General features: G+C 66.2%; 117 protein-coding genes, 1 tRNA gene, 2 rRNA genes and 30 pseudogenes (2 of these 150 only partly in view). 80 read left to right on the top strand and 70 right to left on the bottom strand.

The genetic code is table 11. The annotated features are described in order from the left end of the window. From DPM13_RS12250 to DPM13_RS12260, 3 genes are all read left to right on the top strand, one after another. Positions 1-1,986: ribosomal RNA gene (locus tag DPM13_RS12250) — 23S ribosomal RNA — on the top strand; it begins 845 nt to the left of the window's first position. A gap of 85 nt (positions 1,987-2,071) precedes the next feature. After that, positions 2,072-2,186: ribosomal RNA gene (rrf, locus tag DPM13_RS12255) — 5S ribosomal RNA — on the top strand. Between the two features lie 60 nt (positions 2,187-2,246). Continuing rightward, positions 2,247-2,323: transfer RNA gene (locus DPM13_RS12260), tRNA-Met, on the top strand. On the opposite strand, the gene DPM13_RS12265 is transcribed toward DPM13_RS12260, so the two are convergent. Next, on the bottom strand, positions 2,280-4,061 hold the full coding sequence (locus tag DPM13_RS12265) for a recombinase family protein (protein WP_080622832.1): 1,782 nt from the start codon (positions 4,059-4,061) through the stop codon (positions 2,280-2,282). The two genes, DPM13_RS12260 and DPM13_RS12265, sit on opposite strands and share 44 nt — an antisense overlap. A gap of 330 nt (positions 4,062-4,391) precedes the next feature. Between DPM13_RS12265 and DPM13_RS12270 the strand changes: the two genes are divergently transcribed. Then, positions 4,392-5,687 (top strand): hypothetical protein, encoded by a 1,296-nt coding sequence (locus DPM13_RS12270; RefSeq protein WP_080621405.1) that lies wholly within the window; start codon positions 4,392-4,394, stop codon positions 5,685-5,687. A gap of 138 nt (positions 5,688-5,825) precedes the next feature. On the opposite strand, the gene DPM13_RS12275 is transcribed toward DPM13_RS12270, so the two are convergent. From DPM13_RS12275 to DPM13_RS12295, 4 genes are all read right to left on the bottom strand, one after another. Beyond that, complete coding sequence (locus DPM13_RS12275) at positions 5,826-6,257, bottom strand: hypothetical protein (RefSeq protein ID WP_080621406.1); 432 nt, start codon at positions 6,255-6,257, stop codon at positions 5,826-5,828. Positions 6,258-6,348: 91 nt separating this feature from the next. Beyond that, positions 6,349-8,415 (bottom strand): AAA family ATPase, encoded by a 2,067-nt coding sequence (locus DPM13_RS12285; protein ID WP_080621408.1) that lies wholly within the window; start codon positions 8,413-8,415, stop codon positions 6,349-6,351. A gap of 93 nt (positions 8,416-8,508) precedes the next feature. After that, positions 8,509-9,474, bottom strand: coding sequence for a hypothetical protein (locus DPM13_RS20875; protein WP_080621410.1), 966 nt, complete (start codon positions 9,472-9,474; stop codon positions 8,509-8,511). A 169-nt stretch (positions 9,475-9,643) separates the two neighbouring features. Then, positions 9,644-9,982: a hypothetical protein gene (locus DPM13_RS12295; RefSeq protein WP_145963334.1), complete on the bottom strand. Its 339-nt coding sequence runs from the start codon at positions 9,980-9,982 to the stop codon at positions 9,644-9,646. On the opposite strand from DPM13_RS12295, the gene DPM13_RS12300 reads away from it, so the two are divergent. After that, a complete protein-coding gene (locus tag DPM13_RS12300) occupies positions 9,981-10,232 on the top strand; it encodes a helix-turn-helix domain-containing protein (RefSeq protein ID WP_189654647.1) in 252 nt (83 codons plus the stop codon). The two genes, DPM13_RS12295 and DPM13_RS12300, sit on opposite strands and share 2 nt — an antisense overlap. 702 nt (positions 10,233-10,934) lie before the next feature. Here DPM13_RS12300 and DPM13_RS12305 read toward each other — a convergent pair. The 3 genes from DPM13_RS12305 to DPM13_RS23295 form a co-directional block, all read right to left on the bottom strand. Further along, positions 10,935-11,261 (bottom strand): hypothetical protein, encoded by a 327-nt coding sequence (locus DPM13_RS12305; protein ID WP_112888109.1) that lies wholly within the window; start codon positions 11,259-11,261, stop codon positions 10,935-10,937. 188 nt (positions 11,262-11,449) lie between these two features. Continuing rightward, positions 11,450-12,808, bottom strand: a complete 1,359-nt coding sequence (locus tag DPM13_RS12310) for an IS5 family transposase (protein WP_112888763.1) — start codon at positions 12,806-12,808, stop codon at positions 11,450-11,452. A gap of 115 nt (positions 12,809-12,923) precedes the next feature. Further along, positions 12,924-13,220 (bottom strand): hypothetical protein, encoded by a 297-nt coding sequence (locus DPM13_RS23295; protein ID WP_223251990.1) that lies wholly within the window; start codon positions 13,218-13,220, stop codon positions 12,924-12,926. 346 nt (positions 13,221-13,566) lie between these two features. On the opposite strand from DPM13_RS23295, the gene DPM13_RS20880 reads away from it, so the two are divergent. Beyond that, a complete protein-coding gene (locus tag DPM13_RS20880) occupies positions 13,567-13,902 on the top strand; it encodes a hypothetical protein (protein WP_189654648.1) in 336 nt (111 codons plus the stop codon). Positions 13,903-14,502: 600 nt separating this feature from the next. Here the strand turns inward: DPM13_RS20880 and DPM13_RS12325 are convergent. Next, positions 14,503-14,745 carry a helix-turn-helix domain-containing protein gene (locus DPM13_RS12325; RefSeq protein ID WP_112888111.1) on the bottom strand — a complete coding sequence of 81 codons (243 nt, stop codon included), beginning with the start codon at positions 14,743-14,745 and terminating at the stop codon, positions 14,503-14,505. A gap of 429 nt (positions 14,746-15,174) precedes the next feature. Between DPM13_RS12325 and DPM13_RS19780 the strand changes: the two genes are divergently transcribed. The 3 genes from DPM13_RS19780 (at position 15,175) to DPM13_RS12335 (ending at position 17,994) form a co-directional block, all read left to right on the top strand. After that, a complete protein-coding gene (locus tag DPM13_RS19780) occupies positions 15,175-15,648 on the top strand; it encodes a hypothetical protein (protein ID WP_145963362.1) in 474 nt (157 codons plus the stop codon). A gap of 70 nt (positions 15,649-15,718) precedes the next feature. Further along, positions 15,719-16,933 carry a hypothetical protein gene (locus DPM13_RS20885; RefSeq protein WP_189654649.1) on the top strand — a complete coding sequence of 405 codons (1,215 nt, stop codon included), beginning with the start codon at positions 15,719-15,721 and terminating at the stop codon, positions 16,931-16,933. Positions 16,934-17,793: 860 nt separating this feature from the next. Then, positions 17,794-17,994: a hypothetical protein gene (locus tag DPM13_RS12335; RefSeq protein WP_145963364.1), complete on the top strand. Its 201-nt coding sequence runs from the start codon at positions 17,794-17,796 to the stop codon at positions 17,992-17,994. Between the two features lie 13 nt (positions 17,995-18,007). On the opposite strand, the pseudogene DPM13_RS12340 reads toward DPM13_RS12335, so the two are convergent. The 4 genes and pseudogenes from DPM13_RS12340 to DPM13_RS20895 form a co-directional block, all read right to left on the bottom strand. After that, positions 18,008-18,346: pseudogene (locus tag DPM13_RS12340) on the bottom strand (hypothetical protein); the annotation flags it as partial. Between the two features lie 354 nt (positions 18,347-18,700). Further along, positions 18,701-19,045: a hypothetical protein gene (locus DPM13_RS20890; protein ID WP_189654650.1), complete on the bottom strand. Its 345-nt coding sequence runs from the start codon at positions 19,043-19,045 to the stop codon at positions 18,701-18,703. A gap of 714 nt (positions 19,046-19,759) precedes the next feature. Then, on the bottom strand, positions 19,760-20,065 hold the full coding sequence (locus DPM13_RS23300; protein WP_223251991.1) for an HNH endonuclease signature motif containing protein: 306 nt from the start codon (positions 20,063-20,065) through the stop codon (positions 19,760-19,762). Between the two features lie 222 nt (positions 20,066-20,287). Further along, positions 20,288-20,425, bottom strand: a pseudogene (locus DPM13_RS20895) (ectoine hydrolase DoeA); the annotation flags it as partial. Between the two features lie 301 nt (positions 20,426-20,726). On the opposite strand from DPM13_RS20895, the pseudogene DPM13_RS23315 reads away from it, so the two are divergent. Beyond that, a pseudogene (locus tag DPM13_RS23315) lies at positions 20,727-21,321 on the top strand (IS3 family transposase); the annotation flags it as partial. A 451-nt stretch (positions 21,322-21,772) separates the two neighbouring features. Here the strand turns inward: DPM13_RS23315 and DPM13_RS23320 are convergent. Together DPM13_RS23320 and DPM13_RS12390 are read right to left on the bottom strand one after the other, a co-directional pair. Then, entirely contained in the window at positions 21,773-22,036 is a 264-nt protein-coding gene (locus DPM13_RS23320) for a cupin domain-containing protein (protein ID WP_262983121.1), read from the bottom strand. 156 nt (positions 22,037-22,192) lie between these two features. Continuing rightward, complete coding sequence (locus DPM13_RS12390) at positions 22,193-22,384, bottom strand: hypothetical protein (protein ID WP_112888119.1); 192 nt, start codon at positions 22,382-22,384, stop codon at positions 22,193-22,195. A gap of 89 nt (positions 22,385-22,473) precedes the next feature. On the opposite strand from DPM13_RS12390, the gene DPM13_RS12395 reads away from it, so the two are divergent. Then, positions 22,474-22,686 (top strand): hypothetical protein, encoded by a 213-nt coding sequence (locus DPM13_RS12395; RefSeq protein WP_189654651.1) that lies wholly within the window; start codon positions 22,474-22,476, stop codon positions 22,684-22,686. A gap of 309 nt (positions 22,687-22,995) precedes the next feature. Here the strand turns inward: DPM13_RS12395 and DPM13_RS12400 are convergent, their stop codons facing one another. From DPM13_RS12400 to DPM13_RS12440, 11 genes are all read right to left on the bottom strand, one after another. Next, entirely contained in the window at positions 22,996-23,193 is a 198-nt protein-coding gene (locus tag DPM13_RS12400; RefSeq protein WP_112888121.1) for a hypothetical protein, read from the bottom strand. Positions 23,194-23,512: 319 nt separating this feature from the next. After that, a complete protein-coding gene (locus DPM13_RS12405) occupies positions 23,513-23,719 on the bottom strand; it encodes a hypothetical protein (protein WP_112888122.1) in 207 nt (68 codons plus the stop codon). A 181-nt stretch (positions 23,720-23,900) separates the two neighbouring features. Then, positions 23,901-24,068 carry a hypothetical protein gene (locus DPM13_RS20900; protein ID WP_189654652.1) on the bottom strand — a complete coding sequence of 56 codons (168 nt, stop codon included), beginning with the start codon at positions 24,066-24,068 and terminating at the stop codon, positions 23,901-23,903. Positions 24,069-24,343: 275 nt separating this feature from the next. Beyond that, the gene (locus tag DPM13_RS20905) at positions 24,344-24,490 is read right to left on the bottom strand and encodes a hypothetical protein (protein WP_189654653.1); all 147 of its coding nucleotides are present in this window, start codon (positions 24,488-24,490) and stop codon (positions 24,344-24,346) included. A 530-nt stretch (positions 24,491-25,020) separates the two neighbouring features. Beyond that, positions 25,021-25,440, bottom strand: coding sequence for a hypothetical protein (locus DPM13_RS19785; RefSeq protein ID WP_145963365.1), 420 nt, complete (start codon positions 25,438-25,440; stop codon positions 25,021-25,023). A 34-nt stretch (positions 25,441-25,474) separates the two neighbouring features. Continuing rightward, positions 25,475-25,930, bottom strand: a complete 456-nt coding sequence (locus tag DPM13_RS19790) for a hypothetical protein (protein WP_145963366.1) — start codon at positions 25,928-25,930, stop codon at positions 25,475-25,477. Between the two features lie 292 nt (positions 25,931-26,222). Then, positions 26,223-26,372, bottom strand: coding sequence for a hypothetical protein (locus tag DPM13_RS20910; protein WP_189654654.1), 150 nt, complete (start codon positions 26,370-26,372; stop codon positions 26,223-26,225). 66 nt (positions 26,373-26,438) lie between these two features. Continuing rightward, a complete protein-coding gene (locus DPM13_RS12425; protein ID WP_145963367.1) occupies positions 26,439-27,224 on the bottom strand; it encodes a hypothetical protein in 786 nt (261 codons plus the stop codon). A 1,118-nt stretch (positions 27,225-28,342) separates the two neighbouring features. Beyond that, positions 28,343-28,603, bottom strand: a complete 261-nt coding sequence (locus DPM13_RS12435; RefSeq protein ID WP_223251993.1) for a hypothetical protein — start codon at positions 28,601-28,603, stop codon at positions 28,343-28,345. 695 nt (positions 28,604-29,298) lie between these two features. After that, positions 29,299-29,676, bottom strand: coding sequence for a hypothetical protein (locus DPM13_RS20915; protein WP_189654655.1), 378 nt, complete (start codon positions 29,674-29,676; stop codon positions 29,299-29,301). Between the two features lie 5 nt (positions 29,677-29,681). Then, entirely contained in the window at positions 29,682-29,915 is a 234-nt protein-coding gene (locus tag DPM13_RS12440) for a hypothetical protein (RefSeq protein WP_189654656.1), read from the bottom strand. Between the two features lie 20 nt (positions 29,916-29,935). Between DPM13_RS12440 and DPM13_RS20920 the strand changes: the two genes are divergently transcribed. The 6 genes from DPM13_RS20920 (at position 29,936) to DPM13_RS12470 (ending at position 36,985) form a co-directional block, all read left to right on the top strand. Then, positions 29,936-30,247, top strand: a complete 312-nt coding sequence (locus DPM13_RS20920; protein WP_189654939.1) for a hypothetical protein — start codon at positions 29,936-29,938, stop codon at positions 30,245-30,247. Between the two features lie 1,317 nt (positions 30,248-31,564). Beyond that, positions 31,565-31,903: a LapD/MoxY N-terminal periplasmic domain-containing protein gene (locus tag DPM13_RS12455; protein WP_112888127.1), complete on the top strand. Its 339-nt coding sequence runs from the start codon at positions 31,565-31,567 to the stop codon at positions 31,901-31,903. A 140-nt stretch (positions 31,904-32,043) separates the two neighbouring features. Continuing rightward, the gene (locus DPM13_RS26080) at positions 32,044-32,337 is read left to right on the top strand and encodes an ATP-binding cassette domain-containing protein (RefSeq protein ID WP_317616307.1); all 294 of its coding nucleotides are present in this window, start codon (positions 32,044-32,046) and stop codon (positions 32,335-32,337) included. A 462-nt stretch (positions 32,338-32,799) separates the two neighbouring features. Then, entirely contained in the window at positions 32,800-33,264 is a 465-nt protein-coding gene (locus tag DPM13_RS19795) for a hypothetical protein (protein ID WP_145963368.1), read from the top strand. 618 nt (positions 33,265-33,882) lie between these two features. Next, positions 33,883-34,344 (top strand): hypothetical protein, encoded by a 462-nt coding sequence (locus DPM13_RS19800; protein WP_145963369.1) that lies wholly within the window; start codon positions 33,883-33,885, stop codon positions 34,342-34,344. A 712-nt stretch (positions 34,345-35,056) separates the two neighbouring features. Further along, entirely contained in the window at positions 35,057-36,985 is a 1,929-nt protein-coding gene (locus DPM13_RS12470) for a calcium-binding protein (protein ID WP_189654657.1), read from the top strand. A gap of 211 nt (positions 36,986-37,196) precedes the next feature. On the opposite strand, the gene DPM13_RS12475 is transcribed toward DPM13_RS12470, so the two are convergent. Further along, the gene (locus tag DPM13_RS12475; protein WP_223251994.1) at positions 37,197-37,499 is read right to left on the bottom strand and encodes an MmgE/PrpD family protein; all 303 of its coding nucleotides are present in this window, start codon (positions 37,497-37,499) and stop codon (positions 37,197-37,199) included. Between the two features lie 10 nt (positions 37,500-37,509). Between DPM13_RS12475 and DPM13_RS23325 the strand changes: the two genes are divergently transcribed. The 3 genes from DPM13_RS23325 to DPM13_RS12490 all read left to right on the top strand — a co-directional run bounded on the left by DPM13_RS23325 (position 37,510) and on the right by DPM13_RS12490 (position 39,155). Further along, positions 37,510-37,767, top strand: a complete 258-nt coding sequence (locus DPM13_RS23325; RefSeq protein WP_262983122.1) for a DUF2083 domain-containing protein — start codon at positions 37,510-37,512, stop codon at positions 37,765-37,767. Positions 37,768-38,140: 373 nt separating this feature from the next. Further along, positions 38,141-38,395, top strand: coding sequence for an AAA family ATPase (locus tag DPM13_RS12485; protein WP_223251996.1), 255 nt, complete (start codon positions 38,141-38,143; stop codon positions 38,393-38,395). Between the two features lie 418 nt (positions 38,396-38,813). Continuing rightward, positions 38,814-39,155 carry a glycosyltransferase gene (locus DPM13_RS12490; protein WP_223251997.1) on the top strand — a complete coding sequence of 114 codons (342 nt, stop codon included), beginning with the start codon at positions 38,814-38,816 and terminating at the stop codon, positions 39,153-39,155. Here the strand turns inward: DPM13_RS12490 and DPM13_RS20925 are convergent. Beyond that, a complete protein-coding gene (locus tag DPM13_RS20925; RefSeq protein ID WP_189654658.1) occupies positions 39,127-39,549 on the bottom strand; it encodes a hypothetical protein in 423 nt (140 codons plus the stop codon). The two genes, DPM13_RS12490 and DPM13_RS20925, sit on opposite strands and share 29 nt — an antisense overlap. 610 nt (positions 39,550-40,159) lie before the next feature. On the opposite strand from DPM13_RS20925, the gene DPM13_RS12505 reads away from it, so the two are divergent. Further along, the gene (locus DPM13_RS12505; RefSeq protein WP_189654659.1) at positions 40,160-40,921 is read left to right on the top strand and encodes a helix-turn-helix domain-containing protein; all 762 of its coding nucleotides are present in this window, start codon (positions 40,160-40,162) and stop codon (positions 40,919-40,921) included. 706 nt (positions 40,922-41,627) lie between these two features. On the opposite strand, the pseudogene DPM13_RS12510 reads toward DPM13_RS12505, so the two are convergent. The 5 genes and pseudogenes from DPM13_RS12510 to DPM13_RS12535 form a co-directional block, all read right to left on the bottom strand. Next, positions 41,628-42,757 (bottom strand): annotated as a pseudogene (locus DPM13_RS12510) (IS3 family transposase). 1,154 nt (positions 42,758-43,911) lie between these two features. After that, positions 43,912-44,600 (bottom strand): annotated as a pseudogene (locus DPM13_RS23330) (IS5 family transposase); the annotation flags it as partial. A 220-nt stretch (positions 44,601-44,820) separates the two neighbouring features. After that, positions 44,821-44,955 carry a hypothetical protein gene (locus DPM13_RS25130; RefSeq protein ID WP_262983374.1) on the bottom strand — a complete coding sequence of 45 codons (135 nt, stop codon included), beginning with the start codon at positions 44,953-44,955 and terminating at the stop codon, positions 44,821-44,823. 61 nt (positions 44,956-45,016) lie between these two features. Beyond that, positions 45,017-45,097, bottom strand: a pseudogene (locus tag DPM13_RS26085) (hypothetical protein); the annotation flags it as partial. Continuing rightward, positions 45,094-45,495: a hypothetical protein gene (locus DPM13_RS12535; protein ID WP_189654661.1), complete on the bottom strand. Its 402-nt coding sequence runs from the start codon at positions 45,493-45,495 to the stop codon at positions 45,094-45,096. The pseudogene DPM13_RS26085 and the gene DPM13_RS12535, both read right to left, overlap by 4 nt. Between DPM13_RS12535 and DPM13_RS12540 the strand changes: the two genes are divergently transcribed. Both DPM13_RS12540 and DPM13_RS12545 read left to right on the top strand, forming a co-directional pair. Further along, positions 45,475-46,668: a hypothetical protein gene (locus tag DPM13_RS12540; protein ID WP_397246371.1), complete on the top strand. Its 1,194-nt coding sequence runs from the start codon at positions 45,475-45,477 to the stop codon at positions 46,666-46,668. The genes DPM13_RS12535 and DPM13_RS12540 overlap by 21 nt on opposite strands. A gap of 27 nt (positions 46,669-46,695) precedes the next feature. Beyond that, positions 46,696-46,888: pseudogene (locus tag DPM13_RS12545) on the top strand (homogentisate 1,2-dioxygenase); the annotation flags it as partial. An 835-nt stretch (positions 46,889-47,723) separates the two neighbouring features. On the opposite strand, the gene DPM13_RS12550 reads toward DPM13_RS12545, so the two are convergent. The 3 genes and pseudogenes from DPM13_RS12550 to DPM13_RS12560 all read right to left on the bottom strand — a co-directional run. Further along, complete coding sequence (locus DPM13_RS12550; RefSeq protein ID WP_112888135.1) at positions 47,724-47,942, bottom strand: hypothetical protein; 219 nt, start codon at positions 47,940-47,942, stop codon at positions 47,724-47,726. Between the two features lie 384 nt (positions 47,943-48,326). Beyond that, positions 48,327-48,524 (bottom strand): annotated as a pseudogene (locus DPM13_RS27070) (phosphate acyltransferase); the annotation flags it as partial. A 68-nt stretch (positions 48,525-48,592) separates the two neighbouring features. Beyond that, positions 48,593-48,832, bottom strand: a pseudogene (locus DPM13_RS12560) (AAA family ATPase); the annotation flags it as partial. A gap of 23 nt (positions 48,833-48,855) precedes the next feature. On the opposite strand from DPM13_RS12560, the gene DPM13_RS27075 reads away from it, so the two are divergent. Beyond that, positions 48,856-49,359 (top strand): hypothetical protein, encoded by a 504-nt coding sequence (locus DPM13_RS27075; protein WP_189654662.1) that lies wholly within the window; start codon positions 48,856-48,858, stop codon positions 49,357-49,359. Positions 49,360-49,525: 166 nt separating this feature from the next. Here the strand turns inward: DPM13_RS27075 and DPM13_RS27080 are convergent. The 12 genes and pseudogenes from DPM13_RS27080 to DPM13_RS12630 all read right to left on the bottom strand — a co-directional run. Further along, positions 49,526-49,789 (bottom strand): annotated as a pseudogene (locus DPM13_RS27080) (putative sulfate exporter family transporter); the annotation flags it as partial. A gap of 51 nt (positions 49,790-49,840) precedes the next feature. Then, positions 49,841-49,900, bottom strand: a pseudogene (locus DPM13_RS27085) (hypothetical protein); the annotation flags it as partial. 295 nt (positions 49,901-50,195) lie between these two features. Beyond that, the gene (locus DPM13_RS12575) at positions 50,196-50,435 is read right to left on the bottom strand and encodes a GTP-binding protein (RefSeq protein WP_112888136.1); all 240 of its coding nucleotides are present in this window, start codon (positions 50,433-50,435) and stop codon (positions 50,196-50,198) included. A 145-nt stretch (positions 50,436-50,580) separates the two neighbouring features. Continuing rightward, a pseudogene (locus tag DPM13_RS27700) lies at positions 50,581-51,983 on the bottom strand (thiamine pyrophosphate-dependent enzyme); the annotation flags it as partial. A gap of 101 nt (positions 51,984-52,084) precedes the next feature. Beyond that, positions 52,085-52,309, bottom strand: a pseudogene (locus DPM13_RS23350) (GMC oxidoreductase); the annotation flags it as partial. Positions 52,310-52,552: 243 nt separating this feature from the next. After that, entirely contained in the window at positions 52,553-52,723 is a 171-nt protein-coding gene (locus DPM13_RS23355) for a hypothetical protein (protein WP_223251999.1), read from the bottom strand. A 135-nt stretch (positions 52,724-52,858) separates the two neighbouring features. After that, positions 52,859-53,131 (bottom strand): mechanosensitive ion channel family protein, encoded by a 273-nt coding sequence (locus tag DPM13_RS12600; RefSeq protein ID WP_189654663.1) that lies wholly within the window; start codon positions 53,129-53,131, stop codon positions 52,859-52,861. A gap of 197 nt (positions 53,132-53,328) precedes the next feature. Further along, positions 53,329-53,463: a hypothetical protein gene (locus tag DPM13_RS25140; RefSeq protein ID WP_262983126.1), complete on the bottom strand. Its 135-nt coding sequence runs from the start codon at positions 53,461-53,463 to the stop codon at positions 53,329-53,331. Positions 53,464-53,769: 306 nt separating this feature from the next. Then, a pseudogene (locus DPM13_RS12610) lies at positions 53,770-53,979 on the bottom strand (3D-(3,5/4)-trihydroxycyclohexane-1,2-dione acylhydrolase (decyclizing)); the annotation flags it as partial. A gap of 274 nt (positions 53,980-54,253) precedes the next feature. After that, on the bottom strand, positions 54,254-54,406 hold the full coding sequence (locus tag DPM13_RS12615) for a hypothetical protein (RefSeq protein ID WP_189654940.1): 153 nt from the start codon (positions 54,404-54,406) through the stop codon (positions 54,254-54,256). Between the two features lie 124 nt (positions 54,407-54,530). Continuing rightward, positions 54,531-54,668, bottom strand: a pseudogene (locus DPM13_RS23360) (MFS transporter); the annotation flags it as partial. Positions 54,669-55,274: 606 nt separating this feature from the next. After that, on the bottom strand, positions 55,275-55,760 hold the full coding sequence (locus tag DPM13_RS12630) for a hypothetical protein (RefSeq protein ID WP_112888139.1): 486 nt from the start codon (positions 55,758-55,760) through the stop codon (positions 55,275-55,277). Positions 55,761-57,297: 1,537 nt separating this feature from the next. Here DPM13_RS12630 and DPM13_RS27095 point away from each other — a divergent pair. The 4 genes and pseudogenes from DPM13_RS27095 to DPM13_RS12650 form a co-directional block, all read left to right on the top strand. Then, positions 57,298-57,387 (top strand): annotated as a pseudogene (locus tag DPM13_RS27095) (hypothetical protein); the annotation flags it as partial. Between the two features lie 169 nt (positions 57,388-57,556). Further along, positions 57,557-57,709 (top strand): hypothetical protein, encoded by a 153-nt coding sequence (locus DPM13_RS27100; RefSeq protein ID WP_397244444.1) that lies wholly within the window; start codon positions 57,557-57,559, stop codon positions 57,707-57,709. After that, positions 57,669-57,836: an SDR family oxidoreductase gene (locus DPM13_RS12645; RefSeq protein WP_112888142.1), complete on the top strand. Its 168-nt coding sequence runs from the start codon at positions 57,669-57,671 to the stop codon at positions 57,834-57,836. The genes DPM13_RS27100 and DPM13_RS12645 overlap by 41 nt, the downstream gene beginning before the upstream one ends. Beyond that, complete coding sequence (locus tag DPM13_RS12650; protein ID WP_112888143.1) at positions 57,781-58,008, top strand: integrase core domain-containing protein; 228 nt, start codon at positions 57,781-57,783, stop codon at positions 58,006-58,008. Before DPM13_RS12645 ends, DPM13_RS12650 begins: the two co-directional genes overlap by 56 nt. Before the next feature lie 146 nt (positions 58,009-58,154). On the opposite strand, the gene DPM13_RS12655 is transcribed toward DPM13_RS12650, so the two are convergent. Then, a complete protein-coding gene (locus tag DPM13_RS12655) occupies positions 58,155-58,376 on the bottom strand; it encodes a hypothetical protein (protein WP_112888144.1) in 222 nt (73 codons plus the stop codon). Between the two features lie 646 nt (positions 58,377-59,022). On the opposite strand from DPM13_RS12655, the gene DPM13_RS20935 reads away from it, so the two are divergent. Next, positions 59,023-59,181 (top strand): hypothetical protein, encoded by a 159-nt coding sequence (locus DPM13_RS20935; RefSeq protein ID WP_189654664.1) that lies wholly within the window; start codon positions 59,023-59,025, stop codon positions 59,179-59,181. Positions 59,182-60,195: 1,014 nt separating this feature from the next. Here the strand turns inward: DPM13_RS20935 and DPM13_RS19805 are convergent. Next, positions 60,196-60,555, bottom strand: a complete 360-nt coding sequence (locus DPM13_RS19805) for a hypothetical protein (protein ID WP_145963373.1) — start codon at positions 60,553-60,555, stop codon at positions 60,196-60,198. 334 nt (positions 60,556-60,889) lie between these two features. On the opposite strand from DPM13_RS19805, the gene DPM13_RS27105 reads away from it, so the two are divergent. Continuing rightward, the gene (locus DPM13_RS27105) at positions 60,890-61,252 is read left to right on the top strand and encodes a recombinase family protein (RefSeq protein WP_397244451.1); all 363 of its coding nucleotides are present in this window, start codon (positions 60,890-60,892) and stop codon (positions 61,250-61,252) included. Between the two features lie 848 nt (positions 61,253-62,100). Here DPM13_RS27105 and DPM13_RS25150 read toward each other — a convergent pair. Next, the gene (locus DPM13_RS25150; RefSeq protein WP_112888147.1) at positions 62,101-62,241 is read right to left on the bottom strand and encodes a tripartite tricarboxylate transporter permease; all 141 of its coding nucleotides are present in this window, start codon (positions 62,239-62,241) and stop codon (positions 62,101-62,103) included. 240 nt (positions 62,242-62,481) lie between these two features. Then, positions 62,482-62,676, bottom strand: coding sequence for a hypothetical protein (locus DPM13_RS12685; RefSeq protein WP_112888148.1), 195 nt, complete (start codon positions 62,674-62,676; stop codon positions 62,482-62,484). A gap of 655 nt (positions 62,677-63,331) precedes the next feature. Between DPM13_RS12685 and DPM13_RS20945 the strand changes: the two genes are divergently transcribed. Together DPM13_RS20945 and DPM13_RS12695 are read left to right on the top strand one after the other, a co-directional pair. Continuing rightward, complete coding sequence (locus DPM13_RS20945) at positions 63,332-63,526, top strand: hypothetical protein (protein ID WP_112888149.1); 195 nt, start codon at positions 63,332-63,334, stop codon at positions 63,524-63,526. 327 nt (positions 63,527-63,853) lie between these two features. Next, positions 63,854-64,138 carry a hypothetical protein gene (locus DPM13_RS12695; protein WP_112888150.1) on the top strand — a complete coding sequence of 95 codons (285 nt, stop codon included), beginning with the start codon at positions 63,854-63,856 and terminating at the stop codon, positions 64,136-64,138. Positions 64,139-64,344: 206 nt separating this feature from the next. On the opposite strand, the gene DPM13_RS25155 is transcribed toward DPM13_RS12695, so the two are convergent. Together DPM13_RS25155 and DPM13_RS27110 are read right to left on the bottom strand one after the other, a co-directional pair. Next, positions 64,345-64,473, bottom strand: coding sequence for a hypothetical protein (locus tag DPM13_RS25155; protein WP_262983375.1), 129 nt, complete (start codon positions 64,471-64,473; stop codon positions 64,345-64,347). Between the two features lie 407 nt (positions 64,474-64,880). Continuing rightward, positions 64,881-64,925: pseudogene (locus DPM13_RS27110) on the bottom strand (hypothetical protein); the annotation flags it as partial. Positions 64,926-65,216: 291 nt separating this feature from the next. On the opposite strand from DPM13_RS27110, the gene DPM13_RS27115 reads away from it, so the two are divergent. The 8 genes and pseudogenes from DPM13_RS27115 (at position 65,217) to DPM13_RS12760 (ending at position 73,721) form a co-directional block, all read left to right on the top strand. Then, positions 65,217-65,825, top strand: coding sequence for a transporter substrate-binding domain-containing protein (locus DPM13_RS27115; RefSeq protein WP_112888151.1), 609 nt, complete (start codon positions 65,217-65,219; stop codon positions 65,823-65,825). Then, positions 65,753-66,055: a hypothetical protein gene (locus tag DPM13_RS20950; protein ID WP_189654941.1), complete on the top strand. Its 303-nt coding sequence runs from the start codon at positions 65,753-65,755 to the stop codon at positions 66,053-66,055. Before DPM13_RS27115 ends, DPM13_RS20950 begins: the two co-directional genes overlap by 73 nt. Positions 66,056-67,113: 1,058 nt before the next feature. Continuing rightward, complete coding sequence (locus tag DPM13_RS12725) at positions 67,114-67,359, top strand: AMP-binding protein (RefSeq protein ID WP_189654666.1); 246 nt, start codon at positions 67,114-67,116, stop codon at positions 67,357-67,359. Between the two features lie 1,683 nt (positions 67,360-69,042). Then, on the top strand, positions 69,043-69,312 hold the full coding sequence (locus DPM13_RS12735) for a hypothetical protein (protein WP_112888155.1): 270 nt from the start codon (positions 69,043-69,045) through the stop codon (positions 69,310-69,312). A gap of 435 nt (positions 69,313-69,747) precedes the next feature. Next, positions 69,748-71,148: pseudogene (gene xsc / locus DPM13_RS12740) on the top strand (sulfoacetaldehyde acetyltransferase); the annotation flags it as partial. Between the two features lie 341 nt (positions 71,149-71,489). Beyond that, positions 71,490-72,497, top strand: a complete 1,008-nt coding sequence (locus DPM13_RS12750) for a YeiH family protein (protein WP_112888769.1) — start codon at positions 71,490-71,492, stop codon at positions 72,495-72,497. Between the two features lie 3 nt (positions 72,498-72,500). Next, a complete protein-coding gene (locus DPM13_RS12755) occupies positions 72,501-73,343 on the top strand; it encodes a phosphate acetyltransferase (protein WP_112888156.1) in 843 nt (280 codons plus the stop codon). A 57-nt stretch (positions 73,344-73,400) separates the two neighbouring features. Then, positions 73,401-73,721, top strand: a complete 321-nt coding sequence (locus DPM13_RS12760) for a hypothetical protein (RefSeq protein ID WP_112888157.1) — start codon at positions 73,401-73,403, stop codon at positions 73,719-73,721. 236 nt (positions 73,722-73,957) lie between these two features. On the opposite strand, the gene DPM13_RS23390 is transcribed toward DPM13_RS12760, so the two are convergent. The 5 genes and pseudogenes from DPM13_RS23390 to DPM13_RS26095 form a co-directional block, all read right to left on the bottom strand. Beyond that, the gene (locus tag DPM13_RS23390) at positions 73,958-74,134 is read right to left on the bottom strand and encodes a hypothetical protein (RefSeq protein WP_223252657.1); all 177 of its coding nucleotides are present in this window, start codon (positions 74,132-74,134) and stop codon (positions 73,958-73,960) included. A gap of 215 nt (positions 74,135-74,349) precedes the next feature. Further along, positions 74,350-74,451, bottom strand: a pseudogene (locus DPM13_RS25165) (GTP-binding protein); the annotation flags it as partial. Between the two features lie 15 nt (positions 74,452-74,466). Next, a complete protein-coding gene (locus tag DPM13_RS12770; RefSeq protein ID WP_223252000.1) occupies positions 74,467-74,625 on the bottom strand; it encodes a hypothetical protein in 159 nt (52 codons plus the stop codon). Continuing rightward, positions 74,622-74,873 (bottom strand): hypothetical protein, encoded by a 252-nt coding sequence (locus DPM13_RS12775; RefSeq protein WP_189654942.1) that lies wholly within the window; start codon positions 74,871-74,873, stop codon positions 74,622-74,624. Before DPM13_RS12775 ends, DPM13_RS12770 begins: the two co-directional genes overlap by 4 nt. Before the next feature lie 8 nt (positions 74,874-74,881). Next, positions 74,882-75,592: a hypothetical protein gene (locus DPM13_RS26095; RefSeq protein WP_317616308.1), complete on the bottom strand. Its 711-nt coding sequence runs from the start codon at positions 75,590-75,592 to the stop codon at positions 74,882-74,884. A 554-nt stretch (positions 75,593-76,146) separates the two neighbouring features. Here DPM13_RS26095 and DPM13_RS20955 point away from each other — a divergent pair. The 6 genes and pseudogenes from DPM13_RS20955 (at position 76,147) to DPM13_RS27120 (ending at position 78,947) form a co-directional block, all read left to right on the top strand. Beyond that, complete coding sequence (locus tag DPM13_RS20955; RefSeq protein WP_189654667.1) at positions 76,147-76,356, top strand: hypothetical protein; 210 nt, start codon at positions 76,147-76,149, stop codon at positions 76,354-76,356. A gap of 320 nt (positions 76,357-76,676) precedes the next feature. After that, positions 76,677-76,844 carry a hypothetical protein gene (locus tag DPM13_RS20960; protein WP_189654668.1) on the top strand — a complete coding sequence of 56 codons (168 nt, stop codon included), beginning with the start codon at positions 76,677-76,679 and terminating at the stop codon, positions 76,842-76,844. A gap of 248 nt (positions 76,845-77,092) precedes the next feature. Further along, positions 77,093-77,542, top strand: coding sequence for an ABC transporter substrate-binding protein (locus tag DPM13_RS23405; protein WP_223252001.1), 450 nt, complete (start codon positions 77,093-77,095; stop codon positions 77,540-77,542). 45 nt (positions 77,543-77,587) lie between these two features. Further along, positions 77,588-77,776, top strand: a pseudogene (locus tag DPM13_RS12800) (hypothetical protein); the annotation flags it as partial. Between the two features lie 100 nt (positions 77,777-77,876). Next, positions 77,877-78,299: an ABC transporter substrate-binding protein gene (locus DPM13_RS23410; RefSeq protein WP_223252002.1), complete on the top strand. Its 423-nt coding sequence runs from the start codon at positions 77,877-77,879 to the stop codon at positions 78,297-78,299. 411 nt (positions 78,300-78,710) lie between these two features. Next, entirely contained in the window at positions 78,711-78,947 is a 237-nt protein-coding gene (locus tag DPM13_RS27120; RefSeq protein ID WP_397244463.1) for a hypothetical protein, read from the top strand. Positions 78,948-79,025: 78 nt separating this feature from the next. Here DPM13_RS27120 and DPM13_RS19820 read toward each other — a convergent pair whose 3' ends face one another. After that, positions 79,026-79,352, bottom strand: coding sequence for a hypothetical protein (locus DPM13_RS19820; RefSeq protein WP_145963374.1), 327 nt, complete (start codon positions 79,350-79,352; stop codon positions 79,026-79,028). Positions 79,353-79,621: 269 nt separating this feature from the next. On the opposite strand from DPM13_RS19820, the gene DPM13_RS23415 reads away from it, so the two are divergent. Continuing rightward, positions 79,622-79,864, top strand: coding sequence for a hypothetical protein (locus tag DPM13_RS23415; RefSeq protein WP_262983128.1), 243 nt, complete (start codon positions 79,622-79,624; stop codon positions 79,862-79,864). A gap of 173 nt (positions 79,865-80,037) precedes the next feature. On the opposite strand, the gene DPM13_RS23420 is transcribed toward DPM13_RS23415, so the two are convergent. Continuing rightward, a complete protein-coding gene (locus DPM13_RS23420) occupies positions 80,038-80,490 on the bottom strand; it encodes a hypothetical protein (protein WP_223252003.1) in 453 nt (150 codons plus the stop codon). On the opposite strand from DPM13_RS23420, the gene DPM13_RS23425 reads away from it, so the two are divergent. The 4 genes from DPM13_RS23425 (at position 80,480) to DPM13_RS20970 (ending at position 81,998) form a co-directional block, all read left to right on the top strand. Next, on the top strand, positions 80,480-80,983 hold the full coding sequence (locus DPM13_RS23425; protein ID WP_262983129.1) for an ATP-binding cassette domain-containing protein: 504 nt from the start codon (positions 80,480-80,482) through the stop codon (positions 80,981-80,983). The genes DPM13_RS23420 and DPM13_RS23425 overlap by 11 nt on opposite strands. Further along, positions 80,874-81,233, top strand: coding sequence for an ATP-binding cassette domain-containing protein (locus DPM13_RS23430; protein WP_262983130.1), 360 nt, complete (start codon positions 80,874-80,876; stop codon positions 81,231-81,233). The genes DPM13_RS23425 and DPM13_RS23430 overlap by 110 nt, the downstream gene beginning before the upstream one ends. 111 nt (positions 81,234-81,344) lie before the next feature. Further along, on the top strand, positions 81,345-81,671 hold the full coding sequence (locus tag DPM13_RS26100) for an ATP-binding cassette domain-containing protein (RefSeq protein WP_317616309.1): 327 nt from the start codon (positions 81,345-81,347) through the stop codon (positions 81,669-81,671). A gap of 189 nt (positions 81,672-81,860) precedes the next feature. Further along, a complete protein-coding gene (locus DPM13_RS20970) occupies positions 81,861-81,998 on the top strand; it encodes a hypothetical protein (RefSeq protein ID WP_189654670.1) in 138 nt (45 codons plus the stop codon). 61 nt (positions 81,999-82,059) lie between these two features. Here the strand turns inward: DPM13_RS20970 and DPM13_RS20975 are convergent, their stop codons facing one another. After that, positions 82,060-82,293, bottom strand: a complete 234-nt coding sequence (locus DPM13_RS20975; protein WP_189654671.1) for a hypothetical protein — start codon at positions 82,291-82,293, stop codon at positions 82,060-82,062. A gap of 397 nt (positions 82,294-82,690) precedes the next feature. On the opposite strand from DPM13_RS20975, the pseudogene DPM13_RS27125 reads away from it, so the two are divergent. After that, positions 82,691-82,768: pseudogene (locus DPM13_RS27125) on the top strand (IS66 family transposase); the annotation flags it as partial. 725 nt (positions 82,769-83,493) lie between these two features. On the opposite strand, the gene DPM13_RS23440 reads toward DPM13_RS27125, so the two are convergent. From DPM13_RS23440 to DPM13_RS23450, 3 genes are read right to left on the bottom strand one after another with little or no spacing between them, the layout of a single operon-like run. Then, a complete protein-coding gene (locus tag DPM13_RS23440; protein WP_262983131.1) occupies positions 83,494-84,501 on the bottom strand; it encodes an aminotransferase-like domain-containing protein in 1,008 nt (335 codons plus the stop codon). Continuing rightward, complete coding sequence (locus DPM13_RS23445; protein ID WP_223252004.1) at positions 84,444-84,974, bottom strand: aminotransferase-like domain-containing protein; 531 nt, start codon at positions 84,972-84,974, stop codon at positions 84,444-84,446. Before DPM13_RS23445 ends, DPM13_RS23440 begins: the two co-directional genes overlap by 58 nt. Beyond that, positions 84,971-85,333 (bottom strand): GntR family transcriptional regulator, encoded by a 363-nt coding sequence (locus tag DPM13_RS23450; RefSeq protein WP_223252005.1) that lies wholly within the window; start codon positions 85,331-85,333, stop codon positions 84,971-84,973. Before DPM13_RS23450 ends, DPM13_RS23445 begins: the two co-directional genes overlap by 4 nt. A gap of 138 nt (positions 85,334-85,471) precedes the next feature. Between DPM13_RS23450 and DPM13_RS23455 the strand changes: the two genes are divergently transcribed. The 16 genes and pseudogenes from DPM13_RS23455 to DPM13_RS27135 form a co-directional block, all read left to right on the top strand. After that, entirely contained in the window at positions 85,472-85,621 is a 150-nt protein-coding gene (locus DPM13_RS23455; protein ID WP_223252006.1) for a hypothetical protein, read from the top strand. A 4-nt stretch (positions 85,622-85,625) separates the two neighbouring features. Continuing rightward, positions 85,626-85,904: a hypothetical protein gene (locus tag DPM13_RS20980; RefSeq protein ID WP_189654672.1), complete on the top strand. Its 279-nt coding sequence runs from the start codon at positions 85,626-85,628 to the stop codon at positions 85,902-85,904. A gap of 170 nt (positions 85,905-86,074) precedes the next feature. Beyond that, positions 86,075-86,290: a hypothetical protein gene (locus DPM13_RS12855; protein ID WP_397246375.1), complete on the top strand. Its 216-nt coding sequence runs from the start codon at positions 86,075-86,077 to the stop codon at positions 86,288-86,290. 212 nt (positions 86,291-86,502) lie between these two features. Beyond that, on the top strand, positions 86,503-86,673 hold the full coding sequence (locus DPM13_RS20985; protein WP_189654673.1) for a hypothetical protein: 171 nt from the start codon (positions 86,503-86,505) through the stop codon (positions 86,671-86,673). A gap of 55 nt (positions 86,674-86,728) precedes the next feature. Further along, positions 86,729-87,019, top strand: a complete 291-nt coding sequence (locus DPM13_RS12860; protein ID WP_223252007.1) for a TRAP transporter small permease subunit — start codon at positions 86,729-86,731, stop codon at positions 87,017-87,019. Next, positions 87,009-87,179 carry a hypothetical protein gene (locus DPM13_RS20990; protein WP_189654674.1) on the top strand — a complete coding sequence of 57 codons (171 nt, stop codon included), beginning with the start codon at positions 87,009-87,011 and terminating at the stop codon, positions 87,177-87,179. Before DPM13_RS12860 ends, DPM13_RS20990 begins: the two co-directional genes overlap by 11 nt. 526 nt (positions 87,180-87,705) lie before the next feature. Beyond that, positions 87,706-87,918, top strand: a complete 213-nt coding sequence (locus DPM13_RS27130) for a TRAP transporter large permease subunit (RefSeq protein WP_397246378.1) — start codon at positions 87,706-87,708, stop codon at positions 87,916-87,918. A gap of 4 nt (positions 87,919-87,922) precedes the next feature. Further along, positions 87,923-88,078 (top strand): annotated as a pseudogene (locus tag DPM13_RS12870) (Mu transposase domain-containing protein); the annotation flags it as partial. A gap of 186 nt (positions 88,079-88,264) precedes the next feature. Next, a pseudogene (locus DPM13_RS23460) lies at positions 88,265-88,647 on the top strand (nuclear transport factor 2 family protein); the annotation flags it as partial. Positions 88,648-88,689: 42 nt separating this feature from the next. After that, a complete protein-coding gene (locus DPM13_RS12880; RefSeq protein WP_397246381.1) occupies positions 88,690-90,045 on the top strand; it encodes an NAD(P)/FAD-dependent oxidoreductase in 1,356 nt (451 codons plus the stop codon). Positions 90,046-90,058: 13 nt separating this feature from the next. Continuing rightward, a complete protein-coding gene (gene xsc / locus DPM13_RS12885) occupies positions 90,059-91,840 on the top strand; it encodes a sulfoacetaldehyde acetyltransferase (protein WP_080621907.1) in 1,782 nt (593 codons plus the stop codon). A gap of 82 nt (positions 91,841-91,922) precedes the next feature. Next, positions 91,923-92,777, top strand: coding sequence for a YeiH family protein (locus tag DPM13_RS12890; protein ID WP_223252009.1), 855 nt, complete (start codon positions 91,923-91,925; stop codon positions 92,775-92,777). Continuing rightward, positions 92,777-92,881 (top strand): hypothetical protein, encoded by a 105-nt coding sequence (locus tag DPM13_RS23465; protein WP_112888163.1) that lies wholly within the window; start codon positions 92,777-92,779, stop codon positions 92,879-92,881. The genes DPM13_RS12890 and DPM13_RS23465 overlap by 1 nt, the downstream gene beginning before the upstream one ends. Before the next feature lie 75 nt (positions 92,882-92,956). After that, positions 92,957-93,916 carry a phosphate acetyltransferase gene (locus DPM13_RS12900; protein ID WP_112888164.1) on the top strand — a complete coding sequence of 320 codons (960 nt, stop codon included), beginning with the start codon at positions 92,957-92,959 and terminating at the stop codon, positions 93,914-93,916. Between the two features lie 159 nt (positions 93,917-94,075). Further along, positions 94,076-94,378 carry a hypothetical protein gene (locus DPM13_RS12905; RefSeq protein WP_112888165.1) on the top strand — a complete coding sequence of 101 codons (303 nt, stop codon included), beginning with the start codon at positions 94,076-94,078 and terminating at the stop codon, positions 94,376-94,378. A 1,341-nt stretch (positions 94,379-95,719) separates the two neighbouring features. After that, positions 95,720-96,986: pseudogene (locus DPM13_RS27135) on the top strand (NAD(P)(+) transhydrogenase (Re/Si-specific) subunit beta); the annotation flags it as partial. 492 nt (positions 96,987-97,478) lie between these two features. Here the strand turns inward: DPM13_RS27135 and DPM13_RS23485 are convergent. Then, a complete protein-coding gene (locus tag DPM13_RS23485) occupies positions 97,479-97,691 on the bottom strand; it encodes an amine dehydrogenase large subunit (RefSeq protein ID WP_223252598.1) in 213 nt (70 codons plus the stop codon). After that, a complete protein-coding gene (locus DPM13_RS23490; RefSeq protein ID WP_223252011.1) occupies positions 97,597-97,890 on the bottom strand; it encodes a CopG family ribbon-helix-helix protein in 294 nt (97 codons plus the stop codon). Before DPM13_RS23490 ends, DPM13_RS23485 begins: the two co-directional genes overlap by 95 nt. 494 nt (positions 97,891-98,384) lie before the next feature. On the opposite strand from DPM13_RS23490, the gene DPM13_RS19830 reads away from it, so the two are divergent. Together DPM13_RS19830 and DPM13_RS27705 are read left to right on the top strand one after the other, a co-directional pair. After that, positions 98,385-98,768 carry a hypothetical protein gene (locus DPM13_RS19830; RefSeq protein ID WP_145963375.1) on the top strand — a complete coding sequence of 128 codons (384 nt, stop codon included), beginning with the start codon at positions 98,385-98,387 and terminating at the stop codon, positions 98,766-98,768. Positions 98,769-98,856: 88 nt separating this feature from the next. Then, a pseudogene (locus DPM13_RS27705) lies at positions 98,857-99,103 on the top strand (transposase); the annotation flags it as partial. Positions 99,104-99,840: 737 nt separating this feature from the next. Here the strand turns inward: DPM13_RS27705 and DPM13_RS23495 are convergent. Continuing rightward, a pseudogene (locus tag DPM13_RS23495) lies at positions 99,841-100,015 on the bottom strand (ABC transporter substrate-binding protein); the annotation flags it as partial. 5 nt (positions 100,016-100,020) lie between these two features. After that, positions 100,021-100,190 (bottom strand): annotated as a pseudogene (locus DPM13_RS27145) (3,4-dihydroxy-2-butanone-4-phosphate synthase); the annotation flags it as partial. Between the two features lie 303 nt (positions 100,191-100,493). Between DPM13_RS27145 and DPM13_RS21005 the strand changes: the two are divergent. The 10 genes and pseudogenes from DPM13_RS21005 to DPM13_RS13005 all read left to right on the top strand — a co-directional run bounded on the left by DPM13_RS21005 (position 100,494) and on the right by DPM13_RS13005 (position 107,803). Continuing rightward, a complete protein-coding gene (locus tag DPM13_RS21005) occupies positions 100,494-100,637 on the top strand; it encodes a hypothetical protein (protein ID WP_189654676.1) in 144 nt (47 codons plus the stop codon). Next, entirely contained in the window at positions 100,624-100,827 is a 204-nt protein-coding gene (locus DPM13_RS21010; RefSeq protein ID WP_189654677.1) for a hypothetical protein, read from the top strand. Before DPM13_RS21005 ends, DPM13_RS21010 begins: the two co-directional genes overlap by 14 nt. A gap of 103 nt (positions 100,828-100,930) precedes the next feature. Next, positions 100,931-101,107: pseudogene (locus DPM13_RS12970) on the top strand (integrase core domain-containing protein); the annotation flags it as partial. Positions 101,108-101,169: 62 nt separating this feature from the next. Then, positions 101,170-101,393 (top strand): annotated as a pseudogene (locus tag DPM13_RS23505) (P-type conjugative transfer protein TrbJ); the annotation flags it as partial. A gap of 26 nt (positions 101,394-101,419) precedes the next feature. After that, the gene (locus DPM13_RS23510) at positions 101,420-101,512 is read left to right on the top strand and encodes a hypothetical protein (RefSeq protein ID WP_223252599.1); all 93 of its coding nucleotides are present in this window, start codon (positions 101,420-101,422) and stop codon (positions 101,510-101,512) included. Positions 101,513-101,827: 315 nt separating this feature from the next. Then, entirely contained in the window at positions 101,828-102,616 is a 789-nt protein-coding gene (locus DPM13_RS12985) for a glycoside hydrolase family 25 protein (protein WP_036762614.1), read from the top strand. After that, positions 102,583-103,248, top strand: a complete 666-nt coding sequence (locus DPM13_RS12990) for a CPBP family glutamic-type intramembrane protease (protein WP_080621938.1) — start codon at positions 102,583-102,585, stop codon at positions 103,246-103,248. Before DPM13_RS12985 ends, DPM13_RS12990 begins: the two co-directional genes overlap by 34 nt. A gap of 60 nt (positions 103,249-103,308) precedes the next feature. Next, positions 103,309-105,082 (top strand): annotated as a pseudogene (gene aspS, locus DPM13_RS12995) (aspartate--tRNA ligase). A 161-nt stretch (positions 105,083-105,243) separates the two neighbouring features. Then, positions 105,244-106,614: a DUF1800 domain-containing protein gene (locus DPM13_RS13000; RefSeq protein WP_112888170.1), complete on the top strand. Its 1,371-nt coding sequence runs from the start codon at positions 105,244-105,246 to the stop codon at positions 106,612-106,614. Between the two features lie 10 nt (positions 106,615-106,624). Next, complete coding sequence (locus DPM13_RS13005; RefSeq protein ID WP_397244484.1) at positions 106,625-107,803, top strand: DUF1501 domain-containing protein; 1,179 nt, start codon at positions 106,625-106,627, stop codon at positions 107,801-107,803. A gap of 27 nt (positions 107,804-107,830) precedes the next feature. Here the strand turns inward: DPM13_RS13005 and DPM13_RS13010 are convergent, their stop codons facing one another. After that, positions 107,831-108,283, bottom strand: partial view of a response regulator gene (locus DPM13_RS13010; protein ID WP_112888171.1) — the 3' portion only. 282 nt of this gene lie beyond the right edge of the window; only the last 453 of its 735 coding nucleotides appear in the window; its start codon lies off the right edge, out of view; it ends in the stop codon at positions 107,831-107,833.

A 108,283-nucleotide genomic window follows, 5' to 3' on the forward strand; every position in this document is an offset into this window, starting at 1 on the left:
CTATTTAGGTAGCGCCTCGGACGTATCCTCTCGGGGGTAGAGCACTGCATGGATGATGGGGGCCCACAGCCTTACTGAGTCTAAGCAAACTCCGAATACCGAGAAGGACTATCCGGGAGACACACGGCGGGTGCTAACGTCCGTCGTGGAGAGGGAAACAACCCTGACCAACAGCTAAGGCCCCCAATTCGTGGCTAAGTGGGAAAGCATGTGAGACTTCCAAAACAACCAGGAGGTTGGCTTAGAAGCAGCCATCCTTTAAAGATAGCGTAACAGCTCACTGGTCTAATCAAGAGGTCTTGCGGCGAAGATGTAACGGGGCTCAAGCCACGAGCCGAAGCTTTGGGTGTGCATTTATGCACGCGGTAGCGGAGCGTTCTGTGATAGAGAACGCTGCCTCTTTTGCTCGTCAGAGTAACGGAGGCAATGTTCTGACTGTGAAGCCGGGCTGTAAGGCATCCGGTGGAGTGATCAGAAGCGAGAATGTTGACATGAGTAGCGACAAACAGGGTGAGAGACCCTGTCGCCGAAAGTCCAAGGGTTCCTGCTTAAAGTTAATCTGAGCAGGGTAAGCCGGCCCCTAAGGCGAGGCCGAAAGGCGTAGTCGATGGGAACCAGGTTAATATTCCTGGGCCAGGAGATGGTGACGGATCGCAGGTGTAGTTCCTCCTTATCGGATTGGAGGGGCTGCTGAGCGGTTCCTGGAAATAGCCCTCCACAAGACCGTACCCTAAACCGACACAGGTGGACTGGTAGAGAATACCAAGGCGCTTGAGAGAACCACATTTAAGGAACTCGGCAAAATACCTCCGTAAGTTCGCGAGAAGGAGGCCCGATTGGTGCGCAAGCATCGGTCGGGGGCACAAACCAGGGGGTGGCGACTGTTTACTAAAAACACAGGGCTCTGCGAAGCCGTAAGGCGACGTATAGGGTCTGACGCCTGCCCGGTGCCGGAAGGTTAAAAGGAGAGGTGCAAGCCTTGAATTGAAGCCCCGGTAAACGGCGGCCGTAACTATAACGGTCCTAAGGTAGCGAAATTCCTTGTCGGGTAAGTTCCGACCTGCACGAATGGCGTAACGACTTCCCCGCTGTCTCAAATGTGGACTCAGCGAAATTGAACTGTCTGTGAAGATGCAGACTTCCCGCGGTTAGACGGAAAGACCCCATGCACCTTTACTATAGCTTCGCACTGGCATCAGGATTGCGATGTGCAGGATAGGTGGTAGGCATTGAAGCGGGGACGCCAGTTCCCGTGGAGCCATCCTTGAGATACCACCCTTCGCACTCTTGATGTCTAACCGCGGCCCGTTATCCGGGTCCGGGACCCTGCGTGGTGGGTAGTTTGACTGGGGCGGTCGCCTCCCAAAGAGTAACGGAGGCGCGCGAAGGTTGGCTCAGAGCGGTCGGAAATCGCTCGTTGAGTGCAATGGCAGAAGCCAGCCTGACTGCAAGACTGACAAGTCGAGCAGAGACGAAAGTCGGCCATAGTGATCCGGTGGTCCCGAGTGGAAGGGCCATCGCTCAACGGATAAAAGGTACGCTGGGGATAACAGGCTGATGATGCCCAAGAGTCCATATCGACGGCATCGTTTGGCACCTCGATGTCGGCTCATCTCATCCTGGGGCTGGAGCAGGTCCCAAGGGTATGGCTGTTCGCCATTTAAAGAGGTACGTGAGCTGGGTTTAGAACGTCGTGAGACAGTTCGGTCCCTATCTGCCGTGGGTGTAGGATACTTGAGAGGAGTTGCCCCTAGTACGAGAGGACCGGGGTGAACGTTCCACTGGTGGACCAGTTGTCGTGCCAACGGCAGTGCTGGGTAGCTATGAACGGACAGGATAAACGCTGAAGGCATCTAAGCGTGAAGCCCCCCTCAAAACAAGGTATCCCTTGAGAGCCGTGGAAGACCACCACGTCGATAGGCCGGAGATGTAAGCGCAGCAATGCGTTCAGTTGACCGGTACTAATGGCTCGATTGGCTTGATTTGATCCGGAAGAAGACAGACCTTCTTCCAAAAGCATCCTTGGACAACATCATCCTGCGGGATAACGCCGATCTCGCTCCTTTTCCGGTCTGGTGGCCAAAGCACGAGCAAAACACCCGATCCCATCCCGAACTCGGCCGTTAAGTGCCGTCGCGCCAATGGTACTGCGTCAAAAGACGTGGGAGAGTAGGTCACCGCCAGACCTGAAAAGAAGCGAAAACATCTCTCAGAACGATGAAAGCAACGCAAAGCGATGCAACGGACGCGGGGTAGAGCAGCCCGGTAGCTCGTCAGGCTCATAACCTGAAGGCCGCAGGTTCAAATCCTGCCCCCGCAACCAGAACTAATTCTTCAGCGATATCAGAGCTTTGCAAATGCGCTTCTGCGGATTGCACACTGTTTGATCCTCCGCGCCCAGCCCTCCGCGGGGCCTTTTGCGTTTGTGCCACGGCTCCGACAACCTCATGCACCGGCAGTCCGCAGGCCAGACGCAGCAGGCTCGCCAGCGCGCCGTGAAGATGAATGGCAAGGCCGGGCCTGCCATCGGATTTGCCGCTGCCGCTCTCTTCCGGCGGGACCGGCACCAGGACGATCTTCTCCACCAGGGCCCGCAGCGCTTCCTTCGCCTCCTCCATCCGGTCGTTCTCCGACAGGCCCCGGATCAGTTGGCCGATCCGCGCGCGATAGGTGGTCGCCATGCCGGGATGGATCCGGATCGGATCCGGGGCGGGCGAGGCCGCAAGCTGGCGCTCCAGGTCCTTGCGCCGCGCGTCGAGCTCGATCATCCGGTCCTTGACCTGTTCGGCCGGCACCCCGGCGATGATCGCATCCACCAGCTTCTTGTGATCGGTGCTGATCTGCTTGAGTTCCCGCTCCAGTTCGATGCGGCTCGCTTCCCGGGCTGCCTGCAGGCGGTTGCGCTCGGCGGCATATTCCTCGCAGAAGATCCGCACGGCTTCCTCGTCCATCAGGTGATGATCGAGGGCGTGGAGCACCCTCCTTTCCAGATCGCCTTGTTTGATGACAGCCATATTGGTGCAGGCAGCGGCACCCTTCTTGCGGGCCGTCGAGCAGCCGAAGCCATCCTTCGACACTTTGGAAAACCCGCCGCCGCAGCAGCCGCAGGTCATCAGGCCCGAGAACAGGAACTTCGGGCGCCGCCGGTCCCAGATCGGCACATCGGTGTTCTTCGTCTTCATCGCGCCCTGGCGCGCCTTCACCTGATCCCACAGCGCCTCGTCGATGATCCGCAGGTGTGGGACGTCGACGGCGGTGACCCGATCTTCCGGGTTCAGCCGCGAGTTCCGCTTGCCGGTGTCCGGATCCTTGCTGAAATGCAGCCGGTTCCAGACCAGACGGCCGACATAAAGCTCGTTGTTCAGGATGCCGGTGCCGCGCTCGCGGTTGCCGAGAATGGTCGAGGTGCCCCACCAGCCGCCGCGCGGGCCGGGGATGCGCTCGATGTTCAGGGCCTCGGCGATCTTGCCGGCGGAGGTGCCTTGGGCGTAGTCGCGAAAGATCCGCCGCACGACTTCCGCCTCTGCCCGGTTGATCGCGCGGTCGCCGTGCTCGGATTTGCCGTTCACCGTGACCCCGGGCAGCACGTCATAGCCGTAAGCATTGCCGCCGGCGAGCTTGCCTGCCCTGACCCGGCCCTTCTGGCCGCGATGGGTCTTGATGCCGATGTCGCGCAGCAGGATCTGGTTCATCGTCCCCTTCATGCCGATCAGCATCTCGGTGATCTCGCCCTCGGTGAGCGTGTGGATCCGGATGCCCAGATGCTCCATCCGCTCGTGGAACTTCGCGATATCGGCGAGCTTCCTCGACAGCCGGTCCATGGCCTCGGCCAGAACGATATCGAACTTGCCCGCCCTTGCCTCGCGCTGCAGGGCCTCGATCCCGGGACGGAACATGCTGGCCCCCGACGTGGCGCGGTCATGATAGGTGGCGGCGACCTCCCAGCCTTCGCGGGCGGCGAGATCCCGGCAGGACTCGATCTGGTCCTCGATCGAGGCATCGCGCTGCTTGTCGGTCGAAAAGCGGGCGTAGATCGCCACGCGCAGTTTGGGCTTTGTCATGGGGCATCTCCTTCGAGGCGGAAGGGTTCAGCCGGGATCGGCGGCATGATCGCGGCGCGCGGCGTCGCGGGCGAGGGCGCGAATGAAGTGGTGGAACAGGTCGCGCGCGGGGGCATTCTGCTGTGCTGAATGCTGCACGGCCTGCCGATTCCCGGCAAGGCATTTGTCATCCCGAGATACTGGATGGGAGGCGGGCTCTGCCGGGTCGATAGGGGTCTTGTCTCTGCGCGGCATGCCGGGTCCTATGGTTTGCAAGGACCACAGGCCTCGGTCGAAACGGGCCGGCCGCATTGGAATCAAATCGGCGATTTGCGCGCCGGAAAGGTGAGGATGCCCGATCTGGACGATCTGCTCGGCCGGGCCATGGCCTGCGCCGAGCCGCAGTATCTCGCCGAGCGCGAGGCCCGGGTGGCGGCGCTGGCCGAGGGCGCGGAACTCGAGGATGCCGATCTCTGGCCGCTGATGCTGCTCATCGACGACGAACGCCGGCAGGTGCCGAACATCGTCAGGGACAGGGTTCACGCGCAGCGCTCCCATTACATCAAGGGCTTCAGCCTCGCCGAGATCGAGGCCAGCGTCCTGGTGCCTGAATGGCAAAAACGGCGGTTCCGGACCTTCGGCTTCATCCTGATCGCGCTGCCGATGCCGGCGCTGGTCACGCTGCCGCGCGGGCGCCGCCAACTCGAGGCGGTCGAGGCACGGCTGTTCGAGGCGCTGCGGGTCTGGGGTTTTGCCCTGCGCCCGGCAATCAGGCTGCTGGTCGAACGCGCGCCGAGCCTTGCCCGCGCCTCTGCTTCCGAGGTGGATTACCTCGCCGCCCATGCCCCGGACCTGGTGGCGATCGCGGCCACGCCACACCGTCGGACCGAGAGTGTCGCCGCCAAAACGCAGGATCCGGGCAGCGTCGAGCCGCATGATGTGCTGCGCGACTTTCTCGACCAGCTGGGGCGCGAGGGCCGGCGCTTGCGGGTCAGGTTTGCCACCGAAGGCTCGGACCAGCCCTTCTTCGGCGATGCGCTGGCCGACCGGATGCTGGCCCGGATCGAGGCGGAGTTGCCGCCGGGCGTGCCCGAGGCTGCGACCGGGCTGGCGCCGATCTGCGCGCGGCTGCTCAACACGCTGGCCAAGGGCAGGCGCCTCGCACAGGCGGCGTTCGAGGATCGTCCCGTCGGCATGCGGGCCTACACGGAAGGGCTGGACCGCCTGGGCGATCTGCCGATGCATGAGGTGCTCGGCGCGCCGGAGCAACATGGCAAGCGATTGCATGCGGCGGCCGGTCGGGTGTATCGCGCCCAGCTTGCCGAGCCCCTGGTGCAGCCGCCCACAGTATCCGAGGCCGACCGGCTGACCGCCACAGAAATGGCGACGCTGGCCTTCATCGCCGACATCGACCCGTTCCAGATCTCGGCCCAGCACGTGCTGCTGCGCCCCGAGATCTGGGCCGCGCGCGAATATGGCGCCGACGCGTTCCTGCGCCGCGCGGGCGATCCCGCCCGCAAGGCGGTGTTCAGGCATATGCTGACCGAGGGTGTCGCGCCCAATGCGGAGGCGATGAAACAGCCGCTGGTCCCGGAACTGGCGTCGATCGCGGGCATGATCGGGCAGCTGCGTCGGATCCTGTCGTGACGGGCGGGCGGAGACCGGATCGAGACCTCCTGCCGCGCCAAAGCCGAGACGATGACACGCGGGAGATGTGGTCGGTCTTGTCTGGCGGGCAACCGCGCGGAAATGAAGAGATGAACGTGCGTTCATGTACTCATGCCTTCATGGCGCCGGTGGGAGAAGCCGTTCGACGTCGGCGATGATGTCGTCCAGGAACTCTGGCCTGAGCGCGCCGTCGAGGGAGAGCACCTCGATCTTGATGCGCAGCTCGGCGCGGGTGCGGGCGGGCGTCTTGGCCAGCTTGGCTTCGATCTCATCGATGCGGACCAGAAGCGCATCCATCCTGGCCAGTGCAGCGCGGCTGGGTTCGGTGGTCTCGAAGCCGCAGGCGGCGGCGCGCTGGTCTTGGGCGCGATAGCGTTGCCAGGCGCGGTGCCAGGCGCGCCGTGCCGTCCGGAAGGCCGCGCGCGGCGGCTGGTCAGGTGCGACTGGCGGAATTTGGGGCTCGGTCGAGGGCGTCCCGGCGGCTGACAGCAGCAGGGCGAGGCCGGGCAGCGTGGCGATGAGGTCGCGCCGGGTGGTGGCTTGCGGCATGACGGGGGCTCCGGCGCTTTTGGTGGAGTGCGATGGCTGCGGTTCGGCGGCGGGGATGGCGGCAGGGCGCAGGGGTTCGGAGGCGGGCGGTTCAGTCGGGCGGCGGCGTTGGCTGTTCGATGTCCAGCATCACTTGCGCGGCGACCTCCAGATCAAGGCGCTGCAGCCAAGGGGTAAGGTCGTCGTCGGAAAGCTCGCGCCGGGCCACCAGGGCGGCGGCCATGTCCTCGAGCAGCGCGCGGTGCGGGGCCAGCAGGGCGGCGGCGCGGGCCTCGGCGGTCTCGAGGTGGCGGCGGCAGCGGGCGCGCAGGGCCGGGTCGCGCATGGGGGCCGCGCTGTCGGTGCCGAGCCAGAGCGGGCCTTCGGCGCCGAGGCCGTAGCGGGTCTCGAGGTCGAGCGCCACGCGCGTGGCCAGCGCCAGGTCGGAGTCCGGCGGGCCGCCGGCGCCGGCGGAGACAGCGCCCAGCACCAGCCGCTCGGCGGCGCGGCCGGCCATCAGCTCGGCCAGCAGGTCGGTGTGGTCGGCAATGAGCCCGGCCTGCGGGCGGCGCGCGATCCGGGTCGTGCCGCCGCTGCCCGCAAGCGCCAGGCGCTGCACCGTGCCGCGCCCGAGCGCGGTGGTGACGAGGGCATGGCCGCATTCGTGCAGGGCGACGCGGCGGTCGATCGCCGGATCGCGCCCGGCGCCGAGCCGGGCCATGAGGCCGGCCGCGTCGAGCGCCACCCCGGCCCGGCGCGCCGCGCCCCGCGCCGCCCGCAGTTCGGCGTCGCATTCGGCAAGGCTCAGGCCGACGCAATGCCGGGCCAACACGGCAAGGTCCGCCTCGGGCAACGCCAGGTGGCGGCGCAGCACGCCCGCGAGCGTGGCGGCATCGGGCAGCGGCACCTCGATCCTGAGGTCGAAGCGGCCCGGGCGCAGCACCGCCGGGTCGATCAGGTCGATGTGGTTGCAGGTCGCGACGACGAGGACGCCGGGCGCGCGGGCGATCTCGTCCATCAGCGCGAGGAAGGCGTTGATGACCTGCACGCGGTAGTTCTGGTTCGAGCCCGCGTTGTCGCCGCGGTTGCCCACGGCGTCGAGCTCGTCGAGGATCAGCACGGCCGGCGCGCGGGCGCGGGCCTCGGCGAAGGTGCGGCGCATGGCCTTGAGCATCTCGCCCAGATGCCCCGCCGCCTGCCATTCGCCGAAGCTGCCGGTGATCGCGCTGACGCCCGCCGAGGCCGCCATGGCCTGGGCGAGCCAGGACTTGCCGGTGCCGGGCGGGCCGTAAAAGAGCGCGCTGCGGGTGATCTCGGACCAGTCGAGGCGCCCGGCGCGCCAGAGCCGCAGGTCCTCGACCAGGTGCCGCGCGGCCTGCAGCGCCGGGCCGTCGCCGGTGAGGCTGTCGAGGGTGGGCGGCGCGGCGGCGTCGCCCGGCGCAGGGCTGTGGGTCGTGGCGAGGCGTTCGGCGAGTTCGGCGAGGGTCGGCGCGCGCAGGGCCAGCAGGACATCGGTGCTGTCGAGGTGGAGCCCGCTGTCGAAGGCCTGGCGCAGCAGGGCCCGATCGGCCGCCGCGCCTTGGCGGGGCAGGCGCTGCAGGGCCTCGAGGAGCGCCCAGACGATCTCGGCGCCGATCGGCGCGAACTCGTGGATGACCGCATGCCGACCAGGCCGCGCGTCGGGCAGCGCGGCGCCCTCGGCAAGCAGGATCAGCAGCGGCGCGGCGCTGTCGAGGCCTGCGATCAGCGGCTGATGCAGCGCGTCACCGCGCCCGGGCGCGGGGGCCGTGATCAGGTGCAGCGTGGTGGCGCCGGGGTGCTCCCGCGGGGCGCCGTCGTCCGGCTTCAGCTCGCGGATCCGCCAGGCGCCGGGCAGGAGAGCGGGCAGCACATGGCGCAGCAGAGGGATGTCCTCGGCCGGGATCCCGCGCAGCAGGGTCAGCGCGCCGGGGCGCAGGGCGGCGGTGACGGCGGCCTGGCCGCCGAGGCTCGCGGCCAGGCGCAGCGCAGTCAGCAGGGTGCGCGGCGTCAGCGCCGCGGGCGCGCTGGCCAGGCCGAGCTCGGCGGCGAGTTCGGGATCGGGCAGCGCCTCGCCGGTGGGTTCGCGCAGGCGGTGCAGCAGCTTGCGGGCGAAGGGCAGCCAGGCGGGTGCGGGGCTGGGTCGGTTGGGTGTGGTCATGCAGGATCTCCAGAGGCCGGGGCGCGGCGGCAGGGCGCGCGGCACGCAGGGGCGTGTCGTCGTGGAAAAGGAGTTTGTCGGGGAGCGATGCGGTCAGGACGCAGCGGCGACGGCGCCGGCGTCAGCCGCGATGCGGTCGAGGCCCGCCGCGATCACCGGGCGCAGCGCCGGACGATAGATCTCGCGGGTGACGTTGATCGCGTCGGCGAACTCGGCCCTCGGCACCACCGCATCGGGGTGGGCGCGCCGCAGCTGGCGGTGCAGCGCCGTCTCGCAGGCGCAGGCCGCGTGGCCCGAAGCCATGGCCACGACCCGCAGCACGGCGACGCTTGCCTCCGGCGGCAGGCCCAGCTGGTGGCGGTGGCGCTTGACCGGATGGGCGCTGTAGCCGAGCTTCAGGTAATGCCGTGCCGGGCGGGGGCCGCGGGCCGGCAGGTGGATCTCGAAGAGATAGAGAAAGCTCGGCCTGGCGCTCCAGCTCTGGCCGCAGCCGGCGCAGTCGCATTGGCCCCAGAGCATGTTGGCCTGGGCCACGCGCTGCACATGGCCGCAGCGGTGCCGGTAGAGCCTGTAATTCGGCCGCCCCGACGGGCAGGGCCCGAGGCGCTGCCAGCCGAAGCGCCGGGCCTCGGCCGCCTCGCGCGCGGCGTGGCAGGTCTCGCAGCGCAGCCCGGTCTCGCCACGCGCGACCCGCGCGATCAGTTCGAACTGCCGGCGCAGGATGTGGCCGCAGGGGGCGCGGAACTGGCCGTAGGCGCTATGGTCCGGATCGGGGCCGAGGAAGGCGACGCCTGCCTCCGCCGCCAGCGCGGCGCGCCGCGCGGCCAGGCAATGCGGGCAGAGCGGCTGGCCGCGCATCAGCACGAAGAGCTTGACGGGGAAGTCGCGCCGGCAGGTCCGGCAGCGCAGCAGCAGGTGATAACGGTCATGGACGCGGGCGAGGATGCGAAAGCCCTTGGCGGCGGCGGTCAGTTGCCAATGCGGCCGGATCGGGGCGGGAAAGCGGGGCAGGGCGGTGGAGAGCGCCGGCGCGGCGCCGGGGGGCGTGGAAAAACACATGAGAAGATCCTTCCCTGGTCAGAGGGTGCGTGGGGTCAGGCCTGCGGGCGGCGTGGCCCGGGGCGGCGGCAGGATCCGGGAAGGGTGATGGGTCAGGCGCGGTGTCTGGCGATCACGCGCGGGGAACGGCGCGGCCCTTCGGGGGAGAAAGGGCGGCGGGAAGCGCCGGTCAGGCGGCCGCGGCGCCGGGCAGGTCGCGGGGCGCCGGGGAGGGCTTGCGCGCCATGTCGGCGGGATGGGGCAGGGGCTGGGTGCAGCTCTGGCGCGGCGCCCCGTCCTGCGGGCCGATCACGGCGGCGGGCACCAGCGCGTCGCCGCCCCTGTCATCCACCTCCGGCGCGTAGTCCGGCAGCGCCGCGACCGCGGCCAACTGCGCGCGTGCCTCGGCCAGCATCTCGTCGACACCCCGATCGACCGGGCCGATGCCGGGGCAGCGCAGCACGGCGCCGAACGCGGCGATCAACCCATGGGCCTGGGCGAACTCCGCCTCGTCGGTCGCGAGCAGCATGACCCGCGCGATCCGCGCCAGCTGGCGCAAGCTGGACCGGATTTTTCGCGACGAACTGGGACGCGAGACTGCGCCGGGGCGGTACTACCAGATGCTGCGCTTGTCCCATGCCCGAGAACTGGCGGCAGCGACCGATTTCGATCTGCGCGAGATCGCGCTTCGCTCCGGTTATGCTGATGCGTCATCGCTAAGCAAGGCCTTCCGTCGTGCCTCGGAAAGAACCGTTGTATCCGCCAGTGTTCAATGCTGAGAGGAAATGACTAAGGTCGTTCCCAAAATGTTCTTAATTGCCAGTTGGCAAATCATGAGAGCTTTCAGAAAACGGCCCTCGGCCACGGCCCGATAATATGACTTACTGATGTTAAATAGTCAAGTAGTCGGATAAGGAATTTTCGATAAATGGCAAAAATCGGGTTCGTCGGTACTGGCAGGTCTATAGACGTTCATAAGTGCTTTTGATTAGGTGCCAAGGGTTCCGGCTATGGCGTAGGACCAAGAGGATCTTCCATCGAGACCTGAGAGTCGTTCGCGCGAATACCATTGGATGAAAGTGCTGCAGCTGAGATGCCTGAAGCCGGCGCAAGCCGCGATCAAGCCGACTAATGCGCTCGCAAAACAGGTCGGCTCCGCCCACCCGCCCGAGAAGACCGAGGAGCGCTCCTCCTGGCTCGAGATGACGGGCAGCAAAGTGACTGGGAGAAGTGCAGCGGCCTCGGATGGCGCAAACCACGGCACGACTACACGCAGGGGATGCCGTCGTCTGTCGCGGTCGAGCTTCCGCCCCGGCACAGTTTTGCGGATATCATGGCCTGATGCGCAAGGGATGCCGCCGCCCCGTCGCAGCGGGCGCAGGACCGTCGCGACCGGCCAATCAAGGAGCCGCGACAGGTTCGCCGGGATCGGCGCGCCGCGCCTTCCGGTCCGCCATCCCCGGGAATCTCGAAACGGCCCGTCAGATCCAGCGCATCGGCGCTGCGGTGGCGCTGTCCTCGGCACGACATAGGCGCGATACGTCGATAGGCCACGGCCCGCCCTGGCCGACCATCCACGGTTCAGGTTCGCCGCCCAAAGCAATCCGCGACGCCCGGTCATAACGATCGTTGCCGGTCGACCGGCAGCTGACCGATCGGCGGGCGATGCGGTCGGACAGCGCCAGTGCCGCCTGCGGCCGCAGCGCCGGTCTTGCCACGGGCGTCCCGGCAAGGCTGCGCGCTTCGGGCGCGTCGCCATAGTCGTCCGATGCGGTGCGACTGGCGTGGCCTTGAATAGCGTCAACCACCCGACTATCGGCCCCAATGTCACGCGCGATGGTCTTGAACCTATGCCTCCACGCATGGGAAGGCTGAACGCCTTCCGGTGCGATTTCGTCAACCCGGAGCCATTCAGCAATGCGGTTTGAAGCGCGCTGTGCCCGTGTCTTTGGCTGTATGAAACAGGGGGCCGGCGGGCGGACGTTCGTTAGTTGATTCACAAAATCCTCCAGGCGGCGATTGTGACGCTGATGCCGGGATTTTCCTGTCCAAGGATCGCGGCGACCCGCTGAAGCAACACGGACAAAAGCGCCCTGAGATGGGCGAGGATCTTTCGGATATTGTGGCCGCAGGCGCAGAGGACGGCGAAGACCGCGTCGCCGATGCGGCCTTTCAGCGGGCATCTGGCCAGGCGACCATCGCTCTTCATGTGCCCGATCTCAGGCTCGATGGCACTTCGTCGCCTGAGGAGCTTTGCCAGGAGCGGGGTGATGCCGCGTCTTGTGCCGCTGATCAGGACCTTGGTGGTCTCCACGCCATGGCCGCGATAGCCGCGATCGACGACGGCGAGATCCGGCACCTGCTCGGTCAGGATGGCAACCTGCTCCAGTGCAGGCGCCAATGTATGGCCGTCGTAGGGGTTGTCAGGGAAGCTGCGGGCGCCGACGACAAAGCCTCCGTCGAGGGTAGTAGCAAGGCTGACCTTGGTGCCGAACTCATAGCGGATGCGCGCCTTGCCCTTGGAGATGCAGTCGACCTCGGGCTCGTGCAGGGCGTAGATCTTGTTCTTGCTCTTCGGTGTCTGTTCGAGCAGGCGACCGACCAGCCAGAGCGCCTCCAGCACCCGTCCGCGCAGCGCGCCTTCGGGGATGTCCTGCAGGTGGCGGCGCAGGTCCCGGCGCACGCGGCCAACATAGCCCTTGAGTTGGCGCAGGGCCTTGCGCATGCGCTTGAACTGCCGGGCATGGGCATACCGCCCCACCTGGGCGGCCAGCCGCGGGGCAAGGCGCGCGTAGTTCTGGCGCAGATCGACCCCCGCTTCCTTCGCCAAGCCGACCAACAGCGCGCGGGCGCGCTCGTAAAGCCGCGCATCCGTGGGATGGGCGATGGTCTTTTCCATCACGGTCGTATCCACAGCCACCCGCTTCAGGCTCTTGTCGGTGACCGCGCCAGAAGCTCGGCCTGCCTCGATCGTCTTGGTCAGCAGCCACTCCACTCCTTCCTCCCCGATCCGCTTGCGCCAGCGCACCAGCGACGAGGGATCGATCGGGGGACGGTGCTGGAAGAACGTCTCGCCGGTGAAGTGCTGGTAATACGGGTTCTCGACCCACCGGGCGACGACTGCCTCGTCAGAGAGCTTGAAGGCGTGCTGGAGATACATGAGCCCCGCCACCAGGCGTGGAGATGTCGCTGGCCGTCCCTGGCGAGACGGAAAGAAGCTCGCCCACTCCCGTTCAAAGAAATCCCAGTCGATCAGTGCCGCAAGCTTCACCAACTCATGGCGGGCGTCGATCATGTCGACCAGTCTCGGGCGGAGCAGGTCATCCTGTTCAGGGGCGCGGGAATGGGGCTTCATCGGCGACCGGAAATTGCAGGGTTTCTGGCAAAAGCATACGAAACCCTGCAATTCAAAGCCAACAAAACGCATCGCCGAGCACCAATAATCGACGCGCCAAATGCTCATGCCGGATCTACACGACCTGAACGGATGCGGCTGTGCGCCGGACGTACTGACGATTCGTCATTGAAGAAATGAACGTTCCTTCAAATGAACGTCCCTTCAAATGATGATTGGCGTGGCCCGCGGACGGCAGCGGCATGATGCGGCCGGGCGCAGTTCGGCGAAGTTCGGCGATGCGGCGCGCCAGGCCGGTTTCGCCCGCGATGATGCGGATGTCGTGATCGCCCGCATCGCGCAAGCCGGCCATGATCGGTTCGGCCCGGTCCGGGTCTGGTTCGATGATGACGATTGAAAGCCGCTTGTCCATCTGCCTTCCGGGAAAAAGCACACCCGCGCCCGGCAGGCAGGGCCGAATGGCGGCCTGCGCGCCGGACGCCGGCTAGAGCTGTCTGGCTACGCCTGATCGTGCTGTCGCAATCTCGGACGAAGGGGCTGGTCCGGGACCTGCCGCGCCTGGACCTCGCGAAAGCCGTGCGACTCTTGACCGGCCATGAAGGCCCGCTGGAGCAATACACACTGGTCGCCTGTCTGCCTGGCCACGACGCGGCGGCCTGTCCAAGACACGGCGGCATCTGCGAGATCAGACCCGTGCCGGGTAGAGCACTCAAAGGGTGAGCCCAGTTACGGGACCACCACCCGGCATCGCGGGGATGATGGGCACGCCGACGGCGAACGCGGCGCCACGCGGCAGCATGCTGCGCAAGCGGAAGGGCCGGATGACCTCGGATCAGGACGGTTTCGACCGCAGCCCGACGCTTGGCGAGTCACTGCATTTCGACAGGTGGACGCCCGAGATCCTGCCGGAAGGCGCGACCTTCATATGCGCCGACGCGCACCAATCACTGACGGGCGTGGCAAGCAAGCTTCTGAAAGGCCGAACCACGAGCATCGATCCGCTCTACGGCAAACTATGGGGCATCCGTGCGCCGCGGGCAGCGACAGCCCGGGTGCTGGCCACAGGCTTCACCCGACCGTCCATGACGAGGTGACGATCGAGATGCCGTCGCCTCCGCACAGGCCGCTTGGCAACGCCGACGATCGGGATGCGGACCCGAGGGGCCCATGATGCCCGGCGACATAGAACGACCCCGCTGCGACGATCTGAGGCCCCGGTCGAGGTCCACAGCGCGCGACCGCGCAGGATGAAGAAATTCGTCACACAGCTGAAGACGCCGCAGGTCGACCCAGCATCCGCATCAATGCGCACAGTCTGATAAGGCCAGACCACATCAGCCGGTCGTCACTGACTCGAATGGCCGAATGAAACCAATGGCCGAGCGCCAAAATCGACGTCCTCATGCCTTGGAACTACACGCCCTGAACGGCATCAGCTTCCCGCTTACTGAAGATTTGAACGTCCCTTCAAATGAACGTTCCTTCAAATGAACGTCCCTTCAAATGATGAATGGTGCAGTCCGGGGACGGCAGCAGCATGATGCGGCATGGGCGATCCCCGGTGAAGGGCAGGGGCGCCGCCTCACCCGCGCTGATGCCATGAAGCAATGGTCATGTGGCTATGGGAGCCCGGCCCGCCCGGTGACGCGGGCCCTGTCCTTCGAGATGGATGCGCAAGCCGCGCCGCCCGCCGGTCAGCGGCGCGGCAGGGCCTCGGCCTGGCGGATCATCTCGGACAGGGGCAGGTCCAGCGCCTCGGCGATCTTGTGCATGGTCACGAGCGTCGGGCGGTGGCGGCTGCCCTCGAGAAGCGAGATGAAGCGCATCGACAGCCCGGCGCGATGCGCCAGCTGCTCCTGCGACAGGCCGGCCTCGCGCCGGCGCGTGCGCAGCACGGTGGCGTAGGCCTCGACGATGGGGTCGGCAATGCGGTCCATGCCGGCGATGAGCCGCGGATTGCCTCTTGATATCTATGAAGCAAACTTCATATTATGAACCATGCTGTGAATTTGCGGGGCAAGACGGATGAAGAGCCAGAGCCGGACGATCGACTGCGGTCCTTGCGGCACCCCGGTGAAGCGGACGGCGCGGGTCTGCCCCGGCTGCCACGCGCAGAAGGGCGTGCGCCGGCTGGCCAGCGGCCGCGTCGTCGGCCCCGAGGCGATCGGCAGGACCCGGCGCTTCGTGGCGTTCTTCGCAGCGGTCGGCCGCGATCTGCGCCGTCACCGGGGCTGGTCCTCGCCACCGGCCTGCGGCTTTGTCGGACCCGCGGGCGCCATCGCGGTCGGGTTTCAGCAACGGCCAGGAATACTGGTTCCGCTGACACCGGCCGCCTTTCCGAGTTCCCCGTTTCCAAGGAGCCTTCCATGACCCCGAACCCCTTTGTCCTTGCGGCGGCGCTGCTGGCGCTTTCCGGTCCGGCCACGGCCGAGGTCTATCTGGCCCGCTGCAAGATGGGCGAATGCATCCATTACGAACAGAGCGGCCGCCGGGTCGAGGCGCAGGGCTCGGCCGCGGTTCCGGGCGAACTGGTGCGGGCCGGCTGCGCCAGGCGGTGTCGGCCAGCCCCGAGACCCGCACCGCCCAGCTGCAATGGGGGGCGCCCTCCGAGGTGCGCTTCTTCTGCAGCACCGTGCGGCCGGCCTATCGCCTGGAGGATGCGGCTTCCAGGGCCTGGACCTGGGCCAGGTCTTCGGGGCGCCCGAGAGGTCTCGACCATGTATCTGCGCGCCTGCCATCCCTCTATCCCGGGCGGCGATATCGAGGCCGCGCTGCAGAGCCTCGGCTATCGTCCGACGCCCGATCGCACCTACCCGAGCTTCGAGGCGCTGATCCGCTGACCCCAACGACGATGCCCCGCCGCCGCGCCGTCGGCGGCTGCCCCTGCCTGTCCGATCCGGAGAACCGCCCATGCTGAAGACCCTTGCCCTGACCGGCTGCCTTGGCCTGGCGCTGGCCGCGCCGCTGGCCGCCGAGACCTACACCGATCCCGACCGGGCCTGGTGGACCGGCTTCCTCGATGCGGTCGACGGCCGTGCGCCGGACCTCGAGGCGCTGGCGCGCCAGGACCTGGACTACCTGGCATCCGACGAGTTGACCCGCGACGCGGTGCTGGCAGGGTCATGCCGGCTGCAGTCGCCGCGGGCGGCAGCCCCGGCCACGGCCGAGGTGGTGCTGTCGACGGGCGGCGCTTGGGTTTTTCCGGGCTATTCACCGCCGGCCGCAATGCCCCGGCGACGCCGCTGGCCGGGAGCGGCTGGGCCTGCGAACTGGAAGGACGCGCCTTGGTCCCGCCAGCAGGGAGGAGGGCGCGCCCTGCGCCAGAGGATCGGCATGCGCGAGATCCTGGCCCAGGTGACGGTGACGGAGATCCGCAAATCCGCCACCCGGCGCCTTGGCTATGAGGGGCGGGTGACCGGCATCAGCTATTACACGCAGGATGGCAGCCTGCTGCGGCGCGTCAGCCCGCCCGAGGCGGCGCCGGTCGATGCCGCCGCGGCCGAGGGAAACCTCGATGCCCTTCGCGGCCGGATCCTCAGCGACGCGCGCATCCCGGCCCTCGGCACCCGCTGGGAGGAGGCGGCGCCCGCACTGACCGCCGACTGGCCGGTGATCGCCAGCGATGTCTTTTGTCCCTCTCGCGACGCGGCCGAGGCGCCTTGGCTGGCGGCGCGGGCCGAGCGGCAACGCGCATGGTCCAGAAGCAGCCCGAGCATGCGGCTTTCCCCCGAAGTCAGCGCGATCTCGGCCCCCGAGGGGCGGATGATGCGCCGGCTGGTAGGGTCGTGGACAAGCCCGCCGAAACGGCGGCGCAGGGCGCTGGGGCCGGGCTGGCGCGAGAGCCCCGGCGTCCCGGACGGCTGCGCCGGGCTGGTCTATATCCTCGGGCTAATGTTGCGTTCGATCCCGCGCACCCTTGGGGACTTCCTGCGAGAGCCAGCCCGCCGCCGCCGCGTCGCGCAAAGCGCGCATCGGGCCACGGCCCGGCCGGCACAGTCTCACTGGCCTCGGCAGCCGATTCGACAGCGAGGCCATCCGCGCCGGCGACCGCGTGCCCCATCCCGGCAGCCGCGGCGTGCCGACCTATGCGCCGGCGCCGGCACCGCCTCGGGCAGCCGAAATTGATGTTTGACGCCATCCACCTGCCAGATACCGTGCCAGCCATCGGCGGCGCGACGCAGTTCGAGGCCGTCGAGATGCGCCAGCGTCAATATCGGTTCGGTAATGGGGAGGTAGGGGGGCGAGGGGGAAGGCCCGCCGTATCTCTCAGACGGGGGTGAAAAAAGCGCCACAAGCGCCACAAGCGTCACGGAAACTGCAAGCGTCACTGAAAAATACAATGAAATCAATACGCATGACACTTATGCAGCCAATGACGCTTATTCCCGCCATGACGCAAGCAAGGTCCATAATGACGGATGGGAGGGCGAAATCTGATGACCGCCCTCGCTATCCTTCACGATCTTATCAGGGCGGGTGTCGAGTTCGAGACGGACTGCAAACGCATCCGCTGGCGCAATGCACGCACCCGACTCCAGCGAATTTCAACATTTCGCCTAGTACGTTATCCGCTACAATGGCTCTCGCACGGGTCAGGACCGGATGATGCATACATCGTAGGTCAGAAGCTGTTAGCTGAAGTGTATGCTTAGTCCAAAACTCGCCGTGCGTAGCATGCAAATCCGCGATTTCCTGTGTGAAAAAATTGCTTTGCGAGCTACGCCCACGAGGAAGAGTTCCGTTGCTTTGATGACAGGCCGACCCGCAATGAGCATGAGCAACAAGCGGCACTTCAAGCGCACGACGGAATTCGAAAAGCGTGAAAACAATCTGTCCGGGGGGCACCGATGTCACATTCTACCGCCGGACTCTTCGCGCCTCGTAGCCTCCCCCGATGCGCCAAGGACTTGAGCTCCAGGAGGCACCCGAGGAGATCCTCGGATTTATTAGAGCGCGCGCGAGCATGTCTATGGAGGATGTCGGCCGTGGCTCAAAGCTACAAGCAGGTCTCTTCCTATCTCATCTCGACTTTTCTGCGGGCCGGCTCCGTATCCGACGCCGCTTTGCGACGAATTCTTCGCGAATTCATCGCAGAACTAAACCAGGCGCTCGCCAAGCTGTTGCGAGATCAATCGCTAGATCGCGACGACATGATCGATAGGTTGGGGATCGAGCGAACAACGTAAGAATACTGGATGATTACTGAGCTACCCCCCCGCAAACTGGACACTGACATAAGCTATGATTTGCAGTCTGCTGATCTTCGAGGAGAAGGAGATCAGCCGGGCGGCTGTCGAAACGCAAGCCAGCACGCGCCAGACATATCAACGCGAGCATGCGGGCGGCGCGGTCGTCGATGCCTTCGTCGGTGATGACGGTGTGGATGCGCGCCAGCGGGCAGAGCAGCAGGCTGGAGCGCTGGTCGAATTTCGAGCTGTCGGCCAGCACGATCAGTTCGTCTGCCTGGCCGATCAGCTTCTGGGGTATTCCTATGCAGACCTCGAGCGGATCTGCGTCCAGGCAATGAAGCTTCGGTCCTCGGCGGCAACAAGGCGGTTTCGGACAAAGACTTCCGTGAAGCATCCCGGGCGCGCAAATAACCCGGCGATTTCGAGGTTCTTGGAAGTGCAGGCCGGCCGCACATGCAGCGGTCGATGTCGCGCGCGCACAACGGCGCGGAAAACCGGCTGCTGCTCGGTCGACCGATCCCAGGGGGCGGCATGGCGATGGAGTTCGCAGGCATGTCGCAGTGCCGCCGTACAAGGAACCTCCTGATGCGCTATGTCTTTTGTCCCTCTCGCGACGCGGGTGAGACGCTAGGGCTAACGCTGCTGGAAGTCGCTTGGAAGCGCTCGACCTAACGCCTGTCCAGCGACGAAGACCGCAACATCGTCATCTTCCTCCGAGGGCGATCTCTCTGCGTTTCTGAAGCGGATGGAAGTGATAGACCTCGGCCTGGAAGGCGGACAGGAATTCGACGATCCAGTCCTCGTCCTCGATCCGGGCCTGCTCCATCTGGAAGGCGTCCATGCCGCGCCCCTGCAGGCAGAAGTCGCGCGGGTCGAAGCTGATGACCTGCTGGCGAACGAGGCCAACATGTCGATATTGAGCTAGGGACTTCGGCGGACGGCCGATGGGAAAGCAGGGCCGGCAATCAGGGCTCGTTATCGGCGCCGGTCCGGATTTTTTCGATGTCAATTGCATCAGGCCAGACAACGCCTGGATCACCGGATCCATGCCCGGACGGGTGCTGTCGTCGCCTTCAGTCCCGAGGTGGTCTGGCAATAGATCAGCCCGGGGGATTCTCGGCGCTGAGTTCCTCAGATGACCCGTGAGGACGCCCGAGATTCTGCGGCGCAGGCCGGCGCCCCGATTACTGCGCGCCGTCGCGCCCGTCGATGAAATCCTGCCTCGGGGCGCATGTCCCGAACGAGAGCGTTCCCGGCAGAACTCGGAAACGACGATGACAGGGGCCCGGCATGCGGGTCGCGGGGCGTTGCCCTGTTCGGCGACCTGAGAGAACGGCGGAGGGACGGAAGGCTGCAGCCGGCGGGGCAGCTAGTTTCCGCGACAGGAGTGCAGGACAACGGTGACTTTCATGAGCGCCGGACGCTCTCGCGTCAGATGCGCGAGGCGATCACCAGATGACCGGGACGATACTGCCGCATTGCGTCATCCGCCGGCGAGACCGTGCGCGTACCGACCCGGCCGGGTCGGAACGATCCCGGACAAGGGGGGTTGTCCAGGGTGGATATGGCCCACCAAAGCGCATGAAGATCCAACAGAGGCAGGCGAACGATGGACCAGCAGCACAAGGACATCGTTGCCATCGGTGGTTCGGCCGGAAGCGGCTCTGCGAACCTCCGGAGCCAGTAACGACATCCGGTGGGTTCACCGGCCAATGGGACCGTTCTCGGAGCAATGCTTCAAGGCGTGCTCCTCTCGCTGCCATCACTCTGCATCGCGCTGCTTGACGCTTGTGCATAGCGCCTGCCAGTTGTTCCAGTTCCAGAACAGCGCCTTATCGCCCCGATGGGGCTTGATGTGATCCACAAGGGTCGCATCGGCACCGCACATGACGCAGCAGGAATGAAGGCTGAATACGAACTCGGCCCGTGCCTTCTCCCAATCGGCGTATAGCCACGCTGGCCGCTGCTCGCCAACAAGCCGCGGAATCCCGCGACCTGTCCCGGCTTCAGGATAAGGATGAAAACGTGCGCCTTCTGTGCCCGGAGACGGGATCGGCCCCGAGATCACCCAAGCGACCCTGCGCGTGCTGGATGCGGCCGACCGCCGTTTCGGCCTGGGGCTGGACATCGAGCAGGCCGACATGCCGACGACACCGGGTGAGCCGGAGCAGGAGACCACCCAGCACCCACGACCTTCTCGCGGTGTATCGCGTGCCGATGCCGCCGGAGTTTCAGGGCAATGTCAGCTGGCCGACGCGCTCGGCGCTCGGTTCCGCGACCCGAAGGACCCGGGCGGATAGCTGACGCCGATGCCGTATCCGGTGCGGCCGTCCTTGACGATGCCGTATTTCTTCAGCACGGCAAAGAAGGCGCCCGCGAACTGTTCGCAGGTATTGCCCGCGCGCGCGGCCTCGAGCCCGGCCTCCAAAAGACCCGGAACGGCAGCGCTACAAACAGCAGCAAGACCTTTGTCGCGGACACGACAATGAGGACGATGGTCGAGGAATGATTGTCTCGTAGTCAGTCTGCCAGGGTCGGGCCATGTAGGCTTCCAGGCAATACGAGATTGCATCCATACCAGTGGCGGCGGTCAGCCCGGTGGGCAGCCCACAGGCTAGCTCGGGGAGACAGCTAGTCGGGGTAGAAGCCGAGGAATGGCAGCATCAAGGCGAGTATGGACTTGCCCGGAAAATGTGGAGAGCACCAACTGAGGAACCAGGAGGTGTTCTATGGGAAACGGGAACAGACCGACGCCGGAGTTTCGGCGTGAAGCGGTGCGGCTGGCGCTGACGAGCGGGAGGACGCGGCGGGAGGTTGCGGCGGATCTTGGCATCGGGCTCTCGACGCTGACACGGTGGCTGGGCCAAGATCGTGATGTCAGCGAGCCGAATGAGGCACCGGTAGATCTGCATGCCGAACTGAAGCGGCTGCGACGTGAGAATGCGGTTGCCCGACGCTGAGGCTGTTTCTTAGGAAAGCCGCGGCCTTCTTCGCGAAAGAGGGAAGTCGATGACCTTCGGCTTTATCGAAGCGGAGAAGGCCAGCTTCCCGATCAGCCGGATGTGTCGCGTCCTCGGGGTCAGTCAGAGCGGCTTCTTCGCCTGGCAGGACCGGCCGGCCTGTCGCCGCCAGTAACAGGACATGGTCTATCTGGCGCATATCCGCACGGCGTTCGCGCTGTCGAACGGCACCTATGGCAGTCCGCGTATGCACCGTGATCTCGTCGATGAGGGCCATGAGATCGGGCGGCATCGCACCGCACGGCTGATGCGCGAGAACCAGTTGATCGCGCGGCAAAAGCGGCGCTTCAAGCGCACGACGGAATTCGAGCGTGAAGAAATCTGTCCGGTGGACTGGACAGATTTTAGCGAGAATGAACATGCTTGGCCGTCGACCCCAAGGGCCGGCCAAGGCTGAGAGCGGGACCGAGGCCGCGCCGCCACCCGCACCGCACTTTCGCGAATTCGGCGAAGGATCGTGACCGTCCTGTGCGGATCCGATCAGCGACGGATCGCCACCATCGAAATGCTTTGCGATGGTGGGAAGACAATGCAACTTTGAGGCATCCTTCCGGTGCGGGACGACAGTGCATCTCTTGCAAAAATCTCGTAACTGCCATCCGTCTTGCACCATCCATGCCTGCGGGCGACGGATTACTTCATCGGCCGTTGCCTTGATCCGGCAAGGCCGTGGTCGATGAATGCCTCCATCGCCGTAACGGCGGTTTCGTCATTGTATTCGACGGCCGGTCGTTGGCCGTGTCTGCGCGATATGGCTATGCGTGCCAGGTCACCTCGGAACCGCCGTCGCGCGGCGCGACCGTGATGTCGTTGGTGTAGAAGCTGGCTGGAGACACTGTAAAAGCCTCCTCGATCCAGACCATCGGCTGTGCTCGTGATCGTGCGTCGATCCTGTCGGCCGTCAGCACAAGGTCGCCCTCGTTGATCTGGTACATCTCGCCGTTAACGGTGGTATCGGCCCCCTCGCCCTGCATGATGAAGCGTAGCGCCGAGGCCATTGCGGCGCCGTCGGCGATCACCGCGCAGACCTTATCGGGCGACGCCGCGACCTGGACCAGCTTGGCAGATGCTGCGGCGTCGGGCCGAGGGCACCGTCGCCGCCAGCTTTCACCGCCACGGCATGAAAAGCGCCGTCATTCCAGCGGATTGAACCGGCGGCGGGCCGGCGGGCCGGTTCAGCCCCGGCTTAGCGCCGCCATCAGGATCAGTGCCAGCGCCACGGTGATGCCGCCGCCGATGCGGGTCGCGACCGCTGTGCAAAGGGCCGCATCAGCCGGCGTCGCCAGGCCGACAGGATGGTCAAAACCCTTGCCGCGCCGGCCGTCCTCCTGCCCGATAATTGCGCGGAACCCCTTGCAGGTGTGCACCGCCTTGACCTTTCGCCTTGTCCATAAGGCCGCCCGTCGCAGCCGGGGCGCGATTCCGCGTCCGCCGGCGGCTTGCCAGCGTCCGGCGCGTGCTGCATCCTGCCTTTCCCGACTGTCCCGGCGCCGAGATCTGGGCGCGCGAGGCGCACGCCGGCGCGCCCGGCACCTTCGGCGTCGAGGCTGTCGCCGATGCCAATTCGGTCGCAAGCCCGTCATCCATGACGGCGCCGGGGTCCTCTTGCCCGTCGGAAAAGATCTGCGGCGCCCAAGGTCAGCGCGGAAAGCCGGCGAAATCGCCCTGAACGACGCGCGACCCCGGATCGATCAAGCTGACCGAGGCCTGGGCCAGCGCGGCATAGTCGCGCAGATTTCACCGGCTCAGCAGAGTCACGCTGCGGCATTCGGCGGAGAATGGCATGGGCCCGGTCTGATACCCGATCATGCGATCCAGCGCGTCGCTCAGGGCGCCTGTGACTGGCCGTGCAGGTCGCGACGTTCATTGAACGGGCAGGTCCATCACAACCAGCCGCCGGCAGATCCAGGCGGCCGGGAACCGCGGACCATGCAGCTGCCATCGCCAGCAGGCGGCGGCACCGGGCAGGACAGGCGGTTCATGGCGCGCCCCGCGGCGCCGGACAGGTCGGACCACGCCGATCGGCGGCGACCTCGGCGATCTTCCAGGCCAGTTGCCCCTCGCGCGGCAGGTCGCGGACGGATTTGTAGGTCCGCAGCTCATGCGTGATCATTGCCGGGCAGCGCGCGCCCGCGTCGCGATAGGCGGCCTTGGCCAGGCGACCTGCGTCGCGCATCTGCGCGGGGCATCCAGCCCAAGGCAGCGCGCATCCGGGCGTTGCCGAGGCATAATGGTCTGGAGATCAGGGCGTGGGCACGCCGGTCATGGCGAGGGCTGAGCATCAGCAGCCGGATGCTGGCAGGCCGTAAGGTCCGCGGGCCGAAAAGGGTGGGGGTCGGCGCCCGCGCGGGGATCCCGGTCGGTGCCGGCGGCCAGGCTGCGGCGGTGCGATCGTCGCGCTGCTGACCGCCCAGGGCAAGCGCGCCGCCGACCAGGCCGCACCGGCCGCCAGCACCCAACGCACCACCAGGGCGAATGCCGCGCGCCTCATCGCGTCACCAGCAAAGGCGCGGGGCGGCGGGCCGACCACGGCCGTTCCAGCCTCGCGCGGCGGTCAGGCCGAAGGCGCACAGCGCAGCCGTCAGCCGCGAGCCGGCCCGTCCGCGGCGCGGCACCGGGCGGCGGGTCAGGATGGGACGCGATTCCATACGCCCGATCTCGGCCACCGCCTCGGCGACGGCGTTGGGACTGTCGGCCTCCAAGGTGTGATAGGGCAGCGCCAGGTTTGCAGGAAAGCGTGCAGGCGCCGATCGACTGATTTGCGATATCGCACGCCATTCGGTTTTGCGACGAAAAATTCGTTGCTCGCTTGATCATAGCGTATCCTCATACCACTATCCGCCGTCGCGCGGCCAGGGGCAGCGTGACCAGCATCAGGCGAGATCACCGCCGCGCCATCGCTGACCATGCAGCCCGCACGCAAGCCGCTGCCGATTCCTGCGCAGCGACCCCCATCGCCAGCACCAGCCCACGCCCGACATCGGTCTGCGACAGGCCAGGCTCGGCCAGGTCGGCGACGGCGGCGGCGATGGCGCTGCGGCTGTCCGTCATCGGCAAGACCAGCATCGGGCGGTGGAAATGGCGGAGCTGCCGATGCGTTCGTCGGGGCGGGCGGCGATGAAGCCATCAGGATGCGCGCGCCGCGCAGGCCTGGCTGTCCTGCCCACCCGTGGGCGAGCGTCCGGCAAAGGTGTCGTCCATGCTGGACGAGCGGCGATCAGCAGCATCAGGTGCTGCCGATGCCGCGATGCGCGACCGTGCCGCCGCGCAGCCAAGGCTGCGCCAGCCCAAGCACCATCGCGGCAAGGCCCAGCACCCCCATGCGGTCAGGCCGATGTCGATGGCGCGCGAGGCTCGTCCGCCGGCCGCAGATCCAGCCGCGGCACGGCCGAGGACCGCAGCCAGCGCAGCAGCAGCGGCAGGACCGCCAGTGGCAGCAGCGCCAGCGCCCAAGGCTGGGTCAGGCCGATCATCGCCGCCCCCGCTCGAGGCCGCGATCGGGCTACGACCCCGTTCCGTCTCTCTTGAACGCCCAAGCCAAAGAGAATGCTGATGATCCACATCACCCTGCCTGACGGCGCCATGAAAGACTTCGCAAAGGCGTCAGGCGGCGCCGATCGGCACCCGGCCAGAAGGCCGCGGCGATGGCGCGGTGCAGGGCGCGGCGAGCCTGCGGCTCGGGCAGGCGGCGGAACTGCGGGCCGCGCGAGTAAAGGGACGAGCGGGGCGGGCGTACGGAAATCAGCCCTGATGCCACGCCAGCGCCAGCAGCCCAGCGACTAGCGCCACCGTCGTGGCCACCAGCGCGCCGCGCCGGGCCGGTGTCGATCACGTGATTGGGCGGGTCGGGCTGCACCTGGTCAGGGTCACGGCCAAGGCATGGGCCGGATCGGCGAGACCATCGCGCGCACCTGGCAACTGGCGGAACACATGCGCAACCTGCGCGGCAGTCTGGACGAGGATCGCGGCACCGGCGCTGATAACTTCCGCGCGGAATCGAAGTTCAGATACCGCAGGGCCTGGCGTGTCGGGGTTCCCATCGTCGCCGTCGGGTCACGTCGCGCAGGTCCGTCCGGTAATCCACCGGCGCGGTCGCGGCAGCGAGGCCGGGTCCAGCGCAGCGCCGGGCGGCAGGGTGATCTGGCACGCGCTGCACCAGTTCTTCAGCCCAGCCACCTGCCATGGCCGGCGGGGCGTCGACGCGATGTCCTCGCCGCCGCGGCCTGCGGAGCATGGACGGCAGCAGCCATTTCATATGCGGCGCCTCGTCCAGCCGCGCGGCCAGGTCGGCCACATCGATGCTGTCGGCGACTCGACCGGCGCAGCCCATGTTCGGCGAATACCCCGCGCAGCGCGGCGCGGCCCGCGCGCGCGGCGGCCACCTGGCGCGCGGCCCTCGCGGCGTGGCGCAGGCGGCGGCCATGCGCGCGAAGCCGCGGTCCAGGTCGTCGATCAGCTCATCGGGGTTTTCCAGCCCGACGATCGCGCAGCCAGACCGGCAGCACCGGGCGCGGCCGCAGGCTAGCCAGCAGGTCGGCCACTTCCGATGGCGCCGATCGAGATCCGCGATCAGACAACCAGGCCGAGCTGCGGCAGGCGGCGGCGGCGGCCAGCAGCGCGCCGACGCCTTGTCTCTGCGGTGGCCTGCCGTCCAAGACTGCCAGCAGTTCTGCGCCGCCTCCGGCCGCGCGCAGCGCCTTGGCCTGTTCCAGGATGCCGCGGCGGCCTCCTGGCCCAGGCCGCGTCCTCGCCTTGCGGCCTGGACAACCCGCCACCAGGAGCCGCGCCAGTCCTACCCGGTCGGCGCCGGCTCCCGCCGCCAGCGAGGCCGAGGCAGCCAGCAGCACATGCAGCCGCGAATCGGTGCGGGTCTGAAAGCGGCGGACGCTGAGTGTGCCGAACGGATCGGTCACAGCCGGCGCGGGTCAGCCGGCCGGGTCGGGATGGGCCGCAGCGGCGCCACGCCGGCGAGGCTGTCGCCGGTGCGCCGCGGATCCGGCCGGACCTGCGCGCCCGTGCAGCCCCTGCACGCACGGGATCAGCCGCCAAGCCAGCGCGTCGAACAGCGCCAGATCGACGCCCGGGCGCCTGCCGCGTGCTGCGGCCGGCGTCAAAGGCCGCCTCGATCAGGCTTGGCCGCGTCTCGCGGCGCGGCGGGCGCGGCGCTGCGCTCGAAATTCGGCATGCCCTCCAGCCGGACCATCATCAGCGCCGTCCTCGAAGCATCGGTCCGCCTCGGCCCAGGCGGGGCACGCCGGCGCGGACCAGATAGGCCTCGGCCGGGCTGACCCCACCCCGTTCCAGCCGGGCGGTGTCGGCATCGGGCACCGCAGCCGCGACCAGTCGCGACCGCATCGGGATGATCCAGCACATAGCGTGCCGCCCGCTGCAATTGCCGGGGCATGGTATCGAACGCCCCGATCAGCTCGCGTCGCGTAAATCCTGAGACATCTGTTTCAAATCCCTGGTGCATATGCGCGCATGATCGACAGGGCAGGGGACGCGCAATTGCGGGTCGTCGGTCGCATCCACCGCGATCGCCATCAAAAAGCGGTCGCAGGCGGCGGCGGGCAGCCACAGGTCGCGCGCCTCGGATCTGGGCGCGGTCGGCAGGGCGCAGGTGCGTGGAAATGCCATTCGCGGCGGACCGCGGTCAGGCTGGCCTCGGCCATCGGCGGAGCAGCATCGCATGGAACTGCGGCCGGCGCGGTTGATCTCCTTGAAGATGAACAGCGCGGTTGCTCGCCCTGTTCCAGCACCGCGCCCGCCCGATCGGCGGGCGGCCGTCCTGGCTAGGGGCGGCTGACCAGGATCGGTCGGCGCCGTCCACGTGCCCTCGATGCGCGCATCCGGGCCGCCAAGCGCGCGGGCCATGCGCGCATAGGTCGTCTTCGAGCCCGTGAACGACAGCAGCACATGGCCCCGGCACAGCGCGAGTTCGGCAGCAGCGCATGGTCCGGGCCTGCGCCAGAACTGCGCCGGCAGGGCGGCTCGGCTTCGGTCAGGCGCACGCCCTGCGGACACGGAGAACAGCGGCGTTCCGAAGCCCTGCTCCAGGATCTGCATCTGCCGCGCAGCGCTGGCGGGTGATGCTTTGGCTGGCGGAGCCTTCGAGGTGTCGACGATCACCGTATGGTCGTCGGGCGTCGTCACCTCGAACGTGCCGGTCGGGCCAGGTTCAGTCGCGCCATTCCGTGCGGCGACCATGACGGCCAGCGATCGCCTTGCTTGGACGTCGGCCGCGCGTCCTCGAAGGCCTGCGAGCCCTTGACCAGGCCGAGAAGGCCGCCCTTTTGCCAGCCGACGCGCAGCGCCTTGGCGGGGGCAGCCCGCACCAGCGCCGGGGTGGCCAGCGTCGCCAGGGCGGCAAGCGCCAGGGCCGGTGAACTCCAGGTTCTGCGCCGCTGCGGGTGCTGCGAGGCCCATGAGAATGGCCAGGGCGGCCAAACGTGTCTTGACGGTCTTCATTGTAGTCCTCTCTGCTGGTTATTCGCCGTGAAGGCTGTTCTTGCGCTGCCAGAACTCGAGGTAGACGTCCTTGGGGTCGCGCGGCTTGTCCATCTGGAGAGTCTTTCCCGTTTCACGCTGCTGCAATCAGTCTCAGAGCGTTTGGGTAGCTGGATGCATCTTAGCGCCAATCAAGCGAGGGTTTCACCAACGAAATCAACAGCCTTGCGCGGTGTCATTGTCGATCGACGACGAGGAGTTCAGCCCCGGCCCGGACCTCGACCCGGATGGTGGACCTGGCAGCCCGAGCACATGCCGCGTAAGATCCTCGGCCTCGGCCATGATGGCCGGGTCCTCGCATAAAGACCTCGCCGGTGTCGAGGAAATGCATGACCGCCTCGGTATCGCGGCCCTCCTCCAAAGCAGCGCAAAGCACAAGAGCTTCCGTCGAAGGTGATACAGCAACTGCTGGGGCCCCGATGCCAATCCCGAGGCCCAGGGCGGCCAGCAGGGCTAGGTCATTGGCATCGCCATTCGGGTTTTCTGCAACTGAGCGGCGGGACAGGAATGCCTTCCTGCTTCGGATGGCGTCGATCTTGATCGCGGCCGGCGTCCAAGGCCATCTGGATGGCTCGACCACTCGGGACGGGTCCTGGCGATGCCGACCTCGTGGCTGTATCGCTGACGGGTTGATGACGCCGTCGGGAAAGCCGGCCCGTTGGCCGCGCATCCGCGCCGTGGTTCGGGATATAGCGTGCGGCCTCGCGCCCATAAGACGATGGCCAGGTCGGCGGTCCCGGCAGAAACCTCAGACACCACCCTGCCCGCAGGCATCCGGTCGGGCATGTTTGCGCGAGGTAGTATTCCCGTCAGGAGGGTCATACGATAAGGTAGTATGTCATAGGGCGGAGGGCTAGATTAAAGAAGACGGTTGATCCGCCGCCGATGGTGCTGAAGAACAGGAAGCCGTCCTGGTCGATGTGATGGACGATGAAGCCCACTTCGTCCATGTGGCCCGCATAGCCGATGCGGCATAGGGCGTGGGGCGCAAAGAACGACAGTGGCCGCATCACGCCGCAGCACGTCGCACAGGTTCTTTTCCATGCCATCGCGGACCAGATGCAGCGGATCGAGATCACACCAGGTCCAGTCGGGCGCCCAGGTCGACCGCCAGGACCTTGGCGATCTCGTTCGAAAACCGGCGCACGCCCCGGAATACGGCCAGATGTTCGTCGATCGCAGACCCCGCTGGGACGAGATGTTGATCATCGCGGACCCGATAGACAGGCTGCGCCAATCACCGCGAAGGTGGTGGTGCACATCATCGGAGGGGGTTCACCAAAATGACAACGACATATCGCTATACGGCCCGCCGGAAAGGCAATGGATCGGTCATCCACACCGGCACGATCGCCAAGATCTCGCGACCGAAAGGAGCATGGGCGGCCATCGGCACATCCATGACGCCGCCGCCCATCTGAAGAGCTCGGCCACGCAGGAATTGTGGCTGCAGCCCAGAGCGCGGTATCGTCACCCGGTCAAAGACCGCCTACGCCCGGCCAGCCGCCAACGCCGTACATGAGAACATACGCGCCCGTCATGCTAGAGCGCCTCGCACCGGCCTCGACCAGCCCGCGCACGGTTTCAAGCCCGCGCTGAAGCGCCGTGTCGCTGTCGCCCGTCTTATGAATCTGTCCAGCGTGCCGTAGAAGTCAGCCCGCCGGCGGTCTCCATGGTGCCGCCCCACCGCCAAGCGCCCGATTTTATTCCCATAAGGGCGGCCGCTTCAGGGCAAGGCCTTGATCTGGCAATGCGCGCGTTCTTGCAAGGAAGATCAGCCGAATGCATTGTGAAACGTCATGTCCGAATCGAGCGTCACCATCAAGGGCCAGAACGGCTCCCAACCATGCAGATGTCGTTGATGCCAGAGAAGGTCTTGCGTTGGGTCGTAGCTGTCGTGACCCAGGTTGTGATAGCCCATGGCCGAGGGGTGTTCTCGCGGTGGCGCTTGGCCATGCGGGTGCCGATCACGGTCAGCACGATGCCCAGCACCGTCGCGGCCCCCATCCAGACATGCGCCGGATCGGCGGCCGGGACGGCGAAGGACAGGCCGCGGTTGCTGACGAAGCCCAGGCCGAACAGCTCGACCGTTGCGGTCGGAGTGGGAAGACTCGGTTTCCTGCTCGATGTCGATCAGCAGCGACAGCATCATCGCGCTCACGCCCGCCCAGTCCCATTCGTCTGTGACGTATACTGGTAATGGCCGACGATCTTGCCGGAATCGGGGTCCATGGCGATGGCCGATGCGACATAGAGGTTGTCGCCCGGCCGCTGGTCGCCCAGCCACGGCGAGCCGTTGCCGACCCCCCAATAAAGCCTGCGCGCCTCGGGGTCGTAGTTGCCCGGCACCCACATGCTGCCGCCGCCGTATTTCCAGGCGTCCCCTCGCACGTATCGGGCCCGGATTGTCCTTGAGCCAGAAGAACGCGCGCGGATCGCCATCGGCAATCGCGTCGATCTCGCCGCGCTCGGCGGCGATTTCCAGCACATCGGTGGAGAAGGCGCGCCATTTCACCTCGGTCTCGCGTCATGGCGGTCACATAGCGCGCACGCCCATCTCGGCGCACGAGGAGCCGCCCAGCACCATGTCCTTGATGACCGGCCGCGATGGTCAGGGTCGAGCCGACCTTGATGTCGGAATTTTCCATGATCCAGCGTGTCTCGCCGGCTCGGCATCCATGCGCCGATATGGCCACCAACTCGGCTCGGAAGTCAGCGGCTAGATGGTCGTGACCGGCTAGGCGAAGACCATATGCTCAGATAGGACGAAGGCCACCGTCCGGGGAAAAAGCCAAGGATGATCGGTGGGCCGCCGATGACCTCCAGCAGTTCGGAGACGAGCGGCAAAGCCGAGGGCGGGAACGGGGCTACAACCCCCCGTCTGCTGCGCCACCTGTGCTGCGCCACCTGCCCCGCCAGCAGCCGGTCGAGTACGAAGCTTCAGGCCTGAAGCCTGTCGACGAGACGCGCTTGGTCATTTTCTATCCAGCAACCTGGCTCGCTCTTGTTTGCGCCACCCGATCGTCCGCTCAAGCCCTTGAACAGCCTCAACCAGCTTGTCGCGAGATACTTCAATCTGTGTTGGATGGGACTTCCATTCCTCGTGGCTTAAATTGGTATTTGATACAATTGCCCCGAGGTGAAGATCCTTTATCTGGAGCACGCCGCGCTCAGCTTCGTCCGCACCGGCCGGCGGCGTCTGGCCGTCGGCGATCCATCTGCGGCTCGGGCCTCTACTCCCTCGGGTGCCGCCTTGTCATTAGGCATCCAGGGGCGGGCCTTGTCTGCGGGGTCTGCTTCAAAGTTTGCAGGGGCTTTCCATATGTTATCCAGGAACTGCCCCTCATGCCGGGCTGCCGGGCCGACCTATGTCGTGGCCGTCGCGGTTGTGCCATGCCGTTGGCGTGTCTTGTCCTTGTCGCTGTAGCTGACGCCGGCGCCACAGGGCGAACGCGTCATGATGCCCGACCCGATTTCGCCCTGTCGTCCCCCGGCGCGGATACGCTGCAACCGCAGCAGCGGCACAGACGGGTGCACGGGAAAGGTCACGATCCCGCCACCTGGCAGGACAGTGCCGCGGTGTGGCTCCCCAGAGTTGCCAATCAGGAGGCTGATGCATCCTGGGGCAGGATGGACGGCCTCATGACATGAATGGGAGCTACTTTCCGCCGCCGATCATGGCTTCTCGTGGAGAGGTCTGACCACCTTCTTCGGAAAGCCCGCGCATGATCGCCAATCGCGTCCTGCAATTGCGGCGGGAATATCCGGACGGTCGCAAACCGCGCTGTGCCACGTCGGGCCCCCGGCACACGGCGCGGTCAATACGCCGGTCTATCGCGCCTCGACCATCCTGTTTCCGACCCTGGCGGACCATGCCGACCGCAAGTCCAGGCCGGCGCGCATGGCAGGCGGGGCGGACCCCCAGACAGCCAGCGCGGGGCTTGGCGGTGCCGGAACCGCCCGCCGGCGCGCGGCGGCACCTTGCCGATGCGGGGCATCGAGTTGTTCACCACCCTCCAGCCTCGCGCTTGCCTGAGCGTTTGGCGGAACTGATTGTCAACGCCCGCCATGCGGTGGCCGTGGCAACCCGCTCGGCCTATCAGCTCGCGCGCGAAGCGGCGCTGCGTCGCCTGCCGCCCAGCCATGGCGGCCGCGACACCATGGCCGAGGCGCTGCGCCTGACCGAGGAAATCGACGGCCTGCGCCATGTCGCGGCGCAGATGCTGGACACCGACGGCCGACCGCTGCACGCCCGCGCGCATGGCCATGTGCGCACCGGGGCCGAGGCGCCGGGCTGGTTCTCGGCGCGATGCCCGCCCCTGGAGGAGGAATCCCTGCCGGTCCGCATTGTCCCAATGTCCTGGGCTTTCTGCACGTAGCTGCCGACCCCACGGCTGATGCTCGGGCTGGGACGAAATCCGCGTCCGCCTGCCGGTGCGTTCCTGATCTGGGCTGGCGATGGTCGCGCTGGCCTATGTGCTGGCCGGCATCATCGCCGCCGCTGAATGGTGCAGTCGGCATGGCGCGGATCCAGGCGCCGCCTGTCGGTGCCGCGCCGGGCGACCGGCTGGCAGAATTCGACCGCTGCGCGCAGGGCGAACGCCGCGTCGTCCTGCTGGGCCGCAGCGGCAGCGGGAAAAGCACGCTGCTGAACGCGGCCTATGCGCGTCTTGCCCCCGAACACGCCGCGCGCATCGCGCTGGTGCCGCAGGAACACGGGCTGGTGCCGCAGCTTTCGGTCTTTCACAACACCTTATCATGGGCGCAGGACATAACGTCTGCCTACACAGGATCAGGATCGCGGCAGATATGATCCCCATCAGATCTCCTTGGCGAGCTTGCTCATGACCGAGAGCGAGGTCCAGAAAATCCTTGCCCTCGACCCCGCACCGGAGGATCTTCTGGGCGACCCGTGGGGGGCTTGTGGCCGGGCTGTGTCCGCGCTTGCGACGCGTCGCCGCTGGCCCCGTCACCCGCCTTCGACCCCGAGGCGGTGAAATGGGCGCGCAACGCCATCGCCGACATAGCATCGGCTGCACCCTGCTGACGCGCTGCGCCAGGGCCGAAGCCTCGCTGGTCCGCGTCACCGTCGCAGATCGAGGACGCCCAGACCGACGTGCGCGTGACCGACAACGGATGCGGTCCCCTGCGCAATGCGGCCCGCGTACCACCCGACGCCGGACATTGGCCAGCGGACATACGGATCGCGCCCGGGCCCTGGGCGCAGCAGCTTCCGCCGCTTGCCCTTCCCCACCTTACCAGACGAAAGGATCAAATGACCCATCACATCCCGCACGATCAGGATGCCGAGGGTGAGCGCCCTCGTATTCTGATCGTCGATGACATCGCCGCCAATCTGACGGCGATGCGCATCGTCCTAGCCGCATCGGTGCGAGATCGCCTCGGCCCTCTCGGCTCGGACGGGTGGCGGCAATGGCGGCAGAACCGCCCGCATGATGGTGGTGGACTCAGGCATCGGCCGCTACGGGATGACTTCAACCGGCCCTTCATCTTCTGCGCCGCGTCTACCCGAACTGCCGATCCTGGCTTTCCGGCATCGTATCCGTGTGCTGGCGCGGCGCGCGCTCTTGTCGGTGCGCCGACGGTGACAACAAGGACAGCCCGCCTCCGAGACTGCGACGCCTTTCCGAGGTGTCGCGCGGCGGCATATGTCGACACGCGCCGGCACCAGATCGCGCGCAGCACGTGCCCCGCCCCGGCAGCGGCGCCGGGCGCGTGACCGCGCCGAGGAGAAGGTCCGCGCATGCGCCGACGCATGTCCATGGTGACATCGCCGACGGCGCCTGCATCAGCAAACGGTGTTTCACGGCGCCCTCGGGCTTACGGCATCAACTGGGGGCGACCAGCGTGGCGACATTGGCGGCGAAATCCGGATCGACGGCGATGATGACATCGGGCGCCCAGGCCTGCACCTGCTCGGGCGAGACATTGGCCAGGCCGTCGCTGTCGGTCTGGGCGACGTTGGTGGCGCCGACGCGGGCGATGACCTCGGCATTGATCGACCTGGGGCCGCCGACATCAGCATCGGCGCATTGTCAGATAGGGACGTCGCAGCCGTGATGGTCAGGACCGGCCCGTGCGGCGCATCGGCGTCGAACAGCAGCATGGCGCCCGAGGCTTTCTCAGCGATCGGTCTCAGCGGGATGGTCCAGCCAGCCTATGTCGATGCCGACGATTTCGTTATGTCGGCCCCTGGACACTCCCAGCCCCATGCTGTCAAGGATGTAGCCAAGCCTAGACTGCCGCCGCGCCCCAGGCCAGCGACCGGATCGTCCGGATCGCCCCGCCCAGTTGGATACCGCGCCGGCGCCAAAGGAAAACCCCAGCACGCCTGCGCGTGGCGTTCATCGGAGACGAGCAGGTGTTGGGGCAAATGCCCCATTCTGCGCGCCCAGTGGTCCTCTCCTGCTCTCGCATTGTCGGGATCGCTGAACCGCTTGCCAAAGCCGCGAATCGTCCGATTGAGGCCATTGGACAGCTCAAAGGCCAGCGCGTCGGCCACGTCACGAGCAGTTTGCCGTCCTCGTTCTGTCTGGAGCCGAGCCTGCAGCATCACCATGATCGAAAAGGACCGAGCGGATGCGCGCCTGACTACGGCGCAGCGCCGCCTTATGCGGCAGCGGGTTTCGGCCACGGCGGCGATCAGGGCTATGGCAAGGTCATAAACAGAAAGCGCATGGGACAGTTGGCAGAGCGGCGGCAAAGACGAGGCTGGCTGGCACGATCCGACGTCGCGCAATGCAGATCATACGTGCTTTGTCGCAAAGCGCCGCGCGTTCTTTGTTTGAACTGGGAATGACCCGGATCGTCATCGCCCGACCGCGCTGGCCATGAACGTGCCGATGATACGTCGATTCGTCCAGTTTCAACGCGTCGGCGTACCTACAAGGCTCTGGCGCCTCGCCGCACGGCAGCCATAACCGCGACGGGCCTGCTGGGTAGTCTGCCGCTTGCCGCGCTTAGGGCTTTTCACGCCACTGGATCTGTTAGCTCGCCGCGTCGGAGCGGGTTCTGCTCTGAGCGCTGCTGCTGCTTACCGGCGGACTTCTACTGCGTTCCGACAGAACCGTGATGGGGCTGTGGGCGGCGATCACCTCAAGTCTTGCGGTATCGTTGGCTGGCGTAATTCCTGGCGGATGATGGCGCGGTACATTAGCGGTGTGGGCTGTTCCGGCTGCCCTGACGGCGCTGATCTGGCTGCCGCGGCATGGCGCAGTGACGGTTCCTTCGGCACGAGCTTTGCTCCACGGCGACCGGCGCCCCCGTGGGTGGTGGGCTGCCTGCTTCTACGTATTGCTTCGACAATCATGATCCTTAGGAGGCCCAGGGCTGGGTCGGAAAGCAATCCGCGGCTTTTGGCGGATCGGGCGTCAAGGGTGGCGGGGTATTGCTCACAGGGCTTAAAGGCGCTTGGCAGATCAATGGGCGGAGGGCAGAATTGCCCTATTTATTTGATGGCAGGGGAGCCGATAACGGTGCCAACATATTATTTGTCTGCCAATCGCCAGAGCGTGCAGGAGGAACCTTTTCTCCTGCAGATGCGCAATGGGTCTATTCTTGCCCTGTGGACCGATCTTTATCCTGACCCCGGTGCCGGCGGCACCTTTGGGGTCTATGGCCGCGCGTTGAGCAGCAACTTGAGTGCAGCAGCCGCAAGCGATAGCCGTATCAATAGCCTGACCGAGGATATTCAGAGAGCGCCTACAGGAACCAGCTTCAGCGACGGCGGCTTTGCGGTCATCTTCGAAAGCCGCGGTCCCTCCGCTGTCACCGGGCAGGACGACGCATACTATGACAGCTACATTCGCTTCTACAATGCCGACGGAACGGCCAGGGGAGCGGCGAGACAGTTAACTCCCAACACCACCGACGACCATTATGCTGCGGGCATCGTCACCTTGGCCAATGGCCAGTCAGTGACACTCGTCGCCCGTTATGAAGGCGGCGGTGATTACGACTTGCTGGCCTATCGCCATGGGCCTGGTGGCGCTCGGATTGGTCCCGCTGTGCAACTCGTAGACAATGCAGAGGTTTACGTGAACTCCCTGACCGGGGCAGGTTATATCTGGCCATCGCTCGCTGCGGGAGTGAACGGAACCTACGCGGTCAGTTGGCAGGAACGAACGCGCAGCACTGGGCCTGACGGACCTCTGGATGGGTATGCGATTTGGACGCAGGTCTATCGTGCCGACGGCTCGGCAGTGGGGCCATCTAGGGTGGTGGCGCCAGTTTCTCCCAGCAAGCATGAGGATTTCAATTTCGGCTTGGAGCAAAGTGTCCCGAAAATCGCTGGCCTGACGACTGGCCGCTGGGCACTTGCCTGGGAAGGCGAGAGCCCGGCCGGAGGAGATGTCTGGTTTCGCTTACTCAACCCCAATGGTGCCGTGGCCATGCATCCGTTTCTGGTCAACTCTGACCGCCGCGTGGGGGAGCAGACCGTGCACGATGTCGTCGACCTGGGCGCCGGCCGGGTGCTGGTCACCTATTTCAACTACGTCGAGGACGCGATCGACGATTTTTATGACGGCGGCCTGCTGATGGGGCGCGTCCTCGGGCCGAACGGATTAGCTTTGACCGGATCGTTCCGGATCAGCGAGAGTGGCTTTTATCACGAGATGTCCGGTGGCAATGCGCTGATCAACAATGCCGGGCAGATCGTAGCCTCGTTCGAAGCCGAACTGAGCTATGCCGATGATACCGACGTTCTGGGGGTAGTGCGCCCGCTGACACTACCGGCAGTACATGGCAACGCTGGCAACAACCGCATCGCTGGAACCTATGTCAATGACGTCATACTAGGCCAGGGAGGCAATGACGTGTTGCACGGCAATCGCGGTAATGATTCACTGTATGGCGGGATGGGCAACGACACCTTGTGGGGTGAAGCCGGAAACGATCTGCTGAACGACGTCGCCGGGAACAATGTCATCTATGCGGGCGCCGGGCACGACCGGGTGGTGACCGGCGCGGGGGTAGACAGGATCAATGCCGGAGCAGGTAACGACCGCATCGTCTCAGGTGCTGGTGCAGACCAGATCTTCGGGTTGCAGGGCAATGACACGATCGACGGCGGTGCAGGGAACGATATCCTTACAGGCGGAGCCGGCAACGATGTGCTCCGCGGAGGTCCGGGAAACGATATCCTCTCAGCCGACGCCGGCAACGATATCCTGAACGGGGGTGCCGGCAACGATATGCTGCGGGGGGGCATTGGCGCGGACTTGTTCATCTTCAGCGACGGTGCAGATACGATCCGAAACTTTGACCGTGCTCACGACCGGATCGACCTGCGCAGCTTCTCGGGGCTGGACAGTTGGGCCGACGTGCGCGGCCAACTGCGACAGGAAGGCGGCGTGGTCACCTTCCGCCATGGCACTGATGTGCTCCGGATCGAGGCAACCGCGCTTTCAACCCTGGGTGCGGATGATTTCCTCTGGTGACGGTCGCCTGTGGACCAGGATATTCTGGTCCTTCTGATTACCGGATTGCCTTACCTCAACGGTTTTTTCGTCTGCTCGCTGTAATGGTGTAGTTGCCCCGCGCGGCAGATGCTGGAACTCCGGAAATGGCGAAAGACCCGTAGCGGGTGCAATCCGCAAAGCAGGTGTTCGATTCCAATCGGGCTTGCCACGCCGAGAGCCCTGGCCGCTCTCATAACATCGCGACGTCGTGTTCACTCCGTTCGCGATCCCACGCCGGGCTGGGCGCGCCCTCGCCGCGCATCACCCGGTCCACCGCCTCGACGGCCATCTTGCCGGCGAAGGCGGGGGCGAAGGCCTTCCAGGACGAAATCTCGCCCTTGCGGCTTTGGCGTGTGGTGGTGGTGACATGCAGCGCCTGCTGCACGGCCTGATAGATGGTCTCCGTGGGCAGGTTCAGGGCCGTGCCGATCCCGGCCGCGGCCGAGGGGCCGAGATGGGCGATATGGTCGGGGCGGTATGGCGCCCCGGTCAAGACCTTTGCCGTGGCCCTGGGCTGCGACCTGGCCCATGCCGACCGGCTGATCTATGCCCGCGGGCTGGACCTGAAGAACCCCGACCTGGCGGTGCGCATCGGGCCGGGCTGCAAGGTCTGCGAACGGACCGCCTGCCCGCAGCGCGCCTTTCCCATGGTCGGCCGGCCGCACGAACCCGCGTTGCCCGCCTTCGACGCGGACGGAAAGATGCGGGTGCGGTCATCCGCCAGCTACGGCGTCCGGGGCGGAACTGGTCCGGGTTTTTAGCGGTCGAAGCTAAGCTAAGACCCTTCGGATCTCATGGATCTCCTCCGCGGAATATTTTCGGCGCCCGCCAGGACCCATCTCAACTTCGGGGATTCGGCCCTCGTGATGGGCCTTTCTTAGATACCCATCCGCGACGCCGAGGTAATAGCTCGCTTCACCGGCTGAAGGAATAGCTCGCTTCACCGGCAGAAGGCTGGCGCCAACTCAAATAGTGATCGGAGCCGACTGAGGTATAGATGCATGCCTCAGCCAGTCTCTCGGTGTATCGGATCGACAGAGATCGGGCTGCCCCGATCACTGGTGCATCGACCAGCTGAAACATCGAGAATGGCCGCCAGCGTGCAGAACGGTAGGACCCGTTTATCGCCGTCCGGTGCTGGTCGGCGCGAATAACTGCGGCAAGACTACGGTGATCGAGGCGCTAGCGCTGCTGTTCGGCCGCGACCGGATGATCCGCCAGCTGACCGAGCATGAATTGCACAGCAGCAACCCGCAGCCAGCAGATCGCATCCGACTGATCGCAACGGTGATTGGGTTCCATGACGACGATCCGGCCCAGCACGCCACGTTCCAGAAGCTGCATGGTGATGATGAAGATGTGGCGACGGGCACCTTCCTCCGCGCGTAGCGACCGGCATGGAGGCTCGCCTGCCAGATCGCCATCTGGCGCGGTCCACCGGCCGTCGCCGACGTGGACGACACAGCGCTATTCCAGACGAGAATGTCCTGAAATACGACGACGAGACGGCGACCTATCCCGCCCGGCGATCAGCGACGCGGTTTCGAGCTTGAGGCCCAGGGCCGGGTGACCGACAGGGTCGTTGGGGGCCGGGTTCATCCCGGCTCGCTTTCCCGTCAGCGCCGGACTTGCGGATAGGTGATGCAGCCGACAGATAGCGCGCCGGAAGCGAGATCAGCAGGACGACCGGCTCTTGCCGAATGTCGACCGCTCAGATCAGGAACTGCGCCGCTGTAGCCGGTCGAACCCAACGCTGCATCTGCGGGTGACAAACAACGCGATATCCGATGGACTGCTCGAGTCCGTCGTGTCGCATTATTCGCACACGGGGCGGGCGATCAGCTGCGCGCTGAAACAGGCGCAGGAGGAGCGCGCCTTTCGCTTCAGCTTGCCGGTGATCTGCTCGGGCATCGGCGGCATGGCCGAGATGGTGGCGCATGGCACGACCGGCCTGCATGTCCCCCCGGGCGATCCCCGCGCCCTGGCCGAGGCGATGCGCACCGCCGCCAGCGGTCCGACCCATGCCGATGGCGCGCGCGGCGGACCGGCGGCGCGCAGACCTGTGCACGAAGGTGGCGTCCTACCTCGGTGCCGCTGCTGTTCGATGCGGGCCACATGGCCTAAAGCGTCAGCAAGCTGTTCCAGGTGAACGACATCGAGACGATTGCAGCGGTGATGCACGAGTTCGTGCTGATCCCGAGGGCAGGACGGCTTCTGAATGGCCGGCTCTCCTTGTCCGAGCCGTCGACTGCATCAGAGTTGGGCCGCGGCAGAGGAAGGTCGGTTCGACGCCCAGAATCGACGTGCCGATGCCCATGGCGGGTCTGTCGTGCGAGCCGGACAACGGCACGGATAAGCTGCGCGCCCGGATCAGCATGACGCTCGCCACGCGGCCGCAGTGCACGCATCACGTCATGCGCGGCCGAGCCCTGGATCACACCGGCGCTGTTCGGGGTCGGGTTGTGCATGCTGGTACGCTCTGCCGGCAGGGCCTGCTGCAAAAGCCCCTGGGGCAGCGCATTGTACGGGTTCTCGAACGCCACGAGGCGGCAGGCGCCCCGTCCACCGTCCAGGCGCCTCCGTGCAGGTCGAAGTGATTGGCGATCCGCCCGGCGATGGTATTGGCGAGCCCGCCGGCCAGACTTTCTTCGTTAGGGTCAGGGAAGTCACCTGGAGGCCGACATCACCTGGGTTCTGCTGCCCGGCAACCACGACAGCCTGGCTGCGACCGAACTGTGGCGGCGCATCGCCTCGGACGGGCCGCCGAACCTGCGCGCCATGACCAGCCCGGAGCCGGTGGAGCTGGCCCCCGGCGCAATGCTGACACAAGAGTGCGAGCCATGACTTCTTCATCGCCGATCGAGTACAGGCCAAGCGAACACATGCAAGAATCTAACCTCCACCCATACACTATCGAGCTGCTGCACCGTTCCCCGCCCATCTCGAGAGAACTGGCGCAGGTGCGGCAGATGTGGCCATCCTAGACCCACGCTTCGACCCCCACCCCACATGACGATTTGGTACTGAAGTGGTACTGAAGGGATGCACCAGCTCTGAAATCTGCGATCGACCGCCAGCTCTGCCAATGACACGCCATCCGCCCATCGTGTAGGTTTCCTGAGGTAATCGCGCCGCCCGAATGCAAATCATCCTTTGGCTCTTCTGGCAGCCCGCCGCGCGCGGGGCATGACGCAGGGCAACGTCGCGCGGGCGACGGGGATCAGCGTGCCGACGTTGCGGGCGCTGGAACGGGGCGAGGGTGGGCTTGGCCCATTGGTTGCGATCATGGGGGTGCTGGGCCTGCGCTGGGGATGGGTTCCACATGGCGAGGATGCGGCGGCTGCCCTGGCGGGGCGGCGCAAGGCGCGGGGAATCAGCCAGGCGGAACTGGCACGGCGGATCGGCTGCAGTCGACCGACGCTGATCGCGCTGGAGCGCAGGCTCGCAGGCAGCGTCGCGACCCTGGCTCGGGCGCTGCAGATCCTGGGGCTGCGGCCGATGCTGCGCGGCGTGGCACCGGTCGGGCGCGGCCTGGTGCCGGCACGCAACGCGCCGGCTCGGGACCTGGTGATGACGCCGCCGGAACTTGCAGCCGCGGTAATCGGGCATTTCGCCCCGGGCCTGAGCGGCAGCGTGCTCGATCCGGCGCGGGGGCAGGGGGCGTTCTACGATGGCTTTCCGGCCCATCTCGATCGGCACTGGTGCGAGATCGGCGAGGGCCGGGACTTCTTCGACTGGCGCCAGCCGGTCGACTGGGTGATGACCAATCCGCCCTGGTCGCGGCTGCGGGAGTTCACCCTCCATGCCATGCGGATTGCACCGAACATCGTCTGGCTGGCGCCGCTGACGAACTTGACGACCGGGCGCGGTTGCGCGATCTCGAGGCGCACGGCTTCGGCATCGCCGAACTGGTGAAGATCGACACCCCGCGAGGCTGGCCGCAAAGCGGGTTCCAACTAGTCGCGGCACATCTGCGCAAGGGTCACGCCGGCAGCTGGACGGTGTCGCGGCCGGGGGTATGAGGCCTCGTGCATGGCTCCGGCGGTGAAAGCGTCGGAGCAGCGCATGAAGAAATGAACATCCCTTCAAATCTTCAATTGAACATGCCGCGCAGGGGTGCGTGAGAATGGCAGGACGGGACAGAGGTTCGTCCTGCTGCTGAGGCCATTCCGGCGGCTGCCCTTCGCTTGCCCGGCCAGGAGGACCTCCGATGCACACCCCGGGCGTTCCGGATCGCGCGCGGTGCTGCTGTTTTCGCCTGAGGGGGCGGCCTGTGCTGGCCGGCGCCTATCGCGTGTCCGAGCAGCCGGCCAGCGCCAGCCCCCAGGCGGGTTTGGGCAGCGTAGCCGCACCGGTTGGCGCTGCAAATTCTGCCGCCAGAGCCCCTTGCATTCCGGCCGCGTCGCCGGGTTACACTCGCCACCCCCCCCACGGTCGCCAGTTGCGCCAGTCGGGAAACGCAGTTCGGACAAATGCTTTCGCCCTCACTCCGACGACTTCCTCATCGATCTTGCTGGCACCGAGAGACGCGGGTGCCTTCGCGGACGGTATGAGCTTGCCCAGGGAACGTCCCGGAGCAAGATTGGACCTGTCCCGGTTTCGTTCCGGTCAGGTGCTCATGTTAAGCGGCCCTCTGTTCGAAGGCCACGGGTGATTTCCAGCCGAGGGCTGAGTGTTTGCGGCGCGGATTGTAGAAGCCATTGATGTATTCGAAGAGGGCGATCTCGACGTCGCGCCGGGTGTGCCAGTCGCGCCTCCAGACCAGTTCGGCCTTCAGCGACTTGAAGAAGCTCTCGACGGCCGAGTTATCATAGCAATTGCCCTTGCCGCTCATTGATACCTTGAACCCGCTTTTGCGCAGAAGTTTCTGGTAGTCATGGGCGCAGTATTGCGCGCCGCGATCCGTGTGGTGAATGCAGCTTGGTGGCGGGCTGCGCAGAGCAACAGCCATGTTCAGCGCTCGGATTGCCAGATCCTGCTTCATCCGGTTGCTGATAGCCCAGCCAATCACGCGCCTCGAGAACAGGTCGATGATGACGGCCAGATAAACCCAGCCCTCACGCGTCCAGATGTAGGTGATGTCGCCCGCCCATTTCTGGTTCGGCCCGCTCGCCGAAAAGTCCTGTTGCAAGAGGTTCGGCGCGATGTTGAAGGCGTGATCGCTGTCGGTGGTGCGCTTGAACTTCCGGCTGCGGATGATGCGAATGCCATTCTGGCGCATCAGACGGCCTACCCGGCGCTGTCCGACCCGCAGGCCCAGCTCGTTCAGCTCCTCGGTCATACGCGGCCTGCCGTAGCTGCCCAGGCTCAGCCGATGCTGTTCGCGGATATGGGCCAGGATCACCATGTCGCGCCGCTGACGGATGGACGGGGGCCTGCGCAGCCACGCGCGCAACCCGCGATCCGTTACGCCCATCATGCGACAAAGATGGCTGCACGAAAGGCTGCCCCGATAGCTGGCAATGAACTGAAACTTCACGGCTTTTGAGCCGCGAAGAACTGAGCCGCCTTTTTTAATACTTCCCTCTATTCCCGCAATATACGGTTCTCTTTCCGCAGCCGTTCATTCTCGCGCAGAAGATCGGCATCCCGTTCCGGCACCTTCGCCTCATCGGAAATCGCCCGTATCCACTTGCCGAGCGTCGAAAGCCCGACCCCAAGATCAGACGCAACCTGACGCCGTGTCAGGCCGCTGGTGAGTGCAATGCGAACCGCATCACGCTTGAACTCGTCGCTGTGTGTCGCTGCCATATCCTGTCTCCTTTGAAGAGAGCATCGCTCTCAGAAGACCGGAACGAAACCGCGACAGGTCCACACTAAGGCATGACCAGCAAGTCCGGGCGGATGAGTCGTCGTTCAAGGGCTCTACACCGCGCCGGAGGCCGCACGGCTCCTGATGATCTCGTTCGGCGAGGAGAGCCGCGGTGGCTCGAGCGGCACGCCCATGCCGCGGAGGCCAGACGATGGTCATAGACCCGCTGTGGCGCCCCCGGTTCGGGAAGACCGATGTCGCTGTCCCTCAGCTTCCGAAACCTGATCGAAGCCTTCGCTTCGTCAAGGCGTTTCTCGATAGGGGCTAGAGCCTGCCAGGCAGTCCGCGCCTGCCTGAACCTGGCGAACCGACATCCGCCACGTCTGGGCCCCCTTCGTCGCACCGGGCAGCTTTCCGCCGCGGCAAGCCCATGCTGCCTGGAAGGTGCATCGCCGTCGCCGAGATCTTCGGCGCAGAAGATCTTCGCAAGAACCAATACGCGTTCAAGTCGGTGTTAACCGCACCTTCAAGGATCGGACATCGAGGCCGACGAGGTCCTGGGTGGCGAGCCTTCCACGGCAAGGGCTCGATCGTGATCGACCCTGAACGGTCCTTCGGACAACCCGTCGCGGCTGCCTTCGGGGTGCACACCGAAGCATGGCGGACGCCGTGCGGGCCGAACCGTCAGTGGCGCGGGTGGCAGCACTCTATGAAGTGGACAGATCGGTCGTCGTGGACGCCGTGAAGCATCGCGAGGAGCTGGCCGCAGCTTGAGGGTCAGGTGGACGAGAATCTGCCTCCGGCCCTGGCACGCGCGCTGGCCGAACTGTTCAGGGGCCAGCATGAAGGTCGTTGTCATGCATCGCAGATAAGGGCGGGGCGTGAAAGACGACGACAGCGATCAATATGGCCGTCGCGGCTTCGCAGGACGACGGAATGCGTGTCGCCATGATAGTCGATCAACGACATCAAGGCCAATCCCGGCCTGCGTGCGGGCACCGGCCTGCGTGCGGGCACCGCTGCGGCGGTATCGGACCCCACCTTGTTGTCGGCTTGGCTTGGCAAGGAAATCGACACCGAGATTCGCGTCGTGCCCTTCGATGGTGAGGGCGAGGTCCTGGCAGCGATCCTGGGAGGTCATATCGATCTGATCTTCGACGACCCAGCGATGCTTTCCGAGATGGGCGCTGCTTTCGACACCCTTTCGGGCGATGCGATGCTTGATACTACGTTTGCTGCAAGCCCGGCGGCAGCGGGCATAGTCGTAGCCCTTGTCCGCATGGAGCTTGCCGGGCCGCTTGCGTGGCCGTCCCCGCTTACCTTGGACAGGAGGAATGGCATCAAGCAAAGGCTCAAGCATTCTACTATCGTGGAGGTTGGCGCCGCTGAGACGCACCGTCAGGGGAATGCCCCGCCTGTCAGTGATGATGTGGCGCTTCGTGCCGGGGCGGCCGCGATCCGTCGGGTTCGGCCCGATGACGTCGCCCCCTTTTTTGCCGCGATGGACGCACTGTCCATGCAGGCCCGGCTCCAGTCCAGGTGACCGGCGCGGTGCAACTGGTGCAGCAAGGTCCGATGCAACTGGTCCCAGATCCCGGCCAACTGCCAATCTCTGAGCCTTCGCCAGCATGTCACACCTGAGCCACAGCCCATCTCGGCGGGCAACATCCGCCAAGGGATACCGCTCATCAGGACAAAGAGGATCCCGGCCAGGGCAGCACGGTCCGATATCCGAGGCCGCCCGCCTTTCGAGGACAGAGATATGGGTGGCAGCAAGGGTTCGATCATGGCCCAAAGGCCACAGGTTTGGCGACCTGCATTGCTCACAGTGGTTACGAGCATAGTTATCTTCCCGCCCCCGAAAATCAAAGCTCCGCCCATATCAAGAACGCATCTCTGCCAACGCTGATGTCATGTGCCTCCGATCCTTGCGCTCTCACCAGATCGAGGCGCAGATACGAATTGGTCATTCGGGAGGGGTCGATGTTCGAACTGAACCAGTTGCGCAGCTTCGTTGCCATCGCCACAGAGATGCGGCCGCTTTATATCATTCTATGCCGGTCTAATCGCTCCGAAAGCGGGCCAATTCGCCTTCGACCTGGGAATAGCCGGGGAACGGGTCCTCGGCGGTCCAGCCCTTGAGAAAGGCGAGGGTCGAGATGAAGCCGCCGATCCCCACCAGGATCCAGCTGTCCATGCCGGCTCCAGCCCATGTGCCCGGCCGGCTGGTCGAAGACCACCGCCGCCAGCGGGATGAAGATGGCCAGCCCCAGCCCTTCGAACATCAAGGCGTGGCGGATACGGTCGGGAAGGCTGCGGGTCTGCATGATACGTCTCATTCCTGCACGGTGCAGTTCACAGCAACAAATACTCGGGGCTGGCCACCGCTGTAGGACGTCCGATCGAGGTTGCCTTGCCACCGCATCACCATCCGGTGCAGACCGGCGCTGGGCTTCGGCGAGGATATGCGATCAATTCCGGGCACTGGCACGGACCCGATTGCAAAGGAAAACAGCATGATCGTTAAGCCCGCCGCCCTGAAACCAGGCCGCCGCACCGTGATCGGTATGGGACTGGGCCTTGCCAGCTGCCTGTCCGCGATCCGGCGCAAGCTGAAGCGCAGCGATAGACCGCGTCGGCAGTAGCCGAGATCTGGGCGGCCGAGACATTCCAGAGCAGCCTGCATGCCGATGACGAATGGGCCTATGTCGCGGCGCTGCACACCGACCGGGCGCATCCCCATGTCCACATCGTGGTGAACAATCGGGGCGTGGCGAACGACAGCTGGTTCTACATGGCCCGCGGCCACGCCTTCGAGATCCAGGCCATGAAGGAGCGCATGGTCGAGATCGCCGCCTCGCGCATCGACCGAGGCAAGCTGACCTATGGTCCGTCGCGGGCGGAACTGGAACGCGCCTTGCGCGAAGGCCGCGCGGTGCGGGAAAAGCCGTTGCAGGGACAGGCCCTGCACGAGGCCATGACGCAGATCGCGGCGAATATCGTCACGCTGCGGCTGTTCTCGTCCATGGCCCGGCAGGTGCGGGACAGCGCGCTGGCCGCGAAGATCGCGCATGCCGCCGAGGTGCTGTCACGCGGCGGGATCGTTGAACCATTGCAGGAGGAACCGATGGAAGCCCAGGCCATTCAGACGCGCGGCGACCTGGCCGCCTATTACGACCGCTGGCTCGACAATGCCGAGCGTGGCATCGACCGGCTGCCCGAGGCCGAGCGGGCCGATCTGCGCCGCGCGCTCTACGAGGCTGCGGCCAGCGTCTCGCGCGAGTTGGGCGATGATCGCGGCGCGGCGCTGATGCAGGAGCCGGCGCGTGAGCCGGTGCACGGCACGCAGATCGGCGCGCGGCCATTGCCCGCCGGGCTGCGCAACCGCTGGCCCCCGAGTTGTCGCGGCGCTGCGCTACGCCATCGCCGAGGAAGCGGGGCGGATCGGCCTCGACCGGCCGCGGTCACCGAGCGCATGACGCAGCGCGCGGCGAACGCCTGGCAAGAGCGCGACTGGACGCGCAAGGCCTCCTCGCGGTGGCTCGACCAGCGCCTGGATCTGGTCAGCGACACCGGGCGCCGGCGCCCGCCATTCGGGGGATTTCACCATGGCGTCGATGGCAGCCTGGAGCGCCGCAACATCGGCCTCTGCCCGGGGCTTGGCGCGATGCCGAGAGCCTGCGCGCGCACGGCGACGGTCGCGTTCCAGAACGACGACCATGCCGCGCGCTTTGCCAGGGACCTGAAGGAGCGCTACGGCGACGACCTCATGGCGCGGCTGGCACGCGGCGACGACCGCGCGCTGGCCCTCGACATTGCCGATCCCGCGGACCACCGGCACCGTGCACGCGATCGCGGCCGCAGCCGAGCGCCACGAAGGCATGGGCATGACGCTGAGCCAGGTGGATGAGGCAACGCTTCAAGGAACGCGAGGCGGGGGGTGATAGACCTGGAACGCGAAGGAGATCGGCATCATCCCGCGCGGCCTCGTCTATCGGGTCGAGGTGCTGGAGGGCCCGGCCCGCGGCTTCGTCTGCGAGAACTACGGCCAGAAGTTCGAACTGCCCGGGCGCGGCCCGATCGGTGCGAACTGCATGGCGAACACCCGCGACTTCAAGTGCCCCGTCGCCCGGCACCTGCCGAGATAGCGGCAGTTGACCGCAGTCCCGCCGTGGGCTCACACGAGCGCGGCGTCTAGGGGCTCGTAAGCGAGTGCTGTGGGCAGTGCCGCCCCATGGGGGCCGGGGCACCGGCACCCTGGCCAGAAGAAAACCGCTGCGGTCCGTCCAGAATGGCGGCGCGCATCAGGGAAGCTTCGATCATGGCTGTCCTTTCGGAACCGAATGGGGGGCGGCGCCGCTTTGTCCGGGGTGGCAGAACAGCCCGGCAAGCGCGGCATCGGGACGAATGCAGTCCGGCCGATCACGCCCGAGCTGTTCTTTACCTATGACATGCTGACGCCGGCGCTGCGGCCGGCGTCAAGGCTGGTACAGGACCTCGCCGACCGCGTCCGACGTAGTTCGAGGATCCGAAGGACAGCAGGCTCATAGCCCAAGAGCAGCATTCTCGGCAGATGCTTCCCAAACGGTTCGCCGGTAAATCTTGCACGTTGTCGTAATGCGTTGTCGCATGCGATTTGGTGGTGTACAGCATTTCTATGTGGATTAAATACTTGACGCTATCATTGATGACATGCGTTTTTAGACCCATGCCGGATCAGCAGGCGTCTCCCACCTTGCTACAGGCTTTCCCTGGCAAGGAAGACGCTGCATGGGACCCGCAACAGACGGAACCCGAAGGATCCTGCCCGGACTTCTGCCACAAGTGGCGCGAACCGCTGCCCGCCGCCTGCTGTGCCGTCCTTTCACCGCGGCCGTCCACGCAGCAGCACCTTGGGGCGGTTCAGGACCCCGTCCTGCTCTGCCTCTGCCGGCCGGGTGCAGGGCGCGGCGTCACGGTCTCCAGTCAGGCAGCGGCTTGCGGGAACAGGACCGTGGCCTCCAGATACAGATGCGCGACCACGTCGTCGCACGAGCTTGCGCAAACCGGTGGGCCGACGACGTTGCAGCTGTTATCGGCCAATGCGATGCGCGTGGTAATCGCCTGATGGCAGGCGGCATCTGGTTCAACCTGAACCATGGCCGCCTTGCGCCGGGTGGGGGCATCTTCGTGTTGATCGGCCATTTCCCGGGGTGGTCGGCGGCGCTAGCCGAACCATGGCTGCCCGCCTACCGGCTGGGCCTTTACGGCGCGCTGCTGCTGACAGCGCGCGCGACTGCTGACGATCTTTTTTTCGTCACCTCACTTCTGGCGCTGACCGGCCTGCTGGTGCCGGGCGTCCTGGGGCGGACGATGCTGTTGGGCTCAAGCCCGGTGAAATCGTCCGCTGCTGATCGCGGTCCGCTCCTGCGGCGGCTCGGCGCCCTCGAGGATATTCAGCGCATACCAGAAGGCCGCTCCGCCGCTGCTGGGGTCGATGCCGACCGAGACGGTCGCATAGCCGCTGCGGGCCTTTTCCTGCTGCCACCACAACACGAAATCCGTGTCGTTGCCGCCGGTGATCGCGGGCATATCCTCGACCGAGCATCCGCGCGACAGGTCGTTCGCGGGCTTTGCGAGGCCCTGCAGGATGGGGCCGATGGCGGTCAGCCCGCCCAGGCGCTGCGCGATCTTGTAGCCGATGTTGCCCGAGGCGAGGTCGGGGAAGACGAACACGTTCGGCCGCCCCGACAGCCGGCTACCCGGCGCCTTCCTGGCCCGGATCGGTCGAGGATTGCGCGCAGGTGTTCGACGCGCTTCTCGGCCCCGGCGCGGCGGCTGCACCATGGCCGCGCCTCCGCGACCACGCCCAGCAGGTTCGAGGTCATCAGCAGGAACTGGCACATGGACATCACGTCCAGCATCTGCGGATGCACGGTGACAAGGATGGCGGTGGCGGCCGACAGCGCGGACATGGTCAGGAACCCCAACTGCGGCGGGCAGTCGATCACCACGACATCGTAATCCGCCTCGACTTCGGCGAGAACGTCGCCAATCCTGGTAAAGAAGTAGTTACCCGAGCGTTCGCGCAACGCCATGGTCGAGCGCCGCGCGCACCGTGCCGGCGGTGGTGGCGACGGCCCCGCCCAGCGGCCGTCCGCCGGCCCGCCGGACGCGCATCGTCGCCGGCGGTTCGGTCGCCGTCTCGGCCAGGGCGCGGCGGCGGTCATGCCCCGGCTTCGCAGCTATTCCCTTCATCTTCGCGGGTGCCGGGCTGGTCCTGGTCTCGCGCAGCTCCGACCGGACCGGAGAGCGCAAGTTCCACACCGCCATGGGCGGGCTGATCGGCGGCATCTTTCTGGCGGCCTCGGCCACGGCGGGATCGCCGCTCGTAGGCCTTGTCCTGCTGTGCGCTGCCTGTGGTCCTATATGGGGGTTTTCTGGACACTGCCGCCGCAGTTTTTGCAGGGTGCGGCGGCCGCCACATGAAGCCGAAGAAGCCGGGCTCGACGATGGTGATCATCGCCATGGCGACGCTGAGGCCCACGACCATGAAGTTGTTGAAGGTGGTATCGAAATCGGTCCTTTGCAGGGTCTTGATGCCGACCACGACCAGCGCTGAGAACTCACGCCCCGTCCGCGACACGGCCGGATCGGGCCGGTGGTTGACGACGCCAGCGCCGGAAGCCCGGCACAGAAACACGACAACCAAGACGGCGGGCGCTTGCAGACCTGCACAGCCTGGCTTTTAAGCGCCTGCGCGGATGCCGCGGAAAGCGCGCCACCCCCAGCATCGACCAGCTCGGCAGCTTGACCAGCGTCGCCGTCTCGCCCGTCTCGGGGCCGATGGAGAAGCCCGCCCCGACCACCTGCGCCACGTCGTGAATGGTGCCGCCCAGAAACACGCCGCTGTCGCGCGGCGTGAACCCGAACAGGCCCGACAGCATCGGGTAAAGCACCATGGCCACCGTGGACAAGACCGTCACCGACAGCACGGTGAAGGCCAGGTCGCGTTCCGAGCGTTCATGGCGCGGCAACACGCGCGGCGATGCCTTGGCGGTCAGCACCGGAAAGGCGTAATAGAACCAGATCAGCTGCACCAGGACGGGCGTGTTGCGAAACAGCTCGATATAGGCCGAGGCGATCAGGTTCACCCAGCGCATCTGCGAGATCCGGCCCAGCGACAACACCAGCCCCGCCAGCAGCGCCGCCGATGCGCGCCCCAGCAGCGCCACCCCCAGCCGCGCACCGCCGGCCGGCAGCGCAACGCCCGGGGCGGGGGAGCCCCCCCCCCCCCGGACGCCCACGACATGTCCACCAGCAGCAGCGCCAGCAGCAACGACGCCGCCGTAACCGCCGCTCGCCAGCAGGAACAATGCTGTCCGGATGGAAATCGACACAGCCGACTTCGGCAACAGACGGAAGAGCCACGATTGACTCGATACCACTGCCAGTCGGTCAGCAGCACCGGCGGATGAAAGATATGCTGGACACCGTGGACCACGGACCGCGAGAGGCACGCGCCTGCAGGTGGATCAGCCCCTTGAAGCGCAGCAGATCGGCGCCGCGCTGCGCCATCAGCATCTCCATCCAGAGATCGAAAGCTGGCCATGGAATCGGCTGCTGACGGCCCGGCTTGAATTGCCCTCCCGCCCGGGTTAAGAGCACCTCGATGAAGGTGGTTTCGCCGTGCTTCATCTGTCGTCGCGCAGGGTCTTGAGGGCCTGGGTCAGCGCCAGGGGTGCCTGGTCATGATGGCATTGGACGTTTTCGTCCGGGTGTGCGAGGGTGTTCAGGATGCCGAGTTCCTCGCGATGGGTGTCGTGTTAGCGTAGGACGATTTGCGCTTTTCCGCGCCCCACTGGTAGTTGCGGAAGATCACCATGGTGATCGCCGGCCAGTCCTTGCGGCCCACAGACACCATCTCGTTCATTGAGATGCCGAAGGCGCCGTCGCCGGCAAAGCCGATCACCGGCGTATCGGGATTGCCGATCTTGGCGCCGAGGATCGCCGGGAAGCCATAGCCGCAGGGACCGAACAGGCCCGGAGCCAGGTATTTGCGGCCGGCCTCGAAGCTGGGATAGGCGTTGCCGATGGCGCAGTTGTTGCCGATGTCGGAGCTGACGATGGCGTCCGCGGCACCGCCTGCATGGCCCGACAGTCCATCGACTTCCTCAAATCGGCCCAGCCCCGCGACGCGCTGCCCCGGCTGAACCGGATCCTGCAACGCTTGGGCGAGCCTGTACTGAAGGCTCTGCCGCCCAAGCCGCAAAAGACCGAAAGGGCCTCGGTCGCGGCGCTGCTGGCCCCACGGCGCCGACACTCTGACGCAGTGGGCAAAGAGAATCGGGATGCGCCAAATTCCCCCTCTCACCGATGCCCACGGTGACCTTCTTGGTCAGGCCGATGCGGTCGGCGTTGATGTCGACCTGGATGATCTTCGCTTCCTTGGGCCAATAGTCGATGCCATAGCCCGGCAGGGTCGAGAACGGGTTGAGCCGCGTCCCCAGCGCCAGGACCACCGTTGCGGCTTTCGAACGCCGCCGCCCGGCCCCCAAGCCGGTCCCGGACCATCTGCCGCGCGCCCGCCTCGTGGGTAAGGCGCCGACGTCCTGCACTGGCTGTCGACGCCCTGCGCATCCAGCCGCTCGACCAGCGCCGTCAGGTCGGCCTCCAGCTGCCGGGCCACGTCCGAGGGCAGAAAGATCCGCCGCGATCCCAGCCAGGCCGCGGCGCGGCGCGCCCCCCCCCCGCCCGCCAAAGGCCGCGACCCGCGGCAGGATCGACCCGACACCGAGGAAATCGACCATGTCCTGCCCAACCGAGCTTTCCAGCGTCGCAGGGGATGACAACGAAATCAACGGCAGGGTTCAGCACCTCGGGCCGGGGATGCCACCGGAAAATACAGTACTTCGGCAGCGATCTGGGTTCGCACGGCATGCACGAAGGCAAGGTAGCCGTTGTTATGTTGGCGGCCTGGGGCGTCACCAGCAAAAGCGGGGTGTGGTTCCAGTAGGCGGTCTTCACCGGCGTCACAAAGCCGGTCACCCCGGGGCCGTTCTGCGCGATCATCATCGACATCTTGCCGGTCGAGCGCGTGAACCCGTCCGCCATCAGCCCGGCATTCGTCTCGTGCGCGGTATCCCAAAACGTGATCCCAGCCTTCGGAAACAGGTCCGAAACAGGCATCATCGCAGAACCGATGATCCCGAACGCATGCTCGATCCCATGCATCTGCAGAACTTTGATCAAAATCATCATCATCGTCATCTTCATCATCATCCTCTGCATCAGCAGCAAGTTCTGCTCGCACCCGCGGAATTATGCAGACACCTTCGGCACCACGATCACTCAAGGACCATGCGCGCCCTTTCGGCGATCATCATCACGGGGGCGTTGGTGTTCCCGCTGGTGATCGCCGGCATGACCGAGGCGTCGGCGATGCGCAGCCGCCCCAGCGCCCGCAGCCGCAGCCGCGGATCGACCACCGCGCCGCCGTCCGCGCCCATGCGGCAGGTGCCGACGGGGTGAAAGATGGTCGTGCCGATGGCCCCCGCCGCCTTTTCCAGATCGGCACGTCGGCGGCCGGCCGGAACTCCTCAGAGATGCGTCTCGCGGCTCGGAGCGGGCGAACGCGGGCAGCCTTGTGCCAGCGATCACCAGATCCGCGGTCGGTCTGGGTGGCCGTAGTGGCTCGGTCGCGCCTGCCTTCACGGCAATTGCCATCGATGACCGCGGCTTTCCGGCAGCAGCTGGCAGACCGATTGCGGAAGGCCAAGAAGGTGACTGGCAACTTCGTCCGCTACCCGCACCACTCATGGCAGCGGACCCGGAAGTTGGTGCATGGCGAGGCCGCGCCGGGTGCGCAGGAAGCCGAAGACCGGCTGGCGCGCCATGGCCATGGGGCCCGACCGTTTCAGCAGGTATTCCAGCCCGATGGCCGCCTTGCCCATCAGACGCGATGCCTTTTCGTTCAGCGTGGGCACGCCCCTACCTTGTATACCAGCCGAGCTGCAGATGGCCTGCCGGTTCCCGCCCACCCCCTCGGAGCGCGTCATGGACGATCTGCAATGCCGTGGAAGCGCAGGCGCTGGCGTCACCGCCCCTGAGCTGCTCCGAGTCTACGCTGGTGCCTCCCGCTCGCTCGTGACCTTGTTGTCGTAGATCAACGCCTGGGTCGGGAACGGGATCTCGACCCCAGCATCATCGAAACTATCTTTGATCTGGCGCAGCAAGTCGTTGCGCAGACCCCACCAGTCCCCCGCATGGCGGATCGGCGGCCGCGGCCGCCGAAGAGCGGGCATGTATACGGATCGTATTGCCATCGAGCTCGATTTGATCGGCCGTAAAATCGGGGTGTAGGGGATGCCGATGGCCTTGGCGGCCTCGATCAACAATGCGCAAGATGCGGCGGCGCAGGCGCGGGTCGGAAACCTGCGGCGCCATGCGTGCCGCGCCCCTCGCCCTCGCCGCGCTGGAAGGTTCCAGTTCCTGAAACAGCGTGCTGTCCTCGCGCCAGGACCAGCCCCGCCGCCCATCTGCGCCCAGCGGCCGTCATCCTCGCGCTGGCCGCGGACATAGAGCAACCCGCTCAGCGACGGGATCCGCCCAGCACCTTGCCGCGCGGCCAGTGCAGGGAGCGGCCGTTCAGGCCGGGGTCGGGCGCGGCTCGTAGCACCACGTCGAAATCCGGGTTCTGCAGTACGGAAATAGCCGACCGGGACATGGATCCAGGGCTCGAGTCGCGGTTGCCGGCTTCCAGCAGGGTGACGCGGATCTCGCCTTCGACCCGCCGATGGCTTCGCGACCACGCAGCGGGTTCGGGGCGTCGACGCGAACGGGATATTGCAGCTTGTTGTCGGTATAAAACATCGGAAGTCCTCGGATGATCGTGGAGGGAAACCGGGCGGGGTTCCGACGGCAGGCTGAGCCGCGCTGCGGCGGCCGATCAGCCGGCGCGACGCGCACCAGCGCGGCGAAGACGATAGGCCAAGCCAGGACGGGCCGATGCATCGCGGCCAGCAGCTGCCGTCGCGGCACGCGTGATGCGGTCCCAATAGCGCACGACCGATTTGAAGGCATCGTTCGCGGTGATGGTCGGATCGCCGAAATGTTCGACCTGCTGCAGCACCGGATCGGGTAGACGATTCGCGAACGTGTCACCCGCAATCAGCAACACCGGCAGGCGGTTTGCCATGGCGACGCCCGCCGTCGTCACCATGTTCAGCGCCCCCGGCCCGATGCGAGGTCGCGGCCGCCCATCCGGCCCGACAGCAAGGCCGAAGAACGGATGCAGACCACCTGCGATGGCGGCGCCGCAGACCGTCCACAGCGCGAAGGTCCGGTCCAGCCCGACGCATTTCGTCAGGTAGAGGATCGAGAGCACCGCGAAGACGTTGAAGAACACGCAGTCGAATAGCGCACGCCCATACCCGGCCCGACAGGGCGACGATGCGTTGCCGCATAGGCATTGAAGGACTCGCCCCGGTCCTGGCAGCGATTGCGCTTTGGCATTCCTAAACTCCGGGCTTTCCCGACGGTCCGACCGAGACCGTATAGCCGAAGGCCAGGACGATCGAGGAAATGAACATCGGCACCAGCACCAGCACCTCGAGCAGGCGCTTGAAGCGGATGTCGGTGCGCGTCAGCAGCGCCAGACGCCGGAGCATGCCGCCCAGCGGCAGGCGATCTGCGGATCGAGGCAAACCCGGCGCGGCTCAAGTTCATCACCTTTACGGCTTTCCCTTCGTTGCGTTCATGCCCTTCGCCACACGCCGGTCCAGAACAGGTCGGCGATAGGACGCCGGTCCGGCACAGGTCGGCATAGGGCAGCATCAGCGTCAGCGGCAGCGGCCCCAGCACCGAGATCCAGATGATGCGATGGCGCCCGATGCGGTCGCCGACGATGCCGCCGATCAGCGCCCCCGCCGCGCGCCACGAAACCAGCAGGAAGATGGCACAGCAGCAGCACCGAAACGTCGGATCGTCCGCCGGAAAATACAGCTGGTTAAGACGTATCGGCGACGACGCCTAAAGCACCTTGTCGTCCGGGCAAGGTTGGGCTGCATCGAGGTTGGTCGTGACGACCTTCTTGACGCGACCACCCGATCGCCAATCCATGTTGGCACCAGTCGGTTGCACCGCCTGCACCCACCGTGCAGCGCGCTGTTCGCGTCGCAACTGGTGCCAAACCTTACGCGCGCCATATCGGCCTCTGCTGCCAAGCCGTGTCAAAGGCTTTTCGATAGCAAGAATGTCATTGGTAGAAAATGAAAACTGAATGTTGGGTGGTTTCGGATATCGTGATTGTCTCATAACACTCATAAGAATCATTGTCAAACCTCGGAGGGCCGACAGACGAGCATTCATGACAAGCTGGCCTTGCAGGCCATAGCTGTCAGGTTCCCGTTGCTGATGGTCGTGACCATGCGGGGCGACTGCGCGCCTCTATGCCCGGTCGCTGTGCCGCAGGACGCAGGACCCCGACGACCTGGTTCAGGAAACGCTGCTGCGCGCCATCGAATTCGCGCGCAGCTATCAGCCGGGACCGAAGCTGCCGCAGTTGATCCGCAGGGAGGCATTGCTGCTGTGCAGGACCTGCCGCAGCCAAAGATCGGTGGACATCGCCCAGCTCATCTCGCTGAAAGAGATGCCTGACTGCCGATTCCCGCGGCGACGCGTTGCTCTACTCGACCGGGTCGAGACGTACTGGCCGCTGCGCATCCAGCTTCGAGTGGCTCGCGCGTCCACATCAGGCCACGACAGGGCGGAAAGATGTGCCTGGCGTCCCAGTACAAGTGGTCCGCACCTGTGCGCGCCGAAAAGGTACGATCCCGCGCCATGACCGAACGGCACCAACCGCACGAAAAACTCGCTCGGCTCCTGCAGGCTATGCGACGGCGTGTGCAGGCAGGTCAGCTCTCCGATCCGGTCGCCGTGCCGGAACCGTCCGGTGATCGAGGCGACGCGAGAGGTGAAGCTTTCATGCCCCAGAATGGGAGCGCCGAGCATGTCGGCAAGCATCGACGCCCCGGCAGGCGGCTGCCGAGGAACCGAGGCGCTGATAGAACCTGCGCGGAAGAACGCTCGAAGCCAAGCATGAGATTAACATGGTGTCATCCGTCAAGTCCGTATATGGTCTATGAGCAGGCTGCCGTAGCTGTCCGATACCGCACGACGAACTCGAAATCATCGCGATGCTGCGCGCCCGGTTGTCTGCGACCTCGCCAAATGTGTGGCCTCGCCGAATGCAGGTGCAGCGGCGATCTTGAGTTTTTGTTCGTGTTCTTCAGCCATTCTTCCACTGCCGCCCGACGGCATCCAATACGCAAAAAGCCTCTGCCATCGCCCCCCGGTGGGGTGCAGAATGGAACAGAGGCTTGCCAGCCAGATATGTTGAGAAGGCGCCTGCCGGCCTGCCACCATGCAATAGTTTTTTTATGTTCTTTTTAGGCGCCGCACCTGTGCTTTTTTATGTCTCCGCAGGCCTGCGTTCGGACCATGAAGACCAGGGCGCCGGCGTAGGGCCGGAGCGGCGGTTTCGGAAAGCTCGGACATGAACCGCCTGATCCCGCCGGTTCATGGGAAGCGCTCGTGAGGCGCCAGAAGAATGCCGGCGCGGCGTCGCGCCAGTCGCGTCACCCGACCCGCGCTTCGGCCCCGGCCGGATGAGATCGCCGGGGAGCAGGCCCTCCTCAGCAGTTCCGAACCCGCGAATGGGTCGTGCAAAAGACCCAACTGGTGAACGCGTTGCGCGCCCATCTGCAGCGCAAGGGGTGATCGTGGCCGGGGGGGCGCCGATCTATCACACCGAGCAACAAGCAGCTCGACGATATGACGACAGCGCTTCCGCAGATCGCGCGTGAGGTCGGCGCCCTGTATCTGGACAGGATCGCCCGAACCTCTGGCGAGATCGAAACGCTGGAACAGCAAATCGACGAGCATGCCCGGGAGCACGAAACCCTCGACGCATGCGCACGGTTCCCGATGTTGGATCGGTTATTGCCATGGCCGTCGAGGCGTTTACTCCGGTGGAGGGCTTCGCGCGCTTCCGGGATCTGGCCACGCACACGTGAGTACCAGAGGAAAAACGGACAGTGACGGAAGCTACGGTCTGACGTCTGCTGGTCTCCAAGGACGAGGAGATCAGAATGCGGAAACGCAGGAACCATGACGCTGGCTTCAAGGCGCGCGTGGCGCTGGAAGCCGTGATAGGCGGGGGTGAATCTTTGCTTCGTCATAGGGCTCATCCTTTGAGTGTTCTACTCTCCGGTAAACCCGGGGCGGTTCAGGAAGAAGGCATTGCTCGGCGGTGCGGCGGACATCTTCGAGCGGGGCAGCCGAAGAAACGGTCCGGTCGTTGCATGCCAAGATTGGAGAGCTGACCATCGCCAACGATTTTTTGTCACGAAAGCTCAAGCCGTGGACCGGAAAATGAAGCGGGATGATCGAGCGGGACCATCCTGCGCTGTCGATCGGGGCGCAGTGCCGTCTTCTGTCGATCTCGCGCTCGTCGTTCTGCCACGAGCCATTGGGTGAGACGGAGGTGAACCTGGCTCTGATGCAGTTGATCGACCGGCAGTTCCTGGATACACCCTTCTATGGCGTCCGGCAGATGACCTGGCATCTGCAGAACGAGGGTCACGGTGTGAACCAGAAGCGAATCCGGCGGCTGATGCGGCTCATGCGCTTGATGCCGATCTACCAGAAACCCAACACCAGCAAGCCGAGAAAGGGCCACAAGACCTATTCCTACCTGTTAGGCGGGCTCGCGTCACCGCCCCGGTCAGGTCTGGTGCACCGACATCAGCGACATACCCATGCGCCGCGGCTTCCTGTATCTGGTGGCGATCATGGACTGGCACAGCCGCAAGGTGCTCAGCTGGCGGCTGTCCAACACGCTAGAGGCCGACTTCTGCGTCGAGGCGTTGAATGAGGCCATCCACCCTGGCAGCCGGGATCATCGACACTGAGATCCAAAAGGATGTGTTCACCGACGCATCGCTGATTGTGGCGATGGCGGATGCGATCCCGTTGAAGCGCGTTGGCACAGCAGACGAGGTGGCAGATTGCGCATTGTGGCTGTTCCCTGAAGTATGAATGCGTCTATCTGCACGCCTGGGAAACAGGATCGCAGGCCAAGGCCGCAATCAACCACTGGATCACCTTCTATAACCATCGGAGGCCACACACCGCCCATGGCGGGCAGCCGCCCGCCGTGGTCTACTTCAACAGCATCGAAACCGATCAGCAGGCACAGGCAATAGCTTAAATAAGCCGGAAATCTGTCCAACCATTGGGGAGTAGCTCACGGATCCTCAGAAAGCTGAACATATTGTGTAGCATGACACGCACAATGCTCGGCATCGCCTGATATGGTTTCAGCCTGAGCATGAGTTCAATGGGCACGGCGGGTCCTCATTGGCCGATTGCATCCCACCTTGTCGGCCTTGCCGAGGGGCCCGGGATCAGCACCGAAGCGTCCCGGTCATAGACCGGCATCTGCAACACCTCGCTGATCTGCGCCGTGAAGGGCGTCAGGTTGGTGCATTCCAGCACGATGGCGCCCAGATCGGGATGCTTGGCTTTGAAGGCATCGGCCGTCTCCAGGATCTCGCGTTCCCAGACCTCATAGGGCACGGTTGGATCGACGCTGGACGAACTCGCTGTCCTCCAGGCCCTGTACTCCAGCGCACCGTCAGCATGGCCGAGATGCCGCCGATCCGAGTGATCTTCATGCCGAAGCCGTCAGCAAGCCGCTCGCCGATCGCGCGGGCGACGGTGCTCACGTCCTCGGTCACCTCGTCCAGATACAGCGGGTGGCACAGATGGGGCCGGATGTTGGCGATGGATCGCGCCAGGAACCCGCAGGAGCCTGGATGCGCAGAACGCCATGGGTTCCAGTTGGAAGGTCGCGTCGAATCCGTATCGCGCCCCATGATCCGGGGCTGGGCGGTGGACACCTCGCGCCGCGGTCAGCCGGTACAACTTGAAGTCGTGCTGGATGGAAATGTCGTGGGTGAGACCATTGCCTGCATTCCGTCGGAAGAATATGTGGACCAGGGACGAATGATCTTTGAGCGAAAGCACACCGATGGAACATGCCATAGAGTTCCGCCGCCACGCAGCAGGTGCTCATGTAAGCCTAATCTCCTGTCGCCGAAGACAGGGCCGAGAACGGTCGGCGCTGGGGCGCCAGATCGACGGCGGCTTCCACCAGCGAGCGGGTGGGCGACAGGCGCGGAAAGGCGCCCGGCAAAGCCAGGTGATGGTCAAGGCCAGCAGGATGTTGGAGCACCTGGCACCGTCCGATTACCGGCAAAGATCCGGCAAGGACGGGCGGTGGCCCATCCACCTGCCGCGTTTCGACATTCAGCGCCGGAAAGATCTCTCGCCCCAGAACCGCCAGGTTGCGGGCCCGACGATGGTCTGGCGCGGCGCGTAGGCCCGCCAGTCCGCGGACCTGCAAGGCGCAGGCCGCCATCCTGGAATTGGCCCGACCATGCGCGCCGGCCTCCATCCCGAGCGCATTGTTGACCTGCACTCCGGGGTTGGGCAGGTCTCCTGACTGGCGGATCGCGGGGTTGTCCAGCGGAACGCCACCCCGGTAGACCGGGTTTTGCCGACACGACGCCAACCGTTCGAGAGGATCATGGACAAGCCCCCCGTGATCTGGAACATGTCGGTGCGAAGCAGCCCGGCGACGTGCATGGTGGTCATCCTCCTCCTGTGCCGGCCGCCAAACGCCGCGACCGGCCGCCAACCTAGCGCGGAACGGGCGGGCTGACATCACCTTTGTTGCGGCGCACCGGCGAGACATGCCGGTCCAGTTCCCGCAAGCCCGGACCCGAGGCCGCAATGCCGCACTTCGCAAGCCGCAGCCCCGAGAGAGCGCGGGCGCGAACGGTAACGCTCGAGTTAGTCCCACCGCAGGTCTCTCCCCTGCGGGTGTCCGCTTCGAGGCGCTGAGGCATCTCGGGACGCGCGGCGTCGGCCTGCGCCCCGTCTGGTTCGGCCGGCAGCAGCAAGCGGGCCGCCAACGGGCTGCCGTCGGCAGATGAGGCAGCCGCGATCGCCATCGGCCCAACGGGTCCAGCAGCCAGCCGGGAACCGACTTCCACATCCCATGGGTTCCGTCGTGACCTGTGACGGTGCCAGTTTCCGGCATTGCCGGAAAAATGCGCGGTATCATCCCATACCTTTCCGACAGGGCGCCTTTGCAGGCAGGTTTCACGCCAGGACGGCCAAGCCAAGCCGAGGGAGGACCCCGATGCTTCAGTTCGTCCGGTGTCTGTCCATTCCGAATCGTCAGTGGTGCCGGAACCGGCCAAGGACCATAACGGGCGCGGCCCGATTGGCCGTCACTACCGCATATGGCGGCCGCTTCGGCCATCATGCCGTCGGTGTCGCCATGTCCGCGAACCATTCGTATCCAAGGGGATCAGGGCGTCGCCGTAGTTCACCTCGAAATACTTGTGGTGCTGGCATGGCCTGCGCGCTGGCCTCGACCAGCGTCCACCACCTCCTCGATTCGCCCTTGGGCGCGAGCTGCCCGACAGCCATCGCGATCGCCGTTGATGCCGAGATCGGAAAGCGGGCACGCCAATGGCCTGACTGCGCACAACCGGCGCGGGCCGCGCGGCTTGAGATCGGTCGCGGCCGAGAAGGCAGAAGAAGGCGCGATCGATGTGGCCGCCGACAAGATCTTTCGACTCGGCGGTGTATTGGCGTGCACGTAGTCGACCGTATAGCCCGAAAGCCGCGCGACGATGCTGGCACGGATCGTCCCCGACGAGGCCGCGCCTCGGAGCTTGGTCAACCGCTCCTCCTAGGTCGCCCTGCACGACTCGAACCTATCCTCAGGCAACCTTGACAGGAGACTCGCAGGCCGCGTTGAAATGGCCCATCAGGTTGACGACTTCCTCATCGCCCAGGTGCAGGGGCGTGACCTGCACGTTGCAACCGTTCGCCACCGCATATCCGTCGGCTTGGGACTGCGCCTGATCGAGCCGATCCCCGGTGCGGCCGGCTCGTCGCCACCCGCAACGGCGGCCCGCAAGCCATCCTCGACCGCATCGGCCACGGGCTGGCGGTCGATCCCGCCCGGCCCCGCGCCATCGCCGCCGGCTGCGGCTGGTGCGCGACGCGGGCCTGTGGCGGCGGCTGTCGCAGAAGGCCGATGCGACGCTGCAGGTTCGGCAGGACGACAAGCGATCGCATATCTCGAGGCTCCTGTCGGCAAAAGCGGCCTCGGCTTGGAAGGCCAGAAGCGCGACATTGCGATCTTCCTAGAGCGCTTCTCAGAGGAACCCTACGAGATCATTGCCGAGCACCAAGACGTCCAGACCGGCAAGGACGATGACCGCCCCCAACTGGCCGCCGCTCTCGCCCTGGTCCGTGCCACGCCCGGCGCTGAACTCCTCGTCTCGAAGCTCGACAGGCTAAGCCGACCGCGCGCAGGGGCGAGGCACCGGACATGCGGGCGCTCTGCTCAAGCTCGGGGTGAACCTGCATGATCCCGGAGCGACCAGCACGCCATAGGGCAGGAACTTCGCGATCATCGCCAGAAGCAAGGACATCGAGGTGAAGAACTCCTACTGGTCGGGCCAGTGGGTCATCCTCATGCGGTCGCCTGATTACCAGCAAGAAGTGCCATTGGTCAGCGTGCGGTCCAGCAGGCAATCGGACATGCGCCTGTTCAAATCCGCCAATGCGGTCCTGTCCTTCCTTTACCAATATGGCGTCGGCGCGCCTCACCTGCCCTTGCGACCATCGGAACGTCGCATCGGGATCATGCTTGACCCGCAGACACGTTGTTCGCGGATTCCGCCGCCGCGATCTCGTGCAACGAGCCGCCGGTCGATGTCTTGCCACGTCAGACGCCCGTTTGACCTCGCCATAGGCCAGGAAGCAGCCGCGCTCGACCCCAAGCCCGGCAGGGCGCCGACCACGGTGCCGATACCCGTCGACTTCAGGATCGTCCCGAAAACCGAACGGTATTCGCGAAAGCTGAGCCGGTTGTCGGCGGGATTGGGCGAGATGCTGGGCCAGTCGTCTCGACGATCTGGGGCTGGCGTTCACCCAGATCACCTCGGGCATGGGAGGTGCGGGCGAGAAGGGCCTTGCCTGCCTGAAGGGGCGCGAATCCGAATTCCGGGCCGGTTTCGACCGGGCGCTGGATTACGCGCAGGCCATCGGCTGCAGGACGCAAGCCCCCAAGGCACCGATTCCCCGGATCGAACCGACCACCGTGAAGGCAAAGACCAGCAGCCAACGCTTCTTCGGATGCGGACCTCGCCTCGGGGATCCCAGCGAATCGGCGCAGCCACGGTGATCAGCAGCAGATGTCGCAAGAACCTGCCGGTCACCGAGGCTTACGGCGCCTGGCACAGCGCCTTGCCCGCCTGGCCGCCCGCGCCAGCGCGTGCCCGTCGACCGACGTCACGAAGGTCGCCGCCGCACCGGGCGTGTTGATCAGGATCGAGGTCGTCGAGCCGCCGAACATCGCGCCGAAGTAGACCGCCAGCAGGATGAAAGCCCGCGGCCGGTTCGACCTGGAAGGTCGCGGGCAGCATGATCGGCAGCCCGAATGCAGAACGGGTGCAGTCCGACAGCACAGCAACTGCCCATGCAACGCAGTTCACTGAACCATCCGACGACGTTTCTGCCACCCGCCCGTCGCAATCCAACGGACTGTTCGTCGGCAGGGCAGCCGCGCGGCCCGGTGGATCCGCATAGACCCGGATCAGTCCGCAGGCATCTCGTAGATCTCGGAGATCAGCGGCCAGCGATAGCGCGAGAAAATGGCGCTTTGCACCAGCATCACCACGGCCATGTAGCTCAGCACATAGGACATCGCCTCCTGGAAGGTGGTGACGACGATCTCGACCCCGAAGAACAGATAGGTCAGCGGTGCCAGGATATAGACCAGCCGGATCAACGGCAAGGCCGTCGGTAATGATCATAGCCTGCGGGCGAAATGCGCGATGATCTGCGGGTCAACCCCGACGCGGAAAACGCGGAGGACCCCGCCACGACACGCGGCTGTCCAGGGGCACGATGTAATCCTCGTGCACGCGGGCCGGGCCTCGGGTCAGGATCAGGATCCGGCGGCCGATCAGACCGGCCCGCATCGAGTCGACAAACGCCGGTTCATGGCTGCCTCCGCGACAGCCCGTTCCAGCCCTCCGCCCGGTCAGCGATCGCCGGCCGGGCGTCCTCGGCATCCACCCCGGGCAGTGCGTTCGCGATGGCAATGGCCTGGTTCAGCAGGGCCGCCGGTTTACCACTGCGCCGTCTTATTACCCGCAAGATACGGCGAACATTCCGGAAGACGGATATCAAAACAACCGCAAAAGATTTATCTCATATGAGGGGCGATCCGCTGACGATGAACAGCAAGCAACATATCATCTTGCGGAGAAAATCGGACAGCTCTTCTTCGAAGACATTCCGGACTCGCACCGCACGCAGCCAGCGACCAGCGCGATGATTGCCAGCCTGGAAGCGGAGCTGGGACAAGCTGTACCTGCGGACTAGGCGGCGTGTGACCGAGGCCCGAGCTGTTCGAGGAAGCACGGAACGGCGACACGCCTGTGATGGTCAAGCGGGTCGTGGACGATATCGACGAGATCGTGCGCGCGGTCAGGTTCGACGGCTGGCAAGCCACGCACGCGGGTGAACGCGAGGTCAAGAAGGCGCTTCGCCAGACGCGCTTTCGTCTGCGAACAGCAGGTCGTGGATTTCGCGTTCCAGACGCGCGGCAGATCCATCGGCAGGCGCGGACCTGATCGACGCCCAGATCGACCTCGGCCTTGACGACCTAGTCGCAACAAACGGCGAGACCAGATTCGAGCCTGCGCCGTTTCGAGCCTGTCGACAGACGAAGCGGTGCGCGCTGCCATAGGACGATCCGCTGGCGTCCTGCGCGGTCGTCACGACCGCAGCGACCTCGGGAAGCGCGCGTCGCGGCCTTTTTGCCTCCCATCCCACCTTAACAGCACGGCCGAGGCCTTTGCCCACAAGGCGCGCCGTTACGTCCTCGCCGAAACGCAATATTTTTATCCTCTGCTTTCCGATGGCGATCGGCCTGGCGCTGATGCGAGCGTCGACCCGTCGTGGCCAAGGTGACGGGCCTGTTCATCGACGCCGTCCGTTCCGTCCGTTCGCTGCCGCTGCTGGCGATCCTGTTCACCGCTGCCGTGGTCCTGCCCTTCGCCTTGCCCGAGGTGCTGATCGGCCAGAAGCTTTATCGCGTGATCTTGGCGCCTATCAGGCCGAGATCCTCGGAACCCAGCCACCCCGCACGGTCGCAGGCATCGGACACAACGCGTCACCTCTTCTTTTCAAACCACGTGAGCAGTCTGACAACTCGACCGCAATTGCCGTACTGCTGCGCATGATCAAGTCAGCTCGTCCTGCTCGGATTCAGCAGCTTGGATCGGATGCGCTGAGCTCGCAGAGAATCTATTCTACCGGCCGTTGGCTGCTACTTCCTGCGCAGGAATGCGCCAGTCGTCAGCGCCGGCTCGAACTGCGCGGCAAGCCGGCGAGCATGGCGGCCGGTTGCCGACGCTGGCGGCGAGCTCGATCAGCGCGCCGCCGAGGATCACCTTGCGCGATCACGCATTGCGCTGCTTGTGCGCTCCTTGGCCGCTTCGCGGTTCTTCAGCGCCTGCAGGCGGGCCTTGGCCTGGGCATAGCGCTTCTCGGCGCGTTCGAGTTCGGTCTCTGCCATGGCGGTTCCTTTCGTCCCAAGAATGCCGCAGATTGAAAACGGGCTTGCTCCAGCTGCGCGGTGTTGATCGTGCCGGCAAGCCCGGTGCCGCCCTGCGGCGTCCCCAGCGCCACCATGCTCGGCCAGCCAGCCGCCCCGCCTCGCGATTGTCGACGCCGATGCAGGGCAGCGGCGAGTTCGCCAGGTAGTTCCAGATCGCCAGCAGCGGCACGCGCTGCTCGTCGATCAGCCGGAAGGTGCCGGGCGGATCCAATCCGTCCACAGCCAGGAGCTTCACGCGATGCTCCAGCGGGGCTGGGGGAGAGACTGATGCGAAAGAATCTGCTCGCCAGCAGCCTGAAGCCGGCGCTGACGGTGTCGTTGAACGCCTGCACCAGCTTGTCCCAGTCCTCGGCGGAGTGCGCCGCCATGATCGGGGATTCGATTTCCAGTGCATGCTGGCGCGACTGCATGCGGAAACCCGGTTGCAGCTGTACGCCGGGTCGACCTGTACGCGGTCGGCGGTGTAGCCAGGTCAGGAACCGATCATCACCCCATCAAGTTGGCCAATCAAACCCCCAAACTCCACACGTCCCAAATCCCCACGTTAAAACGATATCTAGCAAAATCATACACAACATAACAGCCAAGAAATCATAGTCAATCATGAGAACTGAAGAAAACACTTGCAAGAGTAGATTCAGCGACTTAAGTCAACGATCACGGCTACAGGAAGAACTACGGCTCATGGCTTTCACTGCGAGATGCGCGCGTTCCGAGTTTGTCACCGTGCCGCAGATCCTATTCGCCCCCAGCCGGTGGCGGGCAGCAGCACATGCGCAAGCCGCGTCGTGACAGGTCCGACCATCTCGACGATATGCCTCGGCCAGGACGCGGCCGGGGTCGCGGATCTTCTGGCCCGACTGCTCGAACGAGGCGGGGGGCACCGCATAGGACAGACCCAGGCCCGTCGCCGCCGACCAGATGGCGCCCGCCAGCATCCACGCACGCAGCGGATCGCCCGAGATAGCCGTCCACAGCACGGGGCTTGGCAATCGTCTCCCTGGGGCTTCATTGACGCCGAAGGAGAGGTGAAGGGACAATCCACCGACGTCCACGCATGGCACCTGTCCGCGACCGCGCAGCTTGGCATCACCGAGATCGAAACCGTGGTGACGGAATTCGGCGCGCTTATCCCCGGACTTGAATCGCACCGGTTTGATGTCGTGGCCGCCGGCCTCTTCATCAACCCCGAACGCTGCAAGATCGTTGCGTTCGCCGTGTCTCGGGTCAGGCACGGATGCAGTGCATTGCAGAGGCTATCCTGGCGCGCAATCCTGATGCCGCCGAACACGCCGTCCGTGAGCACCTGACCGAGGCGGCGCAGATCGCCAAGCGCCTGCTGGAGAGCCGAGGCCTGGTGGCGGTGCCGGCAGCCAGGACAACGTGCGCCGCGCCTTCAGTGCGGCGTCGCGCCATCGGCGTCGGCCCCGGGAATGACGCGGTGATCGTGGACGAAGCCGCCGACCCGACGGCGGCCGCCGGCAAGATCGCCGCCTCCAAAGCCTTCGCTCGCCACCACCTGCGCGCGGAAACGCGCTGATCGTGGCCGATCCGGATCAAGCCGCCTTCCTGGCGGCCTGGCGGCCGAGGGCGACCAGTGCTGCGCCGCCGGCGCTGGGGATCGTCGCCCGAACTGCTGGCATGGCGCGCCGCCTCGCGCACCGCCGCCAGAGGCAGATGAAGGATATCGACAAGCTGGGGCATCGACAGGAACTGGCCTGCGCGCAACTCTCCCTGGCGCAGCGCCTGGACGAGCGCGGCCCCGACGCATCCGCTGTTGAGCGAAATGCTCGCCCCATGCCGCGCTTTACGCTCCCGCGATCTCGACGCATGCGGCCGAGTCGGGCTGCGCATCCTGATGCATCAGGGCGTCGGTCCATTCGGTCGGGCTCATTCGCGTCGACAGCGACAGCCCGCTGGGGCGCGAGTTCAGTGCCGGGCTGCATGCCATCGGCTATATCTTCATCCCGGTGGCGGGGATCATGGCCTCGATCCCTTTTCGGCCTGTCGTGGGCTGCGGTGGCGGGGCGGCTGTTCCATGCTGGGACTGGCCACGCTGAGGCTGGGCGGGCATTACCTGCAGCGTCACCAGCGTTGTGCGCCCGATTTCGCCGCGCGAGCCGGCGCGGACGAGATCTTTGCGGCTGACCCGCGATATCGCGCACAAGACGGACGATGCCCCGGCGAGGCGGCGTGGAGGACGGACCGTGACTGACCTGACCCTGTCGAACCGGAGCCGAATTTTCCCCGGCGACGGCGAAATGGCCTGGCGCGAATGCGCGATGAGGCCGCCCGCATCGGCGGGCATCAGGATCGTCTAGCACCAGCCATGGCAGCTGCGACGGCACTGACAGGTTCAATGCGAGAAAAAGGGTCAGGGCGGCGGTGAACCGCCCCGGGTTTACCGGAGAGTCTTGTGGTCGCCGGGGCCGAGGCCGTCGGCTACGCGCTTTCGCATGCCGGTGCTCGGGCACGCGGCTGGATCCCCGCCAGCGCGACTTGCTCGAGAACGCCTGACCGCCCATCCCGCCGCACCGGTGATGAGACTGGGATACCGCTCTGGCCAATGCCCCGGCCGACATCGCCCCGGCCGAGGTGATGGCGGATGACCCGGCCGTCCTCTACTACACCTCCGGCTCGACAGGGATGCCAAAGGGCGTGCTGCATGCCGCGCGCGGCCTCTATGCTTGGCGCGGCTCGGCCACGGTTCTGGCTCCACTCGGCACCCGGCGACCGCGCCATGTCGTATGGCCAGTCGAGCACATCAACGGTCTTTGCCGACATCTGGCGCCGCCGCCCGAGCGGCCGGGGTCGTGTGCGAGCGCATCTCGGCCGCCATTCTGATACGGTTGCGAACGGCACGGGGCCACGCGTCTGGCGTTGCTGGATCATCTGATCGGATGCGAGGGCGGCCGGCGGCGAGGCCGGGCGCGGCTGCGCTTTGGCGCTGGCTTCGGCGGCGCTGGCGCCCGAGGTGGTCGGGATTCGAGCGCCGCCGGCATTCCCATCGTCGAGACCATGGGCCGACCGAGACTGCGGCGCAGATCATGTCGAACCTGCTGCCGCTGGGCAGCGCAAGATCGGCTCGCCCGGCCGGGCGGTGAGGCATACCAGGTCGCGATCCTGTCGCCCGACCTGCGCCCGCTGCCGCCCGGAGCCGAGGGCGAGTCGCCGTGCGCGGCGCCAATGTCATGCGGGGCTATCAGGGCGACCCGGCCGCGACCGCAGCCACGCGACCGAGGACGGCTGGCTGCGCACCGGCGACCTGGGGCGCATGGACGAGGCGGGTATGACTTTGTCACCGTGCCGCTGGCCGTCTGGATCCTGGAAGGCTTCAGCGCGGCGCCCCGCGCGAGATCGACGAGGCGCTCTACCCCATACCGACGGGCATTCGATTCCGCGGCCTTTGCCCGCATCAGCCCGCTATGGCGGTGGTCGACGACATGCTGCACGCGCTTTGGTCGCGCCGGATGGCGCTCAGCCGCCGGGGCGAGCATCGATCTGCGAGCAGCGGTCGGGAAAATTCATGTCGCCGGCGTGGGCATCTTCGCGGAGACGACGGACACCTGGTATCTCTCGGGCAAGATCCATGGCGAACCAGCCCCAGCCGACGGAAAAGCGCCCAGGCGGCAGGAATTCGGAGGCCGCATATCGCGAATACGGCTCGGCGCAAAGCGCCAGAAGACCCGACGCGACCGGCTGTATCCGCGGCCCATTACAGTGAACCGCGCGACGGGCCACCGGGTCCGTGCGCGAACACATCCACCCGCATAATCCAGTGGAAGCAGTACAGTCCTGGTGGGACTCCGAGGATGCGGACCGCGTCGTTCGCATGCCTTCGTCGGTGATTGATGACGGTGTGGATGCGCGCCAGCGGGCAGAGCAGCAGGCTGGAGCGCTGGTCGAATTTCGAGCTCGGGCCGGCCAGTTCTTCGCTCTCGCCAGTCCCTCGGATTACGAGACCTGGGCGGCGCGCGGGGCGACCGGCTGGGACTGGGACTCGGTCTTGCCCTGGTTTCGCAAGGTCGAGACCGATCTCGATTTCGACGGGCCGCTGCATGGTCTTGCTTGCCGCGTTGCTTTCCGCAAGGATGACCCTCTGCGTTCCCGACCGCCACCCGTGCCCTGTCAAACTGGATGCCGGCTGAAAAGCGCGGCTTCGCACAGGGCATCACCCATGCCATCGCGGCGCTCGGCCATCCGCTGCACGCCATGGCCGTGCATTTCCCCTCGCGCTGATCATCTGCACCCTGGGGGTCGACCCTGATCTATTGGTGGGGGGGCGATCCGTTCTGGCTGCGGGTGGGGCTGTGGTCCTCGGTGTTTCGCACGATGCGGGCGAGCCATAAGGCATCCCCCCGAGGAAGTCGAGGATCTGCGCGACCGAAGATCGTGTGCGAGCGCAAGAGCCTGCCATCGTCGATAATCCGACGACTGCTCAAGCGAAATACCTGCCATTGACCCACCTTATAGCAGAGCCTCGTCCTAGGGCTGGAACGTTATAACTGTTGCCTGAAGGATTCCAACGTGCTCCTGCATCAGCACGAACTGGACCAGAAGACACATCCGACTATCTTTGCGGCCGGCGTGTTTCTGGCCGGGGTGGTGGGTGCCCTAGCAGGCGGCTGGCTCAGCGAAGGCATCCTGCGCAGCACGGGGAACGTGGCGCTGGCACGTATCAGCGTCATTGTCCTGGGCTTTCTCGGCGCGTTCGTGATGCATGTTGCCGGCGATGTTCCGACGGATCTGGTGACGAAGGCGATCAGCCTTAGTGCAGCCTGCTTCTGCGCCGACTGACCGTGGCACCGATCTGGGCTACGCCAATGGATACCGCGCCGCAATATTCGGGGACAGCCAGCGGCGCATGAACGGCATCAACGGCGGGATGAAATCGCCCTCGGGCCGTTGATCTTGCATGACCGGGCGCTGGGCTCCCCTTTGCCGCCTCGCAGGTTGCTGAATGGGCGCGGCCACGGCGCTTTGGATAGGCCGGACCGACCGTGGCCCGATAGCGGCAGCCAAGAAGACGATGACGAGGTAGGCCGTATCTGCGCGGCAGGAGGTCGGCCGGTGCGCTTATGCCTATACACGGGAACTGTCGCTGGCCAACCGCATCACCCGCGAAGTCGAGGCCGCGGTACGAGCAAAGACTCAATGAAGAGCCGAAGTGTTAGGACAGTTCGCGAGCCTGTGAGGCGATCGCATCCCTGATCTCGGTCCTGCCATAGCACTGTTTCGGACCTGTTTCCGAAGGCTGGGATCACGTTTTGGGATACCGCGCACGAGACGAATGCCGGGCTGATGGCGGACGGGTTCACGCGCTCGACCGGCAAGATGTCGATGATGATCGCGCAGAACGGCCCCGGGGTGACCGGCTTTGTGACGCCGGTGAAGACCGCCTACTGGAACCACACCCCGCTTTTGCTGGTGACGCCCCAGGCCGCCAACAAGACCATCGGCCAGGGCGGCTTCCAGGAGATGGAGCAGATGCGTCTGTTCGCGGATTGTGTGTGTTATCAGGAAGAAGTGCGCGATCCTTCACGCATTCCCGAGGTGCTGAACCGCGTCATCATGCAGGCCTGGCGCAACTCGGCGCCGGCGCAGATGAACATTCCGCGCGACATGTGGACCCAGGTCATCGACGTCGATCTGCCGCAGGTCGTGGCCTTCGAGCGCCCGGCCGGGGGCGAGGAAGCCGTGACCGAAGCCGCGCGGCTGCTATCGGAAGCCAAGTTCCCGGTGATTCTGTCAGGTGCCGGCGTCGTCCTGTCGGGTGCGATCCCGGATCTGGCCAAGCTGGCCGAGCGGCTGGATGCACCGGTGGCCTCGAACTACCAGCACAACGACAGCTTCCCGGGCAGCCACCCGCTGGCGGTGGGGCCCTTGGGCTACAACGGCAGCAAGGCCGCGATGGAGCTGATCCGACAGGCCGACGTGGTCCTGGCGCTGGGGACGCGGCTCAACCCGTTCTCGACCCTGCCGGGCTATGGCATCGACTATTGGCCCAAGGAAGCGAAGATCATCCAGGTCGACATCAACGCCGACCGCATCGGCCTGACCAAGAAGGTCACCGTGGGCATCCAGGGCGACGCGGGCAAGGTGGCGCGCGGGATCCTTTCCCAACTGAGTCAGACCGCCGGCGACGAGGGCCGCCAGCAGCGCCGCGACGTGATCGCGCAGACAAAATCGCGTTGGGCGCAGGAGCTGTCCTCGCTGGATCACGAGGACGACGATCCGGGCACCGTCTGGAACGAGGAAGCGCGTCAGCGGGACAGCGACCTGATGAGCCCGCGCCAGGCCTGGCGGGCGATCATGCAGGCGGTGCCGGCGGACGCCATCGTCAGCTCCGACATCGGCAACAACTGCGCCATCGGCAACGCCTATCCCAGCTTCGAGGCCGGCCGCAAATACCTGGCTCCGGGCCTGTTCGGTCCCTGCGGCTATGGCTTCCCGGCGATCCTCGGCGCCAAGATCGGCAATCCCGATACGCCGGTGATCGGCTTTGCCGGCGACGGCGCCTTCGGCATCTCAATGAACGAGATGGTGTCTGTGGGCCGCAAGGACTGGCCGGCGATCACCATGGTGATCTTCCGCAACTACCAGTGGGGCGCGGAAAAGCGCATACCGACGCTATCACGACACGCATCGCGAGGAACTGGGCTTCCTGATCCCCCTGGCACACCGGGTCGAAACCGTCCATGGCGATCATGACGAGGCGCACGAGGACTGACCCATGGCTCACTCCAAGAAGCTGTAGGGGCAGATTAGGGGGCGGGAACGGATCGGAAAAATGCCGGATGTCGCAGAAGCCCATGCCGGAATTCGATAGCCGGTGTGGCAGGCGTCGGCATCGATCCGGCCAACACCCGCCCGTCAGCCCGGCGCCGCCTGTCCGGCCTGCCCGCATCGATCCCTCGGTGGGCGGGCTCGGTCAGGCCCGGTGGCGCGATCCCGCATTCAACAAGGACATCCCCATGGCCAGCACCGACCTGCTTCCCGCCCGCCAGATGGTATCGGACGCCTTTCCGGGCTTTGCCGTATCGGTTCTGGTGGCGGCCACGGCGCAGTTCCTGTCCGAGCATTACGGCGCCCCCGCCATGCTGCTGGCGCTGCTGCTGGGGCTGGCGCTGAACTTCCTGGCCGAGGAAGGCACCCGCACTGCCCCGGGCGTGGCGCTGACCGCCCGGACGGTGCTTCGGCTGGGGGTGGCGCTGCTTGGGGCGCGCATCAGCGTCGACATGCTGGCGGGGCTGGGTGGCGCCGCGATCGCACTGGTCATCGCCGGGGTCGTGCTGACCATTCTGTTCGGCCTGATCGCGGCGCGCTTCGTCAACCGGGATTGGCGCTTTGCGCTGCTGACCGGCGGGTCGGTGGCAATTTGCGGCGCCTCGGCCGCCATGGCCATCGCCGCGGTGTTGCCGCGCCATGAACGCTCGGAACGCGACCTGGCCTTCACCGTGCTGTCGGTGACGGTCTTGTCCACGGTGGCCATGGTGCTTTACCCGATGCTGTCGGGCCTGTTCGGGTTCACGCCGCGCGACAGCGGCGTGTTTCTGGGCGGCACCATCCACGACGTGGCGCAGGTGGTCGGGGCGGGCTTTTCCATCGGCCCCGAGACGGGCGAGACGGCGACGCTGGTCAAGCTGATCCGAGTATCGATGCTGGCGCCGGTGGTGCTGGCGTTTCCGGCATCCAGCGGCACGGGGCCGCTCGACCTGACGGGCGGTCCGGCGCTTCTGGCGCTTTGCCTGGGCTTTCTGGTGCTGGCGGCGCTGAACTCGCTCGGCGTGATCCCGGCCGTGGTCGCGGATTGGGCGGGCGTTCTCAGCCGCTGGGCGCTGCTGATCGCGATCGCCGCCGTCGGCATCAAGACCTCGCTGGCCAAAATGCTGGACGTGGGCGGCGCCGCAATCGGGCTGATCGTCGCCGAAACCGTCTTCCTCGGCGTCTTGGTGGTCGCCGGCCTGCATCTGCTGGGGTAAGCCATGAAACCGCTCGATCGTATCCTGGCCTCCGTGCGCGCCCGGCCGCGCCACATCATCCTGCCCGAAGGGGGCGATCCGCGCGTGGCCGAGGCCGCCGCCCGCATGACCGCCGAAGGCCTGGCCCGGATCACGCTGATGGACGGGCCGGCCGTTGCGGGGGTGACGGCGCTTGCCCCGGCCGAGGCGCCCGACCTGCCCGAGCTTGCCGAGCACTGGCACAGGATGCGCGCCGCCCGGGGCATGACCGCCGACCGCGCCCTGGCCGAGATGCGCGACCCGATCCGCCAGGCGGCGATGCGCGTCCGGCTGGGCCAGGCGGACGGCACGCTGGGCGGGGCCGTCGCCACCACCGCCGACACGGTGCGCGCGGCGCTCCAGATCATCGGCCGCGCGCCGGGCGCCGGCATCGTCTCGAGCTTCTTTCTGATGCTGTCCTGCGGCCCGGCGGCGCCGATCAGGGGCGGCATGATCTTTGCCGATTGCGGGCTGGTGGTCGAGCCGGACGCCGAGGGGCTGGCCTCCATCGCGCTGTCGGCCGCCGACAGCTGCCGCCGCCTGCTGGCCGAGGAGCCGCGCGTGGCAATGCTGTCCTTTTCCACCGCCGGCTCGGCCGACCACCCAAGCCTGCTCAAGATCCGCGAGGCGCTGGCCTTGGTGCGTGCCGCCGCGCCGGGGCTGGAAATCGACGGCGAGATGCAGTTCGACGCCGCCCTCGACGACGCGATCCGTTCCAAAAAGGCGCCAAACAGCGCCCTGACGGGACGCCCCAACGTCTTCGTCTTCCCAGACCTCGCCTCGGGCAACATCGGCTACAAGATCGCCTGCGTTCGGGCGGTCTGGTGACCGCGCAGCAGGGCAGGGGCGTCTTTGTCAACGAGACGCCAAACCCGCAAACGAGCCTTGCTGGGTGCGATCAACGCCACCTTCCCGCAGGACACCACGCAGCATTACAACATCTCCGCGGTTGCCCGCGCAGGCCTTCGTTCCGAGGAACTGCGGGCCATTGTCGGCACGGAAGAGAACGACAGCACGATCCGATTTTATACGAACACGAATAAGACGGGTCAGAGCGTAACAACAGCCGCCCCGGAACGAGCAAAGGACACCGACATGGGCAGTGCCGGGCCAAAGACACGCATCGACAAGCTGGTCGGCGACCATGCCGCCGCCAGGAGCCGCCGGGTCAAGCGCCAGCTCACGCCGGCTAGTTGCAGCAGATGAGTGCCATCCAAGCCGTGCAGTCGCCTTAACCCTGAGCCTGTGGATAGACCGCCGATGCCGATCGATGATTGCAACGAAATGCTGGATCTGGCGACGAGGCAAGGCCGATCGTGCGGCTCCGAACAGCCGCCAGATCGGGTTCCGCGGCCAAGGCCGCAAAACGCGGCCGCATGGAGGCGCTGCCAAGACCCGCATGAAACTGCTGTCGGGCGTCACATGCGGGCTGGCTAGCGGGTTCAGCCGCGCAGCATGGCGCCCAGGCGTCGAAGTGTCGCGCGTCCGACGATGTCGGCGACGTGCCATGCGTATTGCATCGGCACCAGCGGGCTGGCTTGGCGACCACGGCCCGAGCCGGGGGTCGGCCAGCCGCTCGAGGTTTCCCGCCGTGTCGGGAACGGCTTCGTCCTGGCCATCGATGCGCTCGGCCAAGGCGATCGAAAGCGCGGTGGCAGGATCGCGGGCCGAAATGCCAGCCGGCCGCCCGGTTCCTGCAGGCGAGCGCTCGCTCGAGGTCGAGCAGCCCGCTCCCATGTGCAGCAGATGCAGCCGGTGCTGGCAGGATCGTATCGGCCGAGCGGCCCGCGACCAGACGCTGATCGACCGCGAAGCCACCGAACTCGTTGATGACCAGGGCGTGTCGGAATGGCGGTCCAGGATGGCGGTTCAGCAGCGTGGTCTTGCCCGCCCCCAGAAAGCCGGTGAGCAGAAAGACGGGCAGCTGTTCGGCCATGGTCGACGCCGGGTTTCATTGGGGATACTCCGCGACTTTGCGCCAGGCCCTGCCTCGCGCAGCCGCTCGAGCCTGGGCGGCGAAGCCCTCGGCGCGCAGGCGGATGGCGCGGGCATGATCGCTGCGGATGTCCTCGTAGCCGTCCAGCTTCAGGAATTTGGCGAGCCGCGTCATGGTCGAGGGCTGCACCCCCGCAGTCCGCGCCATGGCGTTCGAGTGCCCAGCTGCGGCCGCCATCGGCAGGCGATGGTGCGATCAAGCGGTGCCAGCGGCGCCAGCTGGCGTGATCGGGCGTCGGCACGGATGCCCAGCGCCTGATAGCCCATTTCCAGCGCCTGGCCCGCCATGGTGTAGGGGTCCTGCGAGGCCGAGGCCTTGATCAGCCCATCGCCGGATTTCAGCTCGTTCTCGAACAGGAACACGCGCATTGTCAGCGCAGCGATGCGGCGCTCTTGGGCGCGAGTCGGTCATCCGGTGCAAAAGGCAGCACATCGGCCGGCGGTGGCGGCGCACCGATAAAGCGCGCGATGGCGGCAAGGCAGTCGGCCGGTCGCGTAGCCATGGTATGCGTCGGCTCGGCTGACGGTCCAGCTCGCCACAATCGCGCCAGCGCTCGGGGGAGAATGTTGACCATATGCCGGTGATCGGTCTCCGCGGGATAGCCCGGCGCCAGCAGATTGTGCACGGAATTGTTGGTGAACAGGCCGCGCAGCATGACCTCCCAGTTGCCGCGCCTGGACGAGAATACGTTCAGCAACGCCTTCGCCCTTGCGGCACTGCCCGGGGGCAGCGCCGCGCGAAGAACGGCCCCAGCACCGTCGAGATGGTCGCGTTCCCCTGCACCGGGTTCGACAGCATGTCGACCAGCACCTCGACGCCCAGGTCGGCCAGCAGGATGTTCGAGCGTTGTAACCCCCGCCCGGCAGGCTGAGCGCGCGATGTTCATAGTGCCGATGACGTCGCCATGTCGCGGGCGGGCACCAAAACGCTCGCCGGAGTAGGGGAGCGTCACTTCCAAGCCCTTGCAGCTCGCCGTGCGCTTGCCCGACGCATCGATGCGGATCCGCTTGTCCACCTCGACAAGCGTGATGAGCTCGCCGAAGACCTTGGCGAGTCCGCGATGCATGTTCGAATAGACCACACCGTTCCGCGCGGTCGATGCCCGGTCCAGATCCGCCGCGACAGCCGGTCGCCCGGAACGAAAAGCGGTCGAAGCCCCAGCGACGACAGGTCTGTCGCCCATTCCGCGCGCGCTCGGCAAGCGCTCGACCAGCGCCGTGCTCGTCCTTGCCACAGCCGGTCATCTCGGGCTCTTCGCGATCGAAGGCCCAGATAGGTAAAGCGCCAGACCAGCCCTCCAGCAAATGGGCATGGCCCTCGACGAAACCGGGCATCAGCACCTGGTCGGCCAACCGATGGCCGCCGCGGGCTGCGCGCCACGGACCGGCATCCCGATCCTGGAGGCCTACGGCCAGACGGAAACGCTAATGACATTGCTGAACTACCCCTGCAAGGAGGTTCGCGACGGGTCCATGGGCCTGCCGATGCCGGGGCTCGAAAAACGGTCGGGATCATGCATTTTCTCCGCGACTATCTGGTCGCCGAGCGATCCGACCGCGATCAACGACCGCGATCAACTATGTCGTTCATGCCGGCGCGGGATTTCCGCCATTTTCCTGGGACGGATGCACTACCGTGGCACCTCGCTATATCGAGGCGGCCGAGCGGCACCAGTCGATCACCGCCGCGGCCGAGGCGCTGGCGGTCTCGCCCTCGTCCATGCCGCCGCCATCGATCACATCGAGGCGCAACGGGCTCAGCCTCCCCGGTTCCAAGGCGCGGGATCGCGGCTCACTCGGCGTGAGCGAGTTCAAACGGCTGGCCGTGAAGGCCTGGCCCGCATGACGATCCTTCTTCGCGACATCTGGCCGATTTCCAACCCGCAGGACTACACTGCCCGCATGCCGCTTCCGCGCTGGCCGACCAGGGGTTCTGTCCGAAGTGCGCGAGCGCGGCCGGCCTGCTATCGGCTATAGGCACCTGGGCAGAACTTCTGCGCACCTCACACCGGCCACGCAGATTCCGCCCTCGCATAACCCGGGCAGCGTGATCACTGGTCCGCGCATGGATGACCGCTTCCCGTATGTGCTGCAGCCGCCATGCCGCGCTGCCGCAGCCGGGGATGGTCCGAGTTTGTCACGCTGGAACCAAACCCGGAGCCGCTATTGCTGGACCTGGTCCTGATCGCGGCGCTACCTGATGGCCTCTTCGCGCGCATGGGCCTAGCCATCTGGTTCTTCTGGCCTGCCGACTGGCGGGCGCTGATCGGGCCGCCGGCATCGTGCTGCGATGTTCGTACAGTTCGCCGTCTCGATCTGGAAGCAGACCGATGACCGCGACGCGACGGGCGATCCGTGGAACGGGCGGACGTGGCTGGAATGGGCGACCTCGTCGCGCCGCAAGCTGACGGCGGTTTGCGAAGCATTGTAGTCCACTTGCGAGGCAGGCGATGGCGGCGATGGTCGACCGACGCCTGTTAGGCGTCCCGCGTCCAAGCAGGATTTCTGAGGAATTGGGGCCGGCCGTCAGCTTTGTCCGTCGGTTCGCCGGCGGTTCAGCCCCAAGCCAAAGGAATTCGCCGGTGCCGATTCATTTGCCTGTCTGCCTGCCACCCGCCTTCCGCGTCGTTTCCAGACTGGCCGGCGCCGTCGCGCTGACCGCCCAGGCCACCGCCCCCGCGCTTTCCGCCCAGGAGCCGCAAAGGGGCGGGACACGTGCTGGCGTCCGGCACAAGCCGCGCCACCTGAACTCTGCCGGCAACGGGCGTCGCGACCGCCGTGCCCGCGGCGCAGATCTGACCCGCGCGCCCATGCGCCCGGAAAAGCCCGACGAGGTCGTCTACGAACTGGCGACCGAGATCACCGAACTGGATGCCCACCGGCTGCAGATCAAGCTGCGCGAGGGGGTGACGTTCCACGACGGCAAGCCCTTCACGGCCGAGGACGTGAAGGCCACCTTCGAATATGGCGCGCTGCCCGATCGCCCCGGCAGGCAGTTCGAGGCCCGACCCGGACCGGCACGTTCGAGGTGACGACGCCCGACGACCATACGGTGATCGTCGCCTCTATGACGCCGATCCGGCTACAACATCTCGATCGGCGGCGCGGCGGGGATGGAGGTCAAGGAAACCGTTGCCCTGGCCTCGACCCCCTCCGAGGATGAGGCGGTCGAGATCATCCTGGCGGTGACACAGCTTTACCGCGAAAACGCCCGCTATCTGGACCGCATCTGGAAATGGATGGGCAAGGTCGGGCTGGACTGGATCGGGCAAGGCCCAGTGTCGTGGACGACGGCACCCGCCGATCCGACGGCTGGGACATTCGACACCGACCGGGACCGACCGGGTTCTGGCGGCCTCGGCCTTCATGAGCCTGTGGTCGAACGTCTCGCGCCCCGGCCTTTCCGATCCGCGCGTGCGCCGCGCCATCGGCTATGCCATCGACCGCGAGGCGGTGTCCAAGGTCGCATTCTTCGGCTATGGCCTGCCGCTTTACGGCCTGCCGCTGCCCGAAGACGGCCCCTATTCCTCGGCCGAGATCGCGCGATACGACTTCGACCTCGACAAGGCCAAGACGCTTCGGCCGAGGCAGCCCATGGGGAGTGCCGACTGCGCTAGGGTCGCGCATCCCCCTCGCGTCGCGGACCAGCACGCTCGCCGTCGCCGAATATCTGAATCTTCGGGGAAGTTGTTCAGAATGCCTGTTTCTTCCTCCCCGCCGAAGGGAGGGTTCGTCAGAACAACTTCCACACGGTCGGCCTCGCCAATCTCCGACAGGCGCACCCGGTGAACGGGATGAACGGAAGCTCGAAGGTTGATGCTCGAACAGCAGGCCGCGCAGGTGATTCAGGCACGTCCATAATACACCAGCAACATTGCAACGAAGAGCTGGACGAGCTGATCAACGCCGCCGGCGTGGACGTCGTCGATCCGTGGGACCCGATCCCTCCTGGCCCATGATGCTGCCGCAGCGCCACCACGGCGCGCTGATAGCGTTTCCGGGCCGCGCCGGTTCCGACAGGCCGAGCAGCATACCCATTTCGATCTGGCTGGCACCGTCCAGCGCCACGCTGAGAACCAGGTCTGCGTCCCTGCCGATCACGGCGACGAGATCGCGCCGCAGTTCCTCGCGCAGACGCAGTTGCGCCGCCCTGAACCATGCCGCCTGGTCTGACCTTTTTCGGACCAGCGGGCTGACCCGGTGACGCCGCCGAGGTCGTGCCGCCAGATGGGCGGTGCCAGCGCCGAGGTGATGGCCGCCATCCGCCGCCGCCCCGGCATCCGCTATGCCGCCCTGACCCCGAACATGCAGGGGTTTCAGGCGGCGCGGCAGGGCGAGCGGGCAGGTCGCGATTCCAATCGCGCGGTTGTCGATCTGATCCTGTCGCGGCTTGGCGCGTCAATCCGGCTGGGGCGCCGCGCTGGGCTATGCCGCTGATCGTGGGCCCGCCGGTTGGTCGTGCTTGCTAGCGACTGTCTTCATCTTCATCGGCTGGCTCAGCGTCGTGCTGATCGGCTATTCCAACCGCGACCGGCATGATGCAGGTGATCTGTCCAAGAGCTTCACAGTCAACGGCTGCACCACAGTCGCGGGCACGAGGCGCAGCGGGTCATGGCGATCGTCGTGCTGGTGCCGCTGCTGCTGGTCGGGCTGGTGCCGATCCTGAACGGCTCGATCGACACGATGAACATCACGGATGACGCGTGCCTCGATGCTGGAAGTTCTGGCGCCGATTTCATCCGCCACCAGCGCGCCAGCGGCCTCAGCCACCGTCTTTCGCCGCCAGCCTTGCGGAACGCGCTGTCGCCGATGGTAACCGTCCCGGGTGCGGTTCGGCGTCATCGATCTCCGGCCGGTGCTGGTCGAGAGGCGATCTGCTGGGACGGCCTCGGCACGCTGGCCTGCCGCCGAACTGGCGCGCGACTAGCCGATGTTCGGCATCCTGTTCTTCACCATCATGACGTCATCCGCGGGCCTGTTCGATCCGCTGATCTCTCGCGTGCTGCGCTTCGCCAAAGGACGCTGACATCCGCGCCTGGAAGATCCTCGGTTCCAGCGCCCGCCGTCCATCGGCACGGGCGTGGGACATCTGCCGCCGCAGCCCCTCTGCCATGCTGGGCCTGGCGCTGCTGCTGCTGGTCATGGGAATGACCTTCGCCGGTCCGCATCTCTATCACGTCGATCCGTTCGAGATCGTCTGGGCGCCGCTGACGCCGCCCGGCGAAGAGGCGACTATCCCCTTGGGCACCGACAACCTGGGCCGCGACATCCTGGCCGGGCTGATCGCAGGCGGCAGTGCCACTTTGGCCGTGGGCTTTGACGCAGCCATCATCACCAGCGCATGTCGTTGCTGATCGGCGCCTACGCCCCTCTATGGCGTTTGGGCGCCGTTCTCGATGATGCGCGTGACCGGGGACACCAGGTGTTGCCGCCGCTTCTGTTCGCCAGGTGGTGGTGACCTGTTCCAGCCGACGCGGTCAACGTGGCGCTGGCCATCGGCATCGTCAGCTGGCCGCAGACCGCCCGCCTAACCCGTCCGCATTCCGCCGCATCCGCAAGGGAATATGTCAACGCCATGCGCGCGATCGGCGCGGGCGACGGCCTCACGGCCGTGATCCTGCCCAACGCCTTGCCGCTCCCTGATCGGATCGGCCACGCTGACCAACGCCAGGCCACCCTGTTCGAGGCCGGACTCAGTGTCCGTGGCCTGTCCGTCCCCATCGTGGGGGTGTTCCTGCGGGTGCTGATGATGCAGCTGCGCGTCGATCTGGACCTGCGCGAACGCCGCACGAGGATCGAGCTGGACGAGGCCGCCCGGCGCTTCCGGTCCGAACTGGGCGTCAGCCTGGGCCGGGTCAAGAACTTCTCGACCGAAAGCCTGCACACGCTGCCATGCCGAACCCGTTCTGGACATCCGCAAGCGCAAGGCCGACTTCACCCGCGCCGCGGCACGGCGAATGTGCGGCGGCGTGTCCTTCACGCTGCGCCCGGGCGAGGTGCTAGCGCTGGGCGGCGAATCCGGCTGCGGCAAGTCCGCCACGGCGCTGTCGCTGATCGGCCTGATCGGCCTGCTGGCCAGGAACGCCAAGGCCAGCGGGCGGATCGAATTCGACGCCACCGACCTGCTGGGCCTGCCCGAGAAGGCGTGGGAGGACCTGCGCGGCGGCATCGCCATGATCTTCCAGGACCCGATGACGGCGCTGGACCCGCTGTATCGCGTGGGCGAGCAGATCGCCGAGGTGCTGCGCCGCACCGGAAGGTCGGCCCAGATCGCGGCTGCCCGCGCCGTCGAACTGCTGGCGCGGTCGGGTGCCCGAACCGGAACAGCGCGCGCAGGCCTATCCGCATCAGCTGTCGGGCGGCATGCGCCAGCGCGTGATGATCGCCATGGCGCTGGCCTGCGAACCCAGGCTGCTGATCGCGGACGAGCCGACGACCGCGCTGGACGTGACCGTGCAGGCGCAGATCTTTGACCTGCTGGACGAGCTGCAGGAAGAAGAGGCGATGTCGGTCCTGTTCATCACCCATGACATGGGGGTGGTGGCGGAAATCTCGGACCGGACGCTGGTGATGCTGCGCGGCGATTGCGTCGAGACCGCGCCCACCGCCGATCTGTTCCGCGCCCCGCGCGGCGCCTATACTCGGCGGCCTCTCGCGTCCTTCTACTGGATCGACGCCGACCCCGCTGCCGACTTGCCCGAATCCCGATCGTGCCCGCGCTGACCGACCTGGGTCGCGGCTGCGCTTTCGCGCCGCGCTGCCGGCTTGCGGCCGTGGCATGCCGCGCCGTCCAGCCGCGCCATGTCGGGCTGTCCGCGGGCAATGACCGCCAGCTTGATCTTGAAGCGGCGATGTTCGCGCGCGGCTGCTTGCGTCAGGAACCTGGTCAAGCACTTCCCGACCCCTTCGGGCCATGTCGTCAAGGCGGTGGACGACCTGTCCTTTGCCATCCCCAAGGGCGAGACCCTGGCCTTGGTTGGCGAAAGCGGCTCGGGCAAGACCACGGTGGGGCAGTGCCTGGTCCGCACTGCTGGGCGAGGTCGATCTGGACGGCTTGCGGTCACCACATTGAGGGCGAAGAGCTGCGCCGGGCCAGGCCGCGCTTCCGATGGTTTTCAGGACCCGTTCTCGTCACTGAACCCGCCGACGCATCGGCCATGATCGAGGGACCGCTGAACCTGGGGGAAAGCCGCGCCTCGGCCTTGGAGCGGGCGGGACAGCTGATCCAGGTCGGGCTGCGCGCCCACCTGACGTCGCTTTCCCGCATCAGTTCTCGGCGGGCAGCGGCAGCGGATCGGGCTGGCGCGCGCGCTGGCGACCAAACCCGACAGGATCGCCTTTGACGAGCCGGTGTCGGCGCTGGACGTGGCGGTGCAGGCGCAGGTGCTGAACCTGATTCGCCGGATGCAACGCAGCACCGGGCTGACCTATCTGTTCATCAGCCACGACCTGGCCATGGTGCGGCACGTCTGCGCGCGATCGCGGTGATGTATCTGGGCCGATCGTCGAGCGCGCACCGGCGCCGCGATCTTTGCCGCCCCGGCCATCCCTATACCCGCGCGCTGTCGCCGCCGCGCCCTCGCTCGAGCCAGAGCATCGCCGCGAGGCGGCGGCGCGCGGCTGCGGGCGATGCCAAGCCCGGTGAACCTGCCGAAGGGCTGCGGTTTGCCATCCGCTGCCGATTGCGGCTGCGATTGCCGGCAGCGGCATGCCGGTCCTGCGCGAAGTCGCGGCCGGCCAGGCCGTCGCCCGCGACGTCATAGACCCGGATGACCGGGGGCACCGAGGGATCGTGGCTCGACCCCGCTTCCGCGATATCGAGACGTGCCCGAACCCGGCGGCATTTATTATCTGCGCGATGTCATAGCGATACGCCTTCAGGCACCGGGCGATTAACGGGACAGGGTACCAGAAAATTCGGTGCGCGCCACAGCACCGGTTCACCGGCCTGAAATGCAAGCGCATGGCGCCGTCCGCCGGCACGTCGCAGGGTGGCGCCAGCCGCCCGCGTGATAGCCACGGCCCGCATGGACAGGCCAAGTTTGATCTGACGTCTGGACATTCTTGTCTCCGATAACGGCAAACCTGCTAAAGATCATGACTGCTAGGGCAGAGGCATACCGCTCGGATCGCATTAGGGCAGACACCGTCTCGATAATCGCTGATGCTTTAGGGGGCGCGGTGCTGGCCTGCTGGCCCACATCCTTGTCGCCAAGTTTGACGACCATCTTCCGCTTTATCGAGAGTGTCAGGTCTTCTGTGTATGGGTGATTGGGTCCATGCTTCCTGAGAGGAGCAAGGACGATGGATTTCCAACGAGTTGCCCTGCATTCCTGATCTCGACCGTCCGATGGCCTTGTTCTTTGCATGGCCGCGTAGAGGTCTGGGGGATGGAGATGTCGGGCGGCTCGCTGGGCCTGGGCCTTTGACGCCTGATCGCCAAGCTGGCGGAATGATGGGGCCGATCGCCGTCTCTTGACGCTGGCCGTCCTGCTGGGGTCCGGCCGATATGGGCCGGGCTTGCCGGTCCTCCGGAAATCGACCGCCAATCCTATCTGGTCGGCTGCCTCTATCACTAACTCCTGCGCCGACAGCAGCCGGTCGGTGCCCGCCGCGAAATGCTGCCGCGACAGCCCGTCGGCGGGTCTGGCGATCCTTGCTGTGTTCGATCCATCGCGCGATCTGACGCTAGCCTGGCTGCTGCTGGCGTCCCTGCGGCCTTGCAGGCTGGCGCGCAAGACGACGCCGACACCGGCGTGGCCACGTCCCCGAGGAAATGGCCGGCAACGCGAGCTGGACGGGCGCGAGCTAGTGGCCTGCCCTATGTGCCGCCGGCTGTCTCAGTTGGTACGAGGTTCTGCCGCGCCGGGCTGCATCCGGCGCTGGGGCTGCGCGATCATCAAGGCTATTCCGCATGGCGCGCTGCAACATTTATTGCAGACTTGCGGGCGGAGGAACGCCATGCCACCGACCCGCCACAGGACTATGAACATGCCATCTGCCGCTGCTGCTGGTGGCTATGGGCCTTTGGACTGTTCATGACCGGGGTCAGTTCAGCGCTTTCGATCCCCACGACTGCGGTGCTGGCGGGGTTCATGACCGGCAAGCCGCTGGGGATCACGCTGTTTAGCTGGTTCGCCGCCATGTGCTGCGGCTGGGCCTGCCCGACGGCATGACGCTGCGCGACCTGCCGGTACTGGCTGTGCCACGGCATCGGCTTTCCTGGCCAGCGTGGACACCAGCTCGCCCGGGGCGGTGCAGGCGCCAAGGATGGCGCGATGGAGGTTGCCAGCGCGATCGTGGCCACTTGGCCGGGCGGCTGTTGGCGGTCCGCCTGGCTTAGCCGCCTGCTGCGCCAGGCCCGTGTCATCCGGTCGATGCGGGCAGACGCCCTCGGGGATCGACCGTCAGTGATCGAGCAATAGCCCAAGCGAAAGAACGGGCAGGGCTCGGGCGGGGTTTCGAAAAAGACGTGCCCCGGCTCGATCAGCACGCTTTCGGCGCGCAGCCGCCGGGCCAGGTCCGCGCTGTCGACATCCGGCGCGCCCCGGATCCAGACGCTGGACCCGCCCGAGGCCGCCGCGCCCGCGATCACCAGCGAGGTGCGCGAAATCGCCTCCTCGAGCACCTGGCGCCGGGCCTTCAGCGCCTGCCGCAGCCGCACGATATGGGCGTCGTAATGGCCTTGGGCCAGGAAATAGGCGGTGATGCGCTGCAGATGCGCGGGCGGGTGGCGCAGCATGATCGCGCGCAGGTCGCGCGCCCGCGCGATCAAGGGGGCGGGCGCGACCATGTAGCCGATCCGCAAGCCGGGAAACAACGCCTTGGAAAAGCTGCCGATATAGATGACCCGTCCGGCCCGGTCCAGGGACTTCAGCGCGGGTGCCGGCGGCGCCAGATAGGACATCTCGAAATCGTAATCGTCCTCGATGATCAGGAAATCCTCGGCCGCGGCCCGCGCCAGCAGCTGGCGGCGGCGGTCCAGCGGCATGGTCGCGCCGGTCGGGATGTGTGGCTGGGCGTGACGATACGAGCGGCGTGGCCCGGGCGGTATCGCCGGATCAAGGCCCCTGCCCCCAGCGGCAGAAAGGTGGTGGGGCTGCGCGCCCGGCGCAGCGCCTCGGCGAAATCGGGGTATCCCGGCTCCTCGGTCACGGCCAGCCGGTCGGGGCGAGCCAGCAGTTCGATCGCCAGGAACAGCGCGTTCTGCGCGCCCAGCGTCACCAGCACCTCGTCGGGGCGGGCCTGGATGCCGCGCCGGGGCAGGCTGTTCGAGCAGATATAGTCGATCAGCAACGCGTCATCGACGCCATACTGGTCCGCCGCCAGTTCCGCGAAATCGCGCGTCCCCAGCGCCCGGCGCGCGCAGTCGCGCCATGCGACATGGTCGAACAGCGAGGATCGGCCTGGCCATAGATAAAGGGGTAGCGGATAGTCGCGCCAGTTCGCCGGCTTGCGGATCACCCGCTGGCGCTGCGGGACATGCCAGCCAGCCCTCCCAGTCCGACGCGCGCGCCGCCCCGGCCGCCGCCGCACCCGGCCGTGGGCACCGTGGCCGCGACCATCACGCCCGAGCGCGGCGCCGTCTCCAGATAGCCTTGGCTGACCAGTTCCTGATAGACCAGCGTCACCGTCATGCGCGACACCCCCAGCGCATCGGCAAGCCCCCGCGACGAGGGCAGCCGCACCCCCGGCGGGGCCCGGCTTTCCAGAATCGCCCGGACGATCGCCGCCGCCAGCCGGCCCTGCAGGGTCGGGCGTCGTTGCGCAGAAAGATCGTCTGCAACCGGAAGGGTGTCAAGCAATCTGGCAAGCAGGGTCATGCTTCAATGGACAGTATCAAAAAACCATCGCTCTGCGGCAATATTCAACAAGGAAATCTGTGACACTTGTTCTTTCACAGGGAGTGGAACCGCATCAATCAAAGTTTCACGACTGCTGGCCGGAACCGCGTGTGACTGGTGCTGGCCTCGCGCCTTGCCAGGATCGCCGCGCCCATCGACGGGGTGACGGTGCAGCTGGACGATCCCGGGGCCAGCCATGACGATCGTCGCCGCGCGGAACTGGAACTGGCTGGCTCGGTGCCGCGCAAGCTGTTCGTGAAGGACTGACGCCATGTTGCAGATGCAGCTGACGCCGTCGCCCATCACGGCGACGGTGGATTTCTCGGCGCCCGGGGTCAGCCACGGCTTCCTGCGCCGCCCTTCGCGCGCGACGCGCCCTGGACTGCGCCGACGCCTGCGGCGCGACCTGCAGGGCGAGGTCGGCGACCGCTGGCGAGCAAACCTCGAGGATGCTGGCGTGCGCATCATCGGCTGGGGCATTCGGGTTTCCGGGTGCATACCAATCCAAAAAGCCGATTACGACGGTCGCCGACCGTGCAAGGGCTGGTGATCCGTGTCACCAAAAACGACATCAAAATCCACACCATAAAAACAAGAACAACCCGACGCCGATGGCCTGCAATGAAACACACGCCGCCCTTCAGCTGAAGGCGTGGCGGTCTGGAACATCACTCTGCCATCGACCGTGAACGCGAGGGCGCCAAGGGCGAGCGCATCACCATCACCGGCCGCGTCATCGACGGCGCCGAGATGATCCTGCGCGATGCGCTGTTCGAAAGCTGGCAGGCGGATGCCGAGGGCATCTATCCCGGCAACGACCCGCGCGGCCGGGCCGATCCGAACGTCACCGGCTGGCCCCGGGCGTACCGGAGAGCAGTCCGCGAAGCCGGTGGCGACGTGCCCAGGGAATCACCGAGCACCGCCACGACGAAGTAAAGCGCTCTCATGGACCTGGCGACCAAGGATGTCATGTCCCCCGTTCTGTCATCGGATCGCCATTTTCGATGTTATTGATCGTCATCCTCGCCCGCGGGCCGGATGAGTGAAGGAGAGCCCCCATACTACGTATGGGACCGCACCGCCGTCAATGCCTTCTTCCTGAACCGCCCCGGTTTACCGGAGAGTAGAACACTCAAAGGATGAGCCCTATGAAGCGACATCTGCCGAACGCTTCGGCGATCTTCCACGCCAGTTCGCCAGCTCTCGCGCGGCAGGTGTTCGGCGGATTTGTAGGTCCGCAGCTGATGAACTGTCGATCATCCTTTTCCTTTTCGAATATTTCGGTGTCGTATGCGGCGCGGGCGGCGCCACCTGGATGACGCACCATCTGAACATGGCCGCGCCGCACCGCGCGCTTTCTGGAGTTGATCGCGATTGTTCTGGATCGCCTTCAACATCGTCTTCATCTGGCAGTCGATCCAGTTCATCGGGCGTCTCAAGCCGTTCGTGAAGGCCCAGACCCTGGGCTGGGAAATGCGCTGGGTCTACACGGCGCTGCCCATCGCCTTTGCGCTGATGACGATCCGCATCCTGCAGGTGAACTACCGCAAGCTGGTCAGGGGATCGACCCGCGTGACCCCGACAAGGTCGAGGTCGAGCAGGCTCTTGAACTGGCCGAGGATGAACAGCGCGCCGGTGACCGGGAGCACACGAATTGAACGATGATGTCGTAGAAGTCCTGTTCGGCACCTTCGCACTGCTGATGGTCCTGGGCGCGCCGATCGTGGTGGCGCTTGGCGTCGCCGCCCTGGCCGCGATGCTGTATCTGGGCGCAACCCGATCAGATGGTGCGGTGTCCGGACGTCCTTGCGGTCGTTCCCGCTAAGGCGTTGCCCACGTTCATCATGGCGGGCGCCCTGACGGCGGCGCTGATGGTCCGGCCGCCGCATAGCCGAAAACATGGCCGTCCCTCATTGGCGCTGTCCGACGCCACCATCGTCGCCTGCCGTGCTTCGCGCGATTCGGGGCCGCACCGCGACCACGGCGGCGGTGGGGATGCTGATGATCCGCGGCATGATCCGCCGGCTTCAGCGCGACTTGCGGCCTCGGTCACGGCGGCGGCGGGCGGCCGGGGATCGTGATCCCGTCGATCATGTGGCCACCTCGCTTGCGCCGCTGGCGACGCTCCCATCCCGAGGCGCGGGCCGCAGGCGATTGCGACATTTCGGTGATGGCGGGCTTCCTGCCGGGCGCCGTGATCCTGGCGGTCAGCTGCGATGAATGGGTCGATGCGGGACGCGGCTATCACGGATCGCCGAGCCGCTGCCGCTGCGCAAGTCGCCTGCGCCCGCTAGCAGGGGATCTGGGCGCTGGGTCTGCCGGTCATCATCCTGGGCGGCATCCGCTTTGGCATCGTCACCCCGACCGAGGCCGCCGTCGTCGCCGTCGTCTATGCGCTGTTCGTGGGCCTTGTCGTCTATCGCGAACTGGAAGCCCGAGCTGTTCGAGGTGTTATGCGATCCGGCCTGGCTTGGCCGGACCAGGCGCTGGGCGATCGCGGCGATCTGCGACGGCGCGATCCTGGCGGAAAACATCTCTCCGGCATCGTCGCGGTCGGCTCCTGAGCCTGGCCATCAGGATGTCTGGATCCGGGCCTATATGCATGAAGTGGTGATCGGTAGTCGTGGCGAGGTGATCGCCCGCCATCCCCGGTGCTGGGAACGCGATGAGATCGTCTTCGACCCGATCCATTACCTTCCGCTGATCGAGCAGAAGATCAATGCGCTTCCGACGCCACCCATTCGCCAGAGCCTGGTCATCGCCTCGGGCATCCCGGGCGAGAGCAGCGGCGGTCAGCGGGAGTCACCTTGCCCTTCGCCGTGGAGGCGACCGCTGCGACTGCTGGCACCTTATCGCAGGATCCGGCTGTGAGGGTCGCATGCAGGGCACTGACCACAGGAGTATCCGCAGATGACCCGCACCCTGACCGCCGACGACCTGAAAGCCACCTTCGACGCCTTCAACCGCCACGACATCGACGCCGTGATGACCCATTTCGCCGACGCTTGCGTGTTCTATACCGTCGCGGGCGAGGCCGAATACGGCACCCGCATCCAGGGTCGCGAGGCCATCGCCCGCGCCTTCCAGGCGGTCTGGCAAGCCATGCCGGACGTGGAATGGGCCGACCACCGGCATTTCCTGTCCCAGGACGGCACGCGCGGCGTCAGCCAATGGACCTTCCGCGCCACCCAGCCCGACGGCAGCCGGATCGAGGTGCAGGGCGCGGACCTGTTTCGCTTCCGAAGCGGCCTGATCGTGGAAATCAGCCGATCCGCAAGGATCGCCCGATCATCACCCGCAACGTCAATGGCCAGTCCATCGACAATCGCGGGTCGGTGCCGTTCGACCCGCTTTACGACCCGCTCAAGGCGCGCCAGCTTGGTCCCCGCAGCGACTATGCGCCGACCTACTGGATCGGCACCGCCGGCCCCGCGCCTGCGGACGACGGCCCGGTCCGCTGCGACATGGACGTGGACGTGGCGGTGATCGGCTCGGGCTATACCGGCCTTTCCTGCGCGCTGCACCTGGCCAAGATGCACGGCATCAAGGCCACGGTGCTCGAGGCGAACGGCGTCGCCTATGGCTGCTCGACCCGCAACGGCGGCCAGGCCCAGATCAGCGCCGGCCGGCTCAAGCGCAGCCAATGGACCCACCGCTGGGGCATGGATGTCGCGCGCGGCATGCAGCACGAGATGGTCGAGGCGTTCGCACTGTTCGCGGGCTGCTGCGCAATTTCGGCATCAAGTGGGATCTGCTGGTGGCGGCCACTGTTACATCGCCCACAAGGCCGGCGTCATGCCGACTCTGGGGCCGAGGCGGCGCTGCTGAACGACAGCTTCGGCTATGGCGCCCGGATGCTCGACCGCGACCAGGTCCATCGCGAGGTTGCCCGCGACCACGAAGCGCATGGCGCCCTGTGGGAACCCGACGGCATCGGCATCCACGCCGCGAAACTGGCCTTCGGCTATCTGCGGGCGGCACGCGAGCTGGGCGCCACCGTCCACCCCGACAGCCCGGTCACGCGATGGGACTACCGGGGGGGTGTGCACACCCTGTGTACGCCCGGAGGCACGGTCCGTGCACGCCGTGTGGCGGTTGCAACCGCGGCCTACGCGCCCCGCGGCCTGCACCCCCGCATCAAGGACCGGCTGCTGCCGATCATGTCGAACAGCATCGTGACGCGGGTCCTGACGCCCGACGAACTTGCGGCGGTGGGCATCCGCACCGGCTCGCCCCTGACCGATACCCGGACGCTGCGACACTATTACCGGCTGCTGCCCGACAACCGGCTGCAGATCGGCTCGCGCGCTGCGATTACCGGACGCGATGCGGCAAATCCCTCGCATCTCAATGGGTTGTGCGAAGGCATGGCGCGCAAGTTCCCCGCCCTGCGCGGCATCGCGCTGGATTACAGTTGGTGGGGCTGGGTCGATGTCAGCCACGACATGATGCCGCGCATCACCGGCCTGCCCGACCTGCCGAGCGCCTTCTATGCGCTGGGTTATGGCGGCAACGGCGTCATGTATTCGGCCATGGCGGGCCGCCGCTGCACATCTTGTCGCCGGCAGCGCATCCCCAACCTCCCGATTTTCAACGATGAATTGCCCCACGAAGGCTGGAGGACACCGTTCCGGCGGCTTGGCCAGTGGGGCCTCTATCACCTCTATCACTACCGCGACGAGCGGGCATAAGGAGCTATCCGCCATGAAGATGACGACCGAGGAAGCGTTTGTCAAAGTTCTGCAGATGCATGGGATCGAACATGCGTTCGGGATCATTGGCTCGGCCATGATGCCTGTGTCCGACCTTTTCCCGAAGGCCGGGATCACGTTCTGGGACACCGCGCATGAGACGAATGCGGGGCTGATGGCCGACGGCTTCACCCGCTCGACCGGCAAGATGTCGATGATGATCGCGCAGAATGGGCCCGGGGTGACCGGCTTTGTCACGCCGGTGAAGACCGCCTACTGGAACCACACCCCGCTTTTGCTGGTGACGCCCCAGGCCGCCAACAAGACCATCGGCCAGGGCGGCTTCCAGGAGATGGAGCAGATGCGTCTGTTCGCGGATTGTGTGTGTTATCAGGAAGAAGTGCGCGATCCTTCACGCATTCCCGAGGTGCTGAACCGCGTCATCATGCAGGCCTGGCGCAACTCGGCGCCGGCGCAGATGAACATTCCGCGCGACATGTGGACCCAGGTCATCGACGTCGATCTGCCGCAGGTCGTGGCCTTCGAGCGCCCGGCCGGGGGCGAGGAAGCCGTGACCGAAGCCGCGCGGCTGCTATCGGAAGCCAAGTTCCCGGTGATTCTGTCAGGTGCCGGCGTCGTCCTGTCGGGTGCGATCCCGGATCTGGCCAAGCTGGCCGAGCGGCTGGATGCACCGGTGGCCTCGAACTACCAGCACAACGACAGCTTCCCGGGCAGCCACCCGCTGGCGGTGGGGCCCTTGGGCTACAACGGCAGCAAGGCCGCGATGGAGCTGATCCGACAGGCCGACGTGGTCCTGGCGCTGGGGACGCGGCTCAACCCGTTCTCGACCCTGCCGGGCTATGGCATCGACTATTGGCCCAAGGAAGCGAAGATCATCCAGGTCGACATCAACGCCGACCGCATCGGCCTGACCAAGAAGGTCACCGTGGGCATCCAGGGCGACGCGGGCAAGGTGGCGCGCGGGATCCTTTCCCAACTGAGTCAGACCGCCGGCGACGAGGGCCGCCAGCAGCGCCGCGACGTGATCGCGCAGACAAAATCGCGTTGGGCGCAGGAGCTGTCCTCGCTGGATCACGAGGACGACGATCCGGGCACCGTCTGGAACGAGGAAGCGCGTCAGCGGGACAGCGACCTGATGAGCCCGCGCCAGGCCTGGCGGGCGATCATGCAGGCGGTGCCGGCGGACGCCATCGTCAGCTCCGACATCGGCAACAACTGCGCCATCGGCAACGCCTATCCCAGCTTCGAGGCCGGCCGCAAATACCTGGCTCCGGGCCTGTTCGGTCCCTGCGGCTATGGCTTCCCGGCGATCCTCGGCGCCAAGATCGGCAATCCCGATACGCCGGTGATCGGCTTTGCCGGCGACGGCGCCTTCGGCATCTCAATGAACGAGATGGTGTCTGTGGGCCGCAAGGACTGGCCGGCGATCACCATGGTGATCTTCCGCAACTACCAGTGGGGCGCGGAAAAGCGCAACACGACGCTGTGGTATGCCAACAACTTCGTCGGCACCGAGCTGGACCGCGACACCACCTATGCCGGCATCGCCAAGGCCTGCGGCGTCAATGGCGTGCAGGTCAGGTCGCAGGAGGAGCTGACCCAGGCCCTGCACGACGCGGTCGAGCGGCAGATGAAGCACGGCGAAACCACCTTCATCGAGGTGCTCTTGAACCAGGAGCTGGGCGAGCCCTTCCGCCGCGACGCGATGAAGAAGCCGGTTCCCGTGGCCGGCATCGATCCGGCCGACATGCGCCCGCAGCGCGGCGCCGCCTGATCCGGCCTGCCCTGCTAAAACGATCCCTCCGGCGCGAGCCTCTCGCGCCGGATGGTGCCCTGCATTCAACAAGGACATCCCCATGGCCAGCACCGACCTGCTTCCCGCCCGCCAGATGGTATCGGACGCCTTTCCGGGCTTTGCCGTATCGGTTCTGGTGGCGGCCACGGCGCAGTTCCTGTCCGAGCATTACGGCGCCCCCGCCATGCTGCTGGCGCTGCTGCTGGGGCTGGCGCTGAACTTCCTGGCCGAGGAAGGCACCCGCACTGCCCCGGGCGTGGCGCTGACCGCCCGGACGGTGCTTCGGCTGGGGGTGGCGCTGCTTGGGGCGCGCATCAGCGTCGACATGCTGGCGGGGCTGGGTGGCGCCGCGATCGCACTGGTCATCGCCGGGGTCGTGCTGACCATTCTGTTCGGCCTGATCGCGGCGCGCTTCGTCAACCGGGATTGGCGCTTTGCGCTGCTGACCGGCGGGTCGGTGGCAATTTGCGGCGCCTCGGCCGCCATGGCCATCGCCGCGGTGTTGCCGCGCCATGAACGCTCGGAACGCGACCTGGCCTTCACCGTGCTGTCGGTGACGGTCTTGTCCACGGTGGCCATGGTGCTTTACCCGATGCTGTCGGGCCTGTTCGGGTTCACGCCGCGCGACAGCGGCGTGTTTCTGGGCGGCACCATTCACGACGTGGCGCAGGTGGTCGGGGCGGGCTTCTCCATCGGCCCCGAGACGGGCGAGACGGCGACGCTGGTCAAGCTGATCCGAGTATCGATGCTGGCGCCGGTGGTGCTGTGCTTTTCGCTGGTCATCCGTCGCCGACGCTCTGGGGGTCTGTGGCCCAGCCGCCACGCGGGCCTGCCGGCCAGCGGGCAGGGCGCTTCGGTGCTGGCCACCGCCTCGCGTCGCTGCCCAAGCCCGTCGTCGGCGGGGCGGGCTTCGTGATGTTCGGCACGCTGGTCGTGGTCGGCATCAAGACCCTGCAAAGGACCGATTTCGATACCACCTTCAACAACTTCATGGTCGTGGGCAGCGTCGCCATGGGCTGATCGTCGTCGAGCCCGGCTTCTTCGGCTTCATGCCGGACGCCGGCCTGCACTTCCTCAGCTGAGAAGGACCTTGCCATGAAACCGCTCGACCGTATCCTGGCCGCCGTGCGCGCCCAGCCGCGCCACATCATCCTGCCCGAAGGGGGCGATCCGCGCGTGGCCGAGGCCGCCGCCCGCATGACCGCCGAAGGCCTGGCCCGGATCACGCTGATGGACGGGCCGGCCGTTGCGGGGGTGACGGCGCTTGCCCCGGCCGAGGCGCCCGACCTGCCCGAGCTTGCCGAGCACTGGCACAGGATGCGCGCCGCCCGGGGCATGACCGCCGACCGCGCCCTGGCCGAGATGCGCGACCCGATCCGCCAGGCGGCGATGCGCGTCCGGCTGGGCCAGGCGGACGGCACGCTGGGCGGGGCCGTCGCCACCACCGCCGACACGGTGCGCGCGGCGCTCCAGATCATCGGCCGCGCGCCGGGCGCCGGCATCGTCTCGAGCTTCTTTCTGATGCTGTCCTGCGGCCCGGCGGCGCCGATCAGGGGCGGCATGATCTTTGCCGATTGCGGGCTGGTGGTCGAGCCGGACGCCGAGGGGCTGGCCTCCATCGCGCTGTCGGCCGCCGACAGCTGCCGCCGCCTGCTGGCCGAGGAGCCGCGCGTGGCAATGCTGTCCTTTTCCACCGCCGGCTCGGCCGACCACCCAAGCCTGCTCAAGATCCGCGAGGCGCTGGCCTTGGTGCGTGCCGCCGCGCCGGGGCTGGAAATCGACGGCGAGATGCAGTTCGACGCGGCGCTGGACGACGCCATCCGGGCCAGGAAGGCGCCGGGTAGCCGGCTGTCGGGGCGGCCGAACGTGTTCGTCTTCCCCGACCTCGCCTCGGGCAACATCGGCTACAAGATCGCGCAGCGCCTGGGCGGGCTGACCGCCATCGGCCCCATCCTGCAGGGCCTCGCAAAGCCCGCGAACGACCTGTCGCGCGGATGCTCGGTCGAGGATATCATCGCCGCCGCCGCAATCACACAGTTGCAGGCCGAACCCTGAGACAGGCAGCGTGGCATCCCGCCGTGTGCGCAAACCCGCATGATCGCAAGCCCTGTCGCATGAAGCGGACTGGGCTTTGAAAGAGAGTTACGAGGGGGAGGCCCGTGTCGCGGTTACCCCTCCTGGTTCGGGACCAGCAGCTTCCATCAGGTTTGCGAAATGGCCGGCGTCGATGGGGACGATTTGCTGCGCGCCTATCAGGCGGCCGGCGTGACCGACGTGCCGACCGCCGGCCGCGTCATGGGCAATCAGCGGCGTGGCGGTCAAGTCCGCCCCCCCCAGCTGGCCGAGATCGGCCGCAGACGCGGCGCGTGCCAGCCCCCACCCGCCAGCGGCCGGCGCAGAACCCCGAACAGCCGGATGCCGTCGCGCTATCAGGCATTCCCTTATCAGAAGTTCGGGCAATATCCTGGCCGAGTTACCGTCATCTCGCGCGCGCACCTGGCTCCGCGCGGCCTTTGATCTGAGGCGGATCGCAACACTTGGCCGGTTCTGTCCCGGCAGCTGACTGGCGCCTGGCAGGTCCCGACCGCCCAAGGGCTGGTCGATCGGACACGGCTGACGGGGCTTGCCGCCATCGGCAACGCCCCCAGCCTGGGCGCGCGGCCTATGCCTTCGACGTGCGCCCCGAGGTCGCCGAGCAGATTGAATCGATGGGCGCCGAATTCGTCTATCTGGACTTCAAGGACCAGGTTCCACGAAAGCCCCCGCGCCCCCGCCGGTCATGACGTCCGTCACCCCCTCCCCCGGATAAAGCCGCGGGCTGCTCCCACCCCAAGTTTCGCCGGCAGGACTCCGGGCCCCGCGCGGACGCGTCACACCACCGCACGGCCCGGGCCGGCCCGCGCCCAAGCGATAGCCGACGCGGCGCCTATTGCTCTGCCGCGCGAATCCCGGCGCGTCTAACGGCGAATCGCCGGGCCGGACTGCGGCAGCCCGAACAGCGCATCCGCCACCGATCAGCGCAATCCAGCGTCAGATGACCAGACGACACGCCGTTGTCGTCATCGGCTACACCGACTTCCCCTCGCGCATGGGGGCGAAGAACATCCGATAAGGCAAGATCATCGCGACATTGCTAGACGACCTGACGCCCGGCAGGACGGCCTGATCGCCAGAACATGGAGGACGACGTCATCCGCGGCGCCACCGCACCCATGACGGCGACGTGACCTGGCCGCCGCCGCCGCCCAAGGTCGCCGCCACCGCGCCGCAAAAGCCCAAGGACAAAGCCCAAGGAGCTGACGCCCGAAGAAAAGCGCACGACCTATGTCGCGGCGTTGGGGCTCACCGCGCTCTACATGGAGGAGGCGCCGAACCGCAGATGCTGCTGGTCGGCGCCCAGCCAGAACAGTTTCCGAAAACATGCTTCCGAACGGTGCTTCGATCAGGCCCAGGGGATGAACGTCAGCCATCGCTGGGCCGCTGCTGGGTCGCAACGCCAGGTCCGCGACACCATCGTCGGCGCGCTACTGCAGATCGGGTCGGGGCGTGGCTGGTCGCGCTGATCGCGGCGCTGTCGGCATGGCGGGCGTCAACATCTTCGGCGGCTTCTGGCACGACCCGGAGGTGCTGTTCCAGCATCGTCAAGGACCATGCCGCCGACCCGACACAGGTTTGACCCGCGCCGCGATCGAGGCCGGCATTTCCGCCTATGTCGCTGGCGCGGGCTCGACGGCGCAGCGGCACGGCGTCCATATCGTCATCGGGCTGGGGATGCGCGATCCCCTGCGCGAGGGCGTGATGCGCAACGCCTCGCTGCTGATCGGGCACGGTGGGCCATCGGCTGGGCGTTGCCAGCGCGTGCAGATGACGGAAATGCCGGGGCTGGTCGCGGATGGATTCGCTGGTAAGCCTGGCCGCCGTGTGTCGGCTTCAACGCCCGGTTCGAACTGTCGCGGTGCTGCGCGCCAGACGCTTTGGCATCGCGACCGGCCTCATTCGAGTTGTGATACGACAATCGAGCGCCGACGCCTTCGGACTCGCCGATGTAAGCAAGTTGCCGGTCCTGTGCATCTTCATCGGCGCCGATCAGGATGTACACGCCTGGCCGTTCGGGGCATCGTGCGGAAAGCCTCACGGACCCGGCGGAGCTGATTGCGCCGGAAGGCGATCGCTTGGCGCGGCGGCCCTGTCGCTGCTGGCCGCCATCCTGTACTGCACCACCGGGGCACCGGTCCTGCGGCGGCGACACACCCTGGCCGCGACCTTTTCGGCTATCACTGGATCAACTGGGCCATGACCTCGGTCGCCGATGTGACGGCGGTGGCGGTCTCAGCATGAACGCTATTCCGGCTATGCGGCGGCGGCCATGGCTTACGCTCGGCAACGACCTGCTGATCGTCGTGGGCGCGCTGGTCGGATCAAGCGGTGCGATCCTGTCCTATATCATGTGCAAGGCGATGAACCGCAATTTCGTCAGCGTGATCCTGGGCGGCTTCGGCGGCGAGACGGGTCCCGCGATGGAGATCGAGGGCGAACAGGTCGCCATCGACGCCGAAAGCGTCGCGGCGGCGCTGAACGACGCGGACGAGATCATCATCGTGCCGGGCTATGGCATGGCGGTGGCGCAGGCCCAGCAGTCGGTCAGCGAACTGACCCGCAAGCTGCGCGCGCGCGGCAAGACGGTCCGCTTTGCCATCCATCCGGTCGCCGGCCGCCTGCCCGGGCACATGAACGTGCTGCTGGCCGAGGCCAAGGTGCCCTATGACATCGTCATGGAGATGGACGAGATCAACGAGGACTTCCCGAACACGGATGTGGTCATAGGATTCGGCTCGAACGACATCGGACCCGGCCGCGCAGGAGGACCGATCAGCCCCATCGCCGGCATGCCGGTGCTGGAGGTCTGGAAGGCCAAGCAGGTGTTCGTCAGCAGCGCGGCCAGGGCACCGGCTATTCCGGGATCGAGAACCCGCTGTTCTACAAGGAAAACACCCGCATGTTCTATGGCGACGCCAAGAAGTCGCTGGATGCGCTGCTGCCCATGATCGAGTACGGCGGGGATAGCAAGTTCCTCTCTGACGCCCAGAGCAGCAATTCGCAAAATCCAGATAGCCTTGGAAGGTAGGTCTTGTTGAATAGCTCTTATAGCTCTTGCCGCAACTTTCTGAAAAAAGAGGCATGCACGGCTGGGGCCGCTGCCCGGGGCACATGGCTGTGCCTTTTGGTAACGCCAGAGGTGCCCCTGTTAGGCCAGTCGCACGGCTAGATTGGTACACCGGCATGGCATCGGATGTCTGGGTAAATCGTGTCCGACGTGCTTGGATTTGTATTCGACCCGAAGAACGAGGAAGCCGCTGTTCACGTTAGATGATGACGTCAGCCTCACGAGCGACTGAGAGACCGCATGTATACGGTCTAGTATACCCCCGACGGCGCTTGACCAGGAAGCCGACGTAGGCCTGACCTACTCACGCGCGGCCGGAACGTGAAAACCCCCGGGGGACGAACACCCCCAAAATCGCGCTTCCATAAAGGACCATTCGGTTCGACTCGCCGATAACCCCGACCAAGAAAACGGCCTGTCCCAATCCGGAGAGCCGTCTTTCAACAGGGAACGTCACGAGTGCCAAGTCAATGGCCTTCGAACGCGAATCGGGAACGCTGGAGACCCAGGAGGTCTGCCGCCTGCTGAAAGAGGCCGGCACTCAGGAAGGTCGTCTATACCGGCCAGTTCGTCAATCGACGGCTCCGAAGCGGGGTCGAAGACCTCGACGTAATCGGTGCGGGTGCCGCGCGCGATGCGCGAAAAGACCGTGCTGGCCTGGGCGATGAACGAACCGTCGTCGGCGCTGCACGGCTTTCCGCTGGACTGGAACCTGTGGCAGATCCACGACTCGGCCCGCGACATAGGCGGAAACGGCCTCGGCCGCGAGGAACGATTTGCTGCGCCGGGTTTCTCCGGCGATCCGCTCCAGCTTCCGCTTGGTCTCGGGGGAAACCCGAATCGACATGGTGGTGCTCGCCGTCATAGTGAAAGCCCTGTGTTGCATTGTGCAACATACCGACCAGGCAGCCCACGCCACAGTGCGGAAGCAAAGCGCGAAGACGTTATGTGTCAGGGTGCCGCTTCCCTGTCGGCAAGGGCTTTATCCCTTCAAGTCTTCGCGGGACTTCGGCCGCCGGGCAGGACGCGGAATGGAGCCGGCGCCGAACCGCTTTGCCTGGCAGCGCTGGCGCGCCGAGGAGTAGGCGGCGCGAAACGCCCAATGGGAGGGGAAGACACATGAGCATCATCCGAAAGGCACTGACCACGGCCGCCGTCGCCAGCGCTTTGATGGCCGGGGCGGCGCAAGCCGAGCCCGTGCGCATCGCGCTGGTCGCGGTCGGTATGGTGACCGAGATCGCTATAATCCCGGCGATTGCCTGTCGTCACCGTGCTGACCCTTGCCGCGCTGGTCCAGGGCGGCACCCTGCTGGGCGACAGCCTGACCGGCGGCCCCCCGGCTCGGACCCGCAGGCCCGCATGACCGCCTTCCGCTATCCCGGCACCGACATGCCCGAGACGGTGAAAGGAATCGAGGAATTGGGCGGGCTGCCCGACGGGGCGGGGGCCGCGGCGAACCTTTACCGAGATCGTTCGCTCGACGTCCGGGGGGTCGCCCACAAGGTTCAAGCCATGCTTGATGCCTTCATCGAGGCGCAGGGCATCGATCCGAAAGTACCTCCAATCGAGATCCTGGACCGAACTGAACTTTGCCGTCCTGAGGCGACGTTCCCGATCCGCAAAGGCGATATGCTGGCGGGACGCTCCGCAGGAGATGGTCCATCGAAGATCGTTGCGGACTGCGGTGCGGCCAATGCGATGCGCCTTGCGGCCGGTCAAGACGGCAACCCGGGTGGAGAGTAAACTATTTACACGATCAGCATTAATATGGTAAATAAATTAACAAAATTTTTTCTGCAAAATAATGAGTTACGTGATATATAGCGTAACTGCACAGGCGCTCGCCCGGCGCCTTCTGGTGCCGGCAAGCAAAGACACGTTCTTGCGTGGGGCGCGGAACCTGATGGGCCCCGCCTCCGAACCCCCGCGTGTGATCGGCATCGATGACTGGGCATGGCGCAAGGGGCAGCGTTACGGCACGATGATCTGCGACCTGGAACGGCGGCAGGTGATCGACCTGCTGCCCGAGCGCGAGCCTGCCACCGTGGAAGCCTTGCTGCGACATCATCCGCACATCGAGAAGTCGCTCGGCAACGGACGGCTCGCCGCGCTCGCCCCAGTCCTTGAAGGTGGTGAAGATCAGCCCCGCGTTCGGCCCCTGCCCCGAAAAGCTGAAGCCCCGGATCGAGACGGTGTTTTCCACCTCGGGCATGGCGGCATACTACATCTCGGTCGCGGCAGCCAGCACCTGGTCTGGTGCGGTTCGAGCTGGCGGCAGGCGGCGTCTGCACGTCCGTGATGATGAAGCCCTGGTCCTCGTTCGGCAGGAAGCTGGTCTGTCGGGTGGACAGCACGGACCCTGAAACCCTTGGACCCGCGAAGCCACCCAGGTGCGCTCCGACAGTGGCCTCATGATCCGCCCAGACTAATCTGGCCGACCCAGCGCATTCTTCAAACGTCGAAAACAGAATGGAATGTGCGGCGCATATCTGCTATGCAGTCGATCGGCGCCAGTGGAGGCAGAAGACTAGCGCACCTGGGCCGCAGTACCAGATGGCCCATCAGAACCGCTGCGTGCTGTCGCAAAGCAAAGAACTTCAGCGCGACATCCTTGTGCGGCCGCCCTGCGAATGGAAAGGAGGTGGCCTCGTATCCGCCCTCGTAGAACAGGGCGTCGGCCTTTTCGACAATCAGGTCACGAGTGGATGGTGCGGCCATTATAGGTCAGTTGTCCTAGATCACGTCTGGCATAGGGTACAACGCATCGAATCGTCAATGCCTGCCGTCGGATTGCCGCCCTGCCCTGCCCGCTTGATGTATCCAGCTTGGCGAAGGCGCGGTCGAGCCCCTCTGGCGTGGCCAGCGCCTCATAGACCTGATCCGCCGGAACGCCGTCGCCCATCAACGCCATCTCCAATAACGCATTGGGGAGGCCGATATCAGCCGCGCTTGCCGGGCTTTACCGCACCGAAGAAATCGGCGATGGTCTGGGCGGGATATCGACCGAAGCTTCGGTATGGCCTGCGCGCACCAGAACGCCGCCATCACGCGCGCGCAGCGGAAACACATGTCCGGCCGGTCGAATGGCCAGTCGCGGATCGGCGGCGGGCCCGCGGATCGCGCGGCGGCCTGAATCGTACGCGCCCGATCGCCCCCGGCACAACCGCAGCTCGGCCAGACCTATCAGGCGCTCTGCAGCGCGGGAAACCGGCGAAAGTCGCGCTCACCGCAGTGATGCGCAAGCTCCTCATCCGCGCCATCGCCCAGCAGATCCTCAGGCCGCAGCCCTTCAGCAACTCGTCCAGCAACTCGTTGGAAATCTGACGACGCTGGAACCGATCGCAGCGGCATCTGGGAAGGGCGATGCGGGATGACGATATCTCCAGCGCCGGGCCTGCCGACATATCGGTGCGAACCAAGACGGCCGGTGCGAATGAGCGAAGGTACTTTCACACTGAAGCATGCCGATTGTCCGAGCCCAAGGCGAGCCCCGATTTCCGCGAGGAGACGCCGGCCATCGCCGGAAGCGGTGCCGGTTCGGCTATCGCCGGATCGGCGTGCTGCGCGAACGAACGGCTGCTGAAAGAGAACCTATGCTATGCGCGAGATTGAGCCGGAAACAGGAAACAGTCCGGGGGACTGTTTTCCCGGCGACATGTCGGGAAGCGACGAGGCGGGCGAGGCGGGCCCGCGGCATCCACGCCGATGCCGCAAGCGGCCCATCGCCACGCTGCAGGCGCTCGACTTCCTGGCGGACAGCTCGGCGCCGTCGCCTCCGCAACCTGCGGTGATGACGAGCTGACGAGGAAAAGGGCCACGGCGACCAACAACCGCCTGCGCTATTCCAACCCCGAGGTGGATGCGCTGGTGCTGGAAGGCCAATCCACCATGGACGTCAGCGAACGGCGGGCTATCCCAAGACGATCCGCGTCGATCGAGGAGGGGGCGAGTTCATCTCCCGCGACATGGACCTCTGGGCTTACCAGCGCGGGGTCGTCCTTGACTTCTCCCGACCCGGCAAGCCCACCGACAACGCCTTCATCGAGGCATTCAACGGCAGGTTCAGGGCCGAATGTCTGAACGAGGAGACTTCAACAGCGACTGCGCCGAGATGGCCAGGCTTGACGGCAGAGCCAAGGCGCGACGGCCACTGCAAGTCACGCAGGCCGGCAATCAACTGTTGGCGTTCAAGTCGCAGCAGCTTTCCGACCTGATCGCCGTCATCTCGGCGACCGGCCCCGCCAATGCGCTGACCGAAGCGGAAGCGCGGCGGCCGCCGAACAGGGCCGCGAGCAGCGCCGCCGCTTCCTCACGCCGGGTTCGGGCTACCAGCCCGGCAACGCGCAGATGTTCAACGGCAACAACTGACCGGGAGGCTCGCCATGGACGGCAAGATGCTGGCCCGGCTTGGGGCCGTGGTGTTCGTTGCGATTGCCTTGACAGTGACCGCAACGACTGCTCATAGGAAGAATGTACCCTCCCCGTGACGCTACCTTCTCCACGAACTTGCGAACCTGGTCGGGACGGTGCGGCACCGTCCCCGGTGGCGAACCTCGCCACCGCGTTTGCCCTGCGCAACCGCAACTGAAATCGTCGCCTTGTCGACATCCAGGCCGGTGGACATGTTATCCTGAGTTCGGTCTCCCCCTTCCCCTTGTGCGACCCGCGCAACGCGCGCCCTTTTGCGCGGCCACCACCGTCTGCTGACATATTCGTGACTGTCACGCCACCGTGACACAGAGGCCCACCTTTGCGATAAGGGCCCAAGGCGCCGGGACAGGCGCATCGGGCAAGGGGCAGAGATGAAATTCTTCGGCAGAATGATGATGGTCCTGCTGGTCGCGGCGCTCGCGGCCTGCGGCGGCGGAGGCGGGGGCGGCAGCCGTGCCGTGATGGTGGGGCAGGGCAGCGGGCCGGCCTTCGGCGACAGCGCGCCGCACGCCTGGGTGGGCGGACATCCCTATGACCATCCTGTGCATGGCATTGATATTTCCCGCTATCAGGGCAACATCAACTGGAACGCGGTGCGCTCCTCGGGGGTCAGCTTCGCCTTCATCAAGGCCACCGAGGGGGGCGACCACGCCGACCCGAACTTTCGCACCTACTGGCAGCAGGCGGCCCTGGCGCGGATCCCGCGCGGCGCCTATCACTATTTCTATTTCTGCCGTTCGGGCGCGCAGCAGGCGGCCTGGTTCATCCAGAACGTGCCGCGCGAACGCGGCGCCATGCCGCCGGTCATCGACCTGGAATGGACCGCCTCGCGCACCTGCCCGTATCGTCCGCCGGCGAACGAGGTCCTGCGGGAAGCCAAGATTTTCAAGGACATCCTGCATCAATACTACGGCCAGCGGCCGATCATCTACACCACGGTGGATTTCTACCGCGACAACAACCTCGGCTCCTGGCCCGAGGAGTTCTGGCTGCGCTCGGTCGCGGGCCATCCCCGCATCGTCTATCCCGGCCAGCGCTACAGCTTCTGGCAATACACCGGCACCGGCATCGTCCCGGGCATCCAGGGCAACGTGGACCTGAACGTCTTTGCCGGCTCGCCCGCCGAATGGCGCCGCTGGCTGAACCGGAGGCTGCAATAGGCCGGTTCCTGCTTGGGCTGGAGTTCGCGGCGCTCTATATCGGGGCGCCGCTGGCCATTGCGTTGTTCATGCCCGGCCACCTGCTGTTCGAGGCGCTGGCGCTGTTCAGCGCCGCCGGGTTGCTGCTTTTGTGGTTCACCGGCGGCTTCGACTGGCACAGCCTGGTGCGCGGCTGGCGCCGGCTGCCCTGGCTGGAAATCCTGGGCATGATCGCGATCACCACGGCGCTTGGCGCGCTGATCCTGTCGTTCGAGCGACCCGGCGCCATCTTCAACATGGCCCGAAGCCGGCCCGAATTCATGCTGGTGATCTGGACCTTCTACCCGATCCTCTCGGCCCTGCCGCAGGAGCTGATCTTTCGCCCGCTGTTCTTTCACCGCTATGCGCTGATCCTGCCGCGCGGCCGGGCCGCCATCGCGCTGAACGCGGCCATCTTTTCCTTCGCCCACCTGATGTACTGGTCCTGGGTGGTCGCGGCCCTGACCTTCGTGGGCGGCTGGTTCTTTGCCCGAGCCTATCTCAAGCGCGGCTTTCCTTCGGCCTGGGTGCTGCACGCGGTGGCGGGGAATGCGCTCTTCACCGTGGGCATGGGGGTCTATTTCTATTCCGGCAACGTGGTGCGCCCCTTCTAGATCGCTTGACTTCCCGGCCGTGTCGCGCTTCATGCCTCGGCTGATACAAGGGGAAAGATGATGAGCGCCTATCGCAGCCATACCTGCGGCCAGCTGACCGCCGCCAATGCCGGGGAAACCGTCCGCCTTTCGGGCTGGGTGCACCGGGTTCGCGACCACGGGGGCGTGCTTTTCATTGACCTGCGCGACCATTACGGCATCACCCAGGTGATCGCCGACAGCGACAGCCCTGCGTTTTCGGCGCTCGAGCGGCTGCGGGCCGAGACGGTCATCCGCATCGACGGCCGCGTCAAGCTGCGCGACGAAAGCCTGGTGAACCCCAAGCTGCCCACCGGCCAGATCGAGGTCTATGCCACCGGGACGGAGGTTCTGGGCGCCTCGGACGACCTGCCGCTGCCCGTCTTTGGCGAACAGGAATACCCCGAGGAGACGCGCCTTGCCTATCGCTTCCTCGACCTGCGCCGCGACGGGCTGCACCAGAAGATGATGCTGCGGTCGCGCGTCATCAAATGGATCCGCGACAAGATGTGGGACCAGGGCTTCACCGAGTTCCAGACCCCGATCATCACCGCCTCGAGCCCCGAGGGCGCGCGCGACTTTCTGGTGCCTTCGCGGCTGCATCCGGGCAAGTTCTACGCGCTGCCGCAGGCGCCGCAGCATTCAGCAGCTGACTGGTGGCGGGCTTCGACCGCTTTTCCGATCGCGCCCTGGTTTCCGCGACGAGGATCCGCGCGCGGACCGCTCGCCCACCGATTTCTACCAGCTCGACCTCGAGATGTCCTTCGTCGAGCAGCAGGACGTGTTCGCCGCCGTCCAGCCGGTGATCCAGGGCCTGTTCGAGGAATTCGGCGGCGGTCGCCGGGTCGATGCCGACTGGCCGCTGATCCCCTATGCCGAGGCGATGCTGAAATACGGCAGCGACAAGCCCGACCTGCGCAACCCGATCGAGATGCAGGTGGTCAGCGACCACTTCCGCGGCTCGGGCTTTGCCATCTTCGCGAAGCTCCTGGAGCAGGAGGGGACCGAGGTCCGCGCCATTCCCGCGCCGACCGGCGGCAGTCGCAAGTTCGCCGACCGCATGAACGCCTTTGCGCAGGCGCAGGGCCTGCCGGGCATGGGCTATATCTTCTGGCGCAAGGCCGAGGACGGCTCGACCGAGGCGGCCGGCCCCATCGCCAAGGCGCTGGGTCATGACAAGACCGAGGCGATCCGCGCGCAGCTGGGTCTGGGCGAGGGCGACGCGGTGTTCTTTGTCGCCGGCAAGCCCGAGCAGTTCGAGGCCGTCGCCGGCCGCGCCAGGAACGAGATCGGCCGCGAACTGGGCCTGACCGACGAGAACCAGTTCAAGTTCGCCTGGATCGTCGATTTCCCGATGTATGAAAAGGGCGACGACGGCAGGATCGACTTTTCGCACAACCCCTTCAGCATGCCGCAGGGGGGCCTTGAGGCGTTGGAGAGTCAGGACCCGCTGACCATCAAGGGGTATCAATACGACCTGGCCTGCAACGGCTACGAGCTGATCTCGGGCGCCATCCGCAACCACCGCCCGGACATCATGTTCAAGGCCTTCGAACTGGCCGGCTATGGCCATGACGAGGTGGAAAAGCGCTTCGGCGGCATGGTCAAGGCCTTCCGCTATGGCGCGCCGCCCCACGGCGGCTGCGCGGCCGGCGTCGACCGCATCGTGATGCTGCTGGCGGACGAACAGAACATCCGCGAGGTCATCATGTTCCCGATGAACCAGCGCGCCGAGGACCTGATGATGGGCGCCCCCAGCGAGCCCAGCAACGAACAGCTGCGCGAACTGCGCCTGCGGGTGCTGCCCAAGGAATGATTCCGGGCGGGTGCAAGGGAATGCCGCAGGCCCGGCGGGTTTTCGGCAGGCCCTTGCCGCATCGCGGCAACCTGCCGAAAGCGTGAACTGACCTTCTGTCATCGACATGCGATAAGCTGGCGCCGGGGACGGTTTTCCCCGGACGAGGAAGGTGCAGGCGCATGTCGATCGAATTTCCCGAAATCGCCGCGATTCGCCTGGGCTATGGTCTGTCGCCGCTGATGGCCCCGCCGCAGGACATCGAGACGGTGCTGGCCTCGGCCGCGGCGGCGGGCCCCGGCCCCGAGGCGATGACGACCGCCCGCGCGCAGGAGATGGGGGCGAAGCTCGCCGCCCTGACCAAGGCCCGGCGCGAGGGTGGCGAGGCCGAGGAGGCCGAATTCACCGCCTATAACCGCGAGATGGGCAAGCTGCTCGGGCGCGACCTGCAACGCCGGCTGGCCCGGGCCGTGGACGCCGAGGCGGGCTTCGGCGAACGGCTGGTGCAGTTCTGGGCCGATCATTTCACAATCAGCCCGATGAACGGCGGCCACAATCCGCTGGCCCTGGCTTTCGTGGACGAGGCGATCCGGCCCCATGTGAACGGCCGGTTCGAGGACCTGTTCTTTGCCGCCGACACCCATCCGATGATGCTGCTGTATCTGAACCAGAACGCCAGCCGTGGCCCGAATTCGGTCTTTGCGCGCCGCCGCCCGGGGCAAGAGGTCGGGCTGAACGAAAACCTCGCCCGCGAGGCGATGGAGCTGCATTCGCTGGGCGTGGGCGCGCCTTATACGCAGGACGACGTGCGCGAGATGGCCGAACTGCTGACCGGGCTGACCTATTCGACCCAGGCGGGCTTTGCCTTTCGCCCCCAGATCGCCGAGCCGGGGGCCGAGACGGTCCTGGGCAAAAGCTATGGCGGCACAAGGCGCGACGGGATCGAGGCGATCCGCGCGGCCTTTCGCGACATCGCCCGGCGGCCCGAGACGGCGCAGTTCATCTCGCGCAAGCTGGCGGTGCATTTCATCGCGGACGATCCCGCGCCGGACCTGGTGGACGCGATGGCCGCGACCTGGCGCGACACGGGGGGCGACCTGCCGCAGGTCTATCGGGTGATGGCGACCGATCCGGCGCTGGCCGCGACGCTGCGCGCCAAGGCGCGCCAGCCCTTCGATTTCCTGGCCGCCAGCTTTCGCGCGCTTGGCCTGACCGGCCAGCAGATCACCGCCATCGACTTCCCCCAGGTCAACGGCTTCCTGCTGGACCCGATGCTGCGCATGGGCCAGCCCTGGCTGCGCCCGACCGGCCCCGACGGCTGGCCCGAGGACGCGACCGCCTGGATTGCTCCGCAGCTTCTGGCGGCGCGGATCACCTGGGCGCTTCGGGTGCCCGGCAAGGTGGCGCAGCCGCTGCCCGACCCGCGCGACCTTCTGGACGCGGCGCTGGGGGCCACCCGGTCCGAGGCGCTGGCCTGGGCGGTCCCCAAGGCCGAAAGCCAGGCGGAGGGCGTGGCCATCGTGCTGGCCTCGCGCGATTTCAACCGGCGATAGGAGGACGATCATGGACCTGAACCGACGCCTGTTCCTGAAGGGGGCCGCGCTGATCGGCTGCTCGGCCGCCGCGCATCCGCTGATGACCTCGATGACCTTCGCGCAGGTGCCGGGCGACAACCGGCTGGTCGTCATTATCCTGCGCGGCGCGATGGACGGTCTGGACGCGATCCAGCCTTATGGCGACCCGATGCTGGCCCAGTACCGGCGCGAGATTTCGGTCGGGCCGGACCGGGGGGCCCTGGACCTGGACGGCTTCTACGCGCTGCACCCCTCGCTGCAACCGCTGATGCCCCTATGGAAATCGGGTGAACTGGCCTTTGCCCATGCGGTTTCGACTCCCTATCGCGACAAGCGCAGCCATTTCGACGGCCAGGACCTGCTCGAGGCGGGGACCGGCAACGACCTGCCGGTGGACCGGCGCATCGGTGGCTGGCTGAACCGGCTGCTGCAGGCTTTGCCCAAGGCCTCGGCCGAGACGGCCTATGCGGTCGGCGTCGAGCAGATGAGGATCCTGGCGGGCGATGCGCCCCATCTCAGCTGGGCGCCCCGCGCCTCGCTGACGCTGTCGCCGCAGGCGCAGATGCTGCTGGAGCATGTCTATCACGACGACCCGCTGTTTCGCGACGCCGCCCGTGACGCGATCCGCGTCAGCGCCGAAACCGACCAGATCGCCCGCAGCCAGGGTCCCACGGCGGACGCGACCGCGCTGGGGGCCTTCGCGGCGACCCGGCTGAACGGCGAGGCGCGCATCGCGGCCTTCTCGATCGCCGGCTGGGACAGCCATGTGCGCCAGCCCCAGATCATCGGCCGCTCGCTGGACCGGCTGGCGGCGGCGATCCTGGCGCTGCGCGACGGGCTGGGGCCGAACTGGTCGCGCACGACCGTGCTGGCGATGACCGAATTCGGCCGCACCGTGCGCGAGAACGGCACCGGCGGGAGCGACCACGGCACGGGGGGCGCGCTGGTCATGGCGGGGGGCGCGATCCGGGGCGGGCGCGCCTATGGCGACTGGCCCGGCCTGGGAGAGGGGCAGCTTTACGCCGACCGCGACCTGATGCCCACGCGCGACATCCGCGCCTATGCCGGCTGGGCCATGCACGGCCTGTTCGGGATCGACCGCGGCCTGCTGGAACAGACCATCTTCCCGGGGCTGGAACTGGGCGGCGACCCGGGGATGCTGGCCTGAGCGCCGGGCCCTGTCACAAGCCCCGCGTTACAGACGCTGCACCATCGCCAGCCGGTCCTGCACCATGCCGCTGATCCGCGCCAGGTCCGTGGCAAGCGGCGCGCCCTGCGCATGGTCCCGCGCCAACGCGGTCGCCGCGACCTCCAGCGGGCGGTCGTGGGCCGAACGCGCGACCCCCGCCAGGAAGCGCGCGATATAGTCGATGGCGGCGGTGTCGTCGGCCAGCGACAGCACCTCGGCCACATGGGCCAGGTCGTCGCGCAGCGCGCCCCGGTCGGGGATCACGACCGTATCGCTGAGCAGGCGCAGCCCCTGGGGGCGGTCGCCGGGCGGCAGGGCGTCCAGGATGGCCTGCTGGAACCCGGCCAGGCTTTCGACCGGCTTGGCCAGGAAACCGTCCGCGCCGGCGTCCAGCGCGGCCTGGCAGTTGTCCGGGTCGCCCGAGATCCCCAGGATCACCGGCACGCGGGGGGTGTTGCC

Origin of the sequence: Paracoccus mutanolyticus (assembly GCF_003285265.1) — a bacterium.
In the GTDB taxonomy this organism is placed as follows: Bacteria; Pseudomonadota; Alphaproteobacteria; order Rhodobacterales; family Rhodobacteraceae; genus Paracoccus; species Paracoccus yeei.

Excerpts from the sequence above, each read along its gene's own strand:
- DPM13_RS12265 (WP_080622832.1), bottom strand. The coding sequence starts at position 4,061 with ATGACAAAGCCCAAACTGCGCGTGGCGATCTACGCCCGCTTTTCGACC.
- DPM13_RS12270 (WP_080621405.1), top strand. The coding sequence starts at position 4,392 with ATGCCCGATCTGGACGATCTGCTCGGCCGGGCCATGGCCTGCGCCGAG.
- DPM13_RS12275 (WP_080621406.1), bottom strand. The coding sequence starts at position 6,257 with ATGCCGCAAGCCACCACCCGGCGCGACCTCATCGCCACGCTGCCCGGC.
- DPM13_RS12285 (WP_080621408.1), bottom strand. The coding sequence starts at position 8,415 with ATGACCACACCCAACCGACCCAGCCCCGCACCCGCCTGGCTGCCCTTC.
- DPM13_RS20875 (WP_080621410.1), bottom strand. The coding sequence starts at position 9,474 with ATGTGTTTTTCCACGCCCCCCGGCGCCGCGCCGGCGCTCTCCACCGCC.
- DPM13_RS12300 (WP_189654647.1), top strand. The coding sequence starts at position 9,981 with ATGACCCGCGCGATCCGCGCCAGCTGGCGCAAGCTGGACCGGATTTTT.
- DPM13_RS12295 (WP_145963334.1), bottom strand. The coding sequence starts at position 9,982 with ATGCTGCTCGCGACCGACGAGGCGGAGTTCGCCCAGGCCCATGGGTTG.
- DPM13_RS12310 (WP_112888763.1), bottom strand. The coding sequence starts at position 12,808 with ATGAAGCCCCATTCCCGCGCCCCTGAACAGGATGACCTGCTCCGCCCG.
- DPM13_RS23295 (WP_223251990.1), bottom strand. The coding sequence starts at position 13,220 with ATGGACAAGCGGCTTTCAATCGTCATCATCGAACCAGACCCGGACCGG.
- DPM13_RS20880 (WP_189654648.1), top strand. The coding sequence starts at position 13,567 with ATGGGCACGCCGACGGCGAACGCGGCGCCACGCGGCAGCATGCTGCGC.
- DPM13_RS12325 (WP_112888111.1), bottom strand. The coding sequence starts at position 14,745 with ATGGACCGCATTGCCGACCCCATCGTCGAGGCCTACGCCACCGTGCTG.
- DPM13_RS19780 (WP_145963362.1), top strand. The coding sequence starts at position 15,175 with ATGACCCCGAACCCCTTTGTCCTTGCGGCGGCGCTGCTGGCGCTTTCC.
- DPM13_RS20885 (WP_189654649.1), top strand. The coding sequence starts at position 15,719 with ATGCTGAAGACCCTTGCCCTGACCGGCTGCCTTGGCCTGGCGCTGGCC.
- DPM13_RS20890 (WP_189654650.1), bottom strand. The coding sequence starts at position 19,045 with ATGGATCCGGTGATCCAGGCGTTGTCTGGCCTGATGCAATTGACATCG.
- DPM13_RS12400 (WP_112888121.1), bottom strand. The coding sequence starts at position 23,193 with ATGCGCGACGCAGGTCGCCTGGCCAAGGCCGCCTATCGCGACGCGGGC.
- DPM13_RS20900 (WP_189654652.1), bottom strand. The coding sequence starts at position 24,068 with ATGACGGACAGCCGCAGCGCCATCGCCGCCGCCGTCGCCGACCTGGCC.
- DPM13_RS20905 (WP_189654653.1), bottom strand. The coding sequence starts at position 24,490 with ATGATCGGCCTGACCCAGCCTTGGGCGCTGGCGCTGCTGCCACTGGCG.
- DPM13_RS19785 (WP_145963365.1), bottom strand. The coding sequence starts at position 25,440 with ATGGCCGCCGCCTGCGCCACGCCGCGAGGGCCGCGCGCCAGGTGGCCG.
- DPM13_RS20910 (WP_189654654.1), bottom strand. The coding sequence starts at position 26,372 with ATGCGGTCGCGACTGGTCGCGGCTGCGGTGCCCGATGCCGACACCGCC.
- DPM13_RS12425 (WP_145963367.1), bottom strand. The coding sequence starts at position 27,224 with ATGGTCGCCGCACGGAATGGCGCGACTGAACCTGGCCCGACCGGCACG.
- DPM13_RS20915 (WP_189654655.1), bottom strand. The coding sequence starts at position 29,676 with ATGATGCTGTCGCTGCTGATCGACATCGAGCAGGAAACCGAGTCTTCC.
- DPM13_RS26080 (WP_317616307.1), top strand. The coding sequence starts at position 32,044 with ATGGCGCGGATCCAGGCGCCGCCTGTCGGTGCCGCGCCGGGCGACCGG.
- DPM13_RS19795 (WP_145963368.1), top strand. The coding sequence starts at position 32,800 with ATGACCCATCACATCCCGCACGATCAGGATGCCGAGGGTGAGCGCCCT.
- DPM13_RS25130 (WP_262983374.1), bottom strand. The coding sequence starts at position 44,955 with ATGGACAGCTGGATCCTGGTGGGGATCGGCGGCTTCATCTCGACCCTC.
- DPM13_RS12535 (WP_189654661.1), bottom strand. The coding sequence starts at position 45,495 with ATGCGCCCGGTCGGTGTGCAGCGCCGCGACATAGGCCCATTCGTCATC.
- DPM13_RS12550 (WP_112888135.1), bottom strand. The coding sequence starts at position 47,942 with ATGGCCGATCAACACGAAGATGCCCCCACCCGGCGCAAGGCGGCCATG.
- DPM13_RS12575 (WP_112888136.1), bottom strand. The coding sequence starts at position 50,435 with ATGAAGCACGGCGAAACCACCTTCATCGAGGTGCTCTTAACCCGGGCG.
- DPM13_RS25140 (WP_262983126.1), bottom strand. The coding sequence starts at position 53,463 with ATGTCCCGGTCGGCTATTTCCGTACTGCAGAACCCGGATTTCGACGTG.
- DPM13_RS12615 (WP_189654940.1), bottom strand. The coding sequence starts at position 54,406 with ATGCTCCGGCGTCTGGCGCTGCTGACGCGCACCGACATCCGCTTCAAG.
- DPM13_RS12630 (WP_112888139.1), bottom strand. The coding sequence starts at position 55,760 with ATGCTTGCCGACATGCTCGGCGCTCCCATTCTGGGGCATGAAAGCTTC.
- DPM13_RS27100 (WP_397244444.1), top strand. The coding sequence starts at position 57,557 with ATGCGCCGCGGCTTCCTGTATCTGGTGGCGATCATGGACTGGCACAGC.
- DPM13_RS12645 (WP_112888142.1), top strand. The coding sequence starts at position 57,669 with ATGAGGCCATCCACCCTGGCAGCCGGGATCATCGACACTGAGATCCAA.
- DPM13_RS20935 (WP_189654664.1), top strand. The coding sequence starts at position 59,023 with ATGTTGGAGCACCTGGCACCGTCCGATTACCGGCAAAGATCCGGCAAG.
- DPM13_RS25150 (WP_112888147.1), bottom strand. The coding sequence starts at position 62,241 with ATGTTCGGCGGCTCGACGACCTCGATCCTGATCAACACGCCCGGTGCG.
- DPM13_RS25155 (WP_262983375.1), bottom strand. The coding sequence starts at position 64,473 with ATGGCAGAGACCGAACTCGAACGCGCCGAGAAGCGCTATGCCCAGGCC.
- DPM13_RS27115 (WP_112888151.1), top strand. The coding sequence starts at position 65,217 with ATGCGCGCGTTCCGAGTTTGTCACCGTGCCGCAGATCCTATTCGCCCC.
- DPM13_RS20950 (WP_189654941.1), top strand. The coding sequence starts at position 65,753 with ATGCAGTGCATTGCAGAGGCTATCCTGGCGCGCAATCCTGATGCCGCC.
- DPM13_RS12725 (WP_189654666.1), top strand. The coding sequence starts at position 67,114 with ATGGCGGATGACCCGGCCGTCCTCTACTACACCTCCGGCTCGACAGGG.
- DPM13_RS12750 (WP_112888769.1), top strand. The coding sequence starts at position 71,490 with ATGGCCAGCACCGACCTGCTTCCCGCCCGCCAGATGGTATCGGACGCC.
- DPM13_RS12755 (WP_112888156.1), top strand. The coding sequence starts at position 72,501 with ATGAAACCGCTCGATCGTATCCTGGCCTCCGTGCGCGCCCGGCCGCGC.
- DPM13_RS23390 (WP_223252657.1), bottom strand. The coding sequence starts at position 74,134 with ATGGCCAGGACGAAGCCGTTCCCGACACGGCGGGAAACCTCGAGCGGC.
- DPM13_RS12770 (WP_223252000.1), bottom strand. The coding sequence starts at position 74,625 with ATGACGCGGCTCGCCAAATTCCTGAAGCTGGACGGCTACGAGGACATC.
- DPM13_RS23410 (WP_223252002.1), top strand. The coding sequence starts at position 77,877 with ATGAGCCTGTGGTCGAACGTCTCGCGCCCCGGCCTTTCCGATCCGCGC.
- DPM13_RS19820 (WP_145963374.1), bottom strand. The coding sequence starts at position 79,352 with ATGACGCCGAACCGCACCCGGGACGGTTACCATCGGCGACAGCGCGTT.
- DPM13_RS23415 (WP_262983128.1), top strand. The coding sequence starts at position 79,622 with ATGCTGGGCCTGGCGCTGCTGCTGCTGGTCATGGGAATGACCTTCGCC.
- DPM13_RS23430 (WP_262983130.1), top strand. The coding sequence starts at position 80,874 with ATGCGCCAGCGCGTGATGATCGCCATGGCGCTGGCCTGCGAACCCAGG.
- DPM13_RS23440 (WP_262983131.1), bottom strand. The coding sequence starts at position 84,501 with ATGCCGCTGGACCGCCGCCGCCAGCTGCTGGCGCGGGCCGCGGCCGAG.
- DPM13_RS23450 (WP_223252005.1), bottom strand. The coding sequence starts at position 85,333 with ATGACCCTGCTTGCCAGATTGCTTGACACCCTTCCGGTTGCAGACGAT.
- DPM13_RS20980 (WP_189654672.1), top strand. The coding sequence starts at position 85,626 with ATGTTGCAGATGCAGCTGACGCCGTCGCCCATCACGGCGACGGTGGAT.
- DPM13_RS20985 (WP_189654673.1), top strand. The coding sequence starts at position 86,503 with ATGAAGCGACATCTGCCGAACGCTTCGGCGATCTTCCACGCCAGTTCG.
- xsc (WP_080621907.1), top strand. The coding sequence starts at position 90,059 with ATGAAGATGACGACCGAGGAAGCGTTTGTCAAAGTTCTGCAGATGCAT.
- DPM13_RS12890 (WP_223252009.1), top strand. The coding sequence starts at position 91,923 with ATGGCCAGCACCGACCTGCTTCCCGCCCGCCAGATGGTATCGGACGCC.
- DPM13_RS23465 (WP_112888163.1), top strand. The coding sequence starts at position 92,777 with ATGTTCGGCACGCTGGTCGTGGTCGGCATCAAGACCCTGCAAAGGACC.
- DPM13_RS12900 (WP_112888164.1), top strand. The coding sequence starts at position 92,957 with ATGAAACCGCTCGACCGTATCCTGGCCGCCGTGCGCGCCCAGCCGCGC.
- DPM13_RS12905 (WP_112888165.1), top strand. The coding sequence starts at position 94,076 with ATGGCCGGCGTCGATGGGGACGATTTGCTGCGCGCCTATCAGGCGGCC.
- DPM13_RS23490 (WP_223252011.1), bottom strand. The coding sequence starts at position 97,890 with ATGACGGCGAGCACCACCATGTCGATTCGGGTTTCCCCCGAGACCAAG.
- DPM13_RS19830 (WP_145963375.1), top strand. The coding sequence starts at position 98,385 with ATGACCGCCTTCCGCTATCCCGGCACCGACATGCCCGAGACGGTGAAA.
- DPM13_RS21010 (WP_189654677.1), top strand. The coding sequence starts at position 100,624 with ATGCGCGAGATTGAGCCGGAAACAGGAAACAGTCCGGGGGACTGTTTT.
- DPM13_RS23510 (WP_223252599.1), top strand. The coding sequence starts at position 101,420 with ATGCTGGCCCGGCTTGGGGCCGTGGTGTTCGTTGCGATTGCCTTGACA.
- DPM13_RS12985 (WP_036762614.1), top strand. The coding sequence starts at position 101,828 with ATGAAATTCTTCGGCAGAATGATGATGGTCCTGCTGGTCGCGGCGCTC.
- DPM13_RS12990 (WP_080621938.1), top strand. The coding sequence starts at position 102,583 with ATGGCGCCGCTGGCTGAACCGGAGGCTGCAATAGGCCGGTTCCTGCTT.
- DPM13_RS13000 (WP_112888170.1), top strand. The coding sequence starts at position 105,244 with ATGTCGATCGAATTTCCCGAAATCGCCGCGATTCGCCTGGGCTATGGT.
- DPM13_RS13005 (WP_397244484.1), top strand. The coding sequence starts at position 106,625 with ATGGACCTGAACCGACGCCTGTTCCTGAAGGGGGCCGCGCTGATCGGC.